Source organism: Nonomuraea candida (assembly GCF_000725485.1).
In the GTDB taxonomy this organism is placed as follows: Bacteria; Actinomycetota; Actinomycetes; order Streptosporangiales; family Streptosporangiaceae; genus Nonomuraea; species Nonomuraea candida.
Window position 1 is genome coordinate 1 of the sequence record NZ_JOAG01000037.1, and the last position, 113,980, is coordinate 113,980.

Genomic DNA, 113,980 nt, shown 5'->3' on the forward strand with positions numbered 1-113,980 from the left:
TTCAAGTCTCTGTCAAATTGACCGGACTCGCTCGACCTGCGGGAATTAAGCGCCGCCCCCTTTCGGAGACAACCCCTCTAACTTACCAGCCGATCCGAGCTGATGCGAAACCAGCGAAGGACGACTCTGAAAGTAAGAGGATTTGCCGGGCATCTCCGAGGTCCCTGTGGGACCTCTCGGCCGCCCTGCGGGAAGCAACTCTAGCAGCCCGGCGCGCGTGCTCAGGCCTACTCAGGTAATCAGGAGGTTCTTCCCTCACCACCTGACCCTCAAACCTCGCCGGGATATCCCCAGCTCGTCGCCGCCGGTCAAGCCGACGGCAAGTCATCCGCAATCGCCCCTCGGTACGAACTACCTACGAGCAGTCTGCGCTCTCGGAGGTGGCCGCAATGACCCGGTCGGAGTTCGATGACATCCGCGCTTTTCTCGCCGACGAGGCGACGCATGCCGGCGACCTGCTGCGCATCGCCAGGACTCTGATCGACGACCTTGAGCACGCCCGCATGCGCGAGGCGATCCTGCGCACCCACTACCTGCGCCTGCTGACGGCGGCGCGGGCGACCATGGCCGCGGACTCCGTGGACGCGCCCGACCCGCTGGCCTTCCTCAGGCACGAGCTGGCCGAGCGCGGCCAGCTGCCGGAGGACGGGGAGGCGGCGCAGCGCATCCTGTCCGACGCCCGTACGGCGGCCGCGCTGCTCGCCTGCCTGGAGCAGCCGGCTCCGGCGCGCTCGCGCGGCCTGCGCCTGCGCCGCTGCGTCGGCTCCGGCCGCACGCTCCCCCGCTGACCCCGGCCCCCGGTCAGCCGCCGGGCCCCGCCGTCCGGTCTGTCGCCCGGACCAGCCGCCCGGTGCCGCGGGACGGCTCCGCCTGCCCGGCGTACGGGCGGCAAGCGCCGTTCGGCCACGCCCGCGCGGACCACCCGCGTCAGGGGCGTGACGGGATGACGACTTCTGGCATACCCGCACTTGGCGGCCCGCCTGCAAGACTTCGCATATGTGGCAGCGAGGGCTGAACTGGGCGGCAGTCGCCATGGTGGGGATATTCGGCCTGATGTGGGTCGGCATTGTGGTCTATGCCGACCAGGGCTCGTCCCTGTGGATGCGCGCCGTCCAGATCGTCTTCGGTCTCCTGCTGACGGGCTGGGCCGTGCACAAAGCGATCCGCATGACCGGAAAGGCGTGATCCCCCGCCGCCTCCGGAAGGTGATCCGCCGCTACGGCTGGAAGCGGTACCCCATGCCCGGCTCGGTCAGCAGGTGGACCGGATGCGCCGGGTCACGTTCGAGCTTGCGGCGCAGCTGGGCCATGTACTGGCGCAGGTAGTGCGTCTCCTTCAGGTACGCGCTGCCCCACACCTCGGTCAGGAGCTGGCGCTGGCTGATCAGCTTCCCGGGGTTCCGCAGCAGGAGCTCCAGGAAGTGCCACTCCGTGGGCGTGAGGTGCACCCCTCCGGAGATCGTCTTGCGGGCGAGGTCGATGACGTGCTCCCCGATCTGCACCGTCGCGTTCTCCTCCGCCTGCTGCCCCAGGCGCCGGGTGACCGCGCGCACCCGCGCGAGCAGCTCGTCGATGCTGAACGGCTTGGTCACGTAGTCGTCGGCGCCGGCGTCGAGCGCGTCCACCTTGTCGGTGCTGTCGGCGCGCCCGGAGAGCACGATGATCGGCACCGTCGTCCAGCCGCGCAGCCCCTGAATGACCTCCACGCCGTCGAGATCGGGCAGCCCCAGGTCGAGGATGACCAGGTCGGGATGCCATTCGGCGGCCTGGCGCAGCGCCGTGCCGCCGTCGGCCGCGACCGCCACCTCGTACTGCCTGGCCGCCAGGTTGACGCGCAGCGCCCGCAACATCTGCGGCTCGTCGTCCACCACGAGTACGCGCGTCATGCGGCCCGCCGCAGCGAGATGGTCATGGTGAGCCCTCCTCCGGGGGTGTCCTCAGGTACGAGCGTGCCGCCCATCGCCTCGGTGAGCCCGCGTGAGAGCGCCAGGCCGAGCCCCACTCCCGTGTGGTTGTCCCGGTCACCGAGCCGCTGGAAGGGCAGGAACACCCTTTCATGCGCTTCTGCCGGGATGCCGGGGCCCCGGTCGATGATGCGGATCTCCACGTTCTCGCCGTGCCAGCTCGCGCTCACGAGGACCGGCTCGCCGCCCGGGCTGTGCCGTACGGCGTTCGCCATCAGGTTGACCAGCACCCGTTCCAGCAGCGCGGGGTCGGCCATGAGCTCCGGCAGGTCGGGCGGTATGTCGCTGGCGAGCCGGTCACGCAGGGGCCCGAGGTCGTCGACGGCGTGCGGCAGGACGTCCTCGATCGCCACGGGTTCGAGCTTGACGCCGAGCGCGCCGGCCTGCAGCCGGCTCATGTCGAGGAGGTTGGAGACCAGCCGGTTCAGCCGGATCAGCGACTCGTCGGCGGTGGCGAGCAGTTCGGCGCGGTCCTCGTCGGACCAGGTGACGTCGGTGCTGCTCAGGCTCTCCACGGCCGCCTTGGCCGCGGCGAGCGGCGTGCGCAGGTCGTGGCCGACCGCGGCGAGCAGCGCGGTGCGCATCCGGTCGGCCTCGGCCAGCGGCCCGGCCCGGTCGGCGGCCTCCCGCAGCCGCTGCTGCCGCAGCGCGACCGCGGCCTCCGCGGCGAACGCCTCCAGCACCCGCCGGCCGCTGGCCTCCAGCAGCCGCCCGCGCGCGGTCAGCACGAGCCGGTCGTCGATCACGACGTCGGTGTCGGCCTGGCCGGGACTCGTGGCGGGCACGCCGCCGGACGTCGCCACGACGCGCCACTCCCCCGCCCCGGCCTGCCCGTCCCGCGCGCCGCGTTCGAGGAGGGTCACCGCGGTCAGGCCGAACGTCTCGCGCATCCTGGCCAGCAGCGACGGCAGCGCCGACTCGCCGCGCAGCACGTGGCCCGCCAGCGTGGACAGCACCTCGGCGTCGGCCCGCGAGCGCGCCGCCTCCCTGCTGCGCCTGTCGGCCAGGTCCACGACCGTGCTGACCATGGCCGCCACGAGGACGAAGATGACCAGCGCGAGCACGTTCTCGGGGCTGGCGATCGTCAGCGTGTGCAGCGGCGGCGTGAAGAACCAGTTGAGCAGCCCGAACCCGAGCACCGCCGCCGTCAGCGCCGGCCACATGCCGCCGGTCAGCGCGACGGCCACGACGAGCAGCAGGAAGAGCAGGATCTCGTTGGGCAGCGTCAGGCCGGCCGCCCTGAGCGCGACCGCGAGCAGCGGCATGCCGAGCAGTGCCAGCGCCCATCCGGACAACCGCCGGGTACGCGTCAGCGCGCCCGCCGTCCGCGGCCGGTACCGCCCCTTGCCCGTGGCCTCGTGGGGCACCATGTGCACGTCGATCGAGCCGGACAGCGCCGTGGTCGTCACTCCCACGCCGCGCGTGAGCAGCCGTTTGCGCCGCGAGGCGCCGAGCACGAGCTGGGTGGCGTTCACGCCGCGGGCGAAGTCGAGCAGCGCCTGCGGCACGTCGTCGCCGATCACCTGGTGGTAGGTCCCGCCGAGGTCCTCGACGAGGGCGCGCTGGCGTACGAGGTCGGCGGGGTCTCCCCCGGTGGTCAGCCCGTCGGCGCTGGTGATGTGCACGGCCAGCAGGTCGGCGCCCTTGCCCCTGGCCGCGATCCGGGCGGCCCGCCGGACGAGCGTGTCGCCCTCCGGCCCGCCCGTGAGCGCGACGACCACGCGCTCGCGCGCCTCCCAGGTGCCGGCGATGGCGTGGTCGCTGCGGTAGCGGCCGAGCTGTTCGTCCACCTTGTCCGCCAGCCAGAGCAACGCGAGCTCCCGCAGGGCGGTCAGGTTGCCGACGCGGAAGTAGTTGGCGAGCGCCGCGTCCACCTGCTCGGGCGCGTAGACGTTGCCGTGGGCCAGGCGGCGGCGCAGCGCCTCGGGTGACATGTCGACCAGCTCGATCTGGTCGGCCCGCCGCACCACCTCGTCGGGCATGGTCTCCTGCTGCGGCGTCCCGGTGATGCGCTCGACGACGTCGTTCAGCGATTCGAGGTGCTGGATGTTGACGGTGGAGACGACGTCGATGCCGGCGTCGAGGATCTCCTCGACGTCCTGCCAGCGCTTGGGGTTGCAGGAGCCGGGGACGTTGGTGTGGGCCAGCTCGTCGATGAGGACGAGCGCGGGGGCGCGGGCGATGACCGCGTCGGGGTCGAGCTCGGTGAACGTCGTGCCGCGGTAGGCGATGGTGCGCCGCGGCAGCAGCTCCAGCCCGTCGAGCAGGGCCGTGGTGCGGGGCCGGCCGTGGGTCTCGGCGAAGCCGACGACGACGTCCTTGCCCCGCTCGCGGGCGCGGCGCGCCTCGCTCAGCATGGAGTATGTCTTGCCCACTCCGGGCGCCGCCCCGAGGTAGACGCGCAGCCGTCCTCTGGGCCTGCCTGCCATTCCTCCAGGTTACGGCCGGTACGGCCGCCGCAGGCGCGCCCCGTCGGCCGAACCGGGAACACGCCCGGAGTGCCGCCCCCACGAACGCGTCCGGAGAAACGAAGAATCCCCGGCCGCCGGGTGATCCGGTGGCCGGGGATTCTGCTTGGTAGCGGGGACAGGATTTGAACCTGCGACCTCTGGGTTATGAGCCCAGCGAGCTACCGAACTGCTCCACCCCGCGTCGGTGTGTCTTGACTAACTATACAGGCTTCGAGTGACTGCTCGGACCACGGGGATCCGGGGCCTTCATGCGAAGGCCCGGTCTCCGTTTCCGGATCCCGGGCCTTCGGCCTGGTAGCGGGGGCAGGATTTGAACCTGCGACCTCTGGGTTATGAGCCCAGCGAGCTACCGAACTGCTCCACCCCGCGTCGCTCTTGCCTTTAAAGACTATCGGGCGGCGCGGGGCGGACGCAAACTGAAGGCGCTAGGACGTGTTGCCCGTCGGCGATCCGGTTGGGGTCGCCGTCGGTGAAGCCGGTGGTGAGCCGGTCGGGGTGGCGCTCGGCGAAGCCGCCGGAGAGGCGGTCGGCGAGGCCGAGGGCGACGGTGACGGCGACGCCTGCGGCTGCTGCGCGTTCGTCCCCTCCAGCGCCTGCAGCGCCTCCTCCAGCCGCTTCTGGGCGTCTCCGTAGGCGTCCCAGTCGGGCGGGCTGGCCTGCAGCGCCTTCTGCGCGTCGGAGTAGGCCTTCTTGGCGTTGGCGATCGCCGAGTTGAGCGCCGTACTGGATTGGCTCTCCTGGCCGGCCTGCTCTTGTTGCTGGTCGTTCGGCTGGGTCTGTTCCTGTTGTTGCTCCCCGCCGAAGACCTCCTGCAGCGCCTCCTCAAGGGTGCGCGCCACACCGATCTTGCTGCCGAACGACACCAGGACCCGCTGCAGGATCGGGTACGGCTCCTGCCCGCCGCCCGCGGCCACCTGGATGTAGACCGGTTCGATGTAGACCAGCCCGCCGGCGTACGGGAGCGTCAGCAGGTTGCCGTAGCGGACCGACGAGGCGCCCACCCCGAGCAGGTTGAGCTCACCCGCGAAGCGGCTCTGGAAGGCGTTCTGCGCCTGGCCGGGGCCTGGGATGGGGCTGCTCGACGGCATGCGCAGGATCCGCATGCGGCCGTATTCGGGGCCGTCGGACGAGTCGACCGCCATGAACGCCGCCAGGTTGGGGCCCTGGCGCGGCACGAACGTCGTGGTCAGCGAGAACGTCGGCGTGCCGCCCGGCATCGTGGTGGTCAGGTAGTAGGGCGGCTGCTTGATGTTCTTGTCGCCCTGGGTCGGGTCGCCGGGGACGTTCCAGAAGTCCTGGCCGCTGTAGAAGGCGGCCGGGTTGGTGATGTGGTAGCGCGACAGGGTGTAGCGCTGCACCTTGAACAGGTCTTCCGGGTAGCGCACGTGCTGGCGCAGCTGCTTGCTCATCTCGGAGGCCGGGCGGATCGTGCCGGGGAAGGCGTTGCTCCAGGTCTTGAGCACCGGGTCGTTGTTGTCCCAGGCGTAGAGCTTGACCGTGCCGTCGTAGGCGTCGACCGTGGCCTTGACCGAGTTGCGGATGTAGTTGATGTGGTCGATCGGCTGCTGGGCGATGACCCGGCGGTCGGTCGAGGTGTCGCGCGTCATCTCGCCGAGGCTCTCGCTCTGGGCGTACGGGTAGTCGTTGGACGTCGTGTAGCCGTCCACGATCCACTGCACCCGCCCGTCGATGATCGCCGGGTAGGGGTTGGCGTCGAGCGTGAGGAACGGCGCGACCTTCTGGACCCTGTCACGCGGGTTGCGGACGTAGAGAATCTTGGAGTTCTCGTTGACGTCGCCCGACAGGACGATGTTGGCCTCGCCGTATTTGGCGGCGTAGAGCAGCCTGTTGAAGAACGAGCCGACGGGCACGCCCGTGGCGCCGGTGTAGGTGGTGTTCTTCTGGCCGGTGCCGCCCGTCTCCGGATAGTCGAGCTCCTGCGGGTTGTTCGGGTTGCCGCCCGCGATCACGTATTCGGAGGCGGAGGTGTCGCTCTCGCCGAAGTAGATGCGCGACTCCTTCAGGCCCGTGCTGGTGACCAGGGGGCCGACGACCGGCATGTCCTTGGCGTCGTAGGCGGGCAGGCCGCTGGAGTCGACCTGGTTGCCGGGCGCGGCGACGAAGCCGTAGCCGTGGGTGTAGACCAGGGCCCGGTTGATCCAGTTGTTCTGGTCGACCGGCGGGCCGGTCAGCTCGCGGACGCCGACGATGTGGTCGATCATCTTGCCGCTGCTGTCGGGGTAGCGGTCGACGTCGAGCGGGTCGGCGAAGCTGTAGAAGCCCCTGATCCGCTGCGTCTGCTCGTAGGTCGAGGAGACCAGCGCCGGGTCGAGCAGGCGCACGCCCGAGACCGAGGTGTCGCCGTTGGCCTGGACCTTGGCGGGGTCGGCCTGCGCGTTGTAGGTCTCGACCTCGGTCCTGTGGACGTTGTACGCCTCGCGCGTGGCCTGGATGTTGCGCTGGATGTAGGGCGCCTCCTTGCCCTGCTGGTTGGGCTTGACCTGGAACTGCTCGACCAGCGCCGGGTAGACGCCGCCGATCAGGATGGCCGAGAGCACGAGCAGGCCGAAGGAGACGCCGGGCAGCATGCCGCCGGGCCGGAAGACGCCGGCGAAGAACAGCGCGGCGCAGATCAGCGCGATGATCGCGAGGATGGTCTTGGCCGGCAGCACCGCGTTGACGTCGGTGTAGGAGGCGCCGTGCACGAAGCCGCGGTCGGAGAAGACCAGGCCGAACCGGTCCATGAAGTAGGCGACGGCCTTGAGCAGCACGAAGATGCCCAGCAGCACCGACAGGTGGACGCGGGCCGCCCTGGAGGCGTGCACGCCGGGGGATTGCAGGCGGAACCCGCCGTAGAGGTAGTGCGTGATCGCCGCCAGCACGATCGAGATGATCACGGCGGTGAACAGGAAGTTCAGCACCATCCGGATGAACGGATAGTCGAACATGAAGAACGAGATGTCATATTGGAACATCTCGTCCGTCTTGCCGAACGGCGCCCCGTTGACGAACTGCAGCCACGTCTTCCACTGCCCCGCGAACGAGGAGCCGGAGAAGATGGCCAGCAGGCCCATGCCGACGATGAAGATCAGCTTTCGGTGGGGGTCGAGCGCCATGCGGTAGCGGTCGGCACCACTGCCCCCGCCGAACATCGCCGGCCCGAACATCGGCCGGGTCTTGAAGGCGAGCAGCATGTTGCCGCCCGCGATGCCGACCATGAGCACCGCTCCGACCAGGAACAGCACGATCTGGGTCAGCACCACACCGCTGAAGACCGACGTGAAGCCGGTCGAGTCGAACCACAAATAGTCGGTGTAAATGCCGGAGAAAAGGAAGAACAGCGCCACGATCGCCACGAGAGCGATCGCCACAGGCAGAAGCAGTCGCGGTCGGCGGGGCAAGCGCATCGCCCTGCCGGCTCCTGGGGTCCGGAAGCTCAAGGCCAACCCCTCGTCGTAATGAAAAACGGTCCGTGTCTGGCAACCTACACCGCTGTGCCAGCCGTACGGCTAACGCACGGCGATCGCCAGAAGTTTCATCCGGCCTCGCACGCCGGCACTTCGCCCTTGCCCGTGCGCAGCGCGTCGAGCGCCGACACGGCCGCGTGCAGCGTGTCGGCCCTGACCAGGCGCAGCCCCTCGGGCGCCGCCTTGACCGCCTCCGCGCAGTTGCCCGGCGGGGTCAGGAAGATCGTCGCGCCGGCGTCCTTCGCGCCCACCATCTTCTGGGCGATGCCGCCGATCGGCCCGACCTCGCCCGTCGTCTGGATGGTGCCGGTGCCGGCGATCTTCTTCCCGCCGGTGAGCTCGCCCGGCGTGAGCTTGTCGAGTATGCCGAGCGAGAACATCAGCCCGGCGCTGGGCCCGCCGACGTCGCCCACGTTGATGTCCACGTCGAACGGGAACTTGAACTTGGCCCGCATCGACAGGCCGACGATCGTCTGCTGCTGGGGGCCCGCCACCGTGCGCAGGGGGACGTCGAGCTTCTCCTTGCCGCGCAGGACGGTGAGCACCACCGTGTCGCCCGGCTTGTGCGCCTTGACCGCGTCCTGGACGGCGGTGACGTCCTTGGCCACCTTGCCGTCGACCGCGGTGATCTCGTCGTCCTTGAGCACCTTGCCGTCGGCGGGCTTGCCCTTCTCGGTGGAGACCACGCCCACGGCCACCTCGTAGGGGATCTTCAGCTCGTTGAGCGCGGCGGCGGTCGCGGCGTCCTGGGAGTTGGTCATCTCGATGACGTTCTCCTCCTCGACCTCCTTGGGCGCGCGGCCGGGAGCGAAGATCGTCTCCTGTGGGACCACCGCCACGGTCGGGTCGAGCCAGCCCCGCAGCGCGGTCAGCAGGTCGATCTGGGCGGCGGGGCCGCCCTGGTAGGCCACGGTGACCAGGCTCAGCGCGCCGCTGGTCGGGTAGGTCTGCCTGCCCTTGATCGAGATCACGGGCTTCTTGTCGACCTCGCCGATGGTGTTCTCGGTCGGGCCCGGGCTCAGCACGACGTACGGCACCGGGCGGAACGCGCCGACCACCCCGAGCGCGAGCACGAGGAATCCCGCCAGCAGCAGGGTCAGGGCACGTCGTGACATGTCGATGAGCTTATTCGCCGGCGCCGACCCACTCGGTCTCGCCGTCGGCGAACACCTGGTGCTTCCAGATCGGGACCTGCGCCTTGAGGTCGTCGATCAGCCGGCGGGACGCCTCGAACGCCTCGCCCCGGTGCGGGGCGGCCACCGCGACGATCACCGCCGCGTCGCCCAGCTCCAGGTCGCCCACCCGGTGCACGGCCGCCAGCGCGGTCACGGGGAAGTCGGCGGCGATCTTCTCCGCCACCCGCCGCAGCTCGGCCTCCGCCGAGGGGTGCGCCGAGTAGGACAACTTGGTCACGGCCTTGCCGTGGTCCTGCTCGCGCACGGTGCCCACGAAGAACGTCGTGCCGCCGGCGGCATGGTCGCCCACGGCGGCCAGCACCTCGTCGACGGAGAGCGGGGTGTCGCGAATGCCGAGCAATCGGATGACGTCCACAGAAAGAGCCTAACCGTTCACCCGCGCCGCTTCTTACGCACCTGACGGACGATCGCGGCCGTGCCGATGACGGCCACGGTGGCGCCGGCGGCGGTCAGCGTGGCCTCCTTGACCGGCAGGCGCCTGCCGACCACGGTGGTGCGCTTCTCGCGCAGTTCGAGGAGCTGCTCGAAGGCGGCCTCGTTCGTCCACGACGGCTTCCAGCCGGCCTCGCGCAGCGCCGCGCAGTCGACGACCCACGGGTAGACGACGTAGTGCAGGTCGGTGGCGGGCGCCGGGGTGACGCCGAGGCGGTGCAGGCGCTGGGCGGTGCCGAACGTCAGCCCCGCGGGCAGCTCCAGGCTGCGGATGCCCGACAGCTCCTCGACCTGCTCCTGCTCCAGCCAGCCGTCGGAGCCGACCGCGACCACGCCCGTGACGACGCCGCGCGCCGCCAGCTCCAGCGCCGAGATCAGGTCGTCGATGTGGCAGAACTGCCAGTGCGGGCTGCAGCCCTTGACGGTCAGGAGCCTGGGCGACTCGAAGTGACGGGTGATCACGGTGTCGACGCCGGGGCCCACGACCGCGGCCGGGCGCAGCACGGTCACCTCGAGGCCCGGGTGGCTGCGCAGGGACCTGCGCACCAGCGACTCGATCTCCAGGAAGTCGCCCACCACGCCCGTGTCGGGCTCGGCCGCCACGGGGGCGTCCTCCGGCAGGGGCACCTCGTTGTCGGGCGCGGCGCCGTACACCATCGCGCTCGTGACCAGCACCACCCGCCGCACGCGCGCCGCGGCGCAGGCCGTCAGCACGGTCTGGGCGGCGCGCAGGTTGTACGCCCGCCGCTCCCCCGGGTCGGAGTCGACGGCGTAGTCACCGGCCAGATGGACCAGGACGTCGATGTCGGAGATCCGGTTCGCCAAGAGCGGATCTCGTACGTCGATCACTCTCCACGTGGCTTCCTGGACGTCGCCGCGTTCCTCGTCGATGGCCACCACTCTGCGGAAATCCGCGGAGGTTACGAGCCTTGCGAGCACTTCCCGGCCGAGGCCGGAGGCCGCGCCCGTGACGGCGACGACGGGTTGGCGGTGGCGTTTCGAGGTAGGCACCAGGTCCTCACTTTGCACTGATCCGCCATCGGACGACTAACGTGGCGGATGTGGATTCCTCCTCCATCCTGCATGAGGTAGAGCGGTGACTGACCTGCCAGGTCGCGAAAACGACCCCAACGAGAACCCGTTCGCCATGTTCGGCAACCCTGAGCAGATGGCTCAGGCGATGCGCCAGTTCGCCGACATGTTGTCGGCGCCCCAGGGTTCAGGCCCTGTCAACTGGGACATGGCCAAGAACATCGCCCGGCACGCCGTGGTCGCCGAGGGCGACCCGAGTGTCATGGAAGGCGAGCGACGCCAGATCATCGACGCGCTCAGCCTGGCGGACCTGTGGCTGAACGAGGCGACGACGCTCCCGAGCGGCGTGTCGGCCCCGCAGGCCTGGAGCCGTTCCGAGTGGATCGAGAACACGATCCCCGTCTGGCGCAAGTTGTGCGAGCCGATCGCCGAGCGCATGGTCGAGACCATGGGCGGCACCCTCGGCGGCGCCGGCCTGCCTCCGGAGGCCCAGCAGATGGCCGGGCCGCTGATGGGCATGCTGAAGCAGATGGGCGGCATGATGGTCGGCCAGCAGATCGGGCAGGCGCTCGGCACGCTGGCGCGTGAGGTCATCGGCACGACCGACATCGGGCTTCCGCTGTCCGACACGGCGGCGCTGCTGCCCGGCGGCATCGCCTCCTTCAGCGAGGGCCTGGAGGTGCCGTCCGACGAGATCAGGCTCTACCTGGCGTTGCGCGAAGCCGCGCACCACCGGCTGTTCCAGCACGTGCCGTGGCTGCGCTCGCACCTGCTGGGCGCGGTCGAGGAATACGCCAAGGGCATCACGGTCGACACCTCGGCGCTCGAAGAGCAGATCCGCGGGCTCGACATCAACAACCCCCAGGCCATCCAGGAGGCGCTGAGCGGGGGCAACCTGCTCAAGCCCGAGGAGACCGAGCGGCAGAAGGCCGCCCTGGCGCGGCTGGAGACGATGCTCGCCCTGGTCGAGGGGTGGGTGGCCACCGTGGTCGACCGCGCCGCCCAGGGCAAGCTGCCCTCGGCCGGGGCGCTGGCCGAGACGGTGCGCAGGCGGCGGGCCACCGGCGGGCCGGCGGAGCTGACGTTCGGCACGCTGGTGGGGCTGGAGCTGCGGCCGCGGCGGCTGCGCGAGGCCGGGACGCTGTGGCGGGCGCTGGAGAGCGCGCGCGGCGTCGACGGGCGCGACGCCCTGTGGGGTCACCCCGACCTCATGCCGACGGCCGAGGACCTCGACGATCCCGACGCGTTCGTACGCGGCGAGACCGCCTGGGACATCTCCCAGCTCGACGCCAAGCCGGACACCGGGTCCGACACCGGGTCCGACACCGGGCCCGACGCCAAGCCCGACGACGAGGGCGACCGGGGTTGAGCCTGCACCAGGACGCCGTGGAGGTGCTGTCCGCCTGGACCGCGCCCACGCCGGAGGAAGAGGCGCTGCGCGCGGAGTTCCTCGACCACCTGCGCCGCCACGACGACGCGATGCTGCGCGAGTGCGTGCCGGGGCATCTGACGGCGACCACGGCGGTGTTGTCGCACGACGGCTCCAAGGTGCTGCTCACGCTGCACCCGAAGGCCAAGATGTGGCTGCCCATGGGCGGCCACTGCGAGCCCTCCGACACGTCCCTCGCGGCCGCGGCCTGGCGCGAGGCGTGGGAGGAGTCGGGCATCGCCGGTCTTGAGCTGCTGCCCGGGCCGCTCGCGCTCGACAAGCACTCGGTCTGGTGCCATCCGCCGCAGTGCTGGCATCTCGACGTCGAATACGCGGCCGTGGCGCCGCCCGGGGCGGAGGCCGTGATGAGCGACGAGTCGCTCGACCTGCGCTGGTTCCCGGTCGACGAGATCCCCGAGCTGTCCGACGAGGCGACGCGGCGGCTGGCGGCGCGCGGCCGGGCCGTGCTCGGCTCGGATTCCCGCGCTCTTGGCTAGAGTCCTGACGGGGCGTTCCAGAGGGGGCTTGCGTGGAGACCTCGGCCGTCGGCGGCACGATCGTGACACCGGTGCGCAAGCGCGGGAGGTTCCCCGCTGCGTTGACGTGGGTCGCGGTGACCCCGTTCGCCGCCTGGGCGGTGGCCAGGGTCGCCGGCCTGGAGCGGGGGTCGCTGCCCACGCAGCTCATGACCGCGACGCCGTACGCGGCGGCGGGCTCGCTGCTCCCCCTCCTGATCGCCGCGGTCGGGCGCAGGCGTGCCGCCACCGTCGTCGCGCTGCTCTCCGCGGCCGCGCTCGGCGCGAGCGTGCTGCCCAGGGCGCTGGGCACGGCGGAGGCCACGGCCGGCAGGCCGCTGAAGGTCATGACGCTCAACATGTTGTTCGGCAGGGCCGACGTCGAGACGATCATGAAGCTGGTGCGTGAGTTCGGCCCCGACGTGCTGAGCACCCAGGAGCTGACCCCCGGCGCGGTCGCCGACCTCGACGCGGCCGGGCTCAAGGAGATCATGCCGCACCGCGTGCTGCGGGACGAGTGGAGCGCCGGCGGCAGCGGCATCTACTCCAGGCATCCGGTGCGGGCGCTGGAGAACGTCGTGCCGCCCGTCGGGCACCAGATGCCGGCGGCGCTGATCTCCGTGCCGGGGGGTGAGCCGATCGAGTTCATCGACGCGCACCCGTTCCCGCCGCTGGGACCGCAGATCGACGACTGGAACCAGGCGATGTCCGGCTTTCCCTCCGCCTCCCCGCACCGGGTGCGCATCATCGCCGGCGACTTCAACGCCTCGCTCGACCACGCCGCCCTGCGCGGGCTGCTCGACCGGGGCTACAAGGACGCGGCCGACCAGGTGGGGGCCGGACTGATCCCGACGTGGCCGGCGAACAAGCGGGTGCCGCCGCTCATCACGATCGACCACGTGCTGGTGGATCGGCGGGTGGGGGTGCGGGAGGTCAGCGTGCGCGACGTGCCCGGCACCGACCACCGCGCCGTGCTGGCCTGGCTCACCCTGCCCTGACCAGGGCCTTTCCGTACGCCGTGCCGGCCCGGCTCACTCTGCCCGCAGCAGGGCCCTGGTGTTGTCCCAGCCTTCGAGGCCGGGGTCGAGGCGTTCGAGGTCGGCGGGGGCACGCAGGCGGTGCCAGCCGGGCGTGGTGGCCACCCTGCGCGGGCCGGGCGCCTGGGCGCGCAGGTCTTTGACCACGTCGTGGGCGTTCAGGTCGGGGTCGGCCCAGGCGGGTGCGGGCAGGGCGCAGGCCAGGGCCACGGCGCCGCCGCCCTCCGCGGGGCAGATCGTGACCTCGGCCCGGCCCAGCTCCCTGAACAACTTGCCGACCAGCAGCGGCGGCAGGTCGGGGGCGTCGGCGGCGATCACGGCCGCCTGCTCGGCCCTAAGACGGCCCAGGATGGCCTTCAGCGGCTCGTGCTCGTCGACGGTGATCACCTCGGTGCCGGGCCAGACGATGTCGTCCAGGCCGGGGACGCTGGTGATCAGGACGGGGGTGACGAGCTCCAGGCCCGCGACCATCTCGTAGGTGTCCTCGGCGATCGCCGTCAGGAACCGCCCGGGATCGACGCCCGGCGGCGCGGCCTGCGCCATGTGCTGTCGTACGAGGACCGCGGCGATGCGCGTCAACACTCCTCCGGAGCCGTGTGGGCCGCGGCGGAGAAACCCTCCAGGAACCCGCGGGCCCGCTCCGCCTTCGGGTACTGTTCTACCAGGGCCCAGAACTTGGCTCCGTGGCTGGGCACCAGCAGGTGCACGAGCTCGTGGATGATCACGTAGTTGATGACCCACTCGGGCAGGCCCTTGAGCCTGGTGGAGATGCGGATGGTGCCGGTCTCGGGGGTGCACGAGCCCCAGCGGTGCTGCTGGTTGTCGACCCAGCGCACGCTCACGGGGTCGGGCTCGCCGTCCAGATATTTCGCCGACAGCTCCTTGGCCCTCTCCAGCAGGGCCTCGTCGGTCGGCCTTCGCCGTCGTTCCTTGGCGGCCAGCCGATCGAGCATGCGGCTCACCCATTCATCCGCGTCTTCGCCGCTCAGCCAGGCGGGCAGGAGCACGATCGTCTTGTCACCGTCGCGGTATGCGGAAACCGTACGCCGGCGACGAGAACTGCGACGAACCTCGACTGTCTCGGGGGGCACATATGCACGTTAGCCGAGACTGGCGAAATTCCACAGAGGGTGGACGTTGTTTCTGCTGGTCAGATGATTAAGAGCCGGTGAATTTGGGCATGCGCCTTTCCCGATGTGCGGCCAGTCCCTCCAGCATGTCGGCCGAGGCCATGGTCACGGGCTGGGCCAAGGATTCCCACCTCAGAGCGGCTTCCAGGTCTTGATGGTCTTGATTCAGCGCCACTTTGGTGAGCCTTGTGGCAATCGGTGCGTTCTGTGCGATCTTTGCGGCGATGCCCCCCACCTGCGACATAAGGTCATTTTTCGGGAAACTTTGAGTCACTAGTCCTTTATCTGCCGCTTCAGCCCCGGACACGGTCCGCCCCGCCAGCAACATCTCCCGAGCCAGCCCCTGCGCCCTTCTCGGGAGCAGGTACGTGGCCGCCATGCCCGGGTGCAGCCCCAGCGACGTGAAGGGGGCCAGCAGTTTGGCGTCGTCGGCGGCGTACACGAGGTCACAGGCCAGCGCCACGCACAGCCCCGCGCCCACGGCGGGGCCGTTCACGGCCGCGATCGTGGGGATCTCGAGCTTGGTGACCATCAGCCAGGTGCGGTAGAAGGCCAGCATGCGATCGCGCAGCTGAGGCACGGCCTCCGCGCCGCGCTCGCCCAGCCAGGACAGGTCGCCGCCGGAGCAGAACGCCGTTCCCGCGCCGGTGACGACGACGCATCGCGCCTCCCGGTCCTCGGCCAGACCGGCCATGGTCTCGCGCCATCGGGCGGTCATGGCGTCGGTCATGGCGTTGCGGAGGTCGGGGCGGTTGAGGGTGATGAGTACGACTCCGTCGTCTTTGCGATCAACCAAGAGCTCGTCCATGCGGGGAAGCGTAACCCGGCGGCTTCAGCCCTGCTCGATGTGCCGTTCAGCCCTGCTCGATGTGCCGTTCAGCCCTGCTCGATGTGCCGTTCAGCCCTCTTCGAGGTCCGGCCCCACCTATGTGGCAGTCCTTCCCCATGGTTCGGTCTTGTGCGGTGTTCTGGGGTGGCTCTGTCCACAGGCGGGAGCTGCACGTTCGGAGTTATCCACAGTCGGCGCCGAACCCGCTCGGGATCTTGCTCCGGCGTGGAACCCTTTCCCGCCATGAGGCCACGTGTAAAGCCCGCCCTCCTGCGCATCCTCCGAGACGAGCGCACCATGCAGATCGGCGTGCATCCCCTCCGGGCGATCGTGCTGACCGGTCTGACCCCGTCCGTGCTGAAGTGGCTGGAGAGCCTCGACGGCACCCGCGAGCTGGAGCGCGTGCTGCGGGAGGCGGTCCTCGCGGGTCTCGACGAGACCCGCGCCCGCTCCCTGCTCGATCAGCTCGCCGCCCAGGGCGCCCTCCACGACGCCTCCGCCGGCCCCGGATGCCTCCGTGAGATCGCACTGGCCGAGAGAGACCGCATGAAACCCGACCTCGACGCCCTCGACCTCGGCTCGACCGCCCCTGACGGCATGTACATCCTCTTCGAGCGCCGCAGACGGTCACGCGTCCGGGTCTATGGCGCGGGCCGGATCGGCGCGCAGGTCGTAGCCCAACTCGCGGCCGCGGGGGTGGGCAACATCCGGGTGCTCGACCCGGGCCAGGCCAAGCCGGCCGACATCTCTCCCGGCGGTCTGACCTGGGCCGAGGTCGGCATGTCCCGCGAGGCCGGCGCCGTGGCGGTGGCGAGAAGGCTCATCTCCGGCGGCCTGCCTCCGGTCGACCCCGACGAATTCGACCAGGCCACGCTCACCGGCGCCTCACCCCCGCCCACCCCCGGCATCCGCCCCCCACGCCCCGCCACGCCACCGGCACGAACCAGCACGCCACCGGCGCGCACTGGCACACCACCGGCGCGCACTGGCACACCACCGGCGCGGACCGGCACACCACCGGCGCAGCCGCCCCGGCAGGTCACCGGGGGGCAGCCGCCTCGACCGGGCACCGGGGGGCAGCCGCCGCGACCTGCCGCCAGTGCCCGGCCGACGAGATCGGCCGCCGAAGCACGGCCGTACAAGCGGACCGCCGGCGGGCAGCCGCCCAGAACGGCCGTCAATCCGCGAGCGCCGAGATCAGGGGCCGATGAGCAGCCGGCGAGATCGGGCGCCGAGGCCCAGCCGTACCGGTGGGCGGCCGAGGGGCGGTCGTACAGGCCGACCGTGAACGTGCAGACCGGGGGCACCTACCTCGGAGACAGGTCGGACCGGCCCGACCTGGTCATCCTGGCGCCCGTCGCGCCCTTCGACCGCGTGCTGGTCAACGAGCTGCTCGAGCTGAACATCCCCCACCTCCTGGTGGCGGCGTTCGAAGGGCACGGGACCGTGGGGCCGCTCGTCCTGCCGGGGCGCACGGCGTGCCTGCACTGCATCGACTTGACGCACCGCGACCACGACCCGCACTGGGGGCTGGTGACGGCCCTCCTGGGCGGCTATCCACCCGGCGAGATCGCGTGCGACGCGGCGCTCTCGTCCGCCGTCGCGGGCACCGTCGTCGGCCATGCGCTGGCCTTTCTCGACGGCCGGGAGCCCGTTGTGACCAACGGCACAATGGAAGTTACGCCTGAATGGCGCTGGAGGAGACGATCGTGGAAGAGGCATCCGCAATGTCGTTGTATGCGAAACAATCCATGTTCGCTAACAATGGACATGGCACCCGACCACGACTGACGTGCTAAGAGGACGACCACGAAGGGGGGAAGCGGCATCTCTCCGAGGTTCCGCGCATCAGTGTGAGCGATCTTCCGCGCCGTGCGGTCACGCGTTCGGCCAAGCTGGCCACCCTTCCCCTGGGTTTCGCTGGTCGTGCCGCTCTCGGTTTGGGCAAGCGCATCGGGGGCAAGTCCGCGGAAATCGTGGCGCAGGAGGTGCAGCAGCGTACGGCCGAGCAGGTCTTCAAGGTGCTCGGCGAGCTCAAGGGCGGCGCGATGAAGCTGGGCCAGGCGTTGTCCATCTTCGAGGCGGCGCTGCCGCAGGAGATCGCCGGGCCCTATCGCGCGACGCTGACCAAACTGCAGGACGCCGCCCCGCCGCTGCCCGTGTCCACGGTGCACAAGGTGCTGACCGAGCAACTGGGTGACAACTGGCGCGAGCACTTCCTGTCCTTCGACGACCAGCCGACGGCCGCCGCCTCGATCGGCCAGGTGCACAAGGCCGTGTGGAGCGACGGCAGGGAGGTGGCCGTCAAGATCCAGTACCCGGGGGCGGGCAAGGCCCTGCTCGGCGACTTCGCCCAGCTCTCGCGGCTGGGCAAGCTGTTCGGCGCGCTGCTGCCCGGTCTCGACATGAAGTCCCTGCTGAGCGAGTTGCGCGAGCGCATCGCCGAGGAGCTCGACTACCTGCGGGAGGCGGAGGCGCAGCACGCGTTCGCCCTGGAGTTCGACGAGGATCCCGACTTCCACGTCCCCGATGTGGTGGCGGCCAACGAGATGGTGCTGGTCACCGAGTGGATGGACGGCACCCCGCTGTCACGCATCATCTCCGAGGGCACCAAGGAGCAGCGCGACCGGGCCGGGCTGCTCTTCGTACGCTTCCTGTTCTGCTCCCCCGCCCGCGTCGGGATGCTCCACGCCGACCCGCATCCCGGCAACTTCCGCATGCTCCCCAACGGCAAGCTCGGCGTCCTCGACTTCGGCGCGGTCAACCGGCTGCCCGACGGCTACCCCAGGGCGTTCGGCCAGCTCACGCGGATCTTCAACCAGGGCGACATGGAGACCGTCATGGCCGGCCTGCGGCAGGAGGGCTTCATCCGGCAGGACATCGAGATCGACCCGGACGCGCTGCGCGCCTTCCTCGCACCATACGTGGAGCCGACGGCCGTGGAGGAGTTCACGTTCAGCCGGGAGTGGCTGCAGGCCCAGGCGGCCAGCGTCGCCGACCTCCGGCCGACCAACGTGATCCGCCAGCTCAACCTGCCGCCGTCTTACGTCCTCATCCACCGGGTCCACGCGGCCGGGGTCGGCGTGCTCTGCCAGCTCGGCACGACGGCCCGCTTCCGCGACGAGGTGATCCGCTGGGTCCCCGGCTTCGCCGACGACCCCGACGACGAACCCCTGGCCATCGGCCACTGACCGATCCATGACCCGCTGGCCGTACGCGCTTCACTTCTCGTGCAGAGGGAAGGTCCGGTCGTTTCGTGGTGGGGTAGCTGAGTTCCCTTCGTGGTGCGCGTCATGACCAAGTGGTAGCGGCCTTCCTCGGATGGCCTCACCACTGGCAAGGGCAGGGGGGTTCTCTGGACGGGCGCACCACGAGCCACGGCCAAGCCAGCGGGGCCCGGAGGGCCGCACCACTGCCAGGGGTGGTGCCGGGTTCTCCTCCGGGTGGTCGTTCCGGAGGTAAGGCGTGAAGTTGTCTGGGCGGCCGTTCCACGGGCAGGGTGGGGGTTCTCTTGGTGGCCGTGCCCGTGGTCAAAGGTCACACGCCGGCTCCAAGGAGTCGCGGCGCTGCCACGACGGATTGCGTCCACGGGGTGGCCGTTGGGTGGGTTCGGGGGCGGAGAGCCTGAGGTTTTCTTGTGGGATGCTCTCTGCCATGTGGCTGAGAAACGGCACAATTGATGACATTTCCGCCATCGTTGCGCTGCATGTGGACAGTTGGCGTTCGGCGTACGCGGGGATCATGCCCGACCGATTTCTGAACGGGAACCTGGCGGACGATCGGCTGGCGTTGTGGCAAGGACGGCTGGCCTCGCCCGTCGAGGGGTCGGGGTTGTTCGTCGCTGACGACGGCGACGCGGGATTGCTGGGCTTCGTCTATCTCCTTCCTGGTTCCGGTGGGCGGATTCTGCTCGACAACCTGCATGTGCGGCCGGGGAGCACCGGCTCGGGGATCGGCACCCGGCTGCTGCGGCATGGGCTGGAGTGGGCGGCGAACGAGCATCCGGGCAAGCAGGTCTACCTGGAGGTGCTCCGGGCGAACACGCGCGCCATCGCCTTCTACGAACGGCACGGCGCTCACCGCACGGACGAGCGGACCTGCCATTTCCCGCAGGGGTTCGCACTGCCCGAACTCGAGTACGCCTGGCCGGTCAACTGATCGGGAATTCACGGAACGGCTGTTGAGTCGCGACTACGGTGTGTAATCATGAGGGGGTAACGTTTGCTCTCTCTTGGGGGTGCCGATGCACCGTGTCGCGCGGTCAGCGGCCGGCGGCGCGCCGAGGGTCGTTCGGCAGTCCGCCCTTGGACACCGCTGATGACGACCCTCGTTGACCTGCTCGTTGGCCCGCTCCGGTCCGGCCGGCGCCTGGGTTTCAGGGTGAGCGAGCCGGCCACGGCGGTGAGCCCTCCGCGTTCGCCAGCCGGGAGCCGGCCCTGGTCCGTCCTGGTCCGCCAAGTCGGAGGTCACTCTGGGTCACTCGGCCGGGAGTCGCCCTGGGCACCCGGACGGGGACGCTCTGGGCATCCGGACGGGCTTGCCGTGCCGCAGGGGTGGGGACGTACGAGGTGGTTGCACTGCGTAGTGAGAGGCTGTGGGTCTTCTTGCGGTCGCAAGGTTGGTCCGCGCGTTCGCTGATTGGACCGAGCTGTCCGCCGGGACTGTCCCCGTCAGGTTTCTGATCTTCCGCACGAACCTCACGGGTGAAGCGGCGGGCAGCTCGCCGGCCGGCTGGTAGGGCACCCGTGGCTCGCATCCGCCCCACCAGCCAGCCCCACACGAAACCACCGTTCCGGCCGGCCTGGCGACCGACACTCGGCCACCGCCGGCTCGGGGATCGGGCCACCCACATGCGCTCCTCCGCCACCGCCGGTTGAGGCCCGGTCCACCCGCATCCGATCCCCTACCACCGCCGGTTGAGAGGCTTGGCCGCCCACATCCGGTGCGGGGTGCGGGCGTGAACAAAAGAGAGAGCCGGGCGCTGGGTTGCGCCCGGCTCTCTATGAAGGATCTGAACGGGAGATCCTGCGCCGGCGGCAGGATCTCCGCTCTCAGACCTGGCGGCTCAGGGCCACGCGAAGGCGGTCGTTCGCCCGGTCGACCCTGCGCCGCGCCCGTTCCACGCGGCTCAGGCGCAGGATGAGACGCTGCTCCGCCGCCTCGCGGTGGAGGGTTTGTATTCGGTCATTTACCAGGTCATGGATGAGATCAGGCACTGCTCGGCTCCTCAACGGCTGAGTGGTCATGGGTTTGTTCGCTTTCTGAAGTGAAGGTTGGGTCAGGCAGCGACCGGGTGCTTGCGGGGACGACCGCGCGGGCGCTTGCGGGGAACGACGGTCCCCCGGAGGATCAGTTCGCCGCCCCAGACGCCCCACGGCTCCTCGCGCTCGAGCGCGCGGTCGAGGCAGGCCTTCTGGATCGGGCAGCCGCCGCAGAGAGCCTTGGCGAACTCGACGTCCTCCGGCGACTCGGCGAACCACAGGTCAGGGTCGGTACGACAGGGGATCTTGGCTTCGTCGATCAGGTCCATGATCGTCTTCGCCCCCATCTGCTTTCTCCTTCGGTCGATCTTTTGATCTTTTGGTCGGACACCTCGGAGGTGGTCGGGGATCACGGACAAACAAGAAGGCCGCGGATCCTGTCTGTGGATCCGCGGCCTGGGGGCTGCTGTTTACCGGTCAGGTTATGACCGGTGCATCCCTCCAGGGTTGCGGACCGCACAGTCCACCCTTGGTGAGCTGGTTGGCCGGCAGTTCGATACGTCCATCGAAGACAGGAGCACCTTGCGCGACGGCCATACGGACATGGGCGCGTGCGTAGAAGGCGGCGGCCTGACGACGGGCAGACTTCTCCTGCCGCAGCTTGGCGGGCCCATCGGCGAGCCTCACCGAGTCACGGCACACGGAGGCGAGCCACTGCGTGGCCGGCATGGCAATGCTGCTGCTGCTGATCATCGGGGCTCACCTCCACTTTCGTGATCGTCGGAGCAGTGTGCTCCGACTTGCTTGACCAAGACCCTAAACCGGGAAGCCGGGAAGGGGCAACATATTTTCTACCTGCGATTTCGCCTATTTCATGAGACGAATCATGGCCTCCTGGACGACCGAGACCACGAGGTCACCCGACGCGGTGAACATCTCACCGCGCGCGAGCCCCCGGGCCCCCGCCGACCACGGGGACTCCTGAGCATAGAGCAGCCAGTCGTCGGCCCTGAAAGGGCGGTGGAACCACATGGCGTGGTCCAGCGAGGCGCCCATGACGTTGGAGGCTCCCCAGGCCATGCCGTGAGCCAGCAGTATCGTGTCGACCAGCGTGTAGTCGGACGCGTACGCGGCCAGCACCACGTGCAGGAGTGGGTCGTCCGGCAGCTCGGCGTGGTAGCGGAACCACACGTTCGTCTCGGCGCTGCGCAGCTCGGGGTTCCGGTAGGCCTCCCAGGTCAGCGGCGAGGCGTATCTGGCGTCCACGGGACGGGGGCGCGCGATCCAGTCACGGAAGTCGGGGTTGTCGCCGACCAGCTCGTACATCCGCTCCTGGAACTGCGGCAGCGTCTCGGGGTCGGGCACCGTCGGCATCACGGACGCCTGGTGGGCCACGCCCTCCTCGAAGACGTGGAACGACGCCGACATCGTGAAGATCGCCTTGCCGTGCTGGACGGCCACCACCCGGCGGGTGGTGAACGAACGCCCGTCGCGCAGCCGCTCGACGTTGTAGACGATCGGGATGGACGGGTCGCCCGGGCGGATGAAGTAGGCGTGCAGGGAGTGCACGTTGCGATCTTTGGGCACCGTACGGCCCGCCGCCACCAGGGCCTGCGCCGCCACCTGGCCGCCGAAGACGCGCTGGATGCGCTCTTCCGGGCTCCTGCCGCGGAAGATGTCGAGCTCGATCTGCTCCAGGTCGAGCAGGTCGAGCAGCTCCTTCAGCGCCTCGTTCACGTGTTGGTCCCCCCTTGGTGCCGTCCGGTCCCTTTGTGCTGTCCGGTCCCTGCACAAGTCTGTCGTGTCGCCTATTTCCCCCTTCAAGGGGGTTCGCGGTGACCCGAATGATGTACTGGTCTGATTTCGTCGGTGTTACGTGCGGCAGAGCGCGAGCACGGCGTCGCCGTACCGGTCGATCTTGACCCTGCCGACGCCCGCGATCGCGAGCAGCTCCTGCTCGGTGGCCGGCGCCCGCTCGGCGATGGCCTGCAGCGTCACGTCGGTGAAGATGACGTACGGCGGCACCTTGGCCTCCTTAGCCGTGGCCGTGCGCCAGGCCTTCAGGCGTTCGAGCAGGGCCTCATCGTAGTCGGCCGGGCAGGTGGAGCAGCGGCCCAGCTTCTGCTCGGTCGCGTTCACCAGCGTTTTCGCGCAGACGCGGCAGCTCACCGGGGCGGCGACCTGGCGGCGTTCGCGCGTGCCGGGCGCCAGGCGCGGCGGGGCGGAGGCGCGGCCGGTGAGGCCGTCGAGGAAGCGGGACGGGCGGCGGCTCTTGCGGCCGCCCGGCGCGCGGGACAGGGCCCAGGAGATCGACAGGTGCTCCCTGGCGCGCGTGACGCCCACATAGAGCAGGCGGCGCTCCTCCTCGATCTGCTCGGGGGTCTCCGCGTAGATGATGGGCAGCATGCCGTCGGTGACCCCGACGAGGAACACCGCGTCCCACTCCAGGCCCTTGGCCGCGTGCAGCGAGGCCAGGGTGACGCCCTCCACCGGCGGCGCGTGCTGCTCGGAGGCGCGGCGCTCCAGCTCGGCGACGAACGCGGGCAGGTCGGCGCCCTCGGCCGCCATGTCCTCGGCCAGGTCGGCCAGGGCCTTGAGCGACTCCCACTTCTCCCGCTCCTTGCCCCCGCCGGGCGGCGCGGGGGTCAGCCCGGCGCTGCTCAGGATGTTGTGCACCTCCGAGGCCAGCGGTTCGCCGGCGGCGGAGCGGGCCGCGCCGCGCAGCAGGACCACCGCGTGGCGGACCTCGGGACGCTCGAAGAAGCGCTCGGCGCCGCGCAGGACGTAGTGGATCTTGGCGTCCGAGAGCGCCTTCTCGTACGCCTCCGACTGCGAGTTGACGCGGAACAGCACGGCGATCTCGCGCGCCGGGACGCCCTTGTCGAGCAGCTTCCTGATGCCGCGGGCCACGTCGGCGGCCTCGCCCGGCTCGTCGTCGTATTCGCGGAACTGCGGCTTGGGGCCGTCGGGGCGCTGGGCCACCAGCTCCAGCCGGTGCGGCGACCTGCCCTTGGCGATGACCAGGTTGGCCAGGTCGACGACCTGGGGGGTGGAGCGGTAGTCGCGCACCAGCTTGATGACGGCCGCGTTCGGATACTGCGCCCCGAACCCCGTCAGATAGTGCGGGCTGGCGCCGGTGAAGGAGTAGATCGTCTGGTTGGGGTCGCCCACCACGCACAGGTCGTCGCGACCGCCGAGCCAGGTGTCGAGCAGCATCTTCTGCAGCGGGTTGACGTCCTGATACTCGTCGACCACGAAATAGCGGTATTGCTGGCGGATCTGCGCCGCCACCTCCTGGTGCTCGGTCATCACGGCCGCGGTCAGCTCAAGGATGGTCTCGAAGTCGACGAGATGACGCTCGCGCCTGATCTGCTCGTACGCGTCATAAACCCGCGCCATCTCCTCGGGCTTGACCGGCGGGGTGCGGTGGTATTTCTCCTTGGCCTCTTCGTAGTCCTCCGGGCTGATCTGCGTGACCTTGGCCCATTCGACCTCGGAGGCGAGGTCGCGCAGCTTGGCGCGGTCGGCGGTCACGCCCAGCCGGCGGCACGCCTCGCCGAGCACCGGCAGCTTGGACTCGATGACCGACGGGACCGCCCCGCCGATCACGCGCGGCCAGAAGTAGGTGAGCTGCCGCAGCGCCGCGGCGTGGAAGGTGCGGGCCTGCACCCCGGGCGCGCCGAGCGCGCGCAGGCGCAGGCGCAGCTCCCCCGCCGCGCGCGTGGTGAACGTCACAGCCAGGACGCTCTGCGCGTCGACCACGCCGCTGCGCACCGCGTACGCGATGCGGTGGGTGATCGCCCTGGTCTTTCCGGTGCCGGCCCCGGCCAGCACGCACACCGGGCCGCGCACGGCCTCGGCGACGGCCCGCTGCTCGGGGTCGAGTCCGGTGAGTACGTCCTGCGCGTCGTTCACCTCTATATCCTCCCAGCCGCTGGCGTTGAGGGACTTTATTCTGGCAACATGCGGCCCGACGTATGTTCGTGCCCCGAACGTATGGTTCCGGTCATCGAGATGCAAAGAACTGGTCTTTTCCCCCACAATGGGGCCCGACCATGTGCATGGGGGAAAGGAAGGCCGTGCGAACTGCGGTTTCCGTGAGCGCCCTGGCGCTCGCTGCCGTTGTGCTCACACCTGTCGCCGCGAACGCGTCCAGGGAGCCCACCCCCGGGCCGGCGGTGGACAACCCCATCGACGCCGACGGGCTCGGCGGGCTGTCGACGGAGACCGTCCAGTACGGCTCGCACAAGCGCCAGAGCATGGACGTCTGGTGGACGCCCGACGGGCAGCAGCGTCCTGGGGTCTTCCTCATTCACGGCGGCTGGTGGTCCAGCGGCGACAAGAGGTACATGCGGGAGATCGTCCGCGGCTACGCCGAGCTGGGTTACACCGTCTTCAACCTCAACTACCGCCTGTCCGGTGACGCGGCCTGGCCCGCGCAGCGCACCGACGCGCTCGCGGCGATCTCCACGGCCCGCAAGCACGCCGACAAGTGGGCGTTCGACCCGGCCAACTACGTGCTGGTGGGCTTCTCCGCCGGCGGCCACATCGCGGCGTCCGTGGGCACGTACGGCGACGGCATCAGCGGGCTCAAGGGCGTGGTCGGGCTGTCGCCGATCATCTCGCCGCTGCGGGCCTACAGCGACGGCGAGAAGGCCATCGAACCCAACAAGCGCAAGCTGCGCACGGCCGCGATCAAGCTGGCCGGGGGCTGCGCGCCCAAGGGCAAGTGCTCGCGCGTGTGGGCGAGCATGGAGGTGGCCTGGCACGCCAGCCGCAAGGACGCCCCGATGCTGACCATCCACTCCGAGGACGAGTTCGTGCCGCCGGTGCAGAGCCAGCTGCTCAAGCAGATGCTCGGGCAGGTGGGCGTGCCGGTGACGGTGTTCACGCAGCCGGGGGCCAACCACAGCTCGCCGCTCTACCGGCAGCCGGGCGTGGCCGAGCGCGTGCAGCAGTGGATCGCCGCCCGCATCGGCTGAGGCCCGGGGCCGGTCGAGCGGGAGCGGGCCGGCGCGCGCGGGCGCATGGGGCCGGCACGGGAGTGCGCGGGAGCGGGCCGGCGCGGGAGCGGGCCGGCGCGGGAGCGGGCCGGCGCGGGAGCAGGCCGGCGCGGGAGCAGGCCGGCGCGGGAGCAGGCCGGCGCGGGAGCAGGCCGGCGCGGGAGTGCGCCGGCGCGGGAGCAGGCCGGCGCGGGAGTGCGCCGGCGGGTGTGCCGGGTAGGTGCGGGGATTAGACGGGCAGCGCGCGTTGTTGCACGGATCGCCTGATTTCCTGACCTTGGAGGGGATTTCCCAACATGGCGCTCACGGTCTACAGCACCACGTGGTGCGGTCCATGCAAGCGGCTCAAGGCCCAGCTCACCCGCGAGGGCATCAGCTTCGACGAGATCGACATCGAGCGCGACCCGTCGGCGGCGGAATTCGTGGCGAGCGTCAACAACGGCAACCAGGTCGTGCCGACCGTGGTGATCGAGACGCCGAAGGGCCGCTTCGTGCGTACGAACCCCTCCGCCCTTGAGGTCAAGGCCCTGCTCGGAGCCGCCTGACCGGGGTCTACCAGTCGCCGATCAGCTCGCCGCCGTACCACGTCTCGATGAGGCGGCGGGCTATCGACACCGGAGGCGGCAGCCGCAGCTCGCCCGACTCCAGGGCGCGCGCCATCTCCTCCCGCGAATACCAGTGCGCCTCGGCGATCTCGTCGGCGTCGGGGGTGAGCGTGGTGGTCGTGGCATCGGCGAAAAAGCCCAGCATGAGGCTGCGCGGGAACGGCCAGGGCTGGCTGCCCAGGTAGCGCGGGTTGGTGACGACGATGCCGACCTCTTCGGCCACCTCGCGGACGACGGCCGCCTCCAGCGACTCGCCCGGCTCGACGAACCCGGCCAGGATCGACAGCCGCCCCTGAGGCCACTGCGGCCCGCGGGCCAGCAGGCAGCGGTCGGCCTCGTCGCGCACCAGCATGATCACGGCCGGGTCGACGCGCGGGAAGTGCTGGCTGGAGTCGTGGGGGCAGACGCGGACGTGGCCGCCGGCCTGCACGACGGTGCGCGTGCCGCAGCGCGGGCAGAACTCGTGGGTGGCGTGCCAGGCCTCCAGCGCCACGGCGTGGACCAGCAGGCCCGCGTCGCGGTCGCCGAGCAGGCCGCCCACCTGGCGCAGGCCGGCCGCCACGGGCTGGCCCTCGGGCGTGTCGCGCAGGCTCATCGGGATCGTCACGCGGCCGTTGACCTCGCTCTTGGCGATGCCCGGCAGCGGCGCGGCCACCGCGAAGTAGGCCGTGCCGTCCTCCACCCCCAGCAGGTAGCGCTCGCCCTGTGGCGCGTCGGCGGGCGCGAACAGCACCGCGTGCACCTCGTCTCCGGACCGCCGCACCAGGGTATGCCCGTCGTCGATCACCAGCACCCTCGCCGAGGGGTCGGACCAGGCCCGCTCCAGCCACCGCTCGTCGGCGCGCAAGGCCGAGGAACGGTCGATGGTCCCCCTCGCGAGCAGCAGTGGCCCGATCAGTTGCTCTTCCGCGGTCTGCACTGGCCGCCCCCTCCCCAATCCCATGTCATCCTATGACCTCGCAGTTAGGCGGCGATTAAGGTATCGGGCAGCCATGGTGATCTCTGTGGGGCTAAGATCGACGAGTTAGGTTAGCCTTACCTGATCTTTCGGGGGTGCCTTGGCGTTGCGGCTCTACCTGACCGCGCTCAAACCGACCGATTCCGTGACGGACGGCTTCCTGCCGGCCGCGCGGGCGCTCGGTTGCGAGGTGACCGTCCTGACCGACCGCCCCGAGCGGCATCCGGACGCGGTGGCGTGCGACGTGCGCGACCCGCGCGCGCTGATCGACGCGATCGAGCACCTCGGCAGGCCGGACGCGATCTTCTCCAACTCCGACCACCTGCAGACGGAGACCGCGCTGGCCGCGTCGTACTTCGGGCTGCCGGGCAAGGACTGGCGGGCGTGCGCGGCGGCCAAGAACAAGTTCCTGATGCGGCGCAGGCTGCGCGAGGCCGGGATCGAGCAGGTCTTCTCCGTACGGCTGGGGCCCGGCGACCCGGTGCCCGACGTGCCCGGCCCGGTCGTGCTCAAGCCGCGCGAAGGGGTGGCCAGCGAGGACGTCATGCTCGTCGAGGACGACCTGGCCGGGGCGGTGGCGGAGGTCAGGCGGCGGCGGCCGGGCGAGGCGCTGGTCGTGGAGGAATACCTCGAAGGGCCGCTGCGCACGCTGGAGACGCTGGGCGACGAGGGCGGGCTGCGGGTGCTCGGCGGGTTCGAGACCACGCTCGGGCCGCTGCCGCACTTCGTCGAGGAGCGGCTCGACTGGGCCGGCGACGGGACTGCTCACGGGGCTGCTCACGGGGCTGCTCACGGGGCTCCCGGCGGGAGTCCCGGCGGAACTCCCGGCGGGACTGCCGAGGGGGCTGCCGAGGGGGCGCGCGAGCACGTGCTGGCGGCGCTGCGGGCGCTCGGGGTGGGGTTCGGGGCCTGCCACACCGAGTACGCGCTCACGCCCGCCGGCCCCCGCGTCGTCGAGGTGAACTACCGGGCGATCGGCGACCACTGCGACTTCCTGCTGGCCGACCTGCTCGGGGTGCCGCTGTTCGAGTGGATCCTGCGGGTGCACCTCGGGGAACGCGTGCCGGCCCTGCCCGTCCCCTCGCCGGCCTTCGGCTGCGCGGTCAGCCTCGTCGCCGACCGTCCCGGGACGATCAAGGAGGCGCCAGGCCACGAGACGGTGTCCACCGGCGGCGTACGGCTGTGGCACCGGCCCCTGCGCGCCGTCGGCGACGTCGTCACCCTGACCCGCACCAACCGCGACTACCTGGGCGTGGTGCGGGCCGTCGGACCCGACCGGGCGCGGGTGGAGGCGGCCGTCGAGGAGTACCGGGCCGCGCGGCCGTGGGTGGTCGAATGAGCTCCCGGGAGGCGTACCTGGCCGCCCGGGTGCTGAACGCGCTGCTCCGCGAGGACTACGGCGGGCTGGCCTCCCGCGTGACCAGGACCAAGGACGGCGTCGGGCTGCTGCTGGCCGACGGGCGGTGGGTGCGGCTCTCCCCCGGGCTGCTCTTCCAGGACTTCGTGGTCGCGGCCGACGAGCGGCTGGGGCTGGAGCAGGTGCTGGAGACGCTGGTGGAGGTCTCCGACCCGGCCGACTCCGAGGGCGTGGCGGCCTTCTTCGAGGAGTGCCTGTCGGCGCTGACGGCCATGGAGCTGCACGACGAGGTGGCGGAGTCGGTGCTGCGCGCCCGGCCCTCGTACGAGACGCTGGCCGCCTTCGCCGACCATCCGGTCTACCCGACGTCGCGGGCGCGGGTGGGGCTGTCCGAGAGCGACCTGCCGACCTACGCGCCGGAGTTCGCGCCCTCGTTCGAGCTGCGGTGGGCGGCGGTGCCGCGCCGCGCGCTCCTGCCGGGCTCCGCGCCGCGCCTGCCCGCCGACGTCACCCCCGCCGGGTCGTGGCGGGTCGGGGCGGACGAGGTGCTGTTCCCCGTGCATCCGCTGACCGTGGACGAGGTGCGGAAGGTGGACGGGGTGCGCGTGCTGGACGGCGCGGCCGTCACCGTACGGCCCACGCTGTCCATGCGGACCGTCGAGGTGAGCCCGCGCACGCACCTCAAGCTGCCCCTGCCCATCAGCACCCTGGGCGTCAGGAACCGGCGCTCGATCAAGCCCGCCGCCCTGGCCGACGGGGCCAGGGCTGAGCTGCTGCTGCGCGAGCTGGCGGACCCCGACGTGGTGCCGGCCGACGAGCAGACCTACGCGCACGCCGGGCACGAGCACCTGGCCTGGATGGTCAGGCGGCTGCCCGAGGGGAGGATCGTGCCCGTCGCCGCGCTGAACGCGCCCGGGGTGCTCGACGAGCTGGGCCCCGGCGTGCTGCCGGAGTACCTGCGGCTGCTGCTGCGCTGGAACGTGCGGCTCTTCGTCCGGTACGGCGTCGCGCTCGAGGCCCACCAGCAGAACCTGGCCCTGGTCCTCCAGGACGGCCGCCTGCGCCTGCTGGTCAAGGACAACGACGGGCTGCTGGCCTCGCCCGCGCGGCTGCGGGCCGCCGGGATCGAGGTGCCGCGCTTCGCCGACGAGCGCATGCTGACCGACGACCCGCACGCCCTGGCCGACGTGTTCGTGACGATCACGCTGCACCTGGCGGCGGCCGCCGTGGCGTTCGGCGCGCTGCCCCACGCCAGGGCCGCCGCGCTGCTGCGGGAGACCCTCTCCGAGGCACTCGCCGAGCACGGCGACGACCCGATGGCCAGGCTGCTGCGCGCCAGGACGCTCGGGGCGGCCAGGCTGACCGGTAAGTCCATGATCACCGCCGGGACGCTCATGTCCAAGGAACGCTCCGGCGCGCGTGACATCAACAAGTTCTACGGCACCAGCGGGCCGAACTACCTGAGGAGAGCGTGAATGCGAGGACTGGCCACCGAGGCGCCCTCAGGGGCCGCCGAGGCGCTGCCCGGGCCCGCCGGGACACCCCCGGGGCCGGGTGACGCGTTGCCCGGACCCGCCGAGACTTTCTCCGGACCCGCCGAGGCTTTCTCCGGACCCGGAGAGGCCTTCTCCGGGCCCGCCGAGGAGGCGACGCTGGCGGCGCTGCTGCGCTGCTGCGTGCGGGAGGTGGCCGGGCCGCGCGGGCTGGTGTGGCCGGCGCCGCCGTACCTGCTGCTGCGGGTGGCCGGGACGCTGCTGCGGGTCCGCGCCCACGGCGGGGCGGCGCTGCGCTTCGACGGCGCGCCCGAGCGGCTGGAGGCGGGCGCCTGGCGGCCGCTGGCCGCCGACGAGCTGGTCCGGCTGGTGGCGGAGGAGCTGCAGGGGCACAACGGCGAGTTCGCCGGGCAGGTCGCCGCCAGCAGGGCCGCCGTGGCGGCGATCCTGCGGGCCAGGGCCACGGCCGTGCCGCCCGCCGATCCGTGGCTGGCCTCGGAGCAGGCGCTGGTGTACGGGCACCCGTTCCATCCCAGCCCGAAGGCGCGGGGCGGGGACGGCTGGCTGGCGTACGCGCCCGAGGCGCACGCCGAGTTCCCCGTCAGGCTGCTCGGGGTGCGCGAGGACGTGCTGGCGGCGGGCGGCGACGCGGCGGCGCTGGACGGGATGGGGGTCGCGCCCGAGGGGTACCGGGTGTTGCCGGCGCATCCGTGGCAGCTCGCCCTGCTGGCGCCCGCCTTCGGGCCGGAGCTGATCGACCTGGGGCCGGGGCCGGTGGCGGTGCCGACCTCCTCCGTACGGACGGTGTACGTCCCGGACGCCGGGGTCTGCCTGAAGTTCTCGCTGGACGTCCGGATCACGAACTGCCTGCGCAAGAACGCCTGGTACGAGCTGGAAGGGGCGGTGGAGCTGACCCGGCGGCTGGAGGACGTCTTCGGCGCCGTCTCCGTCACGCACCCGGCCACCCGCTGGCTGCCCGAGCCGGGCTACCGCTCGGCCGCCCTCGGCGCCCGGCTGCACGAAGGGCTCGGCGTGATCGTCAGGCAGAGCCCCTGGGCCGTCTGCTCCCCCGGCGTGACCCCGGTCCTGGCGGCGGCGCTCACCCTGGAGCCGGCGGCCGGAGACCCGCTGGCGTGGTGGCGGACGTACGTGGCGGTGGTGGCGCTGCCGGTGCTGGAGCTGTACTTCACGCACGGCGTGGTGCTGGAGCCCCACCTGCAGAACGTCCTGGTCGGCCTGGACGCCGCCGGCATGCCCGCCGAGGCCGTCTTCCGCGACCTGGAGGGCGCCAAGCTCGTCGCCGGCCGGCACGACCTGGCGGGGCTGCACCCCGAGGTGGCCGCCGCGCTCACCTACGACGCCGAGCGCGGCTGGGCCCGCGTGGTCTACTGCCTGCTCGTCAACCACCTCACCGAGATCGCCGCGACGGTGGCGGGCGCGGACGACGAGCTGCTGCGCGCGTTGTGGCGGGAGGCGCGGGACCTGTTCACCCGGCAGGCCGCCCGCCTGGGCCGGCCGCTGCCCCTGTCGGACCTGCTGGCGGGGGCGCCGCTGCCGGCCAAGGCGAACCTGGGCGTGCGCTGGGCCAGGGCCGCCGACCGCGCCGCCGGGTACGTGCCGATCGCGAACCCGCTGGCATGATCGACGCGCGCGTCCAGGAGGCCGCTCTGAGCCTTCCCGGGCCTCCCGCCTACCTCTATGACCTGCCTGCCCTGGACGGCCACGTCGCGGCCGTACGGCGGGCTCTGGGGCCCACCGAGCTGTACTACGCCGTCAAGGCCAACCCCGACGCCGAGCTGCTGCGGGTGCTGGCCGGGCACGTGGACGGGTTCGAGGTGTCGTCGGCCGGCGAGCACGCGCACGTCAGGGGGCTGTTCCCGGGCGCGCGGCTGGCGCTGGGCGGGCCCGGCAAGACCGACGCCGAGCTGCGCCTGCCGCACCACCGCCTCCACGTCGAGTCGCCGAACGAGCTGCGCCGCCTGCTCGACGCGGGCGTGCGGGCCGACGTGCTGCTCCGGCTCAACCCCGGCCTGCCGGTCGAGGGCGCGGCGCTGACCATGAGCGGGCCGTTCGGGATGGACGAGGACGACGTGGCGCGCTGCCTGCCGCTCTTCGGCGACCGGGTGCGGCTGCGCGGCCTGCACGCCCACCTGGCCAGCGGGCTGGCGGCGGGGCGGCTGCTGGGGCTGGCGGAGCGGTTGCTGGCGCAGCCGTACGAGGAAGTCAATCTCGGGGGCGGGATGGCGGTGTCGTACGAGTCGCCCGGGAGCCGGTTCGACTGGGCGGCGTACGGGGCCGGGCTGGCCGCGCTGGGCCGGGGCCGGCGGCTGCGGATCGAGCCGGGCAGGGCGCTGACCGTCTACTGCGGCTACTACGTGACGAAGGTGGTGGACGTGAAGCGGGTGCGCGGGCGGGCGTACGCGATCCTGCTGGGCGGCACCCACCACCTGCGCACGCCGGCGACCAAGGGCCACGACCAGCCGTTGACCGTGCTGCCCACGGGCAAGGGCCCCGCGCTGGCGGACGAGCCGGTGACGTTCGTCGGCCAGCTATGCACCCCGAAAGACGTCTTCGCCGGAAATATCGTGACCTCGGTGGCCGTCGGGGACACGGTGGTGTTCGAGATGGCCGGGGCCTATGCCTGGAACATCTCGCACCACGACTTCCTCATGCATCCGAAGCCCGCTTTCCACTATCTGCGAGCCTGACCTTCTCGATGAGCGCGACCAGGCCGTCGGCGTCGAGCAGGTCGACCGGGCGCACGGTGCGGTTGGCGCGCACGTAGTGGAAGGCGGCCCCGACCCGCTCCAGCGGCACGCCCGCCAGGTGCGACCAGGCCAGCCGGTAGGCGGCGAGCTGCACGGAGGCGGCCCTGGCGGCCTTCTTGCCCCGCGGCGGCTGCCCCGTCTTCCAGTCGACGACCTCGTAGCCGCCGTCGGGCCGCTCGAAGACCGCGTCCATCCGGCCGCGCACCAGCCGGTCGGCGATCATGGTCTCGAACGGCACCTCGAGGTCCACCGGCCGCCGGTCGGCCCACTCGCTCTCCTCGAAGCGCTCCTGCAGCTCCGCCAGCCGCACGTCGGCCTCTTCGAGCTCCTCGTCGTAGAGCTCCAGGTCGTCGATCAGCCGCTGCTGGTCCCACCGGGTCTCCAGCCACTTGTGGAACGAGGTGCCCCTGCGGGCCAGCGGCGCGGGCTTGACCGGGACCGGCCGGCGGATCTTGCGGGCCAGCTCGCGCGGGTCGGCGGCCAGCGTGACCAGCGACGACACGGTCAGCTTCGTCGGCAGCTCGACCGTGGTGGCGGGCCTGCGGCGATGCAGCTCCCGCTCGCGCAGCAGCAGGTCGGTGTCACGCTCCCAGGCCCGCAGCCGCTCCTCTTCGTACGGCTTGAGCGGCTCGTCGTCGTCCTCGTCGGGCGGGAGGGTGCCGGCCAGGGCGTCCTCGACCAGGCGGGCGCCGTCGAGCACCGACTCGTAACGCAGCCCCTCGGGCGTGACCGGCCAGGTGGCCTCGGCCGGCTCGGCGAGCAGCGGGTTGGCCGCCCCCTCTTCGAGCTCCCCGGCCCAGAACGAGACGCGGTCGGCCGTGTCGCGGATCTCCAGCAGGAAGTCGGACGGCTCCAGCGGCTTGGTCGCGCTGCCCCAGCGGTAGCCGGAGGCGATCAGGTGATAGTGGGCCCTGGTCACGGCGACGTAGGCGAGCCTGCGCTCCTCCATCAGGTCGCGCTCGCGGCACTGCTCGTCGAAGACCGCCAGCTCCTCCTTGCTCAGCCCGCCCAGCCGGGGCAGGTCGGCCGCGTCGCCGCGCAGCGCGTAGGGGAGCTTGCGGGGATTCTCCGTCCAGCGGCTGTTCATCACCGGCGTGGCGGGGAAGATGCTGCCGGTCGCGATCGTGCCCTTGGAGCTGACGAGCTGCGACAGGCCGGGCACCACCACGACCGGCCACTCCAGGCCCTTCGAGGCGTGCACGGTCATCAGCTTGACGCTGTTGCTCTCGCCGACCCGGCCGGCCTCCAGCCCGAACTCCTCGCTCTCGGCCGCCTGCAGATAGGCCAGGAACGCGCCCAGCGTCGGGTCCTCCGCGTCGCCGGCGAAGCGGGAGGCCGCGTCGAGGAAGGCGTCGAGATCGGCGCGGGCCGCGAACGCCCCGGCCGTGCCGCTGCGCGCGGCCACCTCGATGTCCAGCCCCAGCCGCCGCTCGACCTCGCTGATCAGGTCGGGCAGCGGCTGCGCGGTGTGCGCGCGCAACTGGCGCAGCTCGTGGGCGAGCGCCACCAGCCGCGTGCGCGCCAGCGGCGAGAACTCCGCCAGCCACTCCTCCCGGTCGGGCAGCTCGTCCAGCGCGTCGACCAGGCTGCCCCGCTCCTCGGCCAGGTCGGCCACCACCTGGTCGAGCGGGTCCTCCTCGCGGTGGCTGTCGCTCAGCTCGCGGGCCAGCGTCCTGGCGTGCTCGCCCAGCACCCGCAGGTCGGCGGGGCCGATCCGCCAGCGCGGGCCGGCCAGCAGCCGGGCCAGCGCGTCGCCGGCCGTGGCGTCGTAGAGCACGCGCAGGGTGGCCACGATGTCGTTGACCTCGGGCACGGTCAGCAGGCCGCCCAGGCCCACCACCTCGACCGGGATGTCGCGCTCCTCCAGCGCCCGGCGCAGCGCGGGGAACTGCGAGCGCTTGCGGGCCAGGATGGCGATGTCCTGGGGCTGCAGGGCGAGCGTCTTCTTGCGCTCCTTCTCCCCCCAGGGCAGGCCGTCGGGGGCCGTCTCCTGGCCGAGCAGCTTGTGGATGCCGTCGGCGATCCACCTGGCCTCGTCTTCGGCCGTCTCGTGGAAGGCGCAGGTGACGCGGCCCCGCTCGACCCGGTTGGGGCCGGGGACCAGCACCGGCACCTCGCGCGCCTCCATGCGCAGCGGAAGCTGCACGCGGGCGGCGACGTCGAGGACGCGGTCGCCGTTGCGGAAGCTGACGCTGAGCTGCCGGACCGGCGCCGGATCGCCCGCGGCCGTGCGGAAGTCGCGCGGGAAGCGGCGCAGGTTGCCCGACGACGCGCCGCGCCAGCCGTAGATCGACTGGCACGGGTCGCCCACGGCCGTCACCGGGTGGCCCCCGCCGTACAGGGAGCGCAGCAGGACGAGCTGGGCGTGGCTGGTGTCCTGGTATTCGTCGAGCAGCACCACCGAGTAGCGGGCCCGCTCGATCTCGCCGACCTCCTTGTGGTTGGCGGCGATCCTGGCGGCCAGCGACATCTGGTCGCCGTAGTCGATGACCTCGCGGGCGCGCTTGAGCCGTTCGTACGCCTCCACCAGCGGCAGCAGCTGGGCCCTGGCGGCCTGCACGCTGACGGGCTTGCGCTGGGCCAGCGTCGTGCGGCCGGGCAGCGCGGCCAGCCGCTCCTCCAGCCACTCCCCCGCGCGCCGCACGTCGGCGGGCGAGCGCAGGTGCTCCGACAGCTCGCCCGCCAGCTCCAGCAGCGCGGCCGTCACCGAGGGCGGGCCCAGCTCGATCTTGTCCATCGGCCCGTCGTACATCGCCACCACCCGCGAGGCGAGCTGCCACGACACGGCCGGCGTGACCAGGCGCATGGTGGGCTCCAGCCCCTCGCGCAGCGCGTGGTCGGTGACCAGGCGGGCGGCGTAGGCGTGGTAGGTGGACACGGCCGGCTCGGTGTCGAGCGCGCCCGGCTCGACCAGGCCCGCCTCGGCCAGGCCGTTGAGCCGCTCCCTGACCCGGGTGGCCAGCTCGGCGGCGGCCTTGCGGGTGAACGTCAGGCCCAGCACGTTCTCCGGCTTGACCAGGCCGTTGGCGACCAGCCAGACCACCCGGCCGGCCATCGTCTCGCTCTTGCCCGAGCCCGCGCCGGCCATGACGACCATCGGCTCCAGCGGAGCCTCGATGACCGCCGCCTGCTCGGGGGTGGGCGGCAGGATGCCGAGCTTGCCGGCGAGTTCGGCGGGGGTCAGCACACCTGGCCCCCGTTGTCGTTGACCGGGCAGCTCGCCCTGGCCGCGCAGGTGCGGCAGCCGTCGTTGACCTTGGCCTGGAAGAACGGCCCGGACATGCCGATCGCCACGGTGTCGACCAGGTCCTTGGCCCAGCCCGGGTCCTTGTCCTCGCCCAGCGCGCCCTGCTTCTGCTCCAGCGCGTCGTTCTTGCCCGCCGCCTTGCCGACCTGCACCAGCGCCGCGCCGCCCGGCTCGGTCATGCCGTGCCTGGCGAAGGCGCCCAGCAGCGCGGCGAGCTGGTAGACGCCGAGCTGCGGATGGCGCTCGATGTCGCCCGCCTTGGGCTTGGAGCCGCCGGTCTTGAGGTCGATGATCACCGCGCGGTTCTCGGAGTCGCGCTCGACGCGGTCGACGCGGCCCTTGATCTGGACGCCCTCCGACACCATCGCCGTGAACGCCTCCTCCAAAGCCACCAGCTCGCGTGGATTCTCCTTGTGCCAGCGCAGGAACTTGCCGATCATCTGCTCGGCCACCTGGCGCTGCTTGCGGTTGTACCAGACCCCGCCGAAGTCGAGGTCGTTCCAGATCTGGTCGAGGCGGTCGCCCAGCAGGTCCTCGCTGGGCAGGTCGGTGGCCGCCAGGACGGCCAGGGCGTGGATGATGTTGCCCAGGCCCTGGGCGGTGCTGGTGCCCGCCGCGCCGACCGCCGTCTCCAGCAGCCAGCGCAGGCCGCACTTGGTGAAGCTCTCGACCGCCGACGGCGAGATGCTCACGACTCCGTCGGGCCAGCTCAGGGGGCGGTCGTCGGAGATGGGGGTCAGGGCGTACCAGTCGTTGGGGTGGGCGCCCTGCACCCCGGCGGCGGCCAGCCGGGCGAGCTGCCTGGCCGCCTTGAGACGGAGCCTGCGCGGCTTGGTCGGGTCGGTCACCGCGCTGCGCAGGTCGGCGACCAGGGCCGGCATGTTGAGCCAGCGGGCCCGGTCGTCCACCGTGGCCGACTCCACCGCGCCCGGCATCAGCTCCGACAGGAACCTGGACGGGCGCTCGTCGGTGTCCTCGCCGCCCACGGCCGTGACCACCAGCCTGCGCCTGGCCCTGGTCGCGGCCACGTAGAACAGCCTGCGCTCCTCGGCCAGCATCTTGGAGACCAGCGAGGTCTTGTTCGGCTCGCCGCCCTCGACCACCTCGACGAGGTCCTCGACGCCCAGCAGCGAGCCGCGCAGCCGCAGGTCGGGCCAGACGCCCTCCTGCACGCCCGCCACGACCACGACGTCCCATTCGAGGCCCTTGGAGCGGTGGGCGGTCAGCACGCGCACGGCGTCGCCGTCGGGGGCCCGGTCGGCGAGGGTGTCGCCCGGGATCTCCTGGGCCGCCAGGTCGTCGATGAACACCTCCGGGCCCGCCATGGGCATCCGGTCCACGAACCTGGCCGCGTGGTCGAACAGGGCCACCACGGCGTCGAGGTCGCGGTCGGCCTGGGCGCCCCGGGGGCCGCCGGCCAGGCTCTGCTCGCTCCAGCGCGCGGCCAGGCCGCTCGCGTCCCAGACGGCCCACAGGAGGTCTTCGGCGGTGCCGCCCTCGCGCGCGGCCTCCCGGGCGGCGGCCAGGAGCTTGGCGACGCGCTCGGCCGGCAGCGCGACGTGGGGCTCGACGCGGGTCAGCTCGCGGATGTCCTTGACGGCGGCGACGAGCAGCTCGCCGGACGAACGCGCCCGGAAGGCCAGCCCCTCGACCTCCTCGGCCGTCGCCTCGGACACCTCCCCGCCGTCCGGGCCTTTCGGCTCGTCGCCGGGCTCCCCATCGTCCGTGCCGGTCGCCTCGGTGGGGTCCTCGGTGGGGTCCTCACTGGGGTCCTCACTGGGGTCCTCGGCGGGGTCCTCAGTGGGGTCCTCCGTGGGGTCCTCGGTGAAGGCTTCAGTGAGGGCTTCGGTGGGGTCCTCCGTGGGGTCCTCGGTGAGGGCTTCGGTGGGGTCCTCGCCGGCGGCCGGGGTGCGGGCCTCGCCGGCGGCCACGCTCATGGCCTCGTTCTCGGCGATCTTGAGGGCGCGGCGGAGGCGGCGTACGCCGATCATGTCGGTGCCGCCCAGCGGCCCCGTCAGCAGCTCCTCGGCCACCCCCTCGTCGAGCTGGGACGGATCCAGCGCCACGCGCAACATCGTGAGCAGCGGCCGCACGCCCGGCTCCTGCGCGATCGGCACCTCGTCACCGGCGATCATCGTCGGCACCCCGGCGTTGACCAGCGCCCGCCGCAGCAGCGGCACCTGCCGCCGGGCCGAGCGCACCAGCACCGCCATGCGATGCCACGGCACGCCGTCGATCAGGTGGGCCCGCCGCAGCGTGTCGGCCACGATCGCCGCCTCCTGGCTGGTGCTGTCGGCCAGCAGCACGCGCACCTCGCCGGGGTCGGCGTCGGGCAGCGGCAGCAGGTCGCGGTGGCCGTGGCGGAGGTCGGCACGCCGGTCGGGCCACGCGTCCGGCCAGTCGTCCGGCTCCTGCCCGGGCTCCTGCGTCGGCGCGGGGGCGACCGGCAGCTTGACCGCCACCCGGCGGGAGGCCTCGATCAGGTCGGCCCCGCTCCTGCGGCACACGCGCAGCGCCAGCACCGGCGCCTCGCGGCCGTCGCGGGTCTTGAACCGCTCGGGGAACTTCATGATGCCCTGCACGTCGGCGCCCCGGAAGCCGTAGATCGACTGGTCGGGGTCGCCGACCGCCACCAGGTCGCGGCCGTCGCCGGCCAGCTGGCTCAGCAGCAGCTCCTGCGCCGGGTCGGTGTCCTGGTATTCGTCGACGAAGACCACGTCGTGCGCGGCCCGCTCGCGCTCGCGCACCTCGGGCGAGGCCAGCAGCGCGGTGGCGGCCCCGACCAGCTCGGCGTAGTCGTAGGTCTCCTCGGGGGCGAGGTCGAAGCGGTCCTGGTAGCGCTCGGCGAAGCGCCCCGCCGCCACCCAGTCGGCGCGCCCGTGGATGCGGCCCAGCGCCACCAGGCGCTCGCCGTCGAGGCCGCGCTCGTTGGCCCGGGACAGGAAGTCGCGCAGCTCCTCGGCGAAGCCGCGGGTCTTGAGCGGCTCGCGCAGCGACTGCGGCCAGTCGGGCGCGCCGTTCTCCAGCTCGCCGTGGAGCAGCCGCCGGATCTCCAGCAGCTGCTCGGGCCCGGTGAGCAGGCGCGGCGGGGCCTTGCCCGCGAGCACGGACTCGCGGCGCAGCAGCGCGTAGGCGTAGGAGTGGAAGGTCATGGACACCGGCGTGCGCGTGGTGCGGCGCAGGCGGCCGGTGACCCGCCGGCGCAGCTCCTCGGCGGCCTTGCGGCTGAAGGTGAGGATCAGCACCCGCTCGGGGTCGACGCCGCGCCGCTCGATGCGGTCGACTACGCTCTCCACGATCGTGGTCGTCTTGCCGGTGCCCGGACCTGCGAGGACGAGGAGGGGGCCGCTCTTGTGCGCGACCACGGCACGCTGGTGCTCATCCAGCTCAGGGGGCACATCGGGCCCCCCGCTGCTTCTCCGCACCAACCGCCAGGTCTGAGCACTCACAGCACTAGATTCCACCAGACCACAGGGGTAGATCGTGCCGACTTGCCCGCTCTCCCCCAGCAATCCGCCTACGCTATCGGGGCAAATGTGCGTTTTTCTCGTGACACGCCGGGCGCTCTGTTCGCCGGCAGCGTCACGGTCGCCCGCTCCCGGCCACGCCGCTCACGAGGGGGAACGGCGCCGCGCGAGGCGGTTGTGAGGTCGGGCCGCCTACGCAGCGTGCGGACCTGTAACGTTGGGTCAACACATCCTCGTGCAGGGGTTGGTCTCATGCGCTGGCAGGTCCACTCTGAGAAGTCGCTCTACCTCGACCAGTGGCTGGACGTCCGGGTCGCCGACGTGGAGCTGCCCGACGGGCGTCGTCTCGATCACCGGCTCGTGCGCATCGCGCCGGCCGCGGGGGCCGTCGTCACCGACGACAAGGAGCGCGTCCTGCTGATCTGGCGGCACCGCTTCATCACCGACACCTGGGGCTGGGAGATCCCGCTCGGGCAGGTCGACGAGGGCGAGCCGCCGATGACGGCGGCGGCGCGGGAGGTCGAAGAGGAGACCGGCTGGCGTCCGGGGCCGCTGCGGCCGCTGCTGTCGATCCAGCCCAGCAGCGGCTTCTCCGACAGCCTGCACCACGTCTACCGCGCCGAGTCGGCCACGCACATCGGGCCGCCCTCCGATCCCTGGGAGGCGGAGCGGGTGGAGTGGGTGCCGCTGCCCCACGTGCGCAAGCTCGTCGGCAGCGGCGAGATCGTCTGCGGCACCAGCGCGTCGGCCCTGCTCTACGTGGTCATGGAGCGGCTGACCCGCGGGGCCGCGCCGCCGTCCGGCCCCGGGACGGGAGCCGGCGACCTCTCCTGACCTCCGCAGGGCCAGGAGAGGGCTCTTTCGCGGGCGGGTCAGGAGAAGAGCCGGTCCACCACCCTGGCCGTGGCCTTGCCGTCGTCTCTGGGCGCGAACGTGGCGCGGAAGGCGTCGTAGCGGTCGGCGTGGGCCGCCGCCACCTCGTCGATCGAGCGCAGCGCCTCGACCACCTCGGCCGACGTCGACAGCAGCGGGCCCGGCGCCTGCTCGGGCAGGTCGATGTACAGGCCCCGCTTGCTGGAGTATTTCGCCAGGTCGTAGCCGTAGAGGACGATCGGCTTGCCGGTGCTGGCGAAGTCGAACATGACCGAGGAGTAGTCGGTCACCAGCACGTCGGCCACCAGCAGCAGCTCGGCGATGTCGGGATAGGTGGTGACGTCGCGGGCGATGTCGGGGACGGCGGGCGCGGCCTGCATCGGGTGGGCGCGCACCAGGATCTCGTGGTCGGCGCCCAGCGCCTGGCGGGCCTTGGCGAGGTCGAGCTTGACCATGGCGTTCTTGCGGTCGTAGTCGCGCCACGTCGGCGCGTACAGCACCACGCGCTTGCCCTCGGCCAGCCCCAGCCGCTCGCGCACGGCCCGCGCCAGCTCGTCTCTGTCGGGCGAGTGGAGCACGTCGTTGCGGGGCAGGCCGCTCTCCAGGACCTCGCCCTTGTAGCCGAACGCCTTGCGCAGCACCGGCGTGGCCCAGGGCGACTGCGACAGCAGCAGGTCCCAGCCGCGCACCTCGGCCGCCTGGCGGTGCCAGATCGGGGGCCGCGGGTCGCGCTGCATGTGGGGCTGGTCGTTGCCGATGAGCTTGGCCGGCGTGCCGTGCCAGGTCTGCAGCACCACCTGGTCCTCGCGCGCCCTGAACCAGGTCGGCAGGAACGAGTTGGTGATGACGTGGCGCGACCTGGCCAGCGCCTCGTGGTGCTCGCGGCTGCCGGCGCGGACGGCGGTGGCGCCGCCGGGCGGCACGAAGGCGCCGTCCTTGACGATCCAGATGTGCTCGCGGTCGTCGCCCCTGCGCAGCCGCTCCTCGTAGATGGCGCGGACGCTGTCGGCGTAGAGGCGGCCGTCGTTGACGACGTAGACGGTGCTGTCGCGCAGCGGCTCGGTGCGCTGGGCGGGGTAGAAGACGCGGCGCAGCACGTGGGTGCCCGCCACGCCGCGCTCCTGCGCGGGCCGGTCCTCCTCGGAGGTGATCACCGGCACGTCGAAGCGGGTCGAGATCATCCGGTAGACGTGGCCGCCGAGCGTGCGCGGCTCCTCGTCGAGGCCGGCCAGCGCCGCGTGGTCCATGCGCAGCGGGACGATCTCGCCGGACGGGTGGCGCAGCGACAGGTTCCAGGTGCCGGAGGCCAGCGGCACGGGCTCGCCGAAGCGGTCCATGGACGCGGGCTCGACGCGTACGGAGAACTCCTCGCCCGACCGGTCCATCGGCAGCAGGTAGGACAGCCCGGACCGGTGGCGCAACGTGAGCGTGCGGGGGCCGGGAGCGTCGGGGTAGTGGCCGCGCAGGACCAGCGCGGAACCCTCCCAGACCGCGGAGGTGATCACCGGCCGGATGCGGTGGGCGGAGACGACGACCCGGTCGCGGCGGTCGCCGAGCACGGTGATCTCGCGGTCGCCCACGGGCGTGCGGGTCTCGGCCGCGTCGCCCAGCATGACGGAGGCCGCCGGGTCGCCCTTGGGCTCGACCCAGAGGCGCCGGCCGTCCTTCTCCTGCAGCAGGGCGGGCACGGCGAGGCCGACCACGACCTGCGTGCCGTCGCCCGACGGCGTGAAGTCGGCGGCGATGCGGTGGCCGCCCAGCCTGGCGTGGCCCTTGGTGACCTGCCGGCCGGGCAGGAAGATCTTCAGCTCCAGGCGGTCGCCGTCGAGCGTCACGCCGGTCAGCTCGGCCCGGTTGGGCTGGAGCACGACCTGCAGCGCCCGGTCGGAGGTCCAGACGGGCCGGATCCACCAGCCGGGCTTCACCTTGAGCCCGGCGGGCCGCTCGGGCCGGCCGATGGAGGAGCCGCGCAGCAGGCCGGTCGCCCGCGCGCCCCGGCTCCAGAAGACGATCTCGGCCCGCCACGTCGTGGCGTCGGGCACGGAGGGCCGGTGGCGCATGCGCCGGCGCACGCCGGACACCACGGCGCGCACCGCGCCGCGCCAGCGCAGCGGCCACGGACTCAGCTCGGCGGTGAAGCCGGACCAGTCGTAGTTGCAGCCCGGCTCGCGCGCGCCGTGGGTGGCCTCGGGGGCCAGCACGCGGCGGGTGCGCATGCGGATGGGCGGCAGCCAGCGCGGGCCGCGCAGCACCACGGTCGCCCGGTTGAACCTGCGGCTGCGCACCGACAGGCCGGCCAGGTAGGCGAAGCCGCGCACGCGCAGCTTGCCGTCGGCCCAGACGATGTCGTCGATGTGGGTCACCGGCACCAGGTCGGCGCGCCGCAGGCGGTAGAGGCCGGCGGGCAGCTCGTCGCGGAAGGGCAGGTCGGCGTACCAGCTCAGGCCCTTGCGGATGCGCTTGGACGGCTCGGCCGCCGCGGTCACCACCTTGACGAGCGTCTCGCCCTCGACGAGCTCCTCGTCGGGGCGGTGCTCGATCAGGTGGCAGATCACGCGGCGCGCGACCGGCAGGTCGCGTTTGACGGCCGGGTCGACGCCCGCGAGGTAGGGGCGCACGAGGTCGAGCATTTCCCGCCGTCGGGGGGCGCCGCGTTTGATCGCCAGGTCCATGCGCGCCCCGAGGGGGCCGCTGAGCGCCTCGGCGTCGAACGCCGCGTCGCGACCGCCTGGGCCGACCGCTCGCATGACCGCGTCGAAGGGCTCGCCACGATCGCAGAGATCCTGGACAGCCTTCAGGCGGTCGGCGAGCGAATCGCTGCCCTGGCTCTGGGCTGTGACGCCGGTGGCCATGGGGAGGCACCGCCTTTCGGGCCGCCATCAGTGTTGTGCCCATGGTAATGGGCGTCACATGTCACCAATGCGCACGATCGGTGAAACCGCAGGTCAGCAGGGTTACTGAGAATCGGCTGAACGCCCGTCCCAGCGGGCCTGGCGCATGTCCACCCGTTCGCCGCGCAACGGGGTGCCCTCCTCGCGCCAGTGGGTCAGGCATCGTCGCAGGTGGTCGGGGGCCGCGGCGGTGCCGTCGGCGTGGACGACGCGCCACCAGGGCACGCCGCCTCCCCAGGTCGACATGACCTTGCCGACCTGCCGGGGGCCGCCCTCGCCGAGATATTCGGCGATGTCGCCGTAGGACATGACCTTGCCGGGCGGGATGCGTTCGATGAGGTCGAGCACTCGCTCGGCGAAGGGGTTCACGGGCTCCACGCCGCCGGCCCGGCGTCGATGATCTCGTCGAACTTGCCGATCTCCACCACGCCGCCCGCCTGGGCGACCTCGATCACGCCGTCGCGCAGGACGTACAGCTCGCCGTCCTCGCCCACGAGCCGGGCGCCGAGCGCGGCGGACAGGCGCAGGAGCTGGGCCACCTGCCAGTCGGAGCCGGGCTCGCCGACGAGCCGGCCCTCCCAGCGGGCCACGGGGTGCACGCCGCCTCCGTGGCCGGTCACGATCTCGTCGGATCCGCGCAGCTCGAAACCGGCCGGCGCGATGGCCTTCGCGAGCTCCGCGAAGGCGAGTGGCGACTCACGCACCACCCGCAGCTCGTATCCCATGACGGGGGACCCTAGCGGATCTTCACGCATCGAGAAACCTGTTCGCGAACAGTCGGGTCATCACCGTTGTGCCTGGTCGGGTCCGTCATTCCCGGCGCTGGTTGAGCACGATGATCGCGCCGCAGAAGATGACCAGCGACACCAGCACGCCGCCGCCGTACAGCCACAGCCGCAGCGGGTCGGGGCCGGGCCGGGTCGGCACGGGCGAGTCCTCGCCCCGGCCGAAGTGCTCCATGCCCGGGGCGACGCTGCGGGTGGTGCCGGTGAGCCGCTCGGCGGCGTTCAGCGCGGCGGCGGCGTCCACGACGCCGAACCCGGTCCGGTCGTCGTATCCGGCGGCGGGCCGGCCCCGCGCGCCGGACGCCAGCGCGCGGGCGACCTGCTCGGGCGGCAGGGACGGGTGGCGTGACTTGATGAGCGCGGCCACGCCGGCCACGAGCGCGGCGGCCGAGCTGGTGCCCTCCGACAGCTCGTAGCCGCTGTCGCGCTTGAGCACCGGCACCCCCACGCCCGGCGCGGAGACCAGCACGGACAGGTTGTCGCTGCTGAACGTGGCCTGCCTGCCCTGCTTGTCGGTGGCCGCCACGCCGATGACGCCGGGGTAGCCGGCCGGGAAGCTCCAGTAGGAGGTGCCCTTCTCCTTGGCGTAGGGCGTCTGGCCGTCGTTGCCCACGGCGGCGACGAGCACCACGCCCTTGCCCAGCGCGTACGAGACGGCCTCGCGCTCCGACCGCAGCGGCCCGTAGGAGCCGATGGACATGCTGACGACCTGGGCGCCGTTGTCGGCGGCGTACCGCAGGGCGCGGGCGAGCGGGCTCTCCGCGGCGGCGCCCTCCCCTTCGAGCGGCGGGACGGCGAAGCCGGGCTCGTCGTCGATGACCATGGGCAGCGACAGGATGCGCGCGGCCGGGGCGACGCCGATGAGGCCGTCGTCGGCGCCGGAGCCGGCGATCAGCCCGGCCATGGCGGTGCCGTGCCTGCCGGGCGGCAGCTCGCGGGCGACCGCGCCCGAGGTCATGTCGGGGCCGGCGCTGACGCGGCCCTTCAGCTCTTTGACCTCGCCGTCCACGGCGCTGTCCACGACGGCGACGGTGACGCCCTCGCCCTTGGTGACCGACCAGGCCTGCTCGACGTTGAGCGCGTCGAGCACCCACTGCTGCCGCTCCCTGACGGGTTCGGCGGGGGCGGCGACGGGGGCGGTGAGGGTGAGCAGCGCGGCCGTGGCCACGCGTACGGCGGTCAGCACACGTTCCCCTGGGTGCAGGGCGGCACCTTGGGCGGGTCCGCGAGGAAGTAGGCGATCTGGTTGCCGATCGACTTGGCGGCCGGCCACAACTCGCTGTGCAGGATCTCCTCGGGCGGGATCGCGGCCCTGGTGCGCCCGTCGGCGTAGCCGCCGGTCGAGAAGACGATGTACGGCCCGGCGCCCACCCAGCCGGTGCGCTGCCGCTGGTCGGGCCCGAAGCGTTCGGAGACCGTGCCGGGGAAGGCCACCGGCAGCACGCCCACCCGGTCGTCCTGGGTGAGCTCCTCGCCGGCCGAGACCCTGGACGCCTCGTCCTTCAGCACGGCCACGCCGACGGTGAAGACGAAGGTGGCCGTCTGGTCCATGTAGGTGGCGCGCAGCAGCGTCACGCAGCCGTGGCTGCGCAGCACGCCGGCCACGGAGGCGTCCACGCCCTTGGCGCAGTCGGTCTCGGGGGCGATGCCGACGCGCCTGGCGTACTGCTGGGCGCGGTCGAGCCCGAGGTATTTCACCTCTTCGGGGAAGACCCCGGTGGCCGGCCACGCCTGCCAGCGGCGGGCGATCTCCTCTTGCTTGTACTGGTTCTGCTCCTCGGACGTCAGCGGGCGCGAGCGCGTCTCGGCGAACAGCCCGACCGTGCCGAGCAGCACGACGACGGCCGAGACGGCGATGATGACGCCGAGCAGCGCCACGAAGATCCGCCGGTAGCGGATGCCCTGTTGCAGCGTGAGCAGCTCGGCCCGCTCCTTGGCGGCCGTGCGCCCGCGGGAGCCCGCCGCCGGCCACGAGCGCACGCGTGAGCGGCGGCCGGTGCCGAGCGGGTTTCCCCGTCCCGGCGTGGCTTCCCCCCCGGCGCGCGGTAGCCCTGTGGTCGACCTACGTCCCTTCACCACCGCCTCGTTCCCGCGTTCGCTCCGTGTCTATTTCGTCCCCCTAGGTGGGCGGATCATGCGTCTTGTGAGATGTGCGCCCGTCGTACTCGTCTGACCAGGATGAATATGACGGTCAGGGACGCGAGCGCCCCTACGGCCGCCGCCGCGGCGACGGCCGTGTAGATCGTGACGCGCCGCTCGTCGCGCACGACCACCTGGACCGGCCCCGCCCGGCCGCCGGCCAGCGGCAGGGCGGGGTCGTGGGCCTGCTCGCCGGTGGCGGTCTCGGTGTGCCCGGACAGCCGGGCGGCCTCGGCCAGCGCCCTGGCGGCGTTGACCACGCCGAAGCCCGTCGCGGTGTCGTAGCCGCCCGGGGGCCGGTCGGCGGCGCTGTCGGCCAGGGCCCGCGCGACGAGCGGCGGCGACAGGTCCGGATGCCTGGCCTTGATGAGCGCGGCGACGCCCGACACCAGCGCGGTCGCCTGCGAGGTGCCCCTGCCCACCCAGTACTCGTCGCCGGGGCCGGCGCCCATGATGTCCACGCCCGGCGCGGCGACCAGCACCGAGGAGTTCCAGTTGGAGAACGTGGCCCGCCGCAGCCGCCGGTCGGTCGCCCCGACCGAGACGACGCCGGGCAGGGCCGCCGGGTAGGAGTAGGGGGCGAACTCCCCGTGGACCTTCCTGTCGCCGTCGTTGCCCGCAGCGGCGACGAGCACGACGTTCCTGGAGATGGCGTAGCGGATGGCCGCCCGCTCCTCCCGGGTCGCCAGCTCCTTGGAGATCGACAGGTTGATCACGTCGGCCCCTTCGTCCACCGCGTAGCGGATGCCCCGGGCCACCACGTCCTCGAAGCGCTCGGCCGAGTTGAACGCGCGGAAACCCGGCTCCTCGTCCTCCAGGATGACCCGTACCGACAGTACGTCCGCTTCGGGCGCGACGCCGATGATCCCCCGTTTTCCGTCCGGCCCGTGGCCGTGCCCGGCGATCAGCGAGGCCATGTACGTGCCGTGCAGCCTGCTCGGACGGGTGCCCGGCGGGTTCGCGCCCGCGGTGAAGTCCTTGCCCACGCGCACCGAGCCGGCCAGGTCGCGATGGTGCGGGTCGACGCCGGAGTCGAGCACGGCCACGGTCACGCCCGCGCCCTTGCTCGTCCGCCACGCCTCGGTCAGCGCCAGAGTTCTGATCACGGCCTGCTGCCCGCCGCGCACCTCGTCGCCCCGCGCCGGCTGCCCGGCCAGCAGCAGCCCGGCGACCGCCACGACCGCCAGGCCGCGCCTCAGCACCGCCACTCCCGGGCGGCGCAGTCGGGCATCGCGGGCGTGCTCAGCGCGGTCAGCACGCGCTCGGACAGCTCGGTGGCGAAGGCGAAGATGGCCGGCCGCGGCTCGCCCGGCGCGGCCGCGGGCCTGCCGTCCACCTGGCCGGCGGTGGTGAGCACGAGGTAGGGGCCCGCCTGGCGTACCGACCCCGTCTGCCGCACGGCGGGCGTGAACCGGTCGGACAGGGTGCCGCGGAAGGCGAGCGGGCGCAGCCCGGGAGTGGGTCTGCCGGAGTCGGCGAAGGCGGTTCTGGCGCGCACGGCGTGCAGCTCGTCGCGCAGCGCCACCACGCCGATCGTGACGAGCACGCCGCGCAGCGCGTCGATGTAGGTGGCCCGCAGCACGCCCTGGCAGCCCGCCCTGCGCAGGGCCTTGACCGCCTTGGCGTCGACGCTCTGACCGCACTCCGTGCGCGGCGAGATGCCGATCCGGCGGGCGCGCTCCTGCCCGCCCTGCTCGGCGGAGTAGGGCAGCGTGGCGGGGAAGATGCGGCCGGTGGGCCAGGTGCGCCAGCGCTGGGCGACCTCGCGCTCGGCCGCCGCGCGCAGCTCGGCCGTGGTGGGGCCGCGGGTGAGCTCCGTGCCCGCCGCGCTGCCGGCCACCCCGGCGGCCACCGCGCAGATCAGCGTCAGCGCGGAGGCCACCACGAGCGTGGGCCACGGGCGGGCGGAGTTCACTCCATCGACCTTAATAGGGGTGTCACGAGAGCATCCCCCGCGACCCCTAGTAGCTGGGCAGGCTCGGGTCGACGGTCTTGACCCAGCTCAGCACGCCGCCGCCGACGTGGACGGCGTCGGCGAAGCCGGCGTTCTTGACGACCGCCAGCGCCTCGGCCGAGCGCGCCCCCGACTTGCAGTGGAGCACGATCTTCTTGTCCTGCGGCAGCCGCTCCAGGGCCGAGCCGTTGAGGAACTCGCCCTTCGGGATCAGCGTGGCGCCGGGGATGGAGACGATCTCGTACTCGTTGGGCTCGCGGACGTCGACCACATAGATGTTGTCGCCGCGGTCCATCATGGCCTTGAGCTCCGGCGCGGTGATCGTGGAGCCGCTGGCGGCCTCGGCGGCCTCGTCGGAGATCGCGCCGCAGAACGCCTCGTAGTCGTCGAGCAACTCGGTGACCGTCGGGTTCTTGCCGCACAGCACGCACTCGGGGTCCTTGCGGACCTTGACGTCGCGGTACTTCATCTCCAGGGCGTCATAGATCATCAGCCGGCCGACCAGCGGGTCGCCGATGCCGGTCAGCAGCTTGATGGCCTCGTTGACCTGGATCGAGCCGATCGACGCGCACAGCACGCCGAGCACGCCGCCCTCGGCGCACGACGGCACCATGCCGGGAGGCGGGGGCTCGGGGTAGAGGCAGCGGTAGCACGGCCCGTGCTCGGCCCAGAAGACGCTCGCCTGGCCGTCGAACCGGTAGATCGAGCCCCAGACGTAGGGCTTGCCGAGCAGCACCGCGGCGTCGTTCACCATGTAGCGCGTGGCGAAGTTGTCGGTGCCGTCGACGATGAGGTCGTAGCCGGAGAAGATCTCCATGACGTTCTCGGTGGTCAGGGCCGTGTTGTGGATCACGACCTCGACCAGCGGGTTGATCTCGCGCACCGAGGCGGCGGCGCTCTCGGCCTTCAGCCTGCCCACGTCGGACTGGCCGTGGATGACCTGACGCTGCAGGTTGGACTCATCGACCACGTCGAAGTCGATGATGCCGAGGGTGCCGACACCCGCCGCCGCGAGGTACAGCAGCGCGGGCGAGCCCAGGCCCCCGGCGCCCACACACAGCACCTTGGCGTTCTTCAACCGCTTCTGACCCGCCATGCCCACATCGGGAATGATCAGGTGACGTGAATAGCGGCGCACTTCGTCGACGGTCAGCTCTGCGGCCGGCTCGACCAGCGGTGGCAACGACACTTTCTACGCTCCCGTTTTCAGGGGGTCTTATCCCACTGTGAAACCTAGCTGGGCAGTGGGGCATTCCCCAAGCGCGTCTCACCGATCAGACGGCGCGCCTCCGCGGCCACCACCTGCGGCATCTCCATCATGGCCACGTGCCCGGCGGTGGGCAGCAGGACGAGCCTGACCTGACGGAACGTGCGGTGCGCCTTCCTGGCCATGGCCGGGCGGACCAGCCGGTCGTGGCGCCCGTGGATGATCAGCGTGCGCGCCCGGATCTTGGCCGCCTGCTTCCAGAGGTTCTCCTCGCCGCGCCGGAAGTACTCCGCCACGATGCCCCGGGTCGAGCCGATCATGGCCGCGCCGGCGTGGGGCAGGTCGTCGCGCCTGCGCTGCTCCTCGATGGCGTCGCGCAGGCGGAGGGGATGCACGGCGTCCATGTTGGCCCAGACGACGGCCATGGAGGCGGTGATGCGCTGCTCGGCGGGGATCAGGCGCAGGCTGGCGGCCACCCACTCGCCCAGCCAGGGCACCGCGGCGGCGGCCACGCGGACGGGGCCGTACCGGGGCAGCAGGTCGGGCAGGGCGGGCGAGATGAGGGTGAGCGAGCGCACCAGGTCGGGCCGGGAGGCGGCGACCCGGACGGCGATGGCGCCGCCGAGCGAGTTGCCGAACAGGTGGGCGGGCCCCGTCTCCTCCATGAGGCCGATCACGGCCCTGGCGTGACCCGCGACCGAGTAGTCGCCGTCCTCCGGCGCGGGCGAGAACCCGGCGCCCGGCAGGTCGATGGCGTGGCCGGTGACCGTGTCCTTCAGCTCGTCCATGAGGTCGGTCCAGTTGGTGGCGGCACCGGCCAGGCCGTGCACGAACACCGCCTGCTCGGCGGGGCCCTCCGGGGTGGAGCGGACGTGCACCGAGCCGACCATTCGTCCCGGCCAGTGCGGGATCGGCTCCGGGGTCATCGGTTCTCCTCCTCGTCCCTCGAACGGGTCTTCTCGTTCTTCCCACGATAACCATCGCCCCCTGGCGGGGTCTGGATTCCGTACAGGGGGTTATTTACCTGATTTTCCTGGACAGCAGGGCAGGAACCACCTCAAATACCGACAGGGGGTACGTCATGCTCACCAGCCGTATCACCGCGGCCCTCGTGGCCGGGGCCGTCGCCGCGACCGGGCTCGCCGCGCCGAGCGGCGCCGGCCCGGCGAGCGCCGCGACCGCCCTCTCCCGGCCCGGCTGCAAGTACCGCGTGGTGCGCGTCAAGACCAGGCTCAACGTACGGGAGCAGCCCCGGGGAGAGGTCGTGGACAAGCTCTATCCGGGGGATCGCACGTGGGGCAGCTGCCAGAGGTTCGGGAAGTGGCGGCGGATCCACGGGACGGAGGTCGGCCTGCGGGGCTTCACCTTCGACCATCACCTGAAGAAGATCGGCAGGCGCTGACCCCGCTCTGGCTCACCCCAGAATCCGACATACCCCCATATTTCGGCCTTTAGGTCTCTAAACGATCTCACGACACACCAAGGGTGCGGCAAAAGCTGGCGTACGTCGTTTATGGGCCGCCCACTCGGAAAGCATCACGGTACCCACCGTGACGACCGGGGCACACACCGTCAACAGGCGGGCGGCCCGGGAGCCGTCACGGACCGGGGCCACGTCAAGCGGTGAACATCACCAGGGGACGCGTTCCGCCGTCCCCCGCACCATGATGGCCGCCGCCGTGCCCGACAACGCTTCTTCACCGGCGAGCGCCGGCACGCATCCCATCATGGCGAATTCGGCCGGCACCGGAATGCGGAAATCGCGGCACGGCGACGCGACATTCGTGCGCCCATGACATTGGCATTCGCACGCCCGTGGCTCGCCGCCCGGGCATTCGTTGCCCGTGGCATTCGCACGCCTCGGGCATTCGCGCGCTCTCGGCGTTCGCGTGCCCACGTGATTCGCGGGCCCATGCGATTCGCCCGCGGGATTCGCGTGCCCGCGGGATTCGTGCGCCGCCGGCCTTTCCCGACGATGGGCCGGCACCTCCTGCGCGTAGCACTGCGGACGGTACCTTCGGTGCGTCCCACCCTTCGGCGAGCTCTGCATTTCAGGACGTATCGGCCCAGCCATTCGCGACACAAACGGACATATCACCTCATTTCATCGGATAGATCTTTAATGCAAGCAATAAGATTGTTAATGCAGAGCAAAATGGAGTCGTATCCGTTTGCCCGTCCACCGGCCCGGAAATGACATTCCATGGATGCGCCTTCAGCAGCCTTCCAAGGTTCGTTTCCTGACAATCCGGAAACGCCGAGAACGGGGCAACCGATCCTTTAGGGGGAAACACAATGCCCAAGCTCAAGAGTGTCATCGCAGGCCTCGCCATCAGCACGGCCGTCACCGGCGGTCTGGTGAGCGCGGGCGCGGCGACGTCCGCGGCCAACGCCACCACCACCCAGGTCACCACCGGCACGTCCATCCTCGGAAACGACGGCTGGGGCTGGGGCTGGGGTCACCGGCGCCACCACCACCGCAACCGCTGCGGCAAGGGCCACCACAACCACGGTGGCTGGGGCTGGGGCTGGGGCCACCGGCGCCACCACCACCGCGGCACGGTCTGCATCGTCATCCGCAACTACAACCACAACGACAATGGGTCGTCCCACGACAGGCGCTGGTAATGACCGTTCGTTGATGACGCAGGGAGTTCTCGGGGGCGGCCCGTTCTACCTTCGCGGCTGGGCCTGAGGTTTCATTTCTCCTCGTCTCCACGGCATGTTCGGTGAGGGCTCTCCCGGTTCCGGCCGGGGAGCCCTCGCTGCATTTGTTTCCCGGCGCCACGGCGCCGGGTTTCTCCGTTGCACGGTAGGTGTTTCGCGTCGCACGGAGGTGTTTTCGCGTCGCACCGGAGGCATTCGGCGTCGCGCCGGAGACATCCGGCGTGGCGCCGAACGCTTTCGTGGCCGAGCGCTTTCGTGGCCGAGCGCTTTCGCAATGCGCCGGAGACCTTCGGCGTCACGCGCCGGGGTTTCGGTTTCATGCCTGCGAGGACGGGGTGGTGTGTGTGGTTTTGCTGTGGTGTGGACCAAGGGTGGGCAAGTCCGGTTTGTGCTCCTTTCGTGGGGTTATATCGCTTGTACGGATGATGTGCTGGTTTGTCATCCGTGACGGGGCAATCGAATCCTTTAGGGGGAACCCACCACGGCCACCACCGCGTCCGCATCGTCATCGTCAACCGGAACATCAACGGCGGCGGTCACCACCACGGTCACCACCACCGCGGCCACCACCACGGCTGGTAGAAGCCCCGGCCCGAGGAGCCGATGAGGCGATGAACCCGGGCCGTACCGACTGAGTGCCCGTGTCCGCCGGGAACCGACCTCCGCCCTCTCACCAAGAACGGACGTCCACCCGGCGAACACGGGCACTTTCCCCGTCCCCGCCCTCCACCACACCCCGCCCCCACCCTCCGCGAGCCTCATCCCTGGTTTCACCCACCCCGCCTCACCCCTGCCGCTCGGCCGGCACCTCCACGGACGCGACCTCCACCGCGACGAGCACGGCCACCACAGTGGGGCCAGCCGGCACAGGCCCGACGAACGCGAACGGCACACGACACCGCGCCGCCGTGCGCAAGAAGCCGCAACGGGACACAGAAGGGGCCGGGAAGTGAAGGCCCGAGGCAGAAAGGCCGGGCCCTGTTCAAGACCGGACGTGTGCAAGGCCGGGGCATGAGAGGCCCGCCGGGCACAAGAACTCGGTTCGTCACGTGAGGCAGGCCGGGAAGCCGGGGCGCGAGAGACCTGGGCCAGGGCAGGAGGCCAGGGCAGGGCAGGAGGCCGGGCCAGGGCAGGAGGCCGGAACCGGGCAGGTCGGGCCGACGGAGGCCGGGCCCGGGAACCCAGGCCGCGATCCATCACAGCCCTCTGCCCACAGAGCTGGTCACTGCCGAAGGTCGAATCCGTGGCCCCAGCCCCGGGAAGGCCAGGGCGCGAGATTCGGGCAGGGGCGGGAGACCGGGCGAGGGCGAAGTGCGGATGGGCGGGGCAAGAACGGAGGTGGACGAAGAGTAGGGGTGGGTGAAACGGGGAGCGAGGACATCTGGGGGCGATAACGGGATGCTCGGACAGAAACGGGGATGAGCTCAGGCGGGGAGCGGCGATGAGCCCGGGTGGGGGTGGAGACGCGGTGAGTGCCCGCGTTCTTTGGGGGACGCCGTTCTCGTGTGAGAGTTGGTGGGCGTCTCGGTTCCCGGGAACGCGGGCACTCGACGGTGATGCCGTGAGGTCAGCGCCGTAGCGGGCTCTTCGGCATCGGCGGCCTCTTCAGGCCAGGATCACCGGCCGTGGTGGTGACCGTGGTGGTGGCCGCCGCCGTTGATGTTCCGATTGACGATGACGATGCGGACGCGGTGGTGGCCGTGGTGGCGGTGACCCCACCTCTTCCACCGGTTCCAGCCCCATCCCCAGCCGCCGCAGCGGTGCCGGCACCACAGCAAAGCCAGACAGAACGCCCCTCGCCTTCCACCTGAAAAGACCCGGCGCAGAATCGGAAGTCCGGCACCGTGGCGCCGGAAAACAAAACAGCGAGGGCTCCCCCGGCCGGAACCGGAAGAGCCCTCGCTTGGCATGCCGTGGAGACGAAGGGAAAGGAAATCTCAGGCCCGGCCGCGACGGTAGAACGGGCCGCCTTCGAGAACTCCCTGCATCATCGACGCACGGTCACATCACGAGGTCGTGTCGCCATCCACCTTCTTGTGGTCGTGCTTCGGCTGGTGGTTGCGGTTGTAGTTGTGGTTGTACACCTTCACCTTGACCCTCATCCTGTGGTGGCCGTGGTGGTGACGGCGCCAGCCCCATCCCCAGCCGCCGCAGCGGTGCCGGTAGTAGCAGCCGTGCCCAGCGAGAACGGATGTGCCGGTGCCGACCTGCGTAGCGGCGTCAGCGGTGGCGGCCGTCGTGGCCGCACCCGCGCTCACCACGCCGCCGGTCAGCGCGGTGCTGATGGCGAGGCCTGCGAGAACACTCTTGAGCTTGGGCATTGCGTTTTCCCCCTAAAGGATCGATTGCCCCGTTCTCTGTTGTCCGGATTAACCGGAAACAGTGTCGGACGCCTGCAATGAGTCATCCACGATGTGTCATTACCGGCGGATCAGCAGGCAAACAGCTACGCCTCCATTTTGCTCTGCATTAACAATCTTATTGCTTGCATTAAAGTTTTATCCAATGAAATAGTGCGAATTATCCGGAAATGTCCTTTTTGGTGATCGCCGAGTTCCCGGCATGCGCAAGCCCCCCACCGTTGCCGAACGCCTGCAACGACGACCGGGCCGGGGTACATGACGGGGGGCGGCAATGGCCACGACAGCCGAAAGCGCGACAATGCCACCCGGCCTGATCGCGACGATGTCGTCCCGGCTGATCCTGCCGATCCCGCTCAGAATGGAGCAGAGCCGAGAGCGGTCGCCAAGCGCGGCATATGAGGACCAGGGTCAGGATGCGGAAGCCGGGAGCGGGACCGGGATGCGGGGGCCGGGATGCGGGGGGCCGGGACCGGGATGTGGCGGCCGGGACATAGGGCCGGGGCATGGGGACCGGGCATCGGGACCCGGCATCGGGACCGGGGAATGGCCCCGGGGTGGGTGCGGGTGGCGTGGTCAGGCGGACTTGCGGGTCTTGCGCTTGGCGGGGGCCTTGTCCTGGTCCTTGTCCTGCTCCTTGGACTGGTCCTTGGCCTTGCCCGCCGCCTTCTTCGGCTTGGCCGGCTCGCCCTCGCGCTCGCGCTTGGCCGCCTCCACGCTGGCCCGCAGCGCCGCCATGAGGTCCACGGCGGGCTTGGCCTCCTCCTCCTCGCGGGCCGGGATGACCTCCTTGCCCGCCACCTTCGCCTCGATCACCTGCTGCAGCGCCTCACGGTAGGTGTCGTGGTATTCGCTCGGGTCGAAGTCGGACTCCATCGTGGTGATGAGGGACTCGGCCATCTTGAGCTCCTGGGCGCGTACCTCGATGTCCTCCTCCAGGAAGGCGAAGTCGGGCGTGCGGATCTCGTCGGGCCAGAGCATCGTCTCCAGCACGAACACGCCGTCCCTGACCCGCAGCGTGGCCAGCGACTCCCGCTGCCGCAGGGCCACCTTGACCACCGCCACCTGGCCGGAGCTCTCCAGCGCGTTGCGCAGCAGCACGTACGGCTTGGCGCCCTGCGCGTCCGGCTCCAGGTAGTACGACTTGGCGAAGTAGATGGGGTCGATCTGCTCGGCGGGCGTGAACTGCAGGACGTCGATCCTGCGCGAGCTGTTCAGCGGCAGGTCCTCGAAGTCCTCGTCGGTCAGCACGACGATCTCGCCCGTGGCCAGCTCGTAGCCCTTGGCGATGTCGGCGTACGGGACCTCCTCGCCGTCGAGCGTGCACACGCGCTTGTAGCGGATCCGGCCGCCGTCCTCGCGGTGGACCTGATGGAACGTCACGTCCTTCTGCTCTGTCGCCGAGTAGAGCTTCACGGGGATCGTGACCAGCCCGAAGGAGATCGCACCTTTCCAGATGCTGCGCATGGGCACTCCTCAGCTCTCAACCGGCCCGCCAATGGGCACATACCCCTCATGCCGCAACCAATGCCATACCCGGTCGAACCAATGCTGGCTGTACCTGGGGAACTACCCTCCGATCGTGATCGGTACGGCCTGGAGGTCAAATGGGACGGCATCCGGGCCGTCATCCACCTCGACGGCGGGATGCGGCTGACGGGACGGCACGGGGCCGACTACACGCGGCGCTATCCGGAGGTCTCGGGGTTCGGGCTGAAGAACGCGGTCATCGACGGCGAGCTCGTCGCGCTGGGCCCCAACGGCCGCCCCAGCTTCTTACGGCTCCAGCGGCGCATGCACCTGGTCGACCCGGAGCCGGCCATGGTGGAGCTGTACCCGATCACGTACCTGCCGTTCGACCTGCTCTATCTCGACGGGACGCCGCTGTTCGACCTGCCCTACAGCGACCGCAGGGCGCTGCTCGACGAGCTGGACATCGGCGCGCCCCCGTACTTTCCGGGCGGCTCGGACCTGCTCGCGGCCACGTACGAGCAGGGGCTGGAAGGCGTGGTCGCCAAGCGGCTCGACTCCCCCTACCGGGCCGGCACGCGCTCGCCCTGGTGGATCAAGGTCAAGAACCTGGCCACCCGGGAGGTGGTGATCGGCGGCTGGAAACCCGGCAAGGGGCGGCGCGCGGGCGGGGTCGGATCGCTGATCATGGGGGTGTGCACGGAGGCGGGGCTGATGTACGTCGGGCACGTCGGCACCGGGTTCACCGACGCCGTGCTGGACGAGCTGTACCGGATGTTGCGGCCACGGGAGATCCCGCGCAGCCCGTTCGTCAACGACGTCCCCTGGCGGAATCGGTGGGTTAGGCCGGATTTGGTCGGGGAGGTGGCCTACACGATGTGGACCGACGAACAGCGGCTGCGGCACCCCGTGTGGCGCGGCCTGCGCCCCGACAAGCTTCCCTCGGAGGTGACCCTGTGAAGGTGCCGGTCAAGGTGGACGGGCGCGAGCTGACCCTGAGCAACCTGGACAAGGTGCTCTATCCCGACTACGGCTTCACCAAGGCCGAGGTCATCGACTACTACAGCCGGATCGCCCCCGTACTGCTGCCCCACCTGCGCGGCCGGCCCCTGACCGTCAAGCGCTACCCCAACGGCGTCACCGGGCAGTCCTTCTTCGAGAAGAACGCCCCCGAGCACACCCCCGGCTGGGTCAGGCGCGTCAACCTGCCCGCGCCCGGCAGCACCAAGAACCGCGAGTCCATCGACTTCGCCGTCGTGGAGGACCTGCCCACGCTCGTCTACTACGCCAACCTCGCCGCGCTGGAGCTGCACGTGCCGCAGTGGCGCGTGGACGAGGACGGCCGCGCGCTGCCGCCCGACACGCTCGTGTTCGACCTCGACCCGGGCGCGCCCGCCACGATCGTCGAGTGCACCAGGGTGGCGGTCCTGCTGCGCGAGGTGCTCAAGCAGGAGGGCCTGACGGCCCTGCCGAAGACCAGCGGCAGCAAGGGCATGCAGCTGTACGCGGACTGGGACTGCCGCGAGGAGCCCTCCGCGTACGCCAAGAGGCTCGCCCAGCTCCTGGAGAAGGAGCACCCCGGCCAGATCGTCAGCGTGATGACGAAGAAGGCGCGGCCCGGCAAGGTGTTCATCGACTGGAGCCAGAACAACCCGGCCAAGACCACCGTGGCCCCCTACTCCCTGCGGGCCAGGGAGCAGCCCACGGTCTCGACTCCGTTGACGTGGAAGGAGGTCGAGGAGTGCGAGCGGCCGGAGGACCTGGTGTTCACCGCGCCCGACGTACTCGCCAGGGTCGAGAAGCGCGGCGACCTTTTCGGCCGGGCGTAGGCTGGTTCCGTCCGCACCGAGAGGGGACCTGAAGATGTCGGAGATGGACATACGCGGGGACGAGGGTCCCTACGCAGAGGAGGAGGAAGAGTTGTCGATCGAGACGCCCGAGGCCGACGCCGTCGAGCAGCACCGCGAGATGCTCCAGAGCGTCTCCGGCCTGCGCCGTGAACTGCCGCTGGACGTCGATCCCGCCGACGGGGCCGACCAGGACCGCGTGGTGGAGCTGGACGACGACGACTATCGCTGAGCCGGCGCCGCCGGGCCGGCCCGGCGGCGGTGACCTGCGTGAGAAGCGGCTCATCACCGGCGGCTGTCGCCGAGTCGTGGGTTACCCGCACGTAGGATGGTTCGCTGCGTGCGAACGCATCACCCGCACAGCCCGCTGAGAGACCAATGGAGACCCGCGTGACCGCAACCCCGGATGCCAAGCCCCGGGGCACCCGGCTGCCCCGACTGGCCCGACGCCGGCAGCTCCTGAGCGCCGCGCAGGAAGTGTTCGTGGAGAACGGCTATCACGCGGCCGCCATGGACGAGATCGCCGACCGGGCCGGGGTCAGCAAGCCGGTGCTCTACCAGCACTTCCCGGGCAAGCTGGAGCTCTATCTGGCCCTGCTCGACCTGCACGTCGACGACATGGTCAACCGCTGCAGGGAGGCGCTGGCCTCCACCCACGAGAACAAACTGCGCGTGCAGGCCACGTTCAGCGCGTTCTTCGACTTCGTCTCCAGCCAGGGCGAGGCGTTCCGCCTGGTCTTCGAGTCCGACCTGCGCAACGTCGCGCCGGTGCGGCAGCGGGTGGAGCGCTCGCTGCGCGAGTGCGCGGAGATGGTCAGCGAGCTCATCCAGGAGGACACCGGGTGCACCAGCGACGAGGCGCACCTGCTCGGCGTCGGCCTGGTGGGCATGGCGGAGGTGAGCGCGCGCTACTGGGTCACCACGCAGGGCTCGATCCCGAAGGACGCGGCCGAGCAGCTCATGGCCCGGCTGGCCTGGCGGGGCATCAGCGGTTTTCCGCGTACGGCATAACCCGTTCGCTGGGCGCGATCATTCGCCCCGTTCACGAGTCCGACCGGCGACGATGGGATGGAGCCAGCCCGTCGACTAGGGAGCCACGATGGAAGTCAAGATCGGCGTACGCTCCGTACACCGCGAACTCGTTGTCGAGACCGACCTCAGCGCTGAGCAGGTCGAAGAGGAGATCAGAAACGCCCTGTCGGTCGATCGTGGCGGCGTGTTCGCCCTGACCGATATCAAGGGCAGGCGGGTCGTGGTGCCGGTGGCCGCGCTCGGGTTCATCGAGATCGGCGAGGACGAGTCCCGGCCCGTCGGATTCGGCGGCACCCTCTAAGCGCTCCTGGGCCGGGAGGGTACGGCGCCCGCGCCGTACCCTTCACGACCCCTGCCGTTCTCCTTCACCCGGCCCGCAGCTCACCCATGACCCACCCTTCACATCAGTCCCGGCTTCACCCTGGCCCCCATGCTCCCTGGGCTCACGCCACACCCATCGCTCCCATGGCTCACGTTTGTCACCCCTTGACTCCCAGCTCACGGGCGGCTGTTCAGCGGGCGTGAAGAGCGGGGCGGGCGCGAAGGCCGCCGTCGGCAACGCTGGGGCCGATCGCGTGCTTCGCCGGGGCGTGACGGTGTGCGGGCGGTCCGGGTGGACCGGTGGCCCGGTGGACCGGGTGGACCGGGTAGACCGGTGGACCGGGTAGACCGGTGGACCGGGTGGACCGGTGGCCCGGGTGGACCGGTGAGACTGTCGGACCGGCGGGAGGTGGGTCAGGCTCCGTGGCGTGGGTTGCCGAGGCGGCAGCCGCGGGGGCGGCGGTGCCGGGGGACGGTGTCACGCCTCGGCTCCGTGGTGGGGCAGCGCGCGCTCTCCCTTCTCAGCACGGCGCGCGTGATCCAGCGATTCGGCCCACATCTCGTCAAGGAACTGCCGTAGCGGCGCGAGGCCCTCATATCTGGCACGCTACAACCGTTCCGTGCCTCCGCGCCGCCCGTATCGGCAGACCCGCCCCGTCGGAGCGGGCGCCGCACACTGTCCTGGGGGCTCAGAGGCCCATGGCGGCCATGCGCTGGTTGTGCGCCTCGGTCAGCTTGGCGAAGAGGCGGGAGATGTCGGCGTGGCCCTCCCCTTGCGACTCCATCAGGAGCAGGGCCAGCTCCGGCCGCGCCGACGCCACCTGCTGCCCCTGGCTGAGCGCCTCGCCCACCAGCCGCCGCGCCCACAGCGCCAGCCGCCCGGCCGCCGCCGGCTCGGCCTCGATGCCCGCCCTGACCCGCTCGACGGCGAACTGCGAGCGCTCCTCGTCCACCAGCACCTCGTCCACCAGCTTGACGATCGAGGAGTCGAGGAGCCGGGCCGCCTCGCGGTAGAAGTCGAGCGCGATCCCGTCGCCCACGTAGGTCTTGACCAGGGCCTGCAGCCAGTCGGCCGGCCTGGTCTGGGCGTGCCAGGCGTCCAGCGCGCCCACGAACGGCGCCATCGCCGCGTCGGGATCGGCGCCCAGCTCGATCAGCCGGTCGCGCAGCAGGCGGAAATGGGCGTACTCGGTGACGGCCAGCTCGCTCAGCGCCGCGCGGTCGGCCAGCGAGGGCGCCAGCGTGGCGGCGTCCTCGGTCATGCGCGCGTATGCGCTGAGCTCCGCATAGGCCAGCACGCCGAGCAGATCGACGACTCCAGGAGACTCCTTCATGCATGGCAGCGTACTTCGGTGAATCTTCGGGAACATACGTAAGCTCGGTCAGCGTTGTGGTATCGAGTACACTGCTCTGTGAAAGTGCGACCGCACTGTGTTAATTCGGGGGAATCCCCCGATTACCCCCCGAATCCCCGGGTGCGCGGTCGCTGATGACGCGAGAGGGCTGGCTCTACCGCGAGGACCCACGTAACGGGGGCTGTTTTCCGCCCGTCGGTCCCGGCAGGCCCGCCTTCATTTGAGACTGAGGCAGGCCACGCTGACGACTTTCCGAGACCTCGGAGTCACACCAGAGATCGCCGATGCCCTCGAGACCGAGGGCATCACCACACCGTTCCCCATCCAGGAGATGGCGCTTCCGCTCGCACTGAGCGGCCAGGACCTGATCGGTCAGGCGCGCACGGGCACGGGCAAGACCTACGCGTTCGGCATCGCGATGCTGCAGAGCATCGGCAAGCCGCGCAAGAACCGCAAGAAGCCCCGCGGGCTGGTCATCGTGCCGACCCGTGAGCTGGCCGTACAGGTCAGCGAGGACCTCGTGACCGCCGCCGGCAAGCTCGGATCCCGAGTTCTGACCGTCTACGGCGGCCGGGCGTACGAGCCGCAGATCGAGGCGCTCAAGGCCGGGGTCGACGTCATCGTCGGCACCCCGGGCCGCCTGCTCGACCTGGTCAAGCAGAAGCACCTCGACCTGAGCCAGGTCACCAGCCTCGTGCTCGACGAGGCCGACCGCATGCTCGACCTGGGTTTCCTGCCCGACATCGAGCGGATCTTCAAGCTGATCCCCGCGCAACGGCAGACGATGCTGTTCTCGGCCACGATGCCGGGCGAGATCGTCTCGCTGTCGCGCAAATACCTCAACCGGCCGACGCACGTACGCGCCGAGCTGGAGAGCGGCGAGGGCGAGACCACGCCGCAGGTGCGCCAGATCGTGTGGCGGACCCACCGCATGGACAAGATCGAGATCCTGTCCCGGCTGCTCCAGGCCGAGGGCCGCGGGCTCACCATGGTCTTCTGCGAGACCAAGCGGGCCTGCGACATGGTCGCCGAGCAGCTCGACACGCGTGGTTTCGCGGTCGCGGCCGTCCACGGCGACCTCGGTCAGGGCCAGCGCGAGCAGGCGCTGCGGGCGTTCCGCAACGGCAAGATCGACGTGCTGGTGGCCACCGACGTGGCGGCCCGCGGCATCGACATCGACGACGTCACCCACGTGGTCAACTACGACTGCCCCACGGAGGACAAGACCTACGTGCACCGCATCGGCCGCACCGGCCGGGCCGGGCGCACGGGCATCGCGGTCACGTTCGTGGAGTGGGAGGAGCTGACCCGCTGGAAGATGATCAACCAGATGCTCGGGCTAGACTTCGCCGAGCCCGAGGAGACCTACTCCACCTCGCCGCACGTCTACTCGGAGCTGAACATCCCCGAGGGCACCAAGGGCGTGCTGCCGCACGCGGCCCGCTCGCGCGCCGGGCTGTCCGCCGAGCGCATCGAGGACCTCGGAGAGACCGGCCGGACCCGCACGCGTGGCGGTCGTCGCCGCGAGGAGCGCGAGGAGCGCCCTGCCCGCACACCCCGCCAGCGCCGCCGCACCCGTGGCGGCAGGGAGCTGGCGGAGAACGCCCCCGTCGAGAGGCCGGAGGTCGAGCCCGTGAACGCCAAGGCGGAGGAGACTCCCGCGATCTTCACTGCTGACGAGATCCAGGAGGCGGCCGAGCCGAAGCGCGTCCGCACCCGCAGGGGCGCGGCTTCGTCGGCCATCGAGCAGGCGCTCTCCGACGCCCCCGAGGCGCCGGTGACGCCCACCCGCCCGCGCGGGGCCGAGGCTCCTGCCGAGGAGGCCGCGGAGACGCCGGCCAAGCGCACCCGTACGCGCAGGGCCGTCGTCGAGGCGCCCGCCGAGGAGGCCGCTGAGGCGCCGGCCAAGCGCACCCGTACCCGCCGGAGCGCGGCGGCCGAGCCGGAGAGCGTCGAGGCGGCCGTGGAGCCGTCCGCCGCGCCGGTGACCGAGCGCCGGGCGGCACCCGCCGCCGAGCGCGAGGCCGCGGCCGTCGTGGAGCGGCCGGTCGTGGAGCGGCCGGTCGTGGAGCGGCCGGTCGTGGAGCGGCCGGTCGTGGAGCGGCAGGCCGAGCCCGTCGCCGACCGGCCGGAGCTCCGGCCGAGCTTCTCGACGCCGCCTCCGCCGGCGCCCAAGGAGCCGGAGCGCATCATCCCGCCCAGCCCGTTCGCGGTGATCTTCCAGTCACCCGACCTGGCCACGGACGACGATGACATCGCGCCGTCGGCGGCGACCGAGCGCAAGCAGCAGCGCCGTCAGCCCCGGGGCGGAGGCGGCAACCGCCGCCGCACCGGCTGACCACCGCCGCCGCACAGCACGCAGAAGGCCGCACAGCACGCAGAAGGCCGCACAGCACGCAGAAGGGCGCGCACCCGAGCCAGGGTGCGCGCCCTTCGCGCGCCCGCCCCGACCTTCGCAATCGAGGCGCGGGCATTCCAGCCGGCCGCCACGGCGTGGCCGTCAGGGGCGCATGGAGGGCGCTGAGCGGGCGTGTGACGCGCTGCCGTGCCCAGAGGGACCATGGGTGGGGCCAGGGTGGGGTGAGGCGCTGTGGCGCCGCGTGAGGAGCCCGCACGGCTCGTCGTCGCGTGGGGCGGGTCAGGAGGCCCAGATCGCCCATACGGAACAAGTCATCCGAACTCGCACCAGCGTGGAGCCCATGCCGGTGTCTTAGCTCTGACCTCTGGGTATTGTTGCCCCACGTGAGTACGCCGCGATTCCTCGACCTGCCTCCAGGCGTCACACCGCAGAAGATCGAGACGCCACAGGGCACGTTCGCGGCCCTGGAGGCCCTTCCGGTCAGCGGTGTGGTTGAGCGCTGGCCCGCACTCCTGGTCCCCGGGGTGACGGGCAGCAAGGAAGACTTCATCGCGGTCCTGATGACCCTGGCCCAGTCGGGCCGCCGGGTCGTGGCGATCGACCTGCGCGGCCAGTACGAAACCCCGGGCCCCGACGACCCCGACGCCTACACCTGCCCGGCGCTCGGCGCGGACGTCGATCTGCTCGCCCAGGTCATCGGCGGCGGCGACCCCGTCCACCTGGTCGGCCACTCCTTCGGCGGGCTGGTGGCCAGGGAGGCGGTCATCGACGGGCGCACGAAGTTCGCCTCCTGCACGCTGATGGGCTCGGGCCCCGGCGGGATCGAGGGCAGGCGGGCCCGCAACGGCAGGAAGATCATGGAAGAGGTGCCCGCGCTGGGCCTGGAGGCCGTCTGGCACACCAGGTTCGAGCCCGAGGCGCTGGCCAACGACGTCTCCGACGAGATCATGACGTTCCTGCACCGGCGCCTGCTGGCCAACTCGCCGACCGGCCTGGCCCGCATGACCGAGCAGGTCCTGAGCATGCGCGACCGCACCGACGAGCTGCGCCAGATCGAGGTGCCCACCCTGGTGCTGTACGGCGAGCACGACGACGGCTGGTCCCCCGACACCCAGGCGGAGATGGCGGCCAGGCTCGGGGCCGAGTGCGTGGTCGTGCCGGGCGCGGTCCACTCCCCCGCCGTCGAGGCCCCGGAGACGACCGCGGCGGCGCTGGTGCGGTTCTGGAACGCGGCGGAAAAGCACTTCTTGGACATCCGGTCCAATTCTCTGTAATCCTCTGGGGATTATGGAAGACATCGTCGTCCAGCCCCCGCAGAACGCGACGTGGCAGGTGCACCTCGACCGCACGATGTGGGTGGGCGGCGTGCGCGGCCTGATGCTGCAGGCCCTGCACCCGCTGGCCATGCTGGGGGTCTGGCAGAACTCCGGCTTCCAGGACGACCCGTTCGGACGGCTGCGCCGCACCGCGGACTTCGTGGGACGGGTGACGTTCGGCAGCCCGGAGGAGGCCGACGAGATCGGCAGGCGGGTGCGCGGCATCCACCGGGCGCTGCGCATCCACGATCCGGCCACCGGCAGGACGCACCGCGTCGACGATCCCGAGCTGCTGCTGTGGGTGCACTGCGCGGAGGTGTCGTCGTACCTGGAGGTGGCCAGGCGCGGCGGGCTCGGGCTGACCGAGCGCCAGGCCGACCGCTACCTGCGCGAGCAGCGCAAGAGCGCCACGTACGTCGGCCTGCACCCGGAAGACGTGCCCGGATCGTGCGCGGAGATGGACGCCTACTTCAAGCAGGTGCGCCCCAGCCTGCGGGTGACCCCCGAGGCGGCCGAGACCGTGCGGTTCCTGCTGTGGCCGCGGCTGCCGCGCGAGTCGCGCCTGCTGTCCGCCGGCAAGCCCGCCTACTTCCCCTTCGGCGCGCTCTGCTACTACACGCTGCCCGGCTGGGCCAGGCGGATGTACCGCACGCTGCCCGAGGTGCCGGAGGCCGCGGTCACGGCGGCGCTGAGGGCGTTCCGGCTGGGCCTGAACGCGCTGCCCGAGCCCGTGCACGACCGGGCCTTCGACCCGGCCACCAGGCGGATGCTGCGGCACTCCAGGGAACGGCTGCGCGCGGCGGGCTACGACGTCCGCAAGGGGCTCAAGGGGCTGACCGACCCCCGCCGCTGGCCGCCCGCCGCCTGACGGGCAGCAGCGCCGAACCGGCCAGCACGACCGCCGACGCCCCCGTCATCAGCCATCCGCCGCCGCCCAGGCCCGTCCGGTCCAACAGCACGCCGAGCAGGACGGAGGCGGTGGCGGCCCCGACGTACCTGGACGACTGGAACACGCCGACCGCCGCCCCGGTGTCGCGCCGGTCGGCGTGCACGAAGACCAGCGAGTTCAGCGCGAACTGGGTGAAGGCCGCCGAGGCGCCCAGCAGCGCGGCGGCCACCAGCACCGGCCCGAGGGACTGGCCCGCGAGCATCACGACCGAGCCGGCGAGCAGCAGCGCCGAGCCCAGGACCAGCACGGTGCGCAGCCCGGTCCTGCGCGCCAGCGCCACCGCGACGGGCGTGGCGACGATGTCGAGGCCGGCCAGCGGCAGCACGAGCAGCCCGGCGAGGTGCGCGGGCACGGCGGCCGCGCCCTGCGCCCACAGCGGCACCGCGAAGAAGGCCATGTAGAAGACCACGTTGCCGAGCGCGAACTGCCCGCAGGTGGCCAGCAGGCCGCCGCTCAGCCACGGCACCACCGCCCACCGCACCCCGCCACCCCGATCCCCCGCGCGCCCGCCCGCAGGCCCGACCACGGGCCCGACCACGGGCCCAACCACGGGCCCAGCCACGGCCCCGCTCGCACGCCCATGCGCGCCGTCATCCGCGGGCTCGCCGGCGCGGCGGCCGGTACGGTCGTCGCCGCGGCCGAGGGGACGAACGAGGGGGCGGCCGAGAGGGCTCCCGAGGGGGCGGACCCTGGGCAGCCAGCGCAGCGCCACGGCGAACGCGACGGCCGCGAGCGGCACGTTGACCAGGAAGATCGCCCGCCATCCCCACAACGACACCAGGAACCCGCCGAGCACGGGACCGGCGGCGGCACTGGCGGTGAGCACCATGGAGATGGTCGCGATCACCCGTGGCGGCGGCCTGCCGTCCGGGCCGGCCAGCACGGCCTGCACGATCGCCATGCCCGCGGGCATCGTCGCGCAGCTCCCGAACGCCTGCAGCAGCCGCACCGCCAGCAGCACCGCGTACGACGGCGCCAGCGTGGCCAGCACGCCGGTGACCGCCATCGTGACCAGCCCGGCGCAGAACACCAGCCGCGGCCCGAACCGGTCGGCCAGCGTGCCCATCAGCGTCGGCACCAGGATGCCGACGAGGTAGAACCCGGCGGCCAGCCAGGTCACGGCGGCGACCCCGACGCGGAACTCGGCCTCGATGTGGACCAGCGCGACGGAGATCATGGACGAGTTCAGCGGGTTGAACAGCGTGCCCAGCGCCACTGCCGCCGGCAACCGCCCCACAGGTTTCACATGTCGTCCATAACCCCCGGCGACGCGGATTATTCGGCCAGGCCGTCCCAGGGCTGGCGGTCGGGGCCTGCCGCGCGGCCCTCGGGGCAGTGCCGGCGGAAGTCGCACCAGGAGCAGATCGGCCCGGGACTGGGCGCGAACAGCTCGTCGATCTCGGCGGGCACGGCGGCGGGACCGGCCGGCTGCCGGTCGGCGGGAGCGCGGCGCGTCCCCTGCGGCGCGGACACCAGGGCCCGGTAGCGCTCGTCGGCCGCCGACGCCTCCATGGCCACCTCCTCGGCCCGGCCCAGGTGGCGGGCGAGGGACTCCTCGGTGTGCCGCCACTCGACGATCTCGCCGGTGGGCAGGTGGTGCAGCTCGACGGTGCGGCACGGGGTGCGCATCATCGTCGAGGCGGCGACGGCGTAGACCGCCAGAGCGAGCGAGGAGCGGGCGTCGTCCTGGGTGAGCGGGCGGCGGCCGGTCTTGTAGTCGACCACGACCAGCTCGTCGCCGCGCCGGTCGAGCCGGTCGATGCGCCCGGACACGGCGATGACCTTGGTGCGCGTCGCGACCGTGCGCTCGACCCCCACCGGGTCGTCGGACGGATCCAGGGTCGCGACATATCCGGATACGAGGTCACGGGCGCGGCCCAGCCAGCGCCCCGACTGCTCGGCGTCCCTGAACCCCTCGGTGATCCATCCGTTGGTGACCAGGATGGCCGCCGTCAGCGGGGTCCTGCGTTCGTACGGCTCCCGCCACCAGCCCGCCAGCGCGTTGTGCACGCTCGCCCCGACGCTGTTGTGCGCCCACGCGGGCCCCTTGGACGGCTGGGGCCGGTCGAGGTAGGTGAACCGGTAGCGGCGGCGGCAGTCGAGCCAGGTGTTCAACCGCGACGGCGTGCACGAGTAGAGCCGCCGCGGCATCCCCTCCAGCGGGAGCTGGCCCTGCATGGCGCTCATCCGGCCGCACTCCGCGACGCGCGCCCGGTGGCCCTGAGCCGCGAGACGGGGCCAGTGGCCGTGGGGCGCGGGGCGGGGCCGGTGGCCGTGGGCCGCACCTAGTCGTCGCCCGGGTTGAGCTTGATCCCGGAGATCCTGGTGCCGTCGGTGAGCGGCCCCTCGGCCTCGGCCTCGGTGGCGACGCGGGTCAGCGAGCCGGAGACCCAGTCGTCGAAGTGCGGCTCAAGGTCGCCGATCGTGACCTCGTCGCCGTGGGCGGCCAGCACCCGCGTGTCGCCGGGGAGCGTGAACAGCCGCCCGCCGATCGAGGTCAGCTGGTCGGCCAGGGCCGGGTATTCGCCGCCGATCTTGCCGGGGCCGTCGGCCTGGAGCGCCTTGCCGGTGAACACGGCGCCGAGCGCCTCGCAGTAGAGCGACACGCCGCCCGGCGTGACCCCGGGGGTCTCCATGACGTCGAGCTGCACGTCGGCCACGCCGAAGATGCCGTCGTCCTCCATGTCGATGTCGGGCCAGGTCTCCCGCCAGGTCTCCCGCCACAGCGGCTTGTCCTTGGGGTGCAGGGCGACCACGGCCTCGTCTCTGCTGGCCACCTCGATGGCGGCCGCGACGTGGTCGGGCAGGCCCGCCGTGCAGATGACGGCCAGCACCTCACGCTCGCCCACCTGCTCAAGGATCTTCTCGGCGTCACGCGCCGGGTCGATGACGATCACCTCGTCGTCGTCGCCCACGATCCAGGTGTTGTTCTCGACCTTGTGCTCGGTGCCGTCGATGTCGACGACGCCCTCGGTCACCACTCGCTCGATACGCGCTGTCACGCCTCCGAACTCTAGCCCGTCTCCATCACAGCGCGAATCGCGTTGCGCCGTCCTAATCCTCGAGTCTCGGGGAGAACGCGCCGAACGGGACGTCCAGCTCCTGGTCGCGGGCGTCGACCAGGGACAGCTCGGCCAGCGCGATGATGCAGCCGGCGTCGGCGGGCCAGACGATGGTCCACAACCAGTTGCCCATCGCCTCACCGGCGTAGACGGCCCGGTCGGCCTGGCCGTCCACGCACCACAGGGCGGTCGGGTGGCCGAGCACCTCGATCTTCGCGTTCGGCGGACCCGAGTCGAAGCCCTCGCCGGGATCGGGCCCGTCGAGCCCCGCGAACGCCGCGCCGAGCCCGATGCCCGGCTCCTCGGCGATCAGGATCAGATCGGCCGGCCCCTCCGTCAGCGACGGCCCGGTCAGCGCGACCAGGCTGGCGCGGGCTCCGGTGCGCTGGTCGCCCACCTCGCCGAAGCCGGTCACCAGCCAGCCGGCGGGCAACGGCCACGGCAGCCACACGGGCACGACCGAACTCTTCCGTACCGCCTCCAGCGCGGTGCTGGTCGGCGGCCACGGAGGCTGGTACGGCAGGACATCGCCGTGCGTGCCACATCGGAACGCGCTCGACCTGGCGCCCGGCCCGTGAAGCGGGCCAAAACACCGTGGGCAGGTTGGTGCCGCTCTCACAACTACCCACGGTGCTTTCTTGGGCGGGGCCCCGTCAAGACCGCTGCCCGTTATCCCGTCGTAATCTTGGTCACGTGCGCGTAAATTGTGTGGGCGCGATCATTTTCGACGCCTCTGACCGGCTCCTTCTCGTCAAGCGCGGCCATCCGCCGGGCATGGGGTTGTGGTCGCTCCCCGGGGGGCGGCTGGAGGCCGGTGAGACGGACGAGGCGGGGGTGCGGCGCGAGGTCCTGGAGGAGACGGGGCTGCGGGTCGAGGTGGGCCGCCTGGCCGGCACGGTGGAGCGGCCGGGGCCGGGCGGGGTGACGTACGTGATCCGCGACTACCTCGCCACCGCGGCCGCCGGGGCGCCCAGGGCCGGGGACGACGCCGCCGAGGTGCGCTGGTGCGGCCCGGCCGACCTGGCGCGGCTCCCGCTGTCGGAGGGGCTCCTGGACGCGCTCACGGAATGGGACGTGCTCCCGCGAGCCTCCCGAAACCCCTGAACCCGACCGGACGGCGCGCCGTGTCTACCGGCTGGAGGTCAGGCTGGACGTCCAGAGGATCAGATGGTCGGCGTCGTACGTCGTCGAGCGGCCGAGCGCCACCACCTCCGAGCCCGCCACCGCCACCGCCGACAACCACTGCGCCCCCTGGCCCGCCAGGCGGTCCTTGGTGAGCGCCATGCGGTTCCAGGACAGGCCGTCCTGCGACGTCCAGGCCGCGCTGTCGCCCTCGCCCGGCGTGCCGTGCCAGCCGACCGCCACGAGCCCCTCCCCGGCCTCCGCCAGGTCGTACACCGCCGCCGCCCGGTCCGCGGGCAGCCAGGCCGTCTCCCAGCTCTGGCCGTCGTCGTCCGAGACGGCGGCGAACGCGCGCCGCGCCCCGTCCGTCATGGCCGTGCCGATGGCCACGAGCCGGTCCTGGTGGGCCACGACCCGGCGCAGCCCGGCCGACGTGGCGCCGGGCGGGGTCACGCGCTTGCGGGCGGTCCAGTTGACGCCGTCCTCGGAGTGCCAGACCACGCTGTGCTCCTGGCCGGCGTCGCCGGAGCCGCCCACCGCGACGTACCCGCCGCCGGTGGCGACCGCGTCGTGGACGCGCACGCCGGAGCCGCCCTGCGGCAGCTTCCTGGACCTGGTGTACTTGCGCGTGTCGGGGGTGAACCACATGGCGGCGCCGATCGCGCCCGACTGGTCCCTGGTCTCGCCGGCCACCACATAGCCGTCCTTGCCCGCCGTCACCACCCGGGCGCGCAGGTGGAAGTGCTCCGGCCGGCGGGCCAGGTCGCCCGCGACGTCGACCCGCTTCCAGGTCTCGCCGTCGGTGGAGGTGACGAGGAGGGGGTCGGTGACGGCGACGTTCGTCTCGGTGCCGCCGACGGCCAGCCAGCCGCGCCCGCCGTGCGCCACGTCCTCCAGCGTCTGCCTGCCGGCGCCGCCCAGGCTCATGGACTTCCAGCTCTTCCAGTTCTTGATCGTCCACAGGCCGGCGTCGCCGGAGGCCGAGCCCACGGCGACGTACCGGCCGTCGTGGTCGGCCAGCGCGTTCGTCTCGCGGGCGATCCTGGTCAGGCCCTCGACCTCGCCCAGCCGTACGCGGGAGGCGGAGCCGCGCGGCGGCGCGGCCACCAGCACGAGCTGGTTGTCCACGTCGGAGGCCGCCTGGTCGCCGCCGGCGAACAGGGTGCCGCCCTCGGAGATCGTGAACCCGCGCAGCGTCGCCCCCGTCAGGCCGTCCAGCTCGGCCCGCCTGTCCCAGTCGCGCCCGTCGGTGCTGCTCAGCACGGTGTACTTGCCCAGCCCCGCCTGGCTGACCGCCGCCACGCCCGAGGGGTAGGAGACCAGCGACTCCACGCCCACGCTCGCGGGGTCGAGGCCGCGGATGGAGCCGCACTGCGACCACTGCTCGCCCGTCGGGGAGCAGTAGACGCGTACGTCGCCGTCGATCGTCCGCCGCCGGGTGGGCACCAGCACGAACTGTTTCGGCAGCACCGCCACCATCCCCGCGCGGGGGTCGGTGGCCTCGGGGAGCTGGAAGCCGGTCGCCTGCCAGTCGCGCCCGCCGTTCGCCGAGCGCAGCACCCGCGATCCCTCGCCGTCCGCGGGTACACCGATGGCCACGACCGTGTCGCCCTTGGCGACCACGGCCCTGATGAGCCGCACTCCCAGCTCCCTGGTCTCGACGCGTTCCCAGCTCGCGCCGTCGGACGAGCGCCAGGCCGCCGGGCCGGTGCCGCCGTCGGGGCCGGTCGTCCTGCCGACCGCGACGAAGCCCGAGCGCGTCCTGGCGATGTCCTCGATGTGGTCGCCGGACCTGAACGCGCTCAGCCCCGACTCCGGCACGGCCGTCCAACTGGAGCCGTCGGTGCTGGTCCACAGGCCGCGCTCGCCCGTGGCCTCGTCGCCGCCGCTGGCCAGCCACCGGCCGTCGCCGCCGACGACGCGCCGCACGGTGGGCGTGGAGGCGCCGTTCACCTGGCCGAGCCGCCAGGTCTTGCCGCCGTTCGGGGAGAACAGGAAGAGCGGGCGCGGGGTCGGGCTCGTCGTGTCGCTGCCGACCGCCACCACCGCGCGGCCGACCGAGGTCATGTCGTTGAGCTTCTGGTCGGTGCCGTCCCCGGCGGCGGGGACGGTGAACAGCTCGTCCCCCGACCTGCCGGTGCCCGCCGCCAGGCGCAGGCCCTGGGCCTGGTCGTCGTTCCACTGCCAGACGAGCACGCCGGTGGCCACCAGGACCGCCACGGCCACGGTCAGGACGGCGGGCACGGCCCTGCTGCCCCGGCGTGTGGGGCTCGATCTGCGTACGGCGGCGGGGGCGGGGCCCCTGTGGTGGCGTCCGCCCTGGGGGCGGGGCGGACCGGTGGCGACGAGGAGGTCGGGCCTGGTGGGACGGCCGGCGGGCGGCCGGCCGACCCGGCGCACCTCGGTGTCGTGCCGGTCGTCCCGATCGTCCCTGTCGTTCCCGTCGTCCCTGTCGTCACGGCCGTCACGGCCGTCGGCGTCGTCGGCGTCGTCGGGCGTCTCTCTCGCCCGGTCCTCGCGGATCGGCACCCGGTACACCAGCCGGTAGGGGGCCGCGCGGCCGCCCTCGGCGTGCCCCGCCTCCTGCGCCGCCTCGCGTCCCGCCTCTCGCGGCTCCGCCTGTGCCGGCTCCCGTGCCGCGTCCTGGCGCGGGTCGGGCGTGCCGGCGGACGGTGAGGCGGGCGCGGCCAGGTCTCCGGGCGAGGTGGCCGCGACAGGCGCTGCCGGCTCCCCCGGTGAGGTGGTCCCGGCGGGGTCGGCGGGCGGGGGCGGCTCGGCCGGGCCGGGGCGCGGAGGGCCGCCGGCGACGAGCTTGTCGGGCCTGTTGACGATGCGCCGGGGCCGGCGGCGCGGCTCGACCTCGGGCTCCGCCGTCGGCGAGCTGTACGGCCTGCGCCCCTTGGGCGGATCGTGGGGGTCGTCCGCCGGCACCGGGGCGGAGAACGGCGGCAGCCCCCAAGGCGAGATCAGCGGTAGACCCCTGGTCCGATCGTCGGTGGGACCCGGCGGCGAGTGGCTGATCCGGGGCTCTTCGGGAGGAGAATGGGGTTCAGGGGCGCCCTCGGAATGCGGGGCGTCGTCTTCCGGCGGTCGCCGTGGCGGTTCGCTGGGGCCGGAGGCCACGCGCCCTACCTCCTAGTCGAACGAGTCGTACGAGTCGATCCCGGCCGCGTCAGCGGACCGTTCCAGGGCGGCCGGGGAGAACCCGCGACCGTCCCGACAGCATCCAGACCAACATGCCTGAGCCGGAATAGCGAGACCTCTCTAGCGAGATTCCCCGCACCTCTCGCCGGATTTATTGCGAAATGTCGCTAATTGCCCGCTTTTTGGCTAGATACATCACACCAAACGCATACACCCCGAGTTGCACCACGGTTCCCGCCAACGCCTGCCACGGCACCGGCACCTTGGCCTGATCGAGCGCGTCTTCGAGGTTCCCGGCGGCGGCGCTCACCCCGAAGGCCACGACGTTGTTGATGACGTGCAGGGCGATCGGCGCCTCCAGTCCCCCCGTACGCACCGCCAGCCACGCCATGACCGCCCCGAACGCGAACACGTCGAGCAGCCCGGCCCACGAATACCCGTGCAGCGAGGCGAAGAGCGCGGACCCGATGAGGATGCCCCACACCGGGTTGCGCACGTGCGCGCCGACGGCCTGCATGAACCAGCCGCGGAAGACGTACTCCTCCGCCGCCGCCTGGAACGGCACCAGCAGCACGATCACGGCGAGCAGCGGCAGGAAGACCTGCCACCCGGCCCAGCCGAACAGCTCGGCGTCCAGGCCCGCGGCCGACAGCACCAGCCACTGCACGGTCTGTCCCAGCACGAGCGCGAGCACGGCCAACCCGCCGCAGCTCAGCATCCAGGACCAGCGCAGCCGCCCGGCCACCGACGAGAGCGTGCCCGGCCTGCGCCGCTGGATGAGCGCCGCCGTGCCGAACACGAGCAGCAGCACCGGCGCGATGGACAGCAGCGTCATGGACAGCCCGAAGGGCGTGCCCTCCGGCACCCCGGTCGCCGGGTCGATCGGCGAGGGCAGGCCGAACAGCACCGCCACCAGCATGGAGGCGAAGACGACCACGATGCCGATCACGAAGAAGCCGACGCCGACGACGAGCGTGCCGACGATGGCCTGCCACGGGCGGGTGGCGGGGGTCCGCGCGAGGTGGTCGAACCGCGCCCCGCGCGGGACCGGCAGGAACCAGGACTGCGGCTGCCCCGGATAGGGCTGCCCGGGGGCCGGAGCGCCGTACGGGCCGGGGGGCGGCGCATCGTACGGGCCGGGGCCCGGCGGGCCATAGGGACCGGGGCCCGGAGCGCCCTGGGACGGGCCGGGAGCCGGAGGACCGTAGGGACCGGGGCCCGGCGGGCCGTACGGACCGGGGCCCGGAGCGCCGTGGGGTGTGCCGGCGTCCGGAGCGCCGTACGGACGATGAGGCCCTGGATTCTCCTGCATAACCCCATTCTGTCCACTTGATGCGCATTAGTTCACAGACGGTCCACTGTTTTAGGCGGATGCTCGGAGTCGTAGGCAATCCGACCCCGGGAGCAGACCATGTCAAGGCTGGGACCTGTCATCACCCTCGCGGCGGGCGCAGCGCTCGCCGTGGGGCTCGGTGTCGCCAGCATCACCGCGACACCGGCGGCCGAGGATACGGCCGCCGGCACCGCCGCCCAGGCGCCCGGCGCGGAGGGCACCGCCGCGCCATCGGCGTCACCGTCACCGTCACCCTCACCCTCGTCCTCGTCCTCGTCCTCGCCGGAGCGCACGCGGCAGGAGAAGACCGCCAAGGCGGACTACGGCGGCCGGGTGAAGGGCGACGTCGCGCTCATCGCCATCTCCATCAGGAACGGCAAGGCCGTCGCCTACTTCTGCGACGGCAGACGGGAGGCGTGGTTCAAGGGCTCGGAGTCGCCCGGCGGGCTGCGGCTCAAGGGCGTGGCGGGCGGCGGCTCCGAGCTGGCGGCCACGCTGGACGGCGGCCGGGCCGAGGGCCGGGTCTCCGTCGGGGGCCGGAAGTGGGACTTCACCGCGCCCGCGGTGGTCAAGCCGTCCGGCCTCTACCGGGCCACCGCCCTCGTCAGAGGCGCCAGGCTGCGCGCGGGCTGGATCGTCATCAGGAACCCGGACGGCGGCTACGAGCAGGTCGGCGCCGCCTTCGCCGGAGAGGAACGGCTCGACATCCCGCGGCTCGACGGCGAACGGCCGACCGCGCCCGTGACGATCGACGGCACCACGGTCACCCCCGAGGACGTCGACGGCTTCATCGAGGAGATGCGATGACCGACGCGCCGACCACCCAGCCGACCACCCGGCAGACCATCCGGCAAGCCACCCGGCAGACCATCCGGCAGACCATCCGGCAAGCCACTCAGCAGACCACTCAGGAGACGCGATGACCGCCATCCACCAACGGCCCGCCCGCGGCCTCGCCCCGTTACTGGTGCCGCTCGCGGTGGGCGGCCTCGTGGTGCTCGCGCTCGGCGTCTACGGGCGGGCGCACACGCCCACCGGCTTCGCGGTGGGCGTGGCCGGCTTCTCCGCCGCGCTGCCCATGAAGGTGTGGCTCACCACGGGCGCGTTCGTGCTGGCCGTCGTGCAGGTGGTCTCGGCCCTGTCGATGTGGGGCAGGCTCGGGATCGCGATCCCGCCCGCCGTGCACCGCTGGTCGGGACGGCTGGCGTTCCTGCTCACGATCCCGGTCGCCTTCCACTGCCTGTACGCCCTGGGCCTGCAGTACGACGTGCCCCGCGTGCTCGCCCACTCCCTGCTCGGCTGCTTCTTCTACGGCGTGTTCACCGCGAAGATGCTGGCCCTGCCCGGGCGTGGCGCGCCGGGCTGGACGCTGCCCGTGCTCGGGGGGCTGGCGTTCACGCTGCTCGTGGGGCTCTGGCTGACCTCGTCGTTCTGGTTCTTCACCGCCGTCGGCTTCAAGGTGTGAACCTCTTCGTCCGGCTCAGCCCGGCCGCCCGCCCCTTGGCGGCCACGACGAGCGCCATCTTCCTGGACGCCTCGTCGATCATCTCGTCGCCCAGCATGACCGCGCCGCGCTTCTCCACGGTGGTGTAGTGCTCGTACGCCTCCAGGATCAGCTCGGCGTGGTCATAGTCCTCCTGGGAGGGCGAGAACACCTCGTTGGCGGCGTCCACCTGCGCCGGGTGCAGCACCCACTTGCCGTCGAACCCCAGCGCCGCCGCCCTGTGCGCGACCCTGCGGAAGCCCTCGACGTCCTTGATCTGCAGGTAGGGCCCGTCGATCACCTGGAGGTCGTGCATCCGGGCGGCCATCAGCAGCCGCATGAGGATGTAGTGGTAGGCGTCGCCCTCGACATAGCCCGGCGGCTGCTCGCCCACGACGAGCGTGCGCATGTTGATCGAGGCCATGAAGTCGGCGGGGCCGAACACGAGCGTCTCCAGCCGCCCGGAGGAGCCGGCGATGGCGTCCACGTTGACCAGGCCGCGGGCGTTCTCGATCTGCGCCTCGATGCCGATGCGGCCGACCTCGTAGCCCATCGTCTTCTCGATCTGGGTGAGCAGCGTGTCGAGCCAGACCACCTCGGTCGGGTCCTGGACCTTGGGCAGCATGAGGCAGTCGAGGAACTCCCCCGCCCCCTCGACGATCTCGATCACGTCGCGGTACGTCCACCGCGTCGTCAGGTCGTTCACCCTGACCACGCGCGTCTTGCCCGACCAGTCGCCCTCACGCAGGGCGGCGACGATGTTCGCCCGCGCCTCCTCCTTTGCCGCCGGCGCGACGGAGTCCTCCAGGTCGAGGAAGACCTCGTCCACGGGCAGGGTCTGGGCCTTCTCCAGGAACCGGGGGTTGCTGCCTGGCACGGCGAGCACCGAACGTCGTGAGCGCATGCGCACACCGTACTTCGGCTGTCAGCCGGTGAACCCGTTGGCCTCCAGCCTGGCGATCAGTCCGTCGATGCCGCACGGCTCGTCCCAGCCGGGCAGCGACACCATCTCGGTCCTGCCGCCCACCGCGCGGGCGCGCCCGTCGCGGCCCATCGTTCGCATGCCCCCTATGGCGGGATCGTGGCGGCGGCGGTTCGCCGGTTACAGTCGGAGCTGTGAGCGACAACACCGCGGCCATCGAGGAGGGCGCCAAGAAGTCGGGCATCCTCTGGCTCGCCCTCGACCGCCCCCGCCTGGCCTGGCACGCCTGGCACGACGGCGCGATCTACCTGGTCACCGGGGGCGAGGAGCAGCAGTTGCCCGGCCTCGACGCGCTCGACCGGGTGCGCGTGACGCTGCGCAGCAAGGACAACGGCGCGAGGCTGGTGGAGTTCGAGGCCGCGGTCTCGGCCGTCGACCAGGCGGCGGCGCCCGACGTCGTGGCGGTGCTGGCCAAGGAGCGGCTCAACGCCCGCGACAGCGAGCACCTGCCCGAGCGCTGGGCCCGCGAGTCCACCATCTGGCGGCTCACCCCGCAACACTGACCGCCCAGGCCACCTCGCAACCGTGACCGCCCAAGCCGCCCCGCAACGGTGACCGCGCGGGCGGCGCCGGCCTCACCCGGCGCGGCCCTCCAGGTCACCCGGACGTCGTGACGGGCGCGGCCTCCTGGCCGCTCTCGCGGCCCGTCCCGGGGGCGGGGGCGGGGAGTTCCGGCTGGGCACTGGCGGTGGCGGTCTGGGCGAGCAGCGCGCCGGAGAGCACGATCAGGCCGCCCACGATCTGGAACACGCCGAGCGTCTCGCCGACCAGCCCCCAGGCCACGATCGCGCCGCCGATCACCTCAAGGGAGGCCACGGTGGCCCCCACCGCGGCCGACAACCGCCGCACGGCGTTGACCCCCAGGATGTACGCCACCACGGTGGCGATCACCACCATCCACAGGTAGGCCCCCAGCACCGGCAGCCGCAGCCCGCCCGCCGGCGCGGTGGTGGTCGTGAAGGCGTCCCACGGGATGTTCCACGGCCGGGCGAACGGGATCAGCACGACGGCCGCCCCCGTCATGCCCCAGGCGATCAGCCCGAGCGGGTCCACGTCGTCGCCGAAGCTATCGTTCATCAGGAAATATCCGGCGCAACACGCCCCGGCGAGCAGGGCGAGCAGCAGCCCCAGCGCGTCCAGCCGGAGCCCCTGCCACGCCTCCACGACGATGGCCAGGCCGACGACCGCGACGACCGCGCCGACGTAGGCGGCCCGCGCGAGGCGTACCTTGCGGACGAACCGCACCCAGACCACCACCATCACCGGCGCCATGAACTCCAGCAGCAGCGCGATCCCCACCGGCAGCCGGGTGATCGCCAGGAAGTACAGCGCCTGCACGCCTGCCACGGCCATGACCGCGTACAGGGCGAAGAACGGCAGCCTGGGGCCGGGGATGCGCAGCGCCCGCGGTCTCACCGCGACCAGCACGGCCACCAGCAGCAGCCCCGCGCCCGCCAGTCGCGTCCACACGGCCTCGATCGGCGCCAGCCCCGCCGCGTTCAGGTATTTGGCCATGGGCCCCGAGAACGCGAAACAACACGAGGACACGAACGCGAGCGCGAGCCCCCCATACCTCATCGCACACCTGCCTGCCGAGTAATGACCGTGAAGTGCGTTTGATACTGACATGTCCGGCGTCCCGGGCGCAATGGGGCGGCGCTGTTAGCCTGGCCAGGTGAAGATCTTCGTGGCCCGGCTCCCCGGGACCCCGGTCTTCGACCCGGCGGGCGACCAGATCGGCCGGGTCAGAGACGTCGTGGTCGGGCTGCGCATCGCCCGCCGGCCCACCGTGCACGGCCTGGTGGTGGAGGTGCAGCCGCGCCGCCGGGTCTTCCTGCCGATCACCCGCGTACGCCGCATCGAGGCCGGGGCCGTGGTCTTCACCGGCCGGCTCAACATGCGCAGGTTCGAGCAGCGCGCCACCGAGACCCTGGTCATCGGCCAGATGCTCGACCTGCGCGTCCGGCTCGGCGACCAGCCCATGACCGTCTACGACGTCGCCATGGAGGAGCTCAAGCCGTCCACCTGGGAGATCACCAAGGTCGCTCTCTACAAGGGCAGGCGGCGCGAGCCGCGCACCGTGGACTGGGCCGAGGTGTCGGGCTTCGACACGCTGCAGAAGGACCAGGGGGCGGCCGGCCTGATCGCCGCGTTCGAGTCGCTGCGCGCCGCCGACATGGCCAGCGCGCTGCACGAGCTGCCGATCAAGCGGCGCGTCGAGATCGCCCGCGCGCTCGACGACACCCGGCTGGCCGACGTGCTGGAGGAGCTGCCGCCCGGCGACCAGATCGGCATCCTCGGCACGCTGGACCCGGAGCGGGCGGCCGACGTGCTGGAGGAGATGGGGCCCGACGACGCCGCCGACCTGCTGCACGACCTGCCGGAGGAGCAGGCGGCCGAGCTGCTGGCGCTGATGGAGCCCGGTGAGGCGGCGCCGGTGCGGCGGCTGCTGAGATATCCCGAGACCAGCGCCGGCGGCGTGATGACCAGCGAGCCGGTGATCCTGCCGCCCACCTCCACCGTGGCCGAGGCGCTGGCGCACATCAGGCAGCAGGACCTGACGCCGGCCATGGCCGCGCAGGTCTACGTCACCAGGCCGCCCACGGAGACGCCGACGGGCGCCTACCTCGGGGTCTCCCACTTCCAGCGGCTGCTGCGCGAGCCGCCCTCCACGCTGCTGGGCAGCGTGCTGGACCCCTCCATCGACCCGATCAGGCCGGAGTTCACGCTGCGCCAGGTCACCTACTACCTGGCCAACTACAACCTCGTCGCCGCCCCCGTGGTGGACGAGCTGGGCCGGCTGGTCGGCGCGGTGACCGTGGACGACGTGCTGGACCACATGCTGCCCGAAGACTGGCGCGAGAGGGCCGACGAACCGTGACGACTGACCGACTCGACCAGCCGAGAGACCTGCGGCGCTCGTTGCGCCCGCACTACGACCCGGAGACCTTCGGCCGCCTTTCCGAGCGGATCGCCCGGTTCCTCGGGACTGCCCGGTTCATCGTGTACATGACGGTGTTCGTGGCGGTCTGGGTGCTCTGGAACGTGCTCGCGCCGGCACACCTGAAGTTCGACCCGTACCCGTTCATCTTCCTCACGCTGATGTTGTCCCTGCAGGCCAGCTATGCCGCGCCGCTGATCCTGCTGGCCCAGAACCGGCAGGACGACCGCGACCGCATCCAGTACGAGCAGGACCGCGAGGCCGCCGACCGCAACCAGGCCGAGATCGAGTATCTGACGCGCGAGATCGCCGGCCTGCGGATGGCGCTGAACGAGGTGGCCACCCGCGACTACCTGCGCGCCGAGCTGGGCAGACTGGTGGAGGAGCTCAGGGAGCGGCGCTGAGGCCGGGCACCGGCCTGCCGGGCGCGAGGGGCTCAGGGAGCGGCGCTGAGGCCGGGCACCGGCCTGCCGGGCGCGAGGGGATCGACCTGCTCCGCGGGCTCGGGAGCGGAGCCGAGGTCGCCGACTTTGGCGAGCAGGGCGGGCACCCGGGCGAGGTCCTCCTCGTCGAGCCGGGCGAGGAACATCCCGACGCCGCGCAGGTAGGTCGGGGTCGCCTCGGCCAGCCGGTCGGCGCCCCGGTCGCTCAGCACCGCGTACAGGCCCCTGGCGTCGTCGGCGCAGGCCTCCCGCATCACCAGGCCGTCGCGCTGCAGCCGGTCGACGAGCCTGGTCAGCCCGCTGCGGGAGAGCAGGACCCGCTCGGCCAGGTCGTTCATGCGCAACCGCCGCCCAGGCGCGCCGGCCAGGTGCGCCAGCACGTCGTAGGAGGCCGGCGGGAGGTCGTGCGCGCCGAGCAGCTCGCCTTCGAGGTGCCGGGTGATGCGCACCTGGGCGCGCTGCAACATCCGCCACACCTCCAAATGCCCGGCGGACAGGCTCTCGGCGCGCAGAAGGGTCACGGAGTAACCTTAGGACGTTGTTGCACGGACATCTAACAGTGCGGATTAACTCAGCGCGGGCGCCGGTTCATACCATGGAGGGGCATCCTCGCTGGCCTCCAGCGCCTGCCACACATATACCGACAAAGGAGGGACGGCACTCCCTCGTGCCGAGACTTCGATGGCACCAACCCAGGAACTGGTGACGGCGGCACTGTCCACCGTCATCGACCCCGAGATCCGTCGCCCGATCACGGACCTCGACATGGTCAAGAGCATCGAGATCGCTCCCGATGGGGCGGTGCGGGTAGGGGTCTACCTCACCGTGGCCGGCTGTCCGATGAAGGACACCATCAGCCGCGACGTCACCAACGCCGTCTCCAAGGTCGAGGGTGTGACGGGCGTCCAGATCGAGCTCGACGTCATGAGCACCGAGCAGCGCAAGACGCTCCAGACCAAGCTGCGGGGCGACCGCGGCCCCGAGAAGGAGATCCCGTTCAACCAGCCGGGCTCGCTGACCCGCGTGTTCGCGGTGGCCAGCGGCAAGGGCGGCGTCGGCAAGTCCTCGGTGACGGTCAACCTGGCCGCCGCCATGGCCGCGAGCGGCCTCAAGGTCGGCATCGTCGACGCCGACATCTACGGCCACAGCATCCCGCGCATGCTGGGCGCCGCCGAGCGGCCCACCAAGGTCGAAGACATGATCATGCCGCCGGTGGCCCACGACATCAAGGTCATCTCGGTCGGGATGTTCAAGCCGCCGGGCAACACGCCGGTGGTGTGGCGCGGGCCGATGCTCGACCGGGCGCTGCACCAGTTCCTGGCCGACGTCTACTGGGGCGACCTCGACGTCCTGCTGCTCGACCTGCCTCCGGGCACGGGCGACATCGCCATCTCGGTGGCGCAGCGGCTGCCGGGGGCGGAGATCCTCGTCGTGACGACGCCGCAGATGGCCGCCGCCGAGGTGGCCGAGCGGGCCGGCTCGATCGCCGCGCAGACGCACCAGCAGATCGCCGGCGTCATCGAGAACATGGCCTGGCTGCCCTGCCCCCACTGTGACGAGCGCATCGCGGTGTTCGGCGAGGGCGGCGGTCAGACCGTGGCAGACGCGCTGACCCGGACGCTGGGCGCGCGGGTGCCGCTGCTCGGGCAGGTGCCCATCGACATGCGGCTGCGCGAGGGCGGCGACGAGGGCAAGCCCCTGGTGCTGACCGACCCCGACTCTCCCGCGGCGGCGGAGCTGCGGAAGATCGCCGACGGTCTCAGCAAGCGCTCCTCCAGCCTGAAGGGCCTCCAGCTCGGCCTCGCGCCGCGCCGCTGACCCACCGGCTCCCCGATCGGGCCCGCTCCTCACGAGCGGGCCCTTTCATGTCCGGTGCTGTGCGGCGGCGTGCGGACGCGTCAGGTCGCGTCAGGTGGCTCCCGAGTCGTGGGCGAAAGCTCCCGTGCGGCGGTGAGCGGGCGCGTCAGGTGGCTTCGGAGTCGTAGGGCGGCAGCTCGCCGTAGCCGAGCTCGTCGACCGGCTCCGGCGTGTACGGGGCCGCGACGGCGGGCTCCAGCTCCCGGGACTTGGTGTTGTTCCAGTCGTCCTCGAGGTCGTCGAGGAGATGCTTGCGCACGAAGTTGCGCGGATTGAGGTCGGCCGGGTCGAAGTTCTGGAACTCCGGGCCCAGGCCGGCGCGCAGGTCGTCACGCGCGTTGTTCGCCATCCGGCGCAGGTTGCGCAGCGTCTTGCCCGCCTGCGCGGCGGCCTGCGGCAGTTTTTCGGGACCGAAGACGAGCAGCGCGATCACAATCAGCGCTCCGATCTCCCACCACCCGAGTCCGAACACCGTGAGCTCCTACCGCAGTCAAACCTCTCCGAGGACAACCCCGGCCTATCCACAGACTAAGGGCTCCCGGGGGTAGGTCGGTCGTCTCCCCTGGGTCATATCTCGGACGACCTCGCCCACCAGCGGCTCGACGACGCCGTCCACCGACGCCCACCGACGCCCACCGACTCTCACCGGCGCGGGCCAGGCGGGCCAGGCGGGCCCGGGCGGACCCGGGCGGGGCCGTACACAGCGACGCGCCGCAGGAGGCGGGGCCTGCTGCGGCGCGTCGGGGCCGGGCCGGCCGCCCCGGGAGGGCGGGACCGCGGTCAGGAGTGCGGGACGGCGGTCAGGACGGCGACGGGGTGGGCTCGTCCTCGGCGACCACGGTGAGCGTGGCCGAGCGTTCCTGCCCGTCGCGCTGGTACTTCACGCTGATCTTGGAGCCGGGCTCCTTGCTGCGGATCAGGGCGATCAGCTCGTTACCGTCCTGCAGCGGCAGCCCGTCGATCTCCAGGATCACGTCGCCCGCCTTCAGCCCGGCCTGGTCGGCGGGCCCGCCCGCGGTCACCGGCTGCTGCCCCGCGGCCGGCTCCGAGGCGATCTTGACCCCCACGCCCCGGTAGTCCTTGTCGAGGACGATGCCGATCTTGGGCCGCTTGGCCTTGCCGGTCGTGATCAGCTCTTCGGCCACGCGCCGCGTCTGGTTGACCGGGATCGCGAAGCCGAGGCCGATGCTGCCGCCCTGGCTGCTCATCGAGCGACCCAGCGTGGCGATGGCGGAGTTGACGCCCACGACCTCGCCCCTGCCGTTCACCAGCGGGCCGCCGGAGTTGCCGGGGTTGATCGCGGCGTCGGTCTGGATGGCGCTGATGTAGGCCGGCTCCTCGCTGCTCGTGCCGGTCTCGTCGCCGGCGATGACCGGGCGGTTGAGCGAGCTGACGATGCCGGTCGTCACCGTGCCGGTCAGGCCCAGCGGGGAGCCGATGGCGATGACGGGGTCGCCGACCACCACCTGGTCGGAGTTGCCGAGCGTGATCTCCGGCGTGCCGAACGTCTGCTCCGGCTTGACCACGGCCAGGTCGGAGCCGGGGTCACGGCCGACGATGCGGCCGGAGGTGGTCTTTCGGTTGTTGAACATGATCCGGATCTCGCCGCCGTTGGCCGCCAGCGAGACCACGTGGTTGTTGGTGACGACGTAGCCGTTCTTGATCAGGAACCCGGAGCCCGTCGCGCCCTCGGTGTTGGTGCCGTTGCCCACCTCCAGCGAGACCACGCTGGGCAGCACCCGCGCGGCCACGCCCGCCACCGAGTCGGGCGCGCGGTTGGTCGCGCCGGTCGGGATGGGGCCGAGGCTGTAGGAGGGGTCGTTGGCGCTGGTCGGCCTCGTCAGCAGGTAGGTGCTCACGCTGCCCAGCACCGAGGCCACCAGGGCGATGACCACGGCCAGCGAGACCAGGAACGCGGTGCCCGGCATCCGCCTGGCCGCGCCCTGCCCGCCGCCGGGGGGCGGCGGCGCCCAGCCGGGGCCCATGGGCAGCGCCTGGCGCGGCGGAGGCGGGGCCGCGCCGCCGCCACCGCCGTAGGGCGGCTGCCCGCCGGGCGAGCCGAAGGGCGGTCCGTCATAGGAACGCGCGCCTCCGTCCGGCGATCCGAAGAACGGGCCGTCGTAGGCGCGCGTGCCGCCGTCGGTGGAGCCGAACGCGGGGCTGTCGTAGGAGCGGGTGGTCCCGTCGGGCGGGCCGAAGGACGGCCCGTTGTCGTAGGACCGCGCCCCGCCGTCCGGCGGGCCGAACGAGGGACCGCTGTCGTACGGCCGCGCGCCGTCCTCGGGCGGGCCGAACGACGGGCCGGCGTCGTAGGAGCGGGCGCCCCCGTCGGGCGGGCCGAAGGAGGGCGCGCCGAACTGGGGGCCGGTCTGGGTGGGGTTGTCCTGGGCGGACGACCCGTAGGAGGCGCCGCCCGGAGGCGGCACGTCACTGTAGGCGGGGCCGCTCGGAGGCGGCGCGTCACCGTACGAGGGGCCGCCCGAGGATGAGGCGTCGTACGGACGCGACTCGTACGGCGGTGCGCCGAGAACCTCCTGGCGGCCCGACGGGTCGCCCCACGACGAGCCGAAGGAGGCGGGCGGCTCGGGCCGTCTGCCAGGTTCGGACCCGTCGTCCGCGGGTAGGAAGTCCGGCCGCCCCTGTGGCTCGGGGGAGTCCGACGGCGTGCGTCCTTCGCCCGGGCGCGTCTCGTCGGTCATCTAAGTCTCACCACTCCTTGGCTCGGCCACCGCAATCCTCGCTCTTGCGGCATACGAGGGCTATAAAGCTTTTGTCAGGACTTGCCTATGACAATTCCCGAACCCAGATCGTATGCCCCGCGCGCCGCCGACTACGCCAACCGATTGCCTCCGGCATGACCGGGTCGTCAAGGTGTGGCGGTCGAGGGCGGGCTCGTAGGGGTTGTACGAGCCTGCTGCTGGAAAAGTTCGACCGGCGGGGCCGGATTGCTCTGGCCCACGCCGCTCGCGGCGAAGAAGGTGCCCAGCGCCACGGCCGCGGAGACCACCCCGACCGCCACGTATGTCGTGCGCCGCCTACCACCGCGGCCAGGGCCCGAGGCCCCGCCCGCCGCGTCCCTGCGCGGGCGGTTGTCCAGGGGGGCGATGGTATGGGGGCCGGGAAGCGGCACTCCCCCGAACGTACGGGTGGGGAAAGGGCGCTCCCTCGGCGGCAGCGGCCCGCCCGGCTCCGACATCCGGAGCAGGGACATGGTCAGGTCGGCCGGCATCGCCGGCGCGTCGAGCGAGCGCAGGCGCGACTTCAGCGCCCGCACCGACTCGACCTCGCGCCGGCAGTCAGCGCAGAAAGTCAGATGGGCGAGCGCACGCTCGCGCTCGGTGTGGTTGAGCTCTCCGTCGACAAGCGCGGAAACGCGTTCTCCAAGGTGGGACATATCAGGCTTCCTCCCCACGGATCACGGTCGGGGGGAGTTGAGTATTACGGGGGGCCCGATGGTCGAGCGCCTCCCGCAACTGCGCCCGGCCACGGTGAATACGGCTTCGGACCGTACCCAGCTTGACGCCGAGCGTGGCCGCGATCTCCTCGTAAGACAGGCCCTCGATGTCACACAGCACGATCGCGGCCCGGAACTCCGGGGCGAGCGCGTCGAGGGCGGCTTGGATGTCGGGCTCCAGGTGGGCGTCGTCGAACGCCTGCGCCGGGGACGGCTCGCGGCCGCGCAGCCGCTCGGCCGCGTCGTCGGCGAGCCCCTCGAACCTGATGCGCTGCTTGCGCCGCGCCATGTCGAGGAACAGGTTGGTCGTGATCCGGTGCAGCCACCCCTCGAACGTGCCGGGGGTGTAGCTCGACAGCGACCTGAAGACCCGGACGAAGACCTCCTGTGTGAGGTCTTCGGCATCGTGGACATTGCCGGTAAGCCGGTAAGCCAGCCGATACACGCGCGCGGAGTGCGTCCGCACGACCTCCTCCCACGTGGGGGGAGTCCAATCAGACGACACGGGAGTATCGGTCTGGTGGTCGCTTTCGTCCACCAGAACTCCTCTCTCTGGGACCACCGCTACCGCCATAGTGCCTGGTTTCGTCCCTTCGTGCGCACTGCCTGCCTTCCGGACCGGCAAAGCCCGTTTAAACCTGCAACGCCTCGGGGCCGTCCTGAGTTCCCGTCCCGGCGCGTCTCCCCTAGGCTGCGATCGGTGCCAATCTCGTGGACCAATCGCACGAAAGTGGGGGAGGAGGCCGATGACCACTCCGGTGGAGGCCACTCTGGCCTATGCGGAGCAGTTCCATCACGAGGATGAGATCCTGCACGCGGCGCGGCAGCGCGGGCTGGAGATGGGTGCCACGCCCATCCTTCCCGGCGGCGGGGCCGCGCTGTGCTTCCTGGCGACCGCCGTCAACGCCAAGTCCGTCGTCGAGATCGGCACGGGCTGCGGCGTGTCGGGGTTGTGGCTGCTGCGCGGCATGCGCGCGGACGGCACGCTGACGAGCGTCGACGTCGAGCCCGAGCACCAGCGGATGGCCAGGCTGGCCTTCGCGGAGGCCGGCTTCTCCGGGGGCCGGGTGCGCCTCATCTCGGGCCGCGCGCTCGACGTGCTGCCGCGCCTGTCCGACGGCGGCTACGACATGGTCTTCGCCGACGGCGCCAAGCAGGAATACGCCGACTACCTGGCCGAGGCCGTCCGCCTGCTGCGCGTGGGCGGCGTCGTGGCCTTCGACAACATGTTGTGGCACCACCGCGTGGCCGACCCCGCGCAACGCGACTCCGAGACGGTGGCGCTGCGCGAGGTGGGCAAGCTGGTGCAGTCGGACGACCGGCTGCGCTCGGTGCTCATGCCCCTGGGCGACGGCCTCCTGGCCGCCATCAAGATCGCCGACTGACCGCGGCCCGCCACGCCCGACCCGCCCGGACCGCGCCCCGGGGCCACACCCGGTCGGCCCGGCGAGCCGGGCCGGTCTCGCGGGGCTCAGCCCTTGGTGAGCCATTCGAGCAGGACGCGCACGCCGAACCCGGTGGCGCCCTTGGACAGCACGCCCTCGTCCACCGTGCTGCGCCCGACGCCGGCGACGTCGAGGTGGGCCCACGGCCGGTCGCCCGCGAACTCGCGCAGGAACAGCGCCGCCGTGATCGAGCCCGCCCCGAACCTGGCGCCCGCCTCGACGTTGGCCAGGTCGGCGATCGACGACTCCAGCGCCGGCTTGTAGTCCTCGATCAGCGGCATCCGCCACAGCCGGTCGCCGGCCGCCTGCCCGGCCTCTTCGAGCCCCTTGGCCAGCGCGTCGTCGGTGGAGTAGACGGCGCCGACGTTGCGCCCGAGCGCCACGGTGATCGCCCCGGTGAGCGTGGCGATGTCCACGACCGCGTCGGGGTCGAGCACGGCGTCGGCGTAGGCCAGCGCGTCGGCCAGCACGAGCCGGCCCTCGGCGTCGGTGTTGAGCACCTCGACCGTGCGGCCGCCGTAGTGGGTGATCACGTCGCTGGGCCGCTGCGCGGTGCCCGAGGGCATGTTCTCGGCGGCGGCGACCAGCCCGGTGACGCGCACGGGCGCCTTGAGCGCGGCCAGCGCGCCCAGCACGGCGATGACGACCGCGCCGCCCGCCATGTCGGTCTTCTGGAACTTCATGTTGTCGGTCGGCTTGAGCGACAACCCGCCCGAGTCGAACGTGATGCCCTTGCCCACCAGCACGACGTGCCGCGCGGCCGGCTCCTCAGGAACGTAGGAGAGCCGGATCAGCCGGGGCGGTCGGGACGAGCCCATGCCCACGGCGAGGATGCCGCCGAACCCGTCGGCCCGCAGCCGCTCCTCGTCCCACACCTCGACCGGCACGCCGGCCTCGCCCGCCCGCTCGGCCAGCCAGGCGGGGTCCTTGACGGAGGAGGGCGTGTTGGCCAGGTCGCGGGCCAGCGCCACGGCCCGCGCGACGATCTCCGCGCGCCGCACCGGCTCCTCCCCCGCCCCCGCGAACACCAGCGCCCGCACCGGCTTCCGGCCGGCGTCGCCGATCCTGAAGGTGTAGGCCGCCAGCAGCGCCGCCTCGGCGAACACCCTCACGTCGCCGTCCGGCGCGACCACGGTCAACGTGTCCCTGCCCTTGACCTTCCTGGTCAGCGCGGCGCCCGCGGTGCGCAGGGCGCGCGGAGAGGCGTCGCCCACGCCGTACAGCAGGACCCGTCCCACGCCGCCCGGCCGGGCCACCGGCACCTCGACGATCTCCCCCGCCTCGCCCTTGGCCTCGTAGTGGGCCAGCAGGTCGGGCACCGGCAGGTGCAGCTCGACCGCGGGGCGCAGACCGGCGTCGTAGGGCACGGCCAGCAGCTCGGCGTCGTCGGGAACCTCGGCGACCACCGTCGCAGTGGTCTCAATGGGCACGGAACCTCTCCTCGAACGTCAGCGACCCTGGCGCCGGACTTACGCCAGGGTCGTGGTCAGGTTGTCTCTCGGGAGCGCTCAGCCGACGACGTTCTTCAACGCCTCGCCGAGCGCCTTTGCCTCGTCGGCGGAGATCTCCACGACGAGCCGGCCGCCACCCTCCAGGGGGACCCGCATGACAATGCCGCGCCCTTCCTTGGTGACCTCGAGCGGACCATCGCCGGTCCGCGGCTTCATCGCCGCCATGCGTGCATCCCTTCCTGCCTTGGGCTCCCGCGGCCCGCGATTTCCGACCTCCCGAGGGGGTGGTCGGCGCATTCACGTCTTCTGTGATGTCCTATTCTCCCGCATCGAGAGCGCTCATGGGTAACGATCTCCTCCCAGAATGCGTTGTCGAGGCGTGCGATGACGTCCAAACTGGACTTCGTGCACGCTCGCGCCGCTCTGTTCGACCTCTACGGAGACCATCTGCGCTCGCGCGGTGGCCAGGCGTCCGTGGCCGCGCTCGTCCGGTTGATGAAACCCCTGGAAATCGCCGCTCCGGCGGTCCGCACGGCGGTTTCGCGCATGGTCCGGCAGGGGTGGCTGCGGCCGGTGCGGCTTCCCCAGGGAGCGGGCTACGGGCTGACGCCGAAGTGTGTCAGGCGGCTTGACGAGGCGGCGTTGAGAATTTACCGAGCCGGGACGCTCACCTGGAACGGCCGCTGGCACCTGATCGTCCTCGATCCCGTCAAGGAGCGGCCGCGCAGGGAGCGGCTGCGCGCCGATCTGACGTTCCTGGGCTACGCGGCGCTGTCGGAGACCACCTGGATCGGCCCCCGGTCCTCGATCGAGCTGGACAACCTGCTCGAAGGCGAGGGGGTGCGGGCCGACCGGTTCGACGCGGCGCTGGAGGGCGACCCGCGCGAGCTGGTCACCAGGGCCTGGGATCTGGCCGCCATCGGCGAGGCGTACGAGCACTGGCACGCCGAGGCTGTCACGCTGATCAGCACGCTGCCCGAGGGCGCCCCGGTCGACCAGGTGTTCGCCACGCGGAGCCGGCTCGTGCACGGCTGGCGGAACTTCCTGTTCCGCGACCCCGGCCTGCCGGCCGAGCTGCTGCCCGCCGGCTGGCCGGGCGAGAAGGCCAGGGCCTTCTTCGAGCAGGAGGCCGCCCGGCTGCTGCCCGCCGCCGCCGCGTTCGTCGACAGGGAGTTCTGAATGATCCGCTACGAGATGGCCGAGGCCGTCGCCACCGTCACGCTCGACCGGCCCGAGGCGATGAACTCGCTGACCGTCGAGGTCAAGCGGGCCCTGCTCGGCGCGCTGCGCCGGGCGGCCGGCGACCGCGCGGTCAGGGCGGTGCTGCTCACCGGTTCGGGCCGGGCCTTCTGCGCGGGCCAGGACCTGCGCGAGCACGCCGCGAACCTGGAGGCGGGCCGCGGCCTCGACAACACGGTGCGCGAGCACTACAACCCGATCGTGGAGCTGATCGCCACCATGCCCAAGCCGGTGGTGGCCGCGGTCAACGGCGTGGCCGCGGGCGCGGGCGCGTCGCTGGCCTTCGCCTGCGACCTGCGGGTGGCCTCCGAGCGGGCCACGTTCGTGCCGGCGTTCGCCGGGATCGGGCTGGCGCCCGACTCGGGCGCGTCGTGGACGCTGCAGCGCCTCATCGGCCGGGGCAGGGCGGCCGAGGTGATGCTGCTCGGCGAGCCGATCGACGCGGCCCGCGCGCTGGAGCTGGGCCTGGTCACCCGGGTGGCGCCGGCCGACGACGTGCTGAAGACCGCGCATGAGCTGGCGGCGCGCCTGGCGAGCGGCCCCACCCTGGCCTACGCCGCCACCAAGCGCGCGCTCGACCACGCCGCGACGCACCCGCTGCCCGACGCGCTGGCCCTGGAGGCCGATCTCCAGGACGAGTGTGTCGCCACCCGCGACCACCGGGCCGCCACCGGCGCGTTCCTGGCCAAAGAACTTCCGACCTTCATCGGAGAGTAGCCGTTCGGTCACGCTGTCATGGGCCAAGCTGGCGGGATGCGTCACGACGAAGCCCCCGCCCCGACCGCTCCGACCGCCCCGGCAGCCCCGCACGACTTCGCGGCCCTCCGCGCGACGGCCCTGACCCTGCTCACCGGCGGCCCCTTCGACGTCTCCGACCCCGTCTACGACCGGCCGCTGGCCGCGCTGAGCGAACGGGCCGGCGGCCGGCTGGCCCAGATGGTCCCCGGCCTGATCTGGCCGGACCTGCCGCTCGAAGGCCGGCCGGGGCACGTGACGGGCAGCTACGGCCGGCTGCGCGAGATCGCCACCGCCTGGGCCACGCCGGGCACCTCCCAGCACGGCGACGACGCCGTGGCGGCCAAGGTGATCGACGCGCTCGACCTGCTGCACGAGCGCCACTACCACGAGGGGCTGCCCGAGACCGGCAACTGGTGGTTCTGGGAGATCGGCACGCCCGCCGAGCTGACCCGCCTGTGCGTGCTGCTCGGCGACCGGCTCGACGAGGGCAGGCTGGGCGCGTACCTGAGGGCGGTCGACCGGTTCTGCCCCGACGCCGACCGGCGCACCGGCCATCCCGACGCGAGCGAGAGCGGTGCCAACCGGGCCGACAAGGCCGCCATCGTGGCCTTCCGGGGCGTGGCGGGGCGCAGCGCCGGCAAGCTGGCGCTGGCCCGCGACGGGCTGTCCGACGTGCGGGACGGCGGGCGGCACAGCGTGTTCGCCTACACCGACGAGGGCGACGGCTTCTACCGCGACGGCTCGTTCATCCAGCACGGCGACCTGGCCTACACGGGCTCCTACGGGCTGTCCCTGCTCATCGCGGTGGCCGAGACCGTGGCGCTGCTGCGCGGCTCGCCCTGGGAGATCACCGACCCCGGCCGGCAGGTGGTGCTGGACGCCGTGGAGCGCTCCTTCTCGCCGTTCATCCACGACGGGCTGCTCATGGACACCGTCAGGGGGCGGGCCGCCACCCGGCAGGCGTTCTCCGACAGCGTGGCGGGGCACGCCGCGATCGGGGCCGTGCTGCTGCTGGCGCAGAGCGCGCCCGAGCCCTGTCGCGGCCGGTTCATGGAGCTGGCCAAGGGCTGGATCGAGCGCGGCACGGCCCGGCCCTACCTGAGCCACGCGACCGTGGCGGAGACCAGGCGGGCGGTCGCGGTGCTGGACGACAAGGGCGTCGAGGCCGCGCCGGGGCCCGTCGGGCACTTCGTCTTCCCCTCGATGGACCGGGTGGTGCACCGGCGGCCCGGCTGGTCGGTGGCGATCAGCATGTCGTCGCGGCGGATCGCCGCCTACGAGGCGATCAACGGGGAGAACCTGCACGGCTGGTACACCGGCGACGGCATGACCTACGTCTACACCGGCGAGCTGGACCACTACGGGCGCGACTTCTGGCCGACGGTGGACCCGTACCGGCTGCCGGGGACGACGGTGGACACGCGCCCGCGGGAGAACCTTCACTTCCGCGCCCACCGCCCGGCCAACGCCTGGGCGGGCGGGGTGGTGCTCGAAGGCCGGTACGGCGTCGCGTCCATGGAGCTGATGGGCGACGGGGTGAGCCTGAGGGCGCGCAAGTCGTGGTTCTGCCTCGACTCGGCCGTGGTGGCCCTGGGCAGCGGCATCACCAGCTCCGACGGCCGCGCGATCGAGACCGTGATCGACAACCGCGCCACGGACGCCCGCCCGTACGTCGGCGACGGCTGGGCGCACCTGGCCGGGACCGGCGGGTACGTGTTCGACGGCGCCAGGATGCTCGTGGAGACGCGGACGGGCCGCTGGCGCGACATCAACGCGGGAGACGACACCGCGGGCGCGTCCGAGCCCGTCGAGCGCCGCTACGTGACGTTCTGGCTCGACCACGGCGTCGACCCGCTGAACGCCTCCTACGCCTACACGCTGCTGCCGAACGCCACCCGCGAGCGGACGCGCTCCTTCCGCGGCCGCCGCCCGGTCAGCGTCGTGTCCAACACCCCGGAGGTGCAGGCCGTGCGGACCCGGTCGCTGTTCGGGGCCGCGTTCTGGGCGCCGGGCGGCGCCGGGCCCGTCACCGCCGACGCGCCGTGCCTGGTGATGCTGCGCGGCGCCGGCGAGCGGCTCGTCCTGGCGGTGGCCGATCCGAGCAGGACCGTGGACGTCCTGACGCTCACGCTCGGCAGCGCGGCCCGCCGCGTCGTGCGGGCCGACGACACGGTCGAGGTGCGCACGGGCGACAGGCCGGTCGTCACCGTCCGGCTCGGCGGGTCGCTGGGCCGCTCACACGAGGTCGAGCTCAGCGCGTACGGGCCACGCAGCCCTCGATGTGATCGTTGACCAGCCCGATCGCCTGCATCAGCGCGTAGGCCGTGGTCGGGCCGACGAACCTGAAGCCGTGTCTCTTCAGCTCCTTGGCCAGCGCCTTGGAGCCCGGGGTGAGGGCGGGCACGTCGGCCATCGTCCTGGGCACGGGCGCGTCGGGGTCGGCGTGCCGCCACACCAGCTCCGACAGGCCGCCGGGCAGGTCGAGCGCGGCCCTGGCGTTGTTGACGGCCGCCTCGATCTTGGCCCGGTTGCGCACGATGCCGGCGTCGCCGAGCAGGCGCTCCACGTCCTGCTCGGTGTAGCCGGCGACCTTGACGATCGAGAAGCCGTCGAAGGCGGCGCGGAAGTTCTCCCGCTTGCGCAGGATCGTCAGCCAGGACAGGCCCGACTGGAACGCCTCCAGCGACACGCGCTCGAAGACCGCGTCGTCGCCCGTGACCGGCCTGCCCCACTCGTGGTCGTGGTAGGCGAGGTACATCGGGTCGGCGATGCCGGGCCAGTAGCAGCGGATCGGCTCGGTCACGACCGCTCGTCACCGTCCTTGACGGCCACGGCCGGCGCGGGCCCGTCGCCGTCCGGCCGGTCCTCCCCGTCACCGGCCGCGTCGGTCGCGGGCCCGTCCGCCGGCTGCGCGTCGGCGACGGGGTCGCCCTCGCCGGCCTTCTCGCCGCTCTCGTCCTCGGCCGTCGCGCCGCCGTTCGTGGTGGCGTCGCCGGGCCGGGGCACGCGCCACTCCGGGTCCTCCGGTGGGTGCCGCAGCTCCGTGCCGCCGTCCCAGGACACCGTGGCGCCGCTGGCCGACACCGGGTCGCCCGAGTCGGGCAGCTCGCGCGGCGCGGCCGGAGCCTCGGGCCGGTGCTCGGTGCGCGGGCCGGCCCCGGGCGAGGCGTAGATCTCCTGCCGGGCGTGCAGCCGGCTCGACAGCAGCTCGGAGACGCGCTGCTCCAGCACCGCGATCCGGGTGTCGCGGGCGCTGATCGCGCCGGCCGCCCTGCGCAGCGTCTCGTCGACGCTCTGTGTGTGGTAGCCGACCAGGTTGACCGGCAGTTGCAGCGCCATGAAGTCGACCGCCGTGAGCTGCTGCGCCTCGGGCAGGTCGAGCGGCGGCACGTCGGGCGGGAACTCGGTCAGCTCACCGCCCCTGCCCAGGGAGACCAGGACCACGCAGGCCAAAATGGCGATGGCGGCGATGGCGAGTATGACCAGCACATTGGCATCGTACTCACCCATCGGGGCACGAGGTCCCGCACTTGCCGCGTGCCGCGCGTACGCGACCCCCGGGCACGCGCCCGCCGCGCAGGTCAGCCGGTGGCCTCGCCGAGTTCGGCGACGCTCGGCCGGACCGGCTGCGCGCGCGATTCGAGGTGGTCGAACGCCTCGGCCATGGTCGTGGTCCAGGAGATCGCGTCGAAGACGTCGGCGCGGGTGAAGCCCTGCTCGTACATGCCGGCGACGAGCTGCTTGAGCGGGTCGTACAGGCCCCAGGGGTCGAGCACCACCAGGGGGCGGTCGTGGATGCCGAGCACCCGCGCCGACCAGATCTCGAACAGCTCCTCCAGGGTGCCGATGCCGCCGGGCAGCACCAGGAACGCGTCGGAGCGGGCGTCCATGACGCCCTTGCGCTCGCGCATGCCGGCCGTGACGATCAGCTCGTCGGACTCCTCGTCGGCCACTTCCATGTCCACCAGGACCTGCGGGATCACGCCCACCGTGCGGCCGCCGGCGGCGCGCGCCGCCGCGGTGACGGCGCCCATGCACGAGACGGAGCCGCCACCGCTCACCAGCGTGTGGCCGCGCCCGGCGAGCTCGGTGCCCACGTTCGCGGCCAGCTCGATGTACTTCTGGTCGATGGTGAGGCTGGAGGCGCAGAAGACGCAGATGTTCACGCCGGCACCCTATTGCGGCTCCGCCGTCTGGGCGGCGGCGGCCTCGACCTCCTCCTCCCGCTGGTTGGAGCGGGCCCGGTCGGCCTCGACGATGATGCGCACGGCCTCGTCGACGTCGTCGGTGACGCTGATCAGGTCGAGGTCCTGAGGGGCGATCTTGCCGGTGCTCAGCAGCGAGCCCTTGATCCAGTCGAGCAGCCCGCCCCAGAACTCCGTGCCCATCAGCACCACGGGGAAGGAGGTGACCTTGTGGGTCTGCACCAGCGTGAGCGCCTCGAACAGCTCGTCGAGCGTGCCGAAGCCGCCGGGCAGGGCGATGAAGCCGCAGGAGTACTTGACGAACATCGTCTTGCGGACGAAGAAGTAGCGGAACTCGATGCCGAGGTCGACGTAGTCGTTCATGCGCTGCTCGAACGGCAGCTCGATGCCGAGCCCGACCGACACGCCCTCGACGTCGCGCGCGCCCATGTTGGCGGCCTCCATGACGCCGGGCCCGCCGCCGGTGATCACGGCGTAGCCTGCCTCGGACAGCGAGCGGCCGAGCGCGCGGCCCAGCGCGTATTCCGGCGAGTCGGGCTTGGTGCGGGCCGAGCCGAAGACGGTGACGGCCTGCGGCAGCTCGGCGAGCTGCCCGAACCCCTCGACGAACTCCGCCTGGATGCGCAGCACCCGCCACGGGTCCATGTGGACCCAGTCGGAGGGGCCCTGGCGGGCCAGCAGGCGCTGGTCGTGCGTGGAGCTGGGGACGAGGTCGCCGCGTACGAAGGCCTGACCCTGACGGCGTTCTCGACGAATCTTTTCCATGCGGATCACGCTAGTCCCTCCCGCGCGTGGCCGGAGGCGGCCCCGCGCACCTGCCCGCCCGGAGGTCACCAGAGTGCCTCTTGCGGGCGAAACCCCTGGTGGCGCGGGCGGGACGGCCGTCTTAAAAATCTTGAAAGAAGCGTGGAACCGAATTTCGGCTCCCCCGCGTCTAACCGCATGAGGGTGCTGCTCGGGACTGAAAGTGGTCTTCCCCGCCAAATGGCCGGCGAGGAAGGCCACTTTCATGTGGGGCCGCTTTTCAGGCGGTGAGCCACTCGGCCATCGCCCGCTCGCTCTCGACGATCTTCGACAGCGTCACGTACTCCCCCTGCTGGTGCGCCAGGTTCGGGTCGCCCGGGCCGTAGTTGACGGCGGGGACCCCCAGCGCGGCGAAGCGGGCGACGTCGGTCCAGCCCAGCTTGGCGCGCGGGGCGCCGCCGACGGCTGTGGTGAAGGCCGCCGCCACCGGATGCGTCAGCCCCGGCCTGGCCGCGGGCGCGGCGTCCACGAAGCTCACCCCGAACCCGTCGAACACCTCGCGCACGTGCTCCTGCGCCTGCTCGACCGACAGGTCGGGCGCGAACCGGTAGTTGACGCTCACCACGCACAGGTCGGGGATGACGTTGCCCGCGACGCCGCCGCGCACGCCCACCGCGTTGAGCCCCTCGTGGTATTCGAGCCCGTCCACCACCGGCCGGCGCGCCTCGTAGGCGTTCAGCCGGGCCAGCACCGGCTCGATGCCGTGGATGGCGTTGACCCCGAACCACGACCTGGCGCTGTGGGCCCGCTTGCCGGTCACCGTGACCTCGGCGCGCAGCGTGCCCTGGCAGCCGCCCTCGATCACGCCGTCGGTGGGCTCCATCAGCACCGCGAAGTCGGCCGCCAGCCAGTCGGCGTGGTCTCTGGCGACCCGGGTCAGGCCGTTGCGCTCGGCCTCGACCTCCTCGCAGTCGTAGAAGACGTAGGTGACGTCCCTGCCGGGCGCGGGCACGGTGGCCGCCAGCCGGAGCGCGACCGCGACGCCGGCCTTCATGTCGGAGGTGCCGCAGCCGTACAGCAGGTCGCCCTCCACCCGGCTGGGCAGGTTGCCCGCGACGGGGACCGTGTCGAGGTGGCCGGCGATCAGCACCCGCTCGGCGTGCCCCTGCTCGGTGCGGGCGACGACCGTGTGCCCCGATCGGGTCACCTTGAGGTGCGGCAGCGCCGACAGCGCCCGCTCCACCTCGTCGGCCAGCGCCTGCTCGGCGCCGCTCACCGACTCGATGTCCACGATCGCGGCGGTCAGGTCGCGTACGTCCTGGGTCAGGTCCAGCATCAGGTGTTCACTCCGTGTTCGCGCAGCACCTCGTTGAGCGCCGCCTTGTCGTGCCGCCGCCCCGGCTCCAGCCGCTTGATCACCAGCACGCAGGGCAGGCCGAACGTGCCGCCGGGGAATTCCTTCATCCGCGTGCCGGTCACGGCCACGCACCACGGGGGCACGCGCCCCCGGGACAGCTCCTCGCCGGTCTCGGTGTCGATCACCGGGATCGACCCTGACAGGATCGTTCCAGCGCCGACGACCGCGCCCTCGCCGACCCGGGCGCCCTCGACGATCATCGCGCGGCTGCCGATCAGCGCGTCGTCCTCGACGACGACCGGCACCGCGCCCGGCGGCTCCAGCACGCCGCCGATGCCCACCCCGCCCGACAGGTGCACGTTCCTGCCGACCTGGGCGCACGATCCGACCGTGGCCCACGTGTCGACCATCGTGCCGGCGTCGACGTACGCGCCGATGTTGACGAACGACGGCATCAGCACCACGCCGGGCGCCAGGTAGGAGCCCCAGCGCGCGATCGCCCCCGGCACCACCCGCACGCCGTCGAACGAGGTCTTCAGCGGGATGCGGTCGTGGTGCTGGAAGTCGCCCACCTGGGAGCGCGCCATGCCGAGCACCTTGAAGCCGAGGAGGATGGCGCGCCTGGCCCGCTCGTCCACCACCACGTCGTCGCCGGCCGGCCAGGCGACCCTCGCCTCGCCCTTGTCGAGCAGGTCGATCGCGCCGACCACCAGGTGGCGGGCCTCGGCGTCGGCCGGCGACAGCTCCGCCCGGCGCTCCCACAGCTCGTCCACCACGGAAGGCAGCGGTGACGAGGCGCTCACGTGACTCATGGCCACGGAGCTTATCCGGAAGGGTAGTTTCTCAACGTGCGCCTGCGCTTCTCCCGTGGAGTCATCACCATCGCGATCATCGTCGTCGTGCTCGCCGTCGGCGTCTCCGTGGGCCTGCACCACCTGCTGAAGAAGGTCACGCCGGTGGCCGTGCCCGAGGAATACTGCCGGGTCACGACCCCCGAGGGCGCTCTCGACCTCTTCCCCGAGCAGGCCCAGATCGCGGCCACCATCGCGGCGGTCGCGGCGCGGCGCACGCTGCCCGAGCGGGCCGTGGTGATCGCGTACGCGACGGCGCTGCAGGAGTCGAAGCTGCAGAACATCGACTTCGGCGACCGCGACTCGGTGGGCGTGTTCCAGCAGCGCGCGTCGCAGGGCTGGGGCACCAAGAAGCAGATCATGGACCCGGTCTACTCCGCCAACAAGTTCTTCGCGGCGCTGGTGAAGGTGAAGAACTACCGCAAGCTCCCGCTCGCCGAGGCGGCGCAGGCCGTGCAGCGCTCGGCGGGCGGCTACGCCTACGCGCCCCACGAGACCGACGCCAAGATCCTCGCCGCCGCCTTCACCGGGCGGGTCCCGCGCGCCCTGCACTGCTGGTATCCCGCCTCGGGCAAGACCCCCGCGCCGCGCCCCGAGGCCGCCGCGGCGCGCAAGCAGCTCGCCAGGGCGCTGGGCAGCACGGCGATCACCTCGAAGAGGCGCGGCTGGCTGGTGGCCGCCTGGTCGGTGGCCCACGCCGGGAAATACGCGCTCAACCGCGTCGGCTACGGCGGGGCGACCTGGACCAACAGCTATGAGGTGGAGGGCTGGCAGCAGGGCGGCCAGGCGGGCAGCCGCCGGGTCGAGCTGTCGTAGGGGCGGTCAGGAGGCGCGGCGGATGATGGAGATGGAGCCGGGCGGCAGGGGCTGGGCGTAGCCGGCCGTCCAGGAGGCGCCCTGGATGCGCTCGAAGGACAGCAGCCGCCCGTCGGAGGCCCGGTAGTCGGCGAAGTCCAGCAGCCCCCGGTCGGGATAGCCCGTGTCGCCCTCGCTGCGGAACGCGGCCGTGCCCCGCTCCACCGGGAAGAACTCCACGCCCTCCATGATCAGCATGCTCTTGGCCGGCACCATGCCCTGGGTGGGCACGTCGGTCCAGAGCTGCACCTCCAGGTGCGGCGGGTCGCCGTCACGCACCTCGACCGACAGCCACTGCAGCCGCCGCAAGGCGTCGCGCAGCAGGTATTCCACCCACTGCTGGCCCTGCCAGGAGATGTGCACGGCCCCGAGCACGCGCGCGGCCGACCCGAGCACCTCGATCCGGTCGCCGATCCGGATCGTGCGAGGGTCGGTGTAGTCGGTGCCGGCATGCCCCGGGGCGCTCACCGGCGCCGCCAGCGGGGGCTCAAGGGGAGCGACCTCGGGGGGCGGCGCGCTCGTGCGGCCCTTCCTGTCTTGCCGCATCGTGGCCCAGAAGGCCCCGAGCAGCAGCAGGACGGTGGCGATGCTCAGCCCGAGTACGACCATGGAGGTCACGCTCATCGATCAGCTCGCTCCACTCGCGGTCTGCCTCGGCGTTAGCCCTTATCAATTTATGCGTGTCCAAGCCGATTCGGCTGGCTTTGACCGGCGATCCTACTGGAGGCGGCGCACCGCCGCACCGATCCGTTCGTCAGTCGCGGTGACGGCGATGCGGATGTGCCGCTTACCTGCCGATCCGTAGAACTCGCCCGGCGCGACCAAAATCCCGATTTCGGAGAGCTTGGCCACCTGGTCCCAGGCGCTCTGCCCGTTCGTCGCCCAGAAGTACAGGCCCGCCGTCGAGTGGTCGATGCTCCACCCGGCCTTCTCCAGGGCGGGGCGCAGCAGGGCGCGGCGGGCGGAGTAGAGCTCGCGCTGCCGGTCGGCGTGCTCGTCGTCGCCGAAGGCCACGGTCATCGCCGCCTGCACGGGCTGCGGCATGAGCATGCCGGCGTGCTTGCGCGTCTCCAGCAGCCGCTTGACCAGGACGGGGTCGCCCGTCACGAACCCGGCGCGGTAGCCGGCCAGGTTGGAGCGCTTGGAGAGCGAGTGGACGGCGAGCAGCCCCTCGTGGGAGCCGCCGCAGACGTCGGGGTGCAGGATCGAGACCGGCCGCTCCTCCCAGCCCAGCTCGATGTAGCACTCGTCGGAGGCCACGACCGCGCCGCGCTCGCGGGCCCAGGCCACGACCTTGCGCAGGTGCTCGGCGGGCAGCACGCGGCCCGTCGGGTTGCTCGGGGAGTTGACCCAGACGAGGTCGACGGGCTCGGGCCCGAGCGCGAGCGTGCTGTCGGAGGCCGTGCCGGTCGCCCCGGCCAGCCGGGCGCCCACGTCGTAGGTGGGGTAGGCCAGCTCGGGGAAGACCACCCGCTTGGCGCCCAGGTAGGTGGGCAGCCAGGCCACGAACTCCTTGGAGCCGATCAGCGGGAGCACGTCCTGCTGGTCGACGGTGACGCCGTGGCGGCGGCGCAGCCAGCCCGCGGCGGCCTCGCGCAGCGCCTTGGTGCCGTGGGTGAAGGGGTAGCCGGGGCTGTCGGCCGCCTGGACGAGGGCGTCCTGGACGAGGCGCGGCACGGGGTCGACCGGTGTGCCGATCGACAGGTCCACGATCCCATCGGGATGCGCCCTGGCGCGCTCTTTGTACGGCTCCAGCCGATCCCAGGGGAAGTCAGGCAGCTTGTTCACGATTCTCCAGGGTGTTGCGTTCGCCGTACCGGGACGCGCCGCCACGCCGTGCGAACGGGGCGCATCCACCTCGGATGTCCCCGTGCACGGGCGTCGGTGTGGCCGGCCTTCTAGTGACCCTCGCCCTGCGGCGGCAGGGCGGCGACCACCGGGTGGTCCTTGTCGATCTTGCCTACCTTGGAGGCGCCGCCGGGCGAGCCGAGGTCCTCGAAGAAGTCCACGTTCGCCTTGTAGAAGTCCTTCCACTGCTCGGGAAGGTCGTCCTCGTAGAAAATGGCCTCGACGGGGCACACAGGCTCGCACGCGCCGCAGTCCACGCACTCGTCGGGGTGGATGTAAAGCATGCGCTCGCCCTCGTAGATGCAATCAACGGGGCATTCCTCGATGCACGCCTTGTCCAGGACGTCCACGCAAGGCTGCGCGATGACGTAGGTCACCTCGAGCTCCTTCTTCTCCGCACCATGGCATGACTCTGACCGCGGTTTGCTACGCCCTAGTATTGCCGTGCTTGCCTGCTGGCCGAAACGGAGGGTGGCAAACTCGTGGCCGGACGCCTTGTCATCGCCATTACAAGTCAGGACATAGGCTCCCGGATCACCACCCGCAGGCGGGTCACGGGCGGGTTTCGCGACGCGGTCGGCATCCTCGTGTCGTGGGCGGACGGAGTGCTCGAAGTTCGCAAAAGGGACGGCACCGTGGTGACGATCCCCGAAGAGACGCTGGTGGCGGCCAGGGTCGTTCCGGCCGCGCCTCCTCGACCTGGGCGAATGCAACAGTAAGTATTCGTCGTGTGACTGTACGTACTTGCGCCGCCGCAGCAGCCATCCTCGCCAGCGCCGGATGCGGCGCGTCGTCCACCGACTCCACCGCCACGGACACCAAGAACCTGCCGCCGCTCAACACCCGGGCCACCTCGATGAAGGCCGGCTTCGGCACCATGGAGCGGCTGGCCGAGGCCGCCAAGCGCGAGGGCGAGCTGAACGTCATCGCCCTGCCCCGCGACTGGGTCAACTACGGCGAGATCATCGACGCCTTCGCCGACAAGTACGACATCAAGGTCAACGAGCTGGAGCCCGGCGCGAGCAGCAAACGCCAGCTCGACATCGCCCCGCAGCTCAAACCCGACGTGTTCGACCTGACCATGGACGTGGCGGTGGCCGGGGCCGACCGGTTCGCCCCGTACAAGGTGCAGGGGTGGCAGGACCTGCCCGACCACGTCAAGGACCCGGCCGGCGGCTGGTACGCCGCCTACGGCGGCTACGTGTCCATCGGCTACGACCCGCGCGCCGTCAAGCCGCCCGCCTCCTTCGCCGACCTGCTCAAACCCGGCTACCGGGTCGCGCTCGACGGCGATCCCCTGCGCTCGGCGTCGGCCTTCGGCGGCGTCATGGCCGCCTCCATGCGCGCGGGGGTGCCGCGGCCCGAGCAGGGCGTGGCGCTGTTCGCCAAGCTCAAGCAGGCCGGGCGGCTCACCGAGCCGGCCAAGGCCAACACGATCGTGGCCTGGGACCACCTCAACGCCGCCCGCGGCGCGCGCTCCGACGGCTGGAAGGTGACCATCCCGCGCGACGCCGCGCTCGGCGGCTACCACGTGCAGGCGATCAGCAAGGCCGCCCCGCACCCCGCCGCCGCCCGGCTGTGGCAGGAGTTCCTCTTCTCCGACGAGGGCCAGAACCTGCTCCAGAAGGGCTTCGCGCGGCCCGCGCGCGGCGAGGCGATGCTCATGAAGGGCACCCTCGACGCCGAGCAGGCGGCGAAGCTGCCCAAGGCCCCCGGCCCGCCCGTGCTGATGACGATTCCGCAGGCGGACGCGGCGAAGGCGTACCTGAAGAAGGAATGGGCGAAGAGTGTGGGTTGAGCCAGAAGTGACGTGATATGTCGTAGGGACGATCAGGCTCTAAAGTGAACGGACAGCACGGCCACGGGGGCCCGATGTCTGATCGAATGTGAGCTGATCGTCTTGCGATACGACACGCCGAGCGTGGAGCGGTGGAACAGTCGTGCCTACGACAGCAGCTTCGGCTACGTCTCCACCCAGGGCGCGCCCCTCGTCGACCTGCTCGACCCGCGCGCCGGCGAGCGGGTGCTCGACCTCGGCTGCGGCACCGGGGTGCTGACCGCGCAGATCGCCTTCAGAGGAGCCGAGGTGCTCGGCATCGACGGCTCCGCCGCCATGATCGAGAAGGCGCTCGCGCAGTATCCCGGGATCGACTTCATCATCGGCGACGGGCACGACTTCACGGTCGTGGACCCGTACGACGCGGTCTTCTCCAACGCGGCCCTGCACTGGATGAGCCGCGACCCCCGCGCGGTGATCGCCAGCGTCCGCGAGGCGCTCAAGCCCGGCGGGCGCTTCGTCGCGGAGATGGGCGGGGCCGGCAACTGCGCCGAGCTGACCGCCGCGATGCTCACCGCCTGGCGCGAGCACGGCCTGCGCGAGCCGGAGCTGCCGTGGTACTTTCCCACGCCTGCCGAATACGCCCGCCGCCTTGAGCAGGAGGGGTTCGTGGTCAGGCTGCTGGAATACTTCGACCGGCCCACCCCCCTGGACGAGTGCCCCGGCGGGGCCGCCGACTGGGTGCGCATGTTCGCCGCCTCGGTGCTCGAAGGGCTTCCCCCCGAGATCGTGGAACCCCTGCTCCGTCGCGTGAACGAGCTGGCCGCGCCCGCACTTCGCAGGGAGACTGGCTGGATGGCCGACTACGTGCGTCTACGCTTTGCCGCTGTTCGACGTTGATGCGTCGTGCATGATGCGTAGGGCTGATTTGCCGGACTATGGTCTGTTCCGTGGGCGGCGAGATTATGGCTGCACCGCTGCGGCGGCGTGAGGGGCTGGTGAACGGAACGGGATGAACTTCTGCCTGAGCGACCTCGTACCACCGTTGAGGTGGAGCGACGCGTCCACGATCACGCTGCTCACCGGGCAGCCGGAGCTGCCGGACGCGTGGTGGCGGAGCCTGCCCATGCCGAGCGTCCTGGCGGCGATCGGCCCCGAGCCGCTGGGCGAGCTGCTGACGGAGATCGCCCTGGAGCACTGGCCCGCGGCCGCGGTCGGCGACGTCCTGCCCGCGCTGCACGTGCTGGACCCGGAGGAGGCCGACGAGCCCGCCGTCGCGATCGCGCTCGACCGGGCCGGGTCCTGGGCCGGGCTGCTCGCGCTGACCAGCCGGGAGCTGGTCGACCAGCCCTTCATCCAGGCGCGGCCGGTGCTGAACACGCTGTTCTCGGCCGTCCTGGCGCGGCTCGCGCATCCGTACGAGGCCGGGGAGCCCGGCTCCGGTCCCCGCGAGGAGCCGTTCGCCCCCGAGCCCGTCGCGTACGCGCCCGCGACGTACGCCGCCGGCGCGCCTGAGGCGGTCGCTGCCGCGCCGGAGCGCGCGGAGGCGGTCGGAGAGGTGGCCTCCGAGCCGGTCGCCGCCCAGCACGCCACTGAGGCCGCCGAGGCCGCCGAGGCCGCCGACGAGCGGCCCGCCGCCCCCGCCCTCGCCCCCACCGGCGCCCTCGCTCCCGCCGCCGACGTCACGGACGACGCGCCGCGCGAGGAGTCCTCCCGCGAGGAGGCTCCCTACGAGGACGTCTCCTACGAGGGCTCGCCGTCCGACCAGGAGGTGCCCGCCGACCAGGAGGCTGCCTTCCGGCAGGAGGAGGCGTCCGAACGGGAAGCCGAGTCCGAGCGGGAGGCCGCGCCGGGCGAGGAGCCGGAGTCCGACCGGACGACCTTCGACCACGAGGCTGAGTTCGACCAGGAACCGGCGCCCGGCCAGGAACCGGCGTCCGACCGGGAAGAGACGTTCGACCACGAGGAGGCCGCCGAGGTCGCCGAGGTCGCCGAGCCGGACGAGGACGGCCGCGAAGAGGTCGAGCGGGTCGTGGACGCCGACGCGGAGCCGGTCACCGACGACGAGCCGCGCCCCGAGCCCGCGTACGAGCCCGAGCGGGCGCACGAGGCGGAGCCCGTGCTGGACGCCGCCGACGAGCCGGCCTCCGATCCGGCCGCACTGGAGGCCGCCGCGATTGAGGCCGCTCATCAGGAGGCGGGCCGGCCCGAGGAGGCCGGACCGGCGCCGGCCGGGCCCGACGCGCTGGAGGCCGCCGCGCTGGAGGCCCACGGGCCGGAGGCCGGGCCGGGGCAGGAGTTGCCCGAGCTGATCGAGGCCGCCTTCGCCGGGCTCGACGACAAGAGCTGGGCCGTGGCGCAGAACCGGGTGTTCACCGACGAGCCCTCCGCCGTGGACCAGCTCGCCAAGCTCTTCGCCGTCTCCCCCGCCGAGATCGTCGCCACCGAGGACGAGCTGCGCGCCCGCCTCGGGCGGTGGCTGGCGAGCGACGAGGCGGCCCCGTACCGCGCGCACCTGGACGAGCTGGTCAGGACGCTGGGCCCGGGGGCGTCGAAGGAGCAGCTCATCGGCGCGGCCGACTGGCACCGCGTGGAGATCCGGGCGCTGGAGGTGCCCGCCTGGCAGGTCGTGCTGGCCACCCTGGCCCCGCCCGCGCCGCCACCGGTCCAGCCGGAGATCCGGCCGGCGGCCCGGCCCGAGATCCAGCCGGAACTCCCGCCGCCGCCGCTGCCGCAGCGCAAGCCGTACCAGCAGCAACAGCCGCAGCCGCCCGTCGAGCTGGTGCAGTCGGCGTTCGGGCCGGTGCAGCTGCCGCCGCCCCCGCCGCCCGGCCCGCCGCAGTTCCAGGCGTTCACGCCGGTCACCCCGCCGGGCGGCGAGGCCAACGGCGGCGCGGGCGAGCACGACAAGCCGTACCAGCCGCTGAAGGACGTCTCCCAGACGCGGCGCTGCTTCCGGCAGCCGGACGGGCGGTGGTGGCTGCGCATCGACGTGACGGCCGAGCAGCTCGCCGGCGGAGAGTGCGCGCTGCCGACCGGGTTCGCGTCGTATCTGGGCCTGTCTCCCGGCGAGAGCAGGACGGTCAGGAGCGCCGCCGGGGAGCTGACCATGACCTGGCACGGCAGGCCGGTGCTGGAGTCGATCGAGCGCCTGCTCGTGGACGTGGGAGCCAGGGAGGGCGGCCACCTGTTCCTGACGCTGTCGGACGAGGGCGTGCTGCGGGCCAGGCACCTCCCGGTCGCCGCCGCGGGCGCCGAGAAGATCACCAAGGCGCTGCGCCTGGTCGGGTACACGGCTCCGGGCGGCACCCGGGACCAGGCGGCCAGGGTGATCGCCACCAGGATCGGCATGACGGGACCGGTGGCCCTGCCGGACCTGCTCAACAGGCTCCGGGAACGCGGGGACCGCGACCTGCTCGACCTGCTGGGCTGAGGCCGGTGCCGCGGCTCGCGATCGGCCCCGAGTTTCCCAGGGGACTCGGCGCACTGGCCCGGCCGGTGCGCAGGGACGCCGTGGTCGCGCTGCGCCGGTTCCTGCGGAACGTGCCGGGCGCCCCGCACCCCGAGCGGGTCAGGGGCGCCAGGGACGCGCGGGTCGCCACCCTGCGCCTGGCCGAGGGGCAGCGCGCGGTGGCGGTGCGGCAGCGGGACGTGTACTGGCTGCGGGCGGTCCTGCCCGACGCCGAGGCCTGGTCGTACGCCCGCCGCCACCGCTACGGCGTCAACCCCGTGCTGGGCGTCGTCGAGGAGTGGGACGCCGAGGCCCTGGAGCGGGTGGAGCCCGCGTTGCGCCGGTCGGCCCGGCCGTCGCGGCTGTTCGACCCGATCTGCGACGGCGACCTGCTCGGCCTGGGCCTGGACGGGCACGCGCTGCCGCTGTTCCGGCTGATCACGAACGAGGCCGACGTGGCCGCGCTCGAACCACTGCTGCCGCCCACCCAGTACGTCCCGCTGGCCGTGCTGGCCAGGGGCGGCACGCTGGCGGAGGCGTGGCGGGAGCTGGACGCCTGGCGGGCGTGCGAGGAGGAGCCGGGCCCGATCGACCAGGACGACCTCTGCGCGGCCCTGCGGCGCAGCCCGGACCGGGCGGTGTTCGTCCAGGACCAGGCGCGGCTGGACCGGGTGCTGGCGGCCCCGGAGTGGTGCACGTTCCTGGACCCGCCGCAGCACCGGCTGGCCAGGGCCGCCCGGTACGACCGTCCGGTGCTGGTCGTCGGCGGCGCGGGCACCGGCAAGACGGTCGTCGCGCTGCACCGGGCCGCGCATCTCGCGGTGCGCGGCAGCGGGCCCGTGCTGCTGGTGACCTTCTCCCAGAGCCTGGCCGAGGAGCTGTCGGCGAAGCTGGACCTGCTGATCCAGGACGAGGTGACGCGCAAGCGCGTCGAGGTGGCCAACGCCGAGCGGCTGGCCGTGCGCATCGTGGCCGATGCCGAGGGGCGGCGGCCCGCGCTGGTCGGGCCGGGGGCGCGCTCGCTGGCCCAGCTCACCGACGACGCGCTCAGGCTGCTGACCATCGACACGGGCGATCTGCTCGACGACGTGGATCCGGGGCGCAAGCCGTACCGTCATATGGTCGTGGACGAGGCGCAGGACATCAGCCCGGCGCAGTGGCGGCTGCTGCGGGCGGCGGTGCCGCACGCGCGCGACGACCTGTTCGTCGTGGGCGATCCGCACCAGCGCGTCACCGACACGCGGGTGGTGCTCGGCGCGGTCGGCGTCCACGCCGACGAGCACACGCTCGGGCGCTCCTACCGGCTGCCGCAGGAGCTGCTGTCGTTCGTGGTCCGGCTGCGCGGCGGCGGGCCCTCGCCCGGCCTGGCCGGGGGCGTGACCGAGATGCACGGCCTGAGCGCCGTCCGCCACGGTGAGCGGCCGGTCGTCCGGGCGTACGACACGCCCGAGTCGGAGCTGGCCGGTCTGCGCGCCGTGATCGACGCCTGGCTGGCCGACGGGGTGCCCCCGTCGGAGATCGCCGTCGGGGCCCGCGACCAGCGGCTGGTGCGGGCGGCCGAGCGGGCGCTGACCGGCCTCGACGTCCGGGCGGCGACGTTCCGCCGGCTGAAGGGGCTGGAGTTCGAGCGGGTGGCGCTCATCGGCGTGGCGGAGGGCGTGGTGCCCCCGCCGCCGCCGGACGAGCCGTACGAACGGGCTCGTGCCCTGCAACGCGAACGGAGCATACTGTTCGTCGCCTGCACTCGCGCGCGATCGATGCTCTATATCTCCCATTCAGGAAGAGGCAGCCCGTTTCTACCCCTCTGATCCCATAGTCTGAACTGCGGATATCTTCCCTTTGCCGGTTGGACCTCAATGAACCTCAGCCTGAGCGACCTCACGCCACCCCTGCGCTGGACCTCCCCTGGTCAGATAGCGCCGATCGTGGAGGAGCCCCAGCTGCCCGAGGCCTGGTGGCAGGCGATTCCCCTCGACCGGGCGTGCGCCATCGTCGGCGCGCACACCGTGGCGGGCCACCTGGCCGACCTGGCCGTGGCCTGCTGGGGGCATCTCATGCTCGGCGACATCCTGCCCCTGCTGCGCTTCTCCGACCCCGCCGAGGCCGAGCGGACGCCGGAGACGCTGGGCAAGGACGTGGTGCAGAAGCTGTTCACCGGCGTGTTCGAGCGCCTCCTCGAACCCGCCCCCGAGGCATTGCCCGCCCCGGCCAGGCCGGACCGGCCGCTGCCCGAGCTGATCGACGAGCTGTTCGGGGCCATGGACGACCGGCAGCGGGCCATCGCCCGCGACCGCCTGTACGCCACCCAGCGGGCCACCCTCGACGAGCTGGCCCAGCGTTTCTCGGTCACCCGGGAGCGGATCAGGCAGATCGAGCGCGACCTGCGCGACCACGTGGAGGCCTGGCTCGGCAAGCCCGAGTCGTCCGCCCTGGCCGCCCACCTCGTGTGGCTGCGGGGCCGGCTGGGCTCGGCCGTGCCGGCCGACGACCTCCAGGCCGCCGTGCCGTGGCACCGGGCCGAGCTGCGCACGCTGGGGATCCCCGCGTGGCGGTTCGTGCGCACGCTGCTGACCGGCTACGAGCAGGCCGACGGGTGGCTGGTGGCCGGCGGGGCCGACGAGCTGAGGGAGAAGACGCGCCAGCTCTTCGCCGACGGGCCGCGCCCGCTGGGCGAGGCGGTGTCGATGGTGGCCCAGCTCGGGGTGCGCGAGGACGTGGCCGAGCGGTGGATCCTGGCCGTGCCGCACCTGCGGGTGCTGGGGCAGCACGTGGTGCCGTGGCCGCGCAGCATCAACGAGAAGGCCGAGGCGGTGCTGGCGGTGGCGGGCTCGCCGCTGTCGCCCGAGGAGATCCAGGAGCGCATCGGCGAGGACTACAGCCTGGTCGGCATCCGCAACCAGCTCACCGCCGACGACCGCTTCCGCCGCGTCGACCGCAACAAGTACGGGCTGACCCGGTGGGGCGGCGACGAGTACCTGGGGATCAGGGAGATGATCGCCAGGGAGATCGAGCGGGCCGGCGGCGAGGCGTCGGTGAGCACGATCGTGGCCAACCTGACCTCCCGCTACGACGTGAGCGAGAGCTCGGTGCGCGCCTACTCGGGCGGGCCGGGGTTCGAGCGGACGCAGCGGGGCTGGATCAGGGTGGCGGGCACCGCTCCCGGCGGCGGGGAGGCGGAGCCGTACCAGCCGCGCAAGGACGTCTCCGAGACGCGGCGCAGCTTCCGCTCGCGCGACGGCCGCTGGTGGCACCGGGTGGACGTCAACGCCGAGCACCTGCGCGGGTCGGGGTCGCCGCTGCCGACCGGGTTCGCGGCCTACCTGGGGATGGCGCCGGGCGGGCAGCTCACCGCCTCCGCGCCCTCCGGCGACGTGGTGATCTCCTGGCACAACCAGCCCACGATGGGGTCGATCAGGAACGTGCTGGCGGAGTACAAGGCGAACGAGGGCGACCACGTCTTCCTGACCGTGTCGGACGGCGGGGAGCTGCTGACCCGCTACCTGCCCGCCGCGCCGGTCGGGATGCCGCCCATCAACCGGGCGCTCTACCTGTTCGGCTACACCGCGCCGGTCAGCTCGGAGATGGAGGGGCTGCGGCTGATCGGGGCCAGGATCGGGCTGCCGGAGACGGCGACCCGCGAGGAGATCCTGAACCGGCTGCGCGAGCGCGGCGACCGCGACATCCTCGGCTTCCTGGGCGGCTGACGGCGGGGCCGGGCACGGATCGCGGGGACGACACCCCGGCCGGGCCCGGCTCTCCACCCCAGGACGCCCGGCGGGGTCCGGTTCGCCCGGCGCAGGACGCCCCGGCCGGGCTCGGTTCTCCGGGCCGAGGGGTGCCGGGCCGGGCTCGGTTCTCCGGGCGAAGGCGCCGGGCTAAGCTCGGGAGATGTTGCGGATCTACGACACGCGCGCCGGGCAGGCCGAGGAGATCGCCGCCGGGCGCGCGGTGCGGATGCACACCTGCGGCCCCGCGGTCCACCGGCGCGCGCACGTGGGCGACCTCCGCGCCTTCCTGCTGTCCGACCTGATCAGGCGGGTGCTGGAGCGGCGTCGCACGCGGGTCGTGGTCTGCCAGAACGTCTCCGACGTCGGTGGCCTCACCGGGGACCCCGTGGACGAGGGGCGCTCGCCGCTGGATCAGGCGCGCAGCCACGAGGACGCGTTCCGGGGCGACGCCGCCGCGCTCAACCTCCGGCCGCCCGAGCACCTGCCCAGGGCGAGCGAGAACATCGACGCGATGGTCGAGCTGATCGCCAAGCTGATCGAGAAGGGGCACGCGTACCCGGTGCCGGACGGGTCGGTGTTCTTCGACGCGCGCAGCTTCCCCGCCTACGGCGAGCTCTCGGGGAACCGGCTCGACGCGCCCGGGCCCGCCCACCACGCCGCCGCGGCCGATCCCCGCGGGCGCTTCCCCGCCGACTGGGCCCTGTGGACGCCCGCTGCGGGCGAGCCGGCCTGGGAGGCCCCGTGGGGCCGCGGCGTTCCCGGCCGCCCCGTGGAGTGCTCGGCCATGGCGCTGCGCTTCCTCGGCCCGCGCATCGAGCTCCACACCGGCGGCGTCGGCCTGCGCTTCCCGCACCACGAGAACGAGCGGGCCCAGTCCGACGCGGCGGCCGGGCACGAGGTGGTGCGCCACTGGGTGCACGGCGAGCACGTGCTGTTCGACGGGCGCGAGATGGCCGGATCCGCGGGGAACGCGGTGCCGCTGTCCGACGTGGTCGCGGCCGGGCTCGACCCGCTGGCCGTGCGCCTGGCGTTCCTGGAGCACCACTACCGGCAGCGGCTCGACCTGACGTGGGAGACGCTGCGGGCCGCCGACCGGACGCTGCGCGGGTGGCGCACGCGGGTGGCGGAGTGGGCCGAGTCGGTCAGCGCGCCGCTGTCGCGCGAGCACGCGGACCGGGTGGAGGCCGCCTTCGACGACGACCTCGACACCCCCGCGGCGCTGAACGTGCTGCGGGAGCTCGAACGGGACGGGTCGGTGGCGCCGGGGGCCAAGTTCGAGACGTTCCTCCATCTGGACCAGGTGCTCGGGCTCGACCTGCCGAGCAGGATCGGCCAGGTCCCGGTGCCGCCCGCCGGGGCCGCGGAGCTGCTGGAGGCGCGGGCCAGGGCGCGGCAGGCGGGCGACGGGGCCGAGGCCGACCGGCTGCGCGACGAGCTGGCCGCGCTCGGGGTGCGGGTGTCCGACACGCCGGAGGGCCAGACCTGGGTCTGATCCCGTTCCGTTATCGCCGGCTCCGCCGTTCCCCGGCCGGGGCGTCCGGAGGAGTGATCACGAACTGCCAGACTTGATGGCGGTTCGGCAAGAAGGAGGTGGCGGTGAGGCCCTATGCGTGGATGCCGTGGCCGTTGCGGTGGTCCGCTCGGGTGTTGACCGTGCTTCTCGCACTGGTTCTGGTGCTGGCGGGGGTCTTCGTCTACACCGTGCGGAAGTCGTTTCCGCAGGTGGAGGGGTCGCTGCGGCTGCCGGGATTAACCGGAAGTGTCGAGATTTATCGCGATAAATCTGGGATTCCGCATATCTATGCCGACAGTGCCGCCGATCTCTTCATGGCGCAGGGGTTCGTGCACGCCCAGGACCGCTTCTTCGAGATGGACTTCCGCCGCCACATGACGGCCGGGCGCCTGTCGGAGCTGTTCGGCGAGGCCACCCTGGCCAACGACAAGGCGCTGCGGACCATGGGCTGGCGCCGGGTGGCCGAGCAGGAGGTGCCCAACCTCGCCCAGGAGACCCAGGACTACCTCAACGCCTACGCCAAGGGCGTCAACGCCTGGCTCGCCGCCAACCCCAACGCCTCCGACCGCAGCCTCGAATACTCCCTGCTCAAGATCCAGGGCGCCGGCGGCGACCCGGAGAAGTGGACCCCGGTCGACTCCGTGGCCTGGCTGAAGGCCATGGCATGGGACCTGCGCTCCAACGTCGAGGACGAGATCGACCGCGCCCTCGCGCTGACCAGGCTGCCGAAGGAGCGGGTCGAGCAGCTCTACCCCGGCTATCCGTACGACCGCCACCTGCCGATCGTCACCGAGGGCGCGATCCAGCGGGGCCGCTTCAACCAGCGGGCCGAGCCGCGGCCGCGGGCCGGGCGGGCGGTCGACGACCGGGTCCTCGACCAGGCGGCCGACACGCTGGGGTCGGTGCCGAGCACGATGGGCACGGCCGACAGGGCCGGCATCGGGTCGAACTCGTGGGTGGTCTCCGGCGAGTACACCGCCGGTGGCAAGCCGCTGCTGGCCAACGACCCGCACCTGGGGGCGCAGATGCCGTCGGTGTGGTACCAGGCGGGGCTGCACTGCAGGAAGGTCACGCAGGAGTGCCCGTACGACGTGACGGGGTTCACGTTCTCCGGCGTGCCCGGGGTGATCATCGGGCACACGGACAAGATCGCGTGGGGCTTCACGAACCTGGGGCCCGACGTGGCCGACCTCTTCCTGGAGCAGGTGGACGGCGACACGTACCTCTACCGGGGCTCCCGGCTGCCGCTGGACGTCCGGCGCGAGCAGATCAAGGTGGCCGGCGGCGACCCGGTCACGATCACCGTCAAGAGCACCCGGCACGGCCCGCTGATCAACGAGGTCATCCCCGACGCCAAGCCCAGCGGCGAGGCCAACGCGGTGGCGCTGCAGTGGACGGCGCTGACGCCCGGCCACACGGCCGACGCCATCTTCGCGCTGAACAGGGCCGGCGGCTGGGAGGAGTTCCGGTCGGCCGCCGCGCTGTTCGACGTGCCCGCGCAGAACCTCATCTACGCCGACACCTCGGGCAGGATCGGCTACCAGGCCCCCGGCCGGATCCCGGTGCGCGAGAACGGCGACGGCACCTGGCCGGTGCCCGGCTGGACCGGCGAGTACGACTGGCGCGCCGCCCCCATCCCGTACGAGCAGCTCCCCTCCGTCCAGAACCCCGCCGACGGCTTCATCGTCACCGCCAACAACGCCGTCATCGACCCCTCCCGCTACCAGCCCCTGCTCACCAAGGACTGGTCGTACGGCTACCGCTCCGAGCGCATCCGCACCCTCATCAAGCAGGCCATCCAGAAGGGCCCGATCGACGCCGCCGCCATGGCCCGCATCCAGCGGGACGACCACAACGGCTTCGCCGACGTCCTCGTCCCGGCGCTGATGGAGGTGGACCTGGCCGGTCCCGGCGTACAGGCCAGGGAGCTGCTGAAGACGTGGGACGGCGCGCAGAGCCTCGACTCGGCCGCCGCCGCCTACTTCAACGCGGTCTGGCGCCAGGTGCTCGTGCTGACCTTCGGCGACGACCTGCCGCAGGCCGCCCGCCCCACGGGAGGCGACCGCTGGTACGAGGTCGTCAGGCGGCTGCTGGAGGCCCCCGAGGACCCGTTCTGGGACGACGTGACCACCAAGGACGTCCACGAGACCCGCGACGACATCCTCCGCCAGGCGCTGGCCTCGGCCCACCACGAGCTGGCCGGCCTGCTGGGCGCGGACATCAAGGCGTGGCGCTGGGGCGATCTGCACCGGCTCGAACTCGTCCACGGCTCGCTGGGCACCTCGGGCATCGCGCCCATCGAGGCCCTGTTCAACCGGGGGCCGCTGGCGGTGGCGGGCGGCAAGGACGCGGTGAACGCCACGGGCTGGAACGTCCAGAAGAACTACTCGATCACGGCGGTGCCGTCGATGCGCATGATCGTCGACCTGTCCGACCTGGACAAGTCGCAGTGGATCAACCTGACGGGCGCCTCCGGGCACGCCTTCCACGACAACTACTGGGACCAGGCGGAGGCGTGGGCGCGGGGCGAGCTGCTGCCCATGCGCTCCGATCCGGAGTCGGTGCGCAAGGCCGCCGTCCACACCCTCAAACTCAACCCCTGACCCTTCCGGGCCCGGCCCCCGGTTCGTCACGACCGGGGGCCGGCTGCTTTCGGCCTGTGGCACACCGCATGTGAGGTTTTACCCGGCACTGTCAAATCAGGAGCCCATGCGCCGCCGCCACCGCGCCGGCCGGTGCGGGTAGCCGCCGTCGTCCAGACCGGCCAGCCGCTCGAACACGTTGTACGCGGCCTGATGCCCGGAGACGATCACCGAGACCAGCATGGCCAGCAGGTAGAGCGGCAGCATCGGCGGCCCGAGACACCAGGCCCACTGCGTGGAGTGCCGCCCCTCGTGCCGGACCAGCCGCTCGCTGAGCGAGTCTCTCCTGGTCAGGACCACGTTCCCGACCGTGAACGCGGCCGCGAAGGGAAAGCGGTGGCGGTAGCCGAAGGCCAGGATGAGCCCGTCGGGACCGGGCCGCCTGGACGCGCCGCCGGCGATCGCGATCAGCAGGCCCAGCGGCGTGGAGAGGTTGGCGTAGTTCATCGCCCGCCGGAACCGGAAGCGCCTGTCCATGCGTCTGAGTCTTGACCAATCTTGACAAGTCGGAATAATGATCCCCGTCCTGAAATCTCCCAAAGAGCAGGATTATGAGATTCTCCATCCTGGGCGCGCTGCTCGGCACCGTCGCACTGGCAGGAGCCGGCGGAGTCGCGATCACCCAGACGTCAGCGGCCGATTCCCTACGATTCACCGACAATCCTTCCAACGCGCGGATGGCGTTAGCCGGCGACCCCTCCACGTCGCCGCCGGCGACCTCTCCGACCCCGACCCCCACCCCGACCGGAACCTCGACCGAGACCCCCGCCCCCACCCCGACCGCCCAGCCCACGGACGCGGAGTACACCGCCAAGACGCGGGTGGTCAAGAGACGGGGCGTCTCCTACCTGAACGTCTCGATCGCCTATGAGGGCGCGGCGTTCTTCAACGTCGAGCAGCGGGTGTGCAAGAGGAGGTCGTGCAAGACGGCGGACGTAGACCTCATGGTCTTCGACGGCTCGGGCGACGCCCGGGTCCGGCTGGGCTACGGCACGTACAAGAAACGCGGGCAGCCCGGCGTCAGCATGGCGCCGCTGCCGACCGTCACCGTCCGCGAGACGGTCACGGTGACCGAACCAGGTCCCACGGTCACCGTCACGGAGCCCGGTCCGACGGTCACGGAGACGTTCACCTGTCAGCCGTACGTCGAGCCCACCGGCACCCCGCTCCCGCCCGAGGAGCCCACCGTC

102 protein-coding genes and 2 tRNA genes (1 of these 104 cut by a window edge) are annotated in these 113,980 nt (G+C 72.0%); 46 read left to right on the forward strand and 58 right to left on the reverse strand.

The features are described 5' to 3' along the window. The first annotated feature begins 389 nt into the window (after positions 1–389). Together IO39_RS31225 and IO39_RS31230 are read left to right on the forward strand one after the other, a co-directional pair. Positions 390–788 carry a hypothetical protein gene (locus IO39_RS31225; protein ID WP_043630523.1) on the forward strand — a complete coding sequence of 133 codons (399 nt, stop codon included), beginning with the start codon at positions 390–392 and terminating at the stop codon, positions 786–788. A 208-nt stretch (positions 789–996) separates the two neighbouring features. Next, entirely contained in the window at positions 997–1,185 is a 189-nt protein-coding gene (locus tag IO39_RS31230) for a hypothetical protein (RefSeq protein ID WP_043630525.1), read from the forward strand. 31 nt (positions 1,186–1,216) lie between these two features. Here IO39_RS31230 and IO39_RS31235 read toward each other — a convergent pair whose 3' ends face one another. The 8 genes from IO39_RS31235 to IO39_RS31270 all read right to left on the reverse strand — a co-directional run bounded on the left by IO39_RS31235 (position 1,217) and on the right by IO39_RS31270 (position 10,543). Further along, complete coding sequence (locus tag IO39_RS31235; protein ID WP_043630528.1) at positions 1,217–1,885, reverse strand: response regulator; 669 nt, start codon at positions 1,883–1,885, stop codon at positions 1,217–1,219. Continuing rightward, positions 1,882–4,392, reverse strand: coding sequence for a sensor histidine kinase (locus tag IO39_RS31240; protein WP_043630530.1), 2,511 nt, complete (start codon positions 4,390–4,392; stop codon positions 1,882–1,884). The genes IO39_RS31235 and IO39_RS31240 overlap by 4 nt, the downstream gene beginning before the upstream one ends. Positions 4,393–4,538: 146 nt before the next feature. Further along, a tRNA-Met gene (locus tag IO39_RS31245) sits at positions 4,539–4,615 on the reverse strand. Positions 4,616–4,726: 111 nt separating this feature from the next. Beyond that, a tRNA-Met gene (locus IO39_RS31250) sits at positions 4,727–4,803 on the reverse strand. Between the two features lie 56 nt (positions 4,804–4,859). Next, a complete protein-coding gene (locus tag IO39_RS31255) occupies positions 4,860–7,841 on the reverse strand; it encodes a UPF0182 family membrane protein (protein WP_043630531.1) in 2,982 nt (993 codons plus the stop codon). A gap of 128 nt (positions 7,842–7,969) precedes the next feature. Further along, positions 7,970–9,016 (reverse strand): YlbL family protein, encoded by a 1,047-nt coding sequence (locus IO39_RS31260; RefSeq protein ID WP_043630533.1) that lies wholly within the window; start codon positions 9,014–9,016, stop codon positions 7,970–7,972. Between the two features lie 10 nt (positions 9,017–9,026). After that, a complete protein-coding gene (locus IO39_RS31265; protein WP_043630535.1) occupies positions 9,027–9,452 on the reverse strand; it encodes a molybdenum cofactor biosynthesis protein MoaE in 426 nt (141 codons plus the stop codon). Positions 9,453–9,469: 17 nt separating this feature from the next. Then, entirely contained in the window at positions 9,470–10,543 is a 1,074-nt protein-coding gene (locus tag IO39_RS31270) for an NAD-dependent epimerase/dehydratase family protein (RefSeq protein ID WP_043630728.1), read from the reverse strand. An 82-nt stretch (positions 10,544–10,625) separates the two neighbouring features. Here IO39_RS31270 and IO39_RS31275 point away from each other — a divergent pair, with 82 nt between their 5' ends. Genes IO39_RS31275 through IO39_RS31285 form a run of 3 tightly spaced genes read left to right on the forward strand, consistent with a single transcriptional unit; the run spans position 10,626 to position 13,503 of the window. Beyond that, the gene (locus IO39_RS31275; RefSeq protein ID WP_043630537.1) at positions 10,626–11,930 is read left to right on the forward strand and encodes a zinc-dependent metalloprotease; all 1,305 of its coding nucleotides are present in this window, start codon (positions 10,626–10,628) and stop codon (positions 11,928–11,930) included. After that, positions 11,927–12,487: an NUDIX hydrolase gene (locus IO39_RS31280; RefSeq protein ID WP_043630539.1), complete on the forward strand. Its 561-nt coding sequence runs from the start codon at positions 11,927–11,929 to the stop codon at positions 12,485–12,487. The genes IO39_RS31275 and IO39_RS31280 overlap by 4 nt, the downstream gene beginning before the upstream one ends. A gap of 32 nt (positions 12,488–12,519) precedes the next feature. Next, entirely contained in the window at positions 12,520–13,503 is a 984-nt protein-coding gene (locus tag IO39_RS31285; protein WP_084773790.1) for an endonuclease/exonuclease/phosphatase family protein, read from the forward strand. A 33-nt stretch (positions 13,504–13,536) separates the two neighbouring features. Here the strand turns inward: IO39_RS31285 and IO39_RS31290 are convergent, their stop codons facing one another. From IO39_RS31290 to IO39_RS31300, 3 genes are all read right to left on the reverse strand, one after another. Next, the gene (locus tag IO39_RS31290) at positions 13,537–14,121 is read right to left on the reverse strand and encodes a glycosyltransferase (RefSeq protein ID WP_052423596.1); all 585 of its coding nucleotides are present in this window, start codon (positions 14,119–14,121) and stop codon (positions 13,537–13,539) included. Then, positions 14,118–14,495 (reverse strand): M48 metallopeptidase family protein, encoded by a 378-nt coding sequence (locus tag IO39_RS31295; protein ID WP_342671455.1) that lies wholly within the window; start codon positions 14,493–14,495, stop codon positions 14,118–14,120. The genes IO39_RS31290 and IO39_RS31295 overlap by 4 nt, the downstream gene beginning before the upstream one ends. A 205-nt stretch (positions 14,496–14,700) precedes the next feature. Continuing rightward, complete coding sequence (locus IO39_RS31300; protein WP_043630542.1) at positions 14,701–15,480, reverse strand: enoyl-CoA hydratase/isomerase family protein; 780 nt, start codon at positions 15,478–15,480, stop codon at positions 14,701–14,703. Positions 15,481–15,744: 264 nt separating this feature from the next. Between IO39_RS31300 and IO39_RS59125 the strand changes: the two genes are divergently transcribed. From IO39_RS59125 to IO39_RS31320, 3 genes are all read left to right on the forward strand, one after another. Then, the gene (locus IO39_RS59125) at positions 15,745–17,292 is read left to right on the forward strand and encodes a ThiF family adenylyltransferase (RefSeq protein WP_052423597.1); all 1,548 of its coding nucleotides are present in this window, start codon (positions 15,745–15,747) and stop codon (positions 17,290–17,292) included. 149 nt (positions 17,293–17,441) lie between these two features. Then, the gene (locus tag IO39_RS31315) at positions 17,442–18,692 is read left to right on the forward strand and encodes an ABC1 kinase family protein (protein WP_439331492.1); all 1,251 of its coding nucleotides are present in this window, start codon (positions 17,442–17,444) and stop codon (positions 18,690–18,692) included. A gap of 463 nt (positions 18,693–19,155) precedes the next feature. Beyond that, on the forward strand, positions 19,156–19,659 hold the full coding sequence (locus tag IO39_RS31320) for a GNAT family N-acetyltransferase (RefSeq protein ID WP_043630740.1): 504 nt from the start codon (positions 19,156–19,158) through the stop codon (positions 19,657–19,659). Between the two features lie 893 nt (positions 19,660–20,552). On the opposite strand, the gene IO39_RS51150 is transcribed toward IO39_RS31320, so the two are convergent. From IO39_RS51150 to IO39_RS31335, 5 genes are all read right to left on the reverse strand, one after another. Then, positions 20,553–20,717, reverse strand: a complete 165-nt coding sequence (locus IO39_RS51150; protein WP_157549123.1) for a hypothetical protein — start codon at positions 20,715–20,717, stop codon at positions 20,553–20,555. A 62-nt stretch (positions 20,718–20,779) separates the two neighbouring features. Continuing rightward, entirely contained in the window at positions 20,780–21,049 is a 270-nt protein-coding gene (locus IO39_RS31325) for a WhiB family transcriptional regulator (RefSeq protein ID WP_043630546.1), read from the reverse strand. Between the two features lie 130 nt (positions 21,050–21,179). Beyond that, positions 21,180–21,455: a hypothetical protein gene (locus IO39_RS55030; protein ID WP_157549125.1), complete on the reverse strand. Its 276-nt coding sequence runs from the start codon at positions 21,453–21,455 to the stop codon at positions 21,180–21,182. A 114-nt stretch (positions 21,456–21,569) separates the two neighbouring features. Next, positions 21,570–22,439 carry an acyl-CoA thioesterase II gene (gene tesB, locus IO39_RS31330; RefSeq protein WP_043630548.1) on the reverse strand — a complete coding sequence of 290 codons (870 nt, stop codon included), beginning with the start codon at positions 22,437–22,439 and terminating at the stop codon, positions 21,570–21,572. 135 nt (positions 22,440–22,574) lie between these two features. Next, positions 22,575–24,617: an ATP-dependent DNA helicase UvrD2 gene (locus IO39_RS31335; protein WP_043630550.1), complete on the reverse strand. Its 2,043-nt coding sequence runs from the start codon at positions 24,615–24,617 to the stop codon at positions 22,575–22,577. 209 nt (positions 24,618–24,826) lie between these two features. On the opposite strand from IO39_RS31335, the gene IO39_RS31340 reads away from it, so the two are divergent. Both IO39_RS31340 and IO39_RS31345 read left to right on the forward strand, forming a co-directional pair. Beyond that, entirely contained in the window at positions 24,827–25,684 is an 858-nt protein-coding gene (locus tag IO39_RS31340) for an alpha/beta hydrolase (protein WP_245642412.1), read from the forward strand. Positions 25,685–26,001: 317 nt separating this feature from the next. Beyond that, the gene (locus IO39_RS31345; protein WP_043630554.1) at positions 26,002–26,250 is read left to right on the forward strand and encodes a glutaredoxin domain-containing protein; all 249 of its coding nucleotides are present in this window, start codon (positions 26,002–26,004) and stop codon (positions 26,248–26,250) included. Positions 26,251–26,257: 7 nt separating this feature from the next. Here the strand turns inward: IO39_RS31345 and nudC are convergent, their stop codons facing one another. Continuing rightward, complete coding sequence (gene nudC, locus IO39_RS31350) at positions 26,258–27,229, reverse strand: NAD(+) diphosphatase (RefSeq protein WP_245642413.1); 972 nt, start codon at positions 27,227–27,229, stop codon at positions 26,258–26,260. A gap of 139 nt (positions 27,230–27,368) precedes the next feature. Between nudC and IO39_RS31355 the strand changes: the two genes are divergently transcribed. Genes IO39_RS31355 through IO39_RS31370 form a run of 4 tightly spaced genes read left to right on the forward strand, consistent with a single transcriptional unit; the run spans position 27,369 to position 32,826 of the window. Continuing rightward, a complete protein-coding gene (locus IO39_RS31355) occupies positions 27,369–28,607 on the forward strand; it encodes a siderophore biosynthesis protein (RefSeq protein ID WP_342671456.1) in 1,239 nt (412 codons plus the stop codon). After that, positions 28,604–30,100 (forward strand): IucA/IucC family protein, encoded by a 1,497-nt coding sequence (locus IO39_RS31360; RefSeq protein ID WP_043630557.1) that lies wholly within the window; start codon positions 28,604–28,606, stop codon positions 30,098–30,100. The genes IO39_RS31355 and IO39_RS31360 overlap by 4 nt, the downstream gene beginning before the upstream one ends. After that, positions 30,101–31,759, forward strand: coding sequence for an IucA/IucC family protein (locus IO39_RS31365; RefSeq protein WP_084773795.1), 1,659 nt, complete (start codon positions 30,101–30,103; stop codon positions 31,757–31,759). It abuts the gene before it with no gap. Continuing rightward, positions 31,756–32,826 carry a type III PLP-dependent enzyme domain-containing protein gene (locus tag IO39_RS31370; RefSeq protein ID WP_043630559.1) on the forward strand — a complete coding sequence of 357 codons (1,071 nt, stop codon included), beginning with the start codon at positions 31,756–31,758 and terminating at the stop codon, positions 32,824–32,826. The genes IO39_RS31365 and IO39_RS31370 overlap by 4 nt, the downstream gene beginning before the upstream one ends. Here the strand turns inward: IO39_RS31370 and IO39_RS31375 are convergent. Continuing rightward, the gene (locus IO39_RS31375) at positions 32,786–36,073 is read right to left on the reverse strand and encodes an ATP-dependent helicase (RefSeq protein ID WP_043630561.1); all 3,288 of its coding nucleotides are present in this window, start codon (positions 36,071–36,073) and stop codon (positions 32,786–32,788) included. The two genes, IO39_RS31370 and IO39_RS31375, sit on opposite strands and share 41 nt — an antisense overlap. Further along, positions 36,067–39,531: an ATP-dependent DNA helicase gene (locus IO39_RS31380; RefSeq protein WP_043630564.1), complete on the reverse strand. Its 3,465-nt coding sequence runs from the start codon at positions 39,529–39,531 to the stop codon at positions 36,067–36,069. The genes IO39_RS31375 and IO39_RS31380 overlap by 7 nt, the downstream gene beginning before the upstream one ends. A gap of 321 nt (positions 39,532–39,852) precedes the next feature. Here IO39_RS31380 and IO39_RS31385 point away from each other — a divergent pair, with 321 nt between their 5' ends. Then, positions 39,853–40,434 (forward strand): NUDIX hydrolase, encoded by a 582-nt coding sequence (locus IO39_RS31385; RefSeq protein ID WP_052423600.1) that lies wholly within the window; start codon positions 39,853–39,855, stop codon positions 40,432–40,434. A 38-nt stretch (positions 40,435–40,472) separates the two neighbouring features. Here the strand turns inward: IO39_RS31385 and IO39_RS31390 are convergent, their stop codons facing one another. The 9 genes from IO39_RS31390 to IO39_RS31430 form a co-directional block, all read right to left on the reverse strand. Then, entirely contained in the window at positions 40,473–43,325 is a 2,853-nt protein-coding gene (locus IO39_RS31390; RefSeq protein WP_245642414.1) for a CDP-glycerol glycerophosphotransferase family protein, read from the reverse strand. Between the two features lie 102 nt (positions 43,326–43,427). Next, positions 43,428–43,742: an MGMT family protein gene (locus IO39_RS31395; RefSeq protein WP_043630567.1), complete on the reverse strand. Its 315-nt coding sequence runs from the start codon at positions 43,740–43,742 to the stop codon at positions 43,428–43,430. Further along, entirely contained in the window at positions 43,730–44,089 is a 360-nt protein-coding gene (locus IO39_RS31400) for a hypothetical protein (protein ID WP_043630569.1), read from the reverse strand. The genes IO39_RS31395 and IO39_RS31400 overlap by 13 nt, the downstream gene beginning before the upstream one ends. An 85-nt stretch (positions 44,090–44,174) precedes the next feature. Continuing rightward, on the reverse strand, positions 44,175–45,335 hold the full coding sequence (locus IO39_RS31405) for a S8 family serine peptidase (protein ID WP_043630571.1): 1,161 nt from the start codon (positions 45,333–45,335) through the stop codon (positions 44,175–44,177). Next, complete coding sequence (locus tag IO39_RS31410) at positions 45,329–46,129, reverse strand: hypothetical protein (RefSeq protein WP_052423601.1); 801 nt, start codon at positions 46,127–46,129, stop codon at positions 45,329–45,331. The genes IO39_RS31405 and IO39_RS31410 overlap by 7 nt, the downstream gene beginning before the upstream one ends. Before the next feature lie 152 nt (positions 46,130–46,281). Next, entirely contained in the window at positions 46,282–47,490 is a 1,209-nt protein-coding gene (locus IO39_RS31415) for a S8 family serine peptidase (protein WP_043630752.1), read from the reverse strand. Further along, positions 47,484–48,203 carry a hypothetical protein gene (locus tag IO39_RS31420; protein ID WP_245642415.1) on the reverse strand — a complete coding sequence of 240 codons (720 nt, stop codon included), beginning with the start codon at positions 48,201–48,203 and terminating at the stop codon, positions 47,484–47,486. The genes IO39_RS31415 and IO39_RS31420 overlap by 7 nt, the downstream gene beginning before the upstream one ends. A 46-nt stretch (positions 48,204–48,249) precedes the next feature. Beyond that, entirely contained in the window at positions 48,250–49,431 is a 1,182-nt protein-coding gene (gene moeZ / locus IO39_RS31425; RefSeq protein WP_043630573.1) for an adenylyltransferase/sulfurtransferase MoeZ, read from the reverse strand. Between the two features lie 44 nt (positions 49,432–49,475). Then, complete coding sequence (locus IO39_RS31430) at positions 49,476–50,375, reverse strand: alpha/beta fold hydrolase (protein WP_052423602.1); 900 nt, start codon at positions 50,373–50,375, stop codon at positions 49,476–49,478. A 155-nt stretch (positions 50,376–50,530) separates the two neighbouring features. Between IO39_RS31430 and IO39_RS31435 the strand changes: the two genes are divergently transcribed. Further along, positions 50,531–50,851 (forward strand): hypothetical protein, encoded by a 321-nt coding sequence (locus IO39_RS31435; RefSeq protein WP_043630576.1) that lies wholly within the window; start codon positions 50,531–50,533, stop codon positions 50,849–50,851. Positions 50,852–51,548: 697 nt separating this feature from the next. Here the strand turns inward: IO39_RS31435 and IO39_RS55035 are convergent. Next, positions 51,549–51,752 carry a hypothetical protein gene (locus tag IO39_RS55035; RefSeq protein ID WP_157549127.1) on the reverse strand — a complete coding sequence of 68 codons (204 nt, stop codon included), beginning with the start codon at positions 51,750–51,752 and terminating at the stop codon, positions 51,549–51,551. Between IO39_RS55035 and IO39_RS31440 the strand changes: the two genes are divergently transcribed. Continuing rightward, positions 51,745–52,077 (forward strand): hypothetical protein, encoded by a 333-nt coding sequence (locus IO39_RS31440; RefSeq protein WP_043630578.1) that lies wholly within the window; start codon positions 51,745–51,747, stop codon positions 52,075–52,077. The genes IO39_RS55035 and IO39_RS31440 overlap by 8 nt on opposite strands. 2,045 nt (positions 52,078–54,122) lie before the next feature. On the opposite strand, the gene IO39_RS31450 is transcribed toward IO39_RS31440, so the two are convergent. Both IO39_RS31450 and ku read right to left on the reverse strand, forming a co-directional pair. Beyond that, complete coding sequence (locus IO39_RS31450; protein WP_043630582.1) at positions 54,123–54,437, reverse strand: hypothetical protein; 315 nt, start codon at positions 54,435–54,437, stop codon at positions 54,123–54,125. Positions 54,438–55,052: 615 nt separating this feature from the next. After that, positions 55,053–55,943, reverse strand: coding sequence for a non-homologous end joining protein Ku (ku, locus tag IO39_RS31455; protein WP_043630583.1), 891 nt, complete (start codon positions 55,941–55,943; stop codon positions 55,053–55,055). Between the two features lie 81 nt (positions 55,944–56,024). Between ku and ligD (IO39_RS31460) the strand changes: the two genes are divergently transcribed. The 5 genes from ligD (IO39_RS31460) to IO39_RS31480 all read left to right on the forward strand — a co-directional run bounded on the left by ligD (IO39_RS31460) (position 56,025) and on the right by IO39_RS31480 (position 59,126). Further along, positions 56,025–56,906, forward strand: a complete 882-nt coding sequence (gene ligD, locus IO39_RS31460; RefSeq protein WP_084773797.1) for a non-homologous end-joining DNA ligase — start codon at positions 56,025–56,027, stop codon at positions 56,904–56,906. After that, complete coding sequence (ligD, locus tag IO39_RS31465) at positions 56,903–57,775, forward strand: non-homologous end-joining DNA ligase (protein ID WP_043630587.1); 873 nt, start codon at positions 56,903–56,905, stop codon at positions 57,773–57,775. The genes ligD (IO39_RS31460) and ligD (IO39_RS31465) overlap by 4 nt, the downstream gene beginning before the upstream one ends. 43 nt (positions 57,776–57,818) lie before the next feature. Beyond that, on the forward strand, positions 57,819–58,025 hold the full coding sequence (locus IO39_RS31470; protein ID WP_043630589.1) for a hypothetical protein: 207 nt from the start codon (positions 57,819–57,821) through the stop codon (positions 58,023–58,025). 158 nt (positions 58,026–58,183) lie between these two features. Then, a complete protein-coding gene (locus IO39_RS31475) occupies positions 58,184–58,804 on the forward strand; it encodes a TetR/AcrR family transcriptional regulator (protein ID WP_169789154.1) in 621 nt (206 codons plus the stop codon). 88 nt (positions 58,805–58,892) lie between these two features. Beyond that, a complete protein-coding gene (locus tag IO39_RS31480; protein ID WP_043630593.1) occupies positions 58,893–59,126 on the forward strand; it encodes a DUF3107 domain-containing protein in 234 nt (77 codons plus the stop codon). Positions 59,127–59,835: 709 nt separating this feature from the next. Here the strand turns inward: IO39_RS31480 and IO39_RS31485 are convergent. Continuing rightward, positions 59,836–60,480: a ferritin-like fold-containing protein gene (locus tag IO39_RS31485; RefSeq protein WP_043630595.1), complete on the reverse strand. Its 645-nt coding sequence runs from the start codon at positions 60,478–60,480 to the stop codon at positions 59,836–59,838. Positions 60,481–60,832: 352 nt separating this feature from the next. On the opposite strand from IO39_RS31485, the gene IO39_RS31490 reads away from it, so the two are divergent. The 3 genes from IO39_RS31490 (at position 60,833) to IO39_RS31500 (ending at position 65,044) form a co-directional block, all read left to right on the forward strand. Beyond that, positions 60,833–62,839: a DEAD/DEAH box helicase gene (locus IO39_RS31490; RefSeq protein WP_211267242.1), complete on the forward strand. Its 2,007-nt coding sequence runs from the start codon at positions 60,833–60,835 to the stop codon at positions 62,837–62,839. A gap of 404 nt (positions 62,840–63,243) precedes the next feature. Beyond that, positions 63,244–64,134 (forward strand): alpha/beta fold hydrolase, encoded by an 891-nt coding sequence (locus IO39_RS31495; RefSeq protein ID WP_043630597.1) that lies wholly within the window; start codon positions 63,244–63,246, stop codon positions 64,132–64,134. Positions 64,135–64,147: 13 nt separating this feature from the next. After that, positions 64,148–65,044, forward strand: a complete 897-nt coding sequence (locus IO39_RS31500) for an oxygenase MpaB family protein (protein ID WP_043630599.1) — start codon at positions 64,148–64,150, stop codon at positions 65,042–65,044. On the opposite strand, the gene IO39_RS31505 is transcribed toward IO39_RS31500, so the two are convergent. The 4 genes from IO39_RS31505 to IO39_RS31520 all read right to left on the reverse strand — a co-directional run bounded on the left by IO39_RS31505 (position 65,001) and on the right by IO39_RS31520 (position 68,806). Further along, on the reverse strand, positions 65,001–66,371 hold the full coding sequence (locus IO39_RS31505; protein WP_157549131.1) for an MFS transporter: 1,371 nt from the start codon (positions 66,369–66,371) through the stop codon (positions 65,001–65,003). The two genes, IO39_RS31500 and IO39_RS31505, sit on opposite strands and share 44 nt — an antisense overlap. Before the next feature lie 29 nt (positions 66,372–66,400). Then, entirely contained in the window at positions 66,401–67,312 is a 912-nt protein-coding gene (locus tag IO39_RS31510) for a RecB family exonuclease (protein ID WP_052423603.1), read from the reverse strand. Between the two features lie 98 nt (positions 67,313–67,410). Continuing rightward, complete coding sequence (locus tag IO39_RS31515; RefSeq protein ID WP_043630605.1) at positions 67,411–68,127, reverse strand: MBL fold metallo-hydrolase; 717 nt, start codon at positions 68,125–68,127, stop codon at positions 67,411–67,413. A gap of 52 nt (positions 68,128–68,179) precedes the next feature. Further along, entirely contained in the window at positions 68,180–68,806 is a 627-nt protein-coding gene (locus tag IO39_RS31520; RefSeq protein ID WP_043630607.1) for a DUF6758 family protein, read from the reverse strand. Between the two features lie 74 nt (positions 68,807–68,880). Here IO39_RS31520 and IO39_RS31525 point away from each other — a divergent pair, with 74 nt between their 5' ends. Further along, positions 68,881–69,291, forward strand: coding sequence for an NUDIX hydrolase (locus IO39_RS31525; protein ID WP_043630610.1), 411 nt, complete (start codon positions 68,881–68,883; stop codon positions 69,289–69,291). Positions 69,292–69,315: 24 nt separating this feature from the next. Here the strand turns inward: IO39_RS31525 and IO39_RS31530 are convergent, their stop codons facing one another. Both IO39_RS31530 and IO39_RS31535 read right to left on the reverse strand, forming a co-directional pair. Continuing rightward, positions 69,316–72,240, reverse strand: coding sequence for a sialidase family protein (locus IO39_RS31530; RefSeq protein ID WP_043630613.1), 2,925 nt, complete (start codon positions 72,238–72,240; stop codon positions 69,316–69,318). Between the two features lie 364 nt (positions 72,241–72,604). Then, positions 72,605–73,765: a CPBP family intramembrane glutamic endopeptidase gene (locus IO39_RS31535; protein ID WP_052423604.1), complete on the reverse strand. Its 1,161-nt coding sequence runs from the start codon at positions 73,763–73,765 to the stop codon at positions 72,605–72,607. 99 nt (positions 73,766–73,864) lie between these two features. Between IO39_RS31535 and IO39_RS31540 the strand changes: the two genes are divergently transcribed. Next, on the forward strand, positions 73,865–74,593 hold the full coding sequence (locus IO39_RS31540) for a hypothetical protein (RefSeq protein WP_063765375.1): 729 nt from the start codon (positions 73,865–73,867) through the stop codon (positions 74,591–74,593). A 112-nt stretch (positions 74,594–74,705) separates the two neighbouring features. After that, positions 74,706–75,251 carry a DUF6529 family protein gene (locus tag IO39_RS31545; RefSeq protein WP_043630616.1) on the forward strand — a complete coding sequence of 182 codons (546 nt, stop codon included), beginning with the start codon at positions 74,706–74,708 and terminating at the stop codon, positions 75,249–75,251. Here the strand turns inward: IO39_RS31545 and IO39_RS31550 are convergent. Both IO39_RS31550 and IO39_RS55040 read right to left on the reverse strand, forming a co-directional pair. Further along, positions 75,241–76,173 (reverse strand): HpcH/HpaI aldolase/citrate lyase family protein, encoded by a 933-nt coding sequence (locus tag IO39_RS31550; RefSeq protein ID WP_043630619.1) that lies wholly within the window; start codon positions 76,171–76,173, stop codon positions 75,241–75,243. The genes IO39_RS31545 and IO39_RS31550 overlap by 11 nt on opposite strands. A gap of 21 nt (positions 76,174–76,194) precedes the next feature. Next, complete coding sequence (locus IO39_RS55040) at positions 76,195–76,332, reverse strand: hypothetical protein (protein WP_157549133.1); 138 nt, start codon at positions 76,330–76,332, stop codon at positions 76,195–76,197. Positions 76,333–76,385: 53 nt separating this feature from the next. On the opposite strand from IO39_RS55040, the gene IO39_RS31555 reads away from it, so the two are divergent. After that, complete coding sequence (locus IO39_RS31555; protein WP_043630622.1) at positions 76,386–76,754, forward strand: hypothetical protein; 369 nt, start codon at positions 76,386–76,388, stop codon at positions 76,752–76,754. Between the two features lie 94 nt (positions 76,755–76,848). Here IO39_RS31555 and IO39_RS31560 read toward each other — a convergent pair whose 3' ends face one another. Beyond that, on the reverse strand, positions 76,849–77,829 hold the full coding sequence (locus tag IO39_RS31560; protein WP_043630624.1) for an EamA family transporter: 981 nt from the start codon (positions 77,827–77,829) through the stop codon (positions 76,849–76,851). 97 nt (positions 77,830–77,926) lie between these two features. Here IO39_RS31560 and IO39_RS31565 point away from each other — a divergent pair, with 97 nt between their 5' ends. Together IO39_RS31565 and IO39_RS31570 are read left to right on the forward strand one after the other, a co-directional pair. Then, positions 77,927–79,132: a magnesium transporter MgtE N-terminal domain-containing protein gene (locus IO39_RS31565; protein WP_245642416.1), complete on the forward strand. Its 1,206-nt coding sequence runs from the start codon at positions 77,927–77,929 to the stop codon at positions 79,130–79,132. Continuing rightward, positions 79,129–79,596: a DUF1003 domain-containing protein gene (locus IO39_RS31570; RefSeq protein WP_084773803.1), complete on the forward strand. Its 468-nt coding sequence runs from the start codon at positions 79,129–79,131 to the stop codon at positions 79,594–79,596. The genes IO39_RS31565 and IO39_RS31570 overlap by 4 nt, the downstream gene beginning before the upstream one ends. Positions 79,597–79,628: 32 nt before the next feature. Here IO39_RS31570 and IO39_RS31575 read toward each other — a convergent pair whose 3' ends face one another. Next, on the reverse strand, positions 79,629–80,156 hold the full coding sequence (locus IO39_RS31575; protein WP_245642417.1) for a MarR family winged helix-turn-helix transcriptional regulator: 528 nt from the start codon (positions 80,154–80,156) through the stop codon (positions 79,629–79,631). Between the two features lie 160 nt (positions 80,157–80,316). Here IO39_RS31575 and IO39_RS31580 point away from each other — a divergent pair, with 160 nt between their 5' ends. Beyond that, positions 80,317–81,453 (forward strand): Mrp/NBP35 family ATP-binding protein, encoded by a 1,137-nt coding sequence (locus tag IO39_RS31580; protein ID WP_043630629.1) that lies wholly within the window; start codon positions 80,317–80,319, stop codon positions 81,451–81,453. 145 nt (positions 81,454–81,598) lie between these two features. Here the strand turns inward: IO39_RS31580 and IO39_RS31585 are convergent, their stop codons facing one another. The 4 genes from IO39_RS31585 to sigE form a co-directional block, all read right to left on the reverse strand. Continuing rightward, a complete protein-coding gene (locus tag IO39_RS31585; protein ID WP_043630633.1) occupies positions 81,599–81,964 on the reverse strand; it encodes a sec-independent translocase in 366 nt (121 codons plus the stop codon). Between the two features lie 328 nt (positions 81,965–82,292). After that, positions 82,293–84,191: a trypsin-like peptidase domain-containing protein gene (locus IO39_RS58130; RefSeq protein WP_052423606.1), complete on the reverse strand. Its 1,899-nt coding sequence runs from the start codon at positions 84,189–84,191 to the stop codon at positions 82,293–82,295. A 167-nt stretch (positions 84,192–84,358) separates the two neighbouring features. Beyond that, positions 84,359–84,886, reverse strand: a complete 528-nt coding sequence (locus IO39_RS31595; RefSeq protein WP_043630635.1) for an anti-sigma factor family protein — start codon at positions 84,884–84,886, stop codon at positions 84,359–84,361. Position 84,887: 1 nt separating this feature from the next. Beyond that, the gene (sigE, locus tag IO39_RS31600) at positions 84,888–85,520 is read right to left on the reverse strand and encodes an RNA polymerase sigma factor SigE (protein ID WP_063765376.1); all 633 of its coding nucleotides are present in this window, start codon (positions 85,518–85,520) and stop codon (positions 84,888–84,890) included. 172 nt (positions 85,521–85,692) lie between these two features. On the opposite strand from sigE, the gene IO39_RS31605 reads away from it, so the two are divergent. Then, complete coding sequence (locus IO39_RS31605; protein WP_043630636.1) at positions 85,693–86,331, forward strand: O-methyltransferase; 639 nt, start codon at positions 85,693–85,695, stop codon at positions 86,329–86,331. A gap of 86 nt (positions 86,332–86,417) precedes the next feature. Here IO39_RS31605 and IO39_RS31610 read toward each other — a convergent pair whose 3' ends face one another. Then, a complete protein-coding gene (locus IO39_RS31610) occupies positions 86,418–87,821 on the reverse strand; it encodes a leucyl aminopeptidase (RefSeq protein ID WP_043630638.1) in 1,404 nt (467 codons plus the stop codon). A 78-nt stretch (positions 87,822–87,899) separates the two neighbouring features. Continuing rightward, positions 87,900–88,067, reverse strand: a complete 168-nt coding sequence (locus IO39_RS53155) for a DUF3117 domain-containing protein (RefSeq protein ID WP_020545024.1) — start codon at positions 88,065–88,067, stop codon at positions 87,900–87,902. Between the two features lie 159 nt (positions 88,068–88,226). Here IO39_RS53155 and IO39_RS31615 point away from each other — a divergent pair, with 159 nt between their 5' ends. From IO39_RS31615 to IO39_RS31625, 3 genes are read left to right on the forward strand one after another with little or no spacing between them, the layout of a single operon-like run. Further along, positions 88,227–89,021, forward strand: coding sequence for a PaaX family transcriptional regulator (locus tag IO39_RS31615; protein ID WP_245642418.1), 795 nt, complete (start codon positions 88,227–88,229; stop codon positions 89,019–89,021). Then, the gene (locus IO39_RS31620) at positions 89,022–89,798 is read left to right on the forward strand and encodes an enoyl-CoA hydratase-related protein (RefSeq protein ID WP_043630640.1); all 777 of its coding nucleotides are present in this window, start codon (positions 89,022–89,024) and stop codon (positions 89,796–89,798) included. Positions 89,799–89,834: 36 nt separating this feature from the next. Then, a complete protein-coding gene (locus IO39_RS31625) occupies positions 89,835–92,111 on the forward strand; it encodes a polysaccharide lyase 8 family protein (protein WP_052423608.1) in 2,277 nt (758 codons plus the stop codon). Here the strand turns inward: IO39_RS31625 and IO39_RS31630 are convergent. From IO39_RS31630 to IO39_RS31655, 6 genes are all read right to left on the reverse strand, one after another. Continuing rightward, positions 92,071–92,577: a DNA-3-methyladenine glycosylase I gene (locus tag IO39_RS31630; protein WP_245642422.1), complete on the reverse strand. Its 507-nt coding sequence runs from the start codon at positions 92,575–92,577 to the stop codon at positions 92,071–92,073. The genes IO39_RS31625 and IO39_RS31630 overlap by 41 nt on opposite strands. Before the next feature lie 41 nt (positions 92,578–92,618). Then, the gene (locus IO39_RS51155; RefSeq protein WP_052423609.1) at positions 92,619–93,308 is read right to left on the reverse strand and encodes a hypothetical protein; all 690 of its coding nucleotides are present in this window, start codon (positions 93,306–93,308) and stop codon (positions 92,619–92,621) included. A 92-nt stretch (positions 93,309–93,400) separates the two neighbouring features. After that, positions 93,401–93,985 (reverse strand): LOG family protein, encoded by a 585-nt coding sequence (locus IO39_RS31640; protein ID WP_043630644.1) that lies wholly within the window; start codon positions 93,983–93,985, stop codon positions 93,401–93,403. Positions 93,986–93,994: 9 nt separating this feature from the next. Beyond that, positions 93,995–94,789, reverse strand: coding sequence for an LOG family protein (locus IO39_RS31645; RefSeq protein ID WP_043630646.1), 795 nt, complete (start codon positions 94,787–94,789; stop codon positions 93,995–93,997). 259 nt (positions 94,790–95,048) lie between these two features. Continuing rightward, complete coding sequence (gene dapE, locus IO39_RS31650; protein ID WP_043630648.1) at positions 95,049–96,104, reverse strand: succinyl-diaminopimelate desuccinylase; 1,056 nt, start codon at positions 96,102–96,104, stop codon at positions 95,049–95,051. After that, a complete protein-coding gene (locus IO39_RS31655) occupies positions 96,104–96,937 on the reverse strand; it encodes a 2,3,4,5-tetrahydropyridine-2,6-dicarboxylate N-succinyltransferase (protein ID WP_043630651.1) in 834 nt (277 codons plus the stop codon). The genes dapE and IO39_RS31655 overlap by 1 nt, the downstream gene beginning before the upstream one ends. 36 nt (positions 96,938–96,973) lie before the next feature. Here IO39_RS31655 and IO39_RS31660 point away from each other — a divergent pair, with 36 nt between their 5' ends. Continuing rightward, a complete protein-coding gene (locus IO39_RS31660; RefSeq protein ID WP_245642419.1) occupies positions 96,974–97,792 on the forward strand; it encodes a hypothetical protein in 819 nt (272 codons plus the stop codon). A 6-nt stretch (positions 97,793–97,798) separates the two neighbouring features. Here IO39_RS31660 and IO39_RS31665 read toward each other — a convergent pair whose 3' ends face one another. The 3 genes from IO39_RS31665 to fdxA all read right to left on the reverse strand — a co-directional run bounded on the left by IO39_RS31665 (position 97,799) and on the right by fdxA (position 100,056). Next, complete coding sequence (locus tag IO39_RS31665; protein ID WP_043630654.1) at positions 97,799–98,455, reverse strand: DUF4178 domain-containing protein; 657 nt, start codon at positions 98,453–98,455, stop codon at positions 97,799–97,801. A 93-nt stretch (positions 98,456–98,548) separates the two neighbouring features. Then, positions 98,549–99,619 (reverse strand): succinyldiaminopimelate transaminase, encoded by a 1,071-nt coding sequence (dapC, locus tag IO39_RS31670; RefSeq protein WP_043630656.1) that lies wholly within the window; start codon positions 99,617–99,619, stop codon positions 98,549–98,551. Between the two features lie 110 nt (positions 99,620–99,729). After that, positions 99,730–100,056: a ferredoxin gene (fdxA, locus tag IO39_RS31675; RefSeq protein WP_043630659.1), complete on the reverse strand. Its 327-nt coding sequence runs from the start codon at positions 100,054–100,056 to the stop codon at positions 99,730–99,732. Between the two features lie 105 nt (positions 100,057–100,161). Here fdxA and IO39_RS59915 point away from each other — a divergent pair, with 105 nt between their 5' ends. The 8 genes from IO39_RS59915 (at position 100,162) to IO39_RS31715 (ending at position 112,751) form a co-directional block, all read left to right on the forward strand. Continuing rightward, on the forward strand, positions 100,162–100,398 hold the full coding sequence (locus IO39_RS59915) for a putative acetyltransferase (protein ID WP_043630661.1): 237 nt from the start codon (positions 100,162–100,164) through the stop codon (positions 100,396–100,398). An 11-nt stretch (positions 100,399–100,409) separates the two neighbouring features. Continuing rightward, on the forward strand, positions 100,410–101,477 hold the full coding sequence (locus tag IO39_RS31685; RefSeq protein ID WP_043630663.1) for an ABC transporter substrate-binding protein: 1,068 nt from the start codon (positions 100,410–100,412) through the stop codon (positions 101,475–101,477). A gap of 102 nt (positions 101,478–101,579) precedes the next feature. Next, on the forward strand, positions 101,580–102,356 hold the full coding sequence (locus tag IO39_RS31690) for a class I SAM-dependent methyltransferase (RefSeq protein ID WP_052423610.1): 777 nt from the start codon (positions 101,580–101,582) through the stop codon (positions 102,354–102,356). 112 nt (positions 102,357–102,468) lie between these two features. Further along, positions 102,469–104,889 carry a hypothetical protein gene (locus IO39_RS31695; RefSeq protein ID WP_157549135.1) on the forward strand — a complete coding sequence of 807 codons (2,421 nt, stop codon included), beginning with the start codon at positions 102,469–102,471 and terminating at the stop codon, positions 104,887–104,889. A gap of 5 nt (positions 104,890–104,894) precedes the next feature. Further along, the gene (locus IO39_RS31700; protein WP_043630665.1) at positions 104,895–106,715 is read left to right on the forward strand and encodes a UvrD-helicase domain-containing protein; all 1,821 of its coding nucleotides are present in this window, start codon (positions 104,895–104,897) and stop codon (positions 106,713–106,715) included. 48 nt (positions 106,716–106,763) lie between these two features. Beyond that, entirely contained in the window at positions 106,764–108,611 is a 1,848-nt protein-coding gene (locus tag IO39_RS31705) for a sigma factor-like helix-turn-helix DNA-binding protein (protein ID WP_043630673.1), read from the forward strand. A gap of 184 nt (positions 108,612–108,795) precedes the next feature. Next, positions 108,796–110,127 carry a CysS/YqeB C-terminal domain-containing protein gene (locus IO39_RS31710; RefSeq protein WP_043630675.1) on the forward strand — a complete coding sequence of 444 codons (1,332 nt, stop codon included), beginning with the start codon at positions 108,796–108,798 and terminating at the stop codon, positions 110,125–110,127. Positions 110,128–110,249: 122 nt separating this feature from the next. After that, the gene (locus IO39_RS31715; RefSeq protein WP_043630677.1) at positions 110,250–112,751 is read left to right on the forward strand and encodes a penicillin acylase family protein; all 2,502 of its coding nucleotides are present in this window, start codon (positions 110,250–110,252) and stop codon (positions 112,749–112,751) included. 96 nt (positions 112,752–112,847) lie between these two features. Here IO39_RS31715 and IO39_RS31720 read toward each other — a convergent pair whose 3' ends face one another. Then, positions 112,848–113,267, reverse strand: coding sequence for a hypothetical protein (locus IO39_RS31720; protein ID WP_043630680.1), 420 nt, complete (start codon positions 113,265–113,267; stop codon positions 112,848–112,850). 74 nt (positions 113,268–113,341) lie between these two features. Here IO39_RS31720 and IO39_RS31725 point away from each other — a divergent pair, with 74 nt between their 5' ends. Next, a protein-coding gene (locus IO39_RS31725; protein WP_043630682.1) for a hypothetical protein crosses the window boundary here: on the forward strand, positions 113,342–113,980 show its 5' portion. The gene runs 336 nt beyond the window's last position; the window shows 639 of its 975 coding nt (coding positions 1–639); it begins with the start codon at positions 113,342–113,344; its stop codon lies off the right edge, out of view.

Bases quoted from the DNA above. Each gene is read 5' to 3' on its own strand.
- IO39_RS31225 (WP_043630523.1), top strand. From the start codon at position 390: ATGACCCGGTCGGAGTTCGATGACATCCGCGCTTTTCTCGCCGACGAG.
- IO39_RS31230 (WP_043630525.1), top strand. From the start codon at position 997: ATGTGGCAGCGAGGGCTGAACTGGGCGGCAGTCGCCATGGTGGGGATA.
- IO39_RS31235 (WP_043630528.1), bottom strand. From the start codon at position 1,885: ATGACGCGCGTACTCGTGGTGGACGACGAGCCGCAGATGTTGCGGGCG.
- IO39_RS31240 (WP_043630530.1), bottom strand. From the start codon at position 4,392: ATGGCAGGCAGGCCCAGAGGACGGCTGCGCGTCTACCTCGGGGCGGCG.
- IO39_RS31255 (WP_043630531.1), bottom strand. From the start codon at position 7,841: ATGCGCTTGCCCCGCCGACCGCGACTGCTTCTGCCTGTGGCGATCGCT.
- IO39_RS31260 (WP_043630533.1), bottom strand. From the start codon at position 9,016: ATGTCACGACGTGCCCTGACCCTGCTGCTGGCGGGATTCCTCGTGCTC.
- IO39_RS31295 (WP_342671455.1), bottom strand. From the start codon at position 14,495: ATGCTCGATCGGCTGGCCGCCAAGGAACGACGGCGAAGGCCGACCGAC.
- IO39_RS31300 (WP_043630542.1), bottom strand. From the start codon at position 15,480: ATGGACGAGCTCTTGGTTGATCGCAAAGACGACGGAGTCGTACTCATC.
- IO39_RS59125 (WP_052423597.1), top strand. From the start codon at position 15,745: ATGAGGCCACGTGTAAAGCCCGCCCTCCTGCGCATCCTCCGAGACGAG.
- IO39_RS31320 (WP_043630740.1), top strand. From the start codon at position 19,156: ATGTGGCTGAGAAACGGCACAATTGATGACATTTCCGCCATCGTTGCG.
- IO39_RS31325 (WP_043630546.1), bottom strand. From the start codon at position 21,049: ATGGGGGCGAAGACGATCATGGACCTGATCGACGAAGCCAAGATCCCC.
- IO39_RS55030 (WP_157549125.1), bottom strand. From the start codon at position 21,455: ATGATCAGCAGCAGCAGCATTGCCATGCCGGCCACGCAGTGGCTCGCC.
- IO39_RS31345 (WP_043630554.1), top strand. From the start codon at position 26,002: ATGGCGCTCACGGTCTACAGCACCACGTGGTGCGGTCCATGCAAGCGG.
- IO39_RS31360 (WP_043630557.1), top strand. From the start codon at position 28,604: ATGAGCTCCCGGGAGGCGTACCTGGCCGCCCGGGTGCTGAACGCGCTG.
- IO39_RS31365 (WP_084773795.1), top strand. From the start codon at position 30,101: ATGCGAGGACTGGCCACCGAGGCGCCCTCAGGGGCCGCCGAGGCGCTG.
- IO39_RS31370 (WP_043630559.1), top strand. From the start codon at position 31,756: ATGATCGACGCGCGCGTCCAGGAGGCCGCTCTGAGCCTTCCCGGGCCT.
- IO39_RS31385 (WP_052423600.1), top strand. From the start codon at position 39,853: ATGCGCTGGCAGGTCCACTCTGAGAAGTCGCTCTACCTCGACCAGTGG.
- IO39_RS31390 (WP_245642414.1), bottom strand. From the start codon at position 43,325: ATGGCCACCGGCGTCACAGCCCAGAGCCAGGGCAGCGATTCGCTCGCC.
- IO39_RS31400 (WP_043630569.1), bottom strand. From the start codon at position 44,089: ATGGGATACGAGCTGCGGGTGGTGCGTGAGTCGCCACTCGCCTTCGCG.
- IO39_RS31430 (WP_052423602.1), bottom strand. From the start codon at position 50,375: ATGACCCCGGAGCCGATCCCGCACTGGCCGGGACGAATGGTCGGCTCG.
- IO39_RS31435 (WP_043630576.1), top strand. From the start codon at position 50,531: ATGCTCACCAGCCGTATCACCGCGGCCCTCGTGGCCGGGGCCGTCGCC.
- IO39_RS31440 (WP_043630578.1), top strand. From the start codon at position 51,745: ATGCCCAAGCTCAAGAGTGTCATCGCAGGCCTCGCCATCAGCACGGCC.
- IO39_RS31450 (WP_043630582.1), bottom strand. From the start codon at position 54,437: ATGCCCAAGCTCAAGAGTGTTCTCGCAGGCCTCGCCATCAGCACCGCG.
- ku (WP_043630583.1), bottom strand. From the start codon at position 55,943: ATGCGCAGCATCTGGAAAGGTGCGATCTCCTTCGGGCTGGTCACGATC.
- ligD (WP_084773797.1), top strand. From the start codon at position 56,025: ATGCTGGCTGTACCTGGGGAACTACCCTCCGATCGTGATCGGTACGGC.
- IO39_RS31470 (WP_043630589.1), top strand. From the start codon at position 57,819: ATGGACATACGCGGGGACGAGGGTCCCTACGCAGAGGAGGAGGAAGAG.
- IO39_RS31480 (WP_043630593.1), top strand. From the start codon at position 58,893: ATGGAAGTCAAGATCGGCGTACGCTCCGTACACCGCGAACTCGTTGTC.
- IO39_RS31485 (WP_043630595.1), bottom strand. From the start codon at position 60,480: ATGAAGGAGTCTCCTGGAGTCGTCGATCTGCTCGGCGTGCTGGCCTAT.
- IO39_RS31490 (WP_211267242.1), top strand. From the start codon at position 60,833: ATGGCGCTTCCGCTCGCACTGAGCGGCCAGGACCTGATCGGTCAGGCG.
- IO39_RS31500 (WP_043630599.1), top strand. From the start codon at position 64,148: ATGGAAGACATCGTCGTCCAGCCCCCGCAGAACGCGACGTGGCAGGTG.
- IO39_RS31510 (WP_052423603.1), bottom strand. From the start codon at position 67,312: ATGAGCGCCATGCAGGGCCAGCTCCCGCTGGAGGGGATGCCGCGGCGG.
- IO39_RS31535 (WP_052423604.1), bottom strand. From the start codon at position 73,765: ATGCAGGAGAATCCAGGGCCTCATCGTCCGTACGGCGCTCCGGACGCC.
- IO39_RS31540 (WP_063765375.1), top strand. From the start codon at position 73,865: ATGTCAAGGCTGGGACCTGTCATCACCCTCGCGGCGGGCGCAGCGCTC.
- IO39_RS31545 (WP_043630616.1), top strand. From the start codon at position 74,706: ATGACCGCCATCCACCAACGGCCCGCCCGCGGCCTCGCCCCGTTACTG.
- IO39_RS31550 (WP_043630619.1), bottom strand. From the start codon at position 76,173: ATGCGCTCACGACGTTCGGTGCTCGCCGTGCCAGGCAGCAACCCCCGG.
- IO39_RS55040 (WP_157549133.1), bottom strand. From the start codon at position 76,332: ATGCGAACGATGGGCCGCGACGGGCGCGCCCGCGCGGTGGGCGGCAGG.
- IO39_RS31560 (WP_043630624.1), bottom strand. From the start codon at position 77,829: ATGAGGTATGGGGGGCTCGCGCTCGCGTTCGTGTCCTCGTGTTGTTTC.
- IO39_RS31580 (WP_043630629.1), top strand. From the start codon at position 80,317: ATGGCACCAACCCAGGAACTGGTGACGGCGGCACTGTCCACCGTCATC.
- IO39_RS58130 (WP_052423606.1), bottom strand. From the start codon at position 84,191: ATGACCGACGAGACGCGCCCGGGCGAAGGACGCACGCCGTCGGACTCC.
- IO39_RS31595 (WP_043630635.1), bottom strand. From the start codon at position 84,886: ATGTCCCACCTTGGAGAACGCGTTTCCGCGCTTGTCGACGGAGAGCTC.
- sigE (WP_063765376.1), bottom strand. From the start codon at position 85,520: ATGGCGGTAGCGGTGGTCCCAGAGAGAGGAGTTCTGGTGGACGAAAGC.
- IO39_RS31605 (WP_043630636.1), top strand. From the start codon at position 85,693: ATGACCACTCCGGTGGAGGCCACTCTGGCCTATGCGGAGCAGTTCCAT.
- IO39_RS53155 (WP_020545024.1), bottom strand. From the start codon at position 88,067: ATGGCGGCGATGAAGCCGCGGACCGGCGATGGTCCGCTCGAGGTCACC.
- IO39_RS31615 (WP_245642418.1), top strand. From the start codon at position 88,227: ATGACGTCCAAACTGGACTTCGTGCACGCTCGCGCCGCTCTGTTCGAC.
- IO39_RS31620 (WP_043630640.1), top strand. From the start codon at position 89,022: ATGATCCGCTACGAGATGGCCGAGGCCGTCGCCACCGTCACGCTCGAC.
- IO39_RS31625 (WP_052423608.1), top strand. From the start codon at position 89,835: ATGCGTCACGACGAAGCCCCCGCCCCGACCGCTCCGACCGCCCCGGCA.
- IO39_RS31630 (WP_245642422.1), bottom strand. From the start codon at position 92,577: ATGTACCTCGCCTACCACGACCACGAGTGGGGCAGGCCGGTCACGGGC.
- IO39_RS31645 (WP_043630646.1), bottom strand. From the start codon at position 94,789: ATGGAAAAGATTCGTCGAGAACGCCGTCAGGGTCAGGCCTTCGTACGC.
- dapE (WP_043630648.1), bottom strand. From the start codon at position 96,104: ATGCTGGACCTGACCCAGGACGTACGCGACCTGACCGCCGCGATCGTG.
- IO39_RS31655 (WP_043630651.1), bottom strand. From the start codon at position 96,937: ATGAGTCACGTGAGCGCCTCGTCACCGCTGCCTTCCGTGGTGGACGAG.
- IO39_RS31665 (WP_043630654.1), bottom strand. From the start codon at position 98,455: ATGAGCGTGACCTCCATGGTCGTACTCGGGCTGAGCATCGCCACCGTC.
- IO39_RS31695 (WP_157549135.1), top strand. From the start codon at position 102,469: ATGAACTTCTGCCTGAGCGACCTCGTACCACCGTTGAGGTGGAGCGAC.
- IO39_RS31705 (WP_043630673.1), top strand. From the start codon at position 106,764: ATGAACCTCAGCCTGAGCGACCTCACGCCACCCCTGCGCTGGACCTCC.
- IO39_RS31710 (WP_043630675.1), top strand. From the start codon at position 108,796: ATGTTGCGGATCTACGACACGCGCGCCGGGCAGGCCGAGGAGATCGCC.
- IO39_RS31715 (WP_043630677.1), top strand. From the start codon at position 110,250: ATGCCGTGGCCGTTGCGGTGGTCCGCTCGGGTGTTGACCGTGCTTCTC.
- IO39_RS31720 (WP_043630680.1), bottom strand. From the start codon at position 113,267: ATGGACAGGCGCTTCCGGTTCCGGCGGGCGATGAACTACGCCAACCTC.